Source organism: Streptomyces sp. NBC_01116 (assembly GCF_041435495.1).
GTDB lineage: Bacteria > Actinomycetota > Actinomycetes > Streptomycetales > Streptomycetaceae > Streptomyces.
The window spans coordinates 3,262,844-3,376,223 of the sequence record NZ_CP108644.1 but is presented as its reverse complement, the minus strand read 5'-3'; the positions used below and the strand labels follow the sequence as shown (position 1 = coordinate 3,376,223).

101 protein-coding genes, 2 pseudogenes, 1 CRISPR repeat array and 1 riboswitch (2 of these 105 cut by a window edge) are annotated in these 113,380 nt (G+C 71.8%); of the genes and pseudogenes, 52 read left to right on the top strand and 51 right to left on the bottom strand.

Annotated elements, in window-relative coordinates:
* Window positions 1–250, bottom strand: partial view of an SsgA family sporulation/cell division regulator gene (locus OG245_RS14660; protein ID WP_371623959.1) — the 5' portion only. It extends 206 nt beyond the left edge of the window; only the first 250 of its 456 coding nucleotides appear in the window; its start codon is at window positions 248–250; the stop codon falls past the left edge of the window.
* 524 nt (window positions 251–774) lie between these two features.
* Between OG245_RS14660 and OG245_RS14655 the strand changes: the two genes are divergently transcribed.
* The 6 genes from OG245_RS14655 (at window position 775) to hemC (ending at window position 5,956) form a co-directional block, all read left to right on the top strand.
* On the top strand, window positions 775–1,941 hold the full coding sequence (locus OG245_RS14655; RefSeq protein ID WP_371627889.1) for a serine hydrolase domain-containing protein: 1,167 nt from the start codon (window positions 775–777) through the stop codon (window positions 1,939–1,941).
* Complete coding sequence (locus tag OG245_RS14650) at window positions 1,938–2,741, top strand: SDR family NAD(P)-dependent oxidoreductase (RefSeq protein WP_371623958.1); 804 nt, start codon at window positions 1,938–1,940, stop codon at window positions 2,739–2,741. The genes OG245_RS14655 and OG245_RS14650 overlap by 4 nt, the downstream gene beginning before the upstream one ends.
* A gap of 112 nt (window positions 2,742–2,853) precedes the next feature.
* Window positions 2,854–3,321 (top strand): GNAT family N-acetyltransferase, encoded by a 468-nt coding sequence (locus OG245_RS14645; protein ID WP_371623957.1) that lies wholly within the window; start codon window positions 2,854–2,856, stop codon window positions 3,319–3,321.
* A gap of 345 nt (window positions 3,322–3,666) precedes the next feature.
* Window positions 3,667–4,437, top strand: a complete 771-nt coding sequence (locus OG245_RS14640; protein WP_371627888.1) for a hypothetical protein — start codon at window positions 3,667–3,669, stop codon at window positions 4,435–4,437.
* The gene (locus OG245_RS14635; protein WP_371623956.1) at window positions 4,430–5,005 is read left to right on the top strand and encodes an O-methyltransferase; all 576 of its coding nucleotides are present in this window, start codon (window positions 4,430–4,432) and stop codon (window positions 5,003–5,005) included. Before OG245_RS14640 ends, OG245_RS14635 begins: the two co-directional genes overlap by 8 nt.
* A gap of 18 nt (window positions 5,006–5,023) precedes the next feature.
* On the top strand, window positions 5,024–5,956 hold the full coding sequence (gene hemC, locus OG245_RS14630; protein WP_371623955.1) for a hydroxymethylbilane synthase: 933 nt from the start codon (window positions 5,024–5,026) through the stop codon (window positions 5,954–5,956).
* A 93-nt stretch (window positions 5,957–6,049) separates the two neighbouring features.
* On the opposite strand, the gene OG245_RS14625 is transcribed toward hemC, so the two are convergent.
* The gene (locus OG245_RS14625) at window positions 6,050–6,511 is read right to left on the bottom strand and encodes a GNAT family N-acetyltransferase (protein WP_371623954.1); all 462 of its coding nucleotides are present in this window, start codon (window positions 6,509–6,511) and stop codon (window positions 6,050–6,052) included.
* A gap of 126 nt (window positions 6,512–6,637) precedes the next feature.
* On the opposite strand from OG245_RS14625, the gene OG245_RS14620 reads away from it, so the two are divergent.
* A complete protein-coding gene (locus OG245_RS14620) occupies window positions 6,638–7,096 on the top strand; it encodes a pyridoxamine 5'-phosphate oxidase family protein (RefSeq protein WP_371623953.1) in 459 nt (152 codons plus the stop codon).
* Between the two features lie 106 nt (window positions 7,097–7,202).
* On the opposite strand, the gene OG245_RS14615 is transcribed toward OG245_RS14620, so the two are convergent.
* Window positions 7,203–7,670: a MarR family winged helix-turn-helix transcriptional regulator gene (locus OG245_RS14615; protein WP_371623952.1), complete on the bottom strand. Its 468-nt coding sequence runs from the start codon at window positions 7,668–7,670 to the stop codon at window positions 7,203–7,205.
* 102 nt (window positions 7,671–7,772) lie between these two features.
* Here OG245_RS14615 and OG245_RS14610 point away from each other — a divergent pair, with 102 nt between their 5' ends.
* From OG245_RS14610 to OG245_RS14600, 3 genes are all read left to right on the top strand, one after another.
* A complete protein-coding gene (locus tag OG245_RS14610; protein WP_371623951.1) occupies window positions 7,773–8,987 on the top strand; it encodes an amidohydrolase family protein in 1,215 nt (404 codons plus the stop codon).
* A 263-nt stretch (window positions 8,988–9,250) separates the two neighbouring features.
* Window positions 9,251–9,913: a DUF1345 domain-containing protein gene (locus tag OG245_RS14605; RefSeq protein ID WP_371623950.1), complete on the top strand. Its 663-nt coding sequence runs from the start codon at window positions 9,251–9,253 to the stop codon at window positions 9,911–9,913.
* Between the two features lie 158 nt (window positions 9,914–10,071).
* The gene (locus OG245_RS14600) at window positions 10,072–11,487 is read left to right on the top strand and encodes a DUF4157 domain-containing protein (RefSeq protein ID WP_371623949.1); all 1,416 of its coding nucleotides are present in this window, start codon (window positions 10,072–10,074) and stop codon (window positions 11,485–11,487) included.
* Window positions 11,488–11,640: 153 nt separating this feature from the next.
* Here OG245_RS14600 and OG245_RS14595 read toward each other — a convergent pair whose 3' ends face one another.
* Both OG245_RS14595 and OG245_RS14590 read right to left on the bottom strand, forming a co-directional pair.
* Complete coding sequence (locus OG245_RS14595) at window positions 11,641–11,991, bottom strand: hypothetical protein (RefSeq protein WP_365543294.1); 351 nt, start codon at window positions 11,989–11,991, stop codon at window positions 11,641–11,643.
* 481 nt (window positions 11,992–12,472) lie between these two features.
* A complete protein-coding gene (locus OG245_RS14590) occupies window positions 12,473–13,579 on the bottom strand; it encodes a hypothetical protein (RefSeq protein ID WP_371623948.1) in 1,107 nt (368 codons plus the stop codon).
* A gap of 393 nt (window positions 13,580–13,972) precedes the next feature.
* Here OG245_RS14590 and OG245_RS14585 point away from each other — a divergent pair, with 393 nt between their 5' ends.
* From OG245_RS14585 to OG245_RS14570, 4 genes are all read left to right on the top strand, one after another.
* On the top strand, window positions 13,973–14,737 hold the full coding sequence (locus OG245_RS14585) for a DUF5753 domain-containing protein (RefSeq protein ID WP_371627887.1): 765 nt from the start codon (window positions 13,973–13,975) through the stop codon (window positions 14,735–14,737).
* Window positions 14,734–14,943 carry a DUF397 domain-containing protein gene (locus OG245_RS14580; protein ID WP_371623947.1) on the top strand — a complete coding sequence of 70 codons (210 nt, stop codon included), beginning with the start codon at window positions 14,734–14,736 and terminating at the stop codon, window positions 14,941–14,943. The genes OG245_RS14585 and OG245_RS14580 overlap by 4 nt, the downstream gene beginning before the upstream one ends.
* Before the next feature lie 66 nt (window positions 14,944–15,009).
* On the top strand, window positions 15,010–15,891 hold the full coding sequence (locus tag OG245_RS14575) for an alpha/beta fold hydrolase (RefSeq protein WP_371623946.1): 882 nt from the start codon (window positions 15,010–15,012) through the stop codon (window positions 15,889–15,891).
* A gap of 436 nt (window positions 15,892–16,327) precedes the next feature.
* Window positions 16,328–17,869, top strand: coding sequence for an alanine/glycine:cation symporter family protein (locus OG245_RS14570; RefSeq protein ID WP_371623945.1), 1,542 nt, complete (start codon window positions 16,328–16,330; stop codon window positions 17,867–17,869).
* 57 nt (window positions 17,870–17,926) lie between these two features.
* On the opposite strand, the gene OG245_RS14565 is transcribed toward OG245_RS14570, so the two are convergent.
* From OG245_RS14565 to OG245_RS14555, 3 genes are all read right to left on the bottom strand, one after another.
* Complete coding sequence (locus OG245_RS14565) at window positions 17,927–18,778, bottom strand: EamA family transporter (RefSeq protein WP_371623944.1); 852 nt, start codon at window positions 18,776–18,778, stop codon at window positions 17,927–17,929.
* Window positions 18,775–19,296 carry a YbaK/EbsC family protein gene (locus OG245_RS14560; RefSeq protein ID WP_371623943.1) on the bottom strand — a complete coding sequence of 174 codons (522 nt, stop codon included), beginning with the start codon at window positions 19,294–19,296 and terminating at the stop codon, window positions 18,775–18,777. The genes OG245_RS14565 and OG245_RS14560 overlap by 4 nt, the downstream gene beginning before the upstream one ends.
* Window positions 19,297–19,363: 67 nt before the next feature.
* On the bottom strand, window positions 19,364–20,143 hold the full coding sequence (locus OG245_RS14555) for a helix-turn-helix transcriptional regulator (RefSeq protein WP_371623942.1): 780 nt from the start codon (window positions 20,141–20,143) through the stop codon (window positions 19,364–19,366).
* Window positions 20,144–20,194: 51 nt separating this feature from the next.
* Here OG245_RS14555 and OG245_RS14550 point away from each other — a divergent pair, with 51 nt between their 5' ends.
* A complete protein-coding gene (locus OG245_RS14550; RefSeq protein WP_371623941.1) occupies window positions 20,195–21,400 on the top strand; it encodes an MFS transporter in 1,206 nt (401 codons plus the stop codon).
* A 31-nt stretch (window positions 21,401–21,431) separates the two neighbouring features.
* Complete coding sequence (locus tag OG245_RS14545; RefSeq protein ID WP_371623940.1) at window positions 21,432–22,070, top strand: exonuclease domain-containing protein; 639 nt, start codon at window positions 21,432–21,434, stop codon at window positions 22,068–22,070.
* A gap of 34 nt (window positions 22,071–22,104) precedes the next feature.
* Here the strand turns inward: OG245_RS14545 and OG245_RS14540 are convergent, their stop codons facing one another.
* Both OG245_RS14540 and OG245_RS14535 read right to left on the bottom strand, forming a co-directional pair.
* Window positions 22,105–23,742 (bottom strand): penicillin-binding transpeptidase domain-containing protein, encoded by a 1,638-nt coding sequence (locus tag OG245_RS14540; RefSeq protein WP_371623939.1) that lies wholly within the window; start codon window positions 23,740–23,742, stop codon window positions 22,105–22,107.
* 166 nt (window positions 23,743–23,908) lie between these two features.
* Window positions 23,909–24,757, bottom strand: a complete 849-nt coding sequence (locus OG245_RS14535; protein ID WP_371623938.1) for a hypothetical protein — start codon at window positions 24,755–24,757, stop codon at window positions 23,909–23,911.
* 204 nt (window positions 24,758–24,961) lie between these two features.
* Between OG245_RS14535 and OG245_RS14530 the strand changes: the two genes are divergently transcribed.
* Window positions 24,962–25,501, top strand: a complete 540-nt coding sequence (locus tag OG245_RS14530) for a hypothetical protein (RefSeq protein WP_371623937.1) — start codon at window positions 24,962–24,964, stop codon at window positions 25,499–25,501.
* A gap of 169 nt (window positions 25,502–25,670) precedes the next feature.
* The gene (locus OG245_RS14525) at window positions 25,671–25,826 is read left to right on the top strand and encodes a hypothetical protein (RefSeq protein WP_003968543.1); all 156 of its coding nucleotides are present in this window, start codon (window positions 25,671–25,673) and stop codon (window positions 25,824–25,826) included.
* 264 nt (window positions 25,827–26,090) lie between these two features.
* On the opposite strand, the gene OG245_RS14520 is transcribed toward OG245_RS14525, so the two are convergent.
* Window positions 26,091–26,714, bottom strand: coding sequence for a hypothetical protein (locus OG245_RS14520; protein WP_371623936.1), 624 nt, complete (start codon window positions 26,712–26,714; stop codon window positions 26,091–26,093).
* A gap of 345 nt (window positions 26,715–27,059) precedes the next feature.
* A complete protein-coding gene (locus tag OG245_RS14515) occupies window positions 27,060–28,829 on the bottom strand; it encodes a dolichyl-phosphate-mannose--protein mannosyltransferase (RefSeq protein WP_371623935.1) in 1,770 nt (589 codons plus the stop codon).
* A 53-nt stretch (window positions 28,830–28,882) separates the two neighbouring features.
* Between OG245_RS14515 and rsmI the strand changes: the two genes are divergently transcribed.
* Complete coding sequence (gene rsmI / locus OG245_RS14510; protein ID WP_371623934.1) at window positions 28,883–29,791, top strand: 16S rRNA (cytidine(1402)-2'-O)-methyltransferase; 909 nt, start codon at window positions 28,883–28,885, stop codon at window positions 29,789–29,791.
* A 56-nt stretch (window positions 29,792–29,847) separates the two neighbouring features.
* Here the strand turns inward: rsmI and OG245_RS14505 are convergent, their stop codons facing one another.
* The 5 genes from OG245_RS14505 to OG245_RS14485 are packed head-to-tail and all read right to left on the bottom strand — an operon-like array spanning window position 29,848 to window position 33,877.
* Window positions 29,848–30,930 (bottom strand): serine hydrolase domain-containing protein, encoded by a 1,083-nt coding sequence (locus OG245_RS14505; RefSeq protein ID WP_371623933.1) that lies wholly within the window; start codon window positions 30,928–30,930, stop codon window positions 29,848–29,850.
* Window positions 30,927–31,856, bottom strand: coding sequence for a hypothetical protein (locus tag OG245_RS14500; RefSeq protein ID WP_371623932.1), 930 nt, complete (start codon window positions 31,854–31,856; stop codon window positions 30,927–30,929). Before OG245_RS14500 ends, OG245_RS14505 begins: the two co-directional genes overlap by 4 nt.
* Window positions 31,853–32,986 (bottom strand): hypothetical protein, encoded by a 1,134-nt coding sequence (locus OG245_RS14495; protein WP_371623931.1) that lies wholly within the window; start codon window positions 32,984–32,986, stop codon window positions 31,853–31,855. The genes OG245_RS14500 and OG245_RS14495 overlap by 4 nt, the downstream gene beginning before the upstream one ends.
* Complete coding sequence (locus OG245_RS14490) at window positions 32,983–33,690, bottom strand: hypothetical protein (protein ID WP_371623930.1); 708 nt, start codon at window positions 33,688–33,690, stop codon at window positions 32,983–32,985. The genes OG245_RS14495 and OG245_RS14490 overlap by 4 nt, the downstream gene beginning before the upstream one ends.
* Window positions 33,691–33,700: 10 nt before the next feature.
* Window positions 33,701–33,877: a hypothetical protein gene (locus OG245_RS14485; RefSeq protein WP_371623929.1), complete on the bottom strand. Its 177-nt coding sequence runs from the start codon at window positions 33,875–33,877 to the stop codon at window positions 33,701–33,703.
* 453 nt (window positions 33,878–34,330) lie between these two features.
* Between OG245_RS14485 and OG245_RS14480 the strand changes: the two genes are divergently transcribed.
* The 5 genes from OG245_RS14480 (at window position 34,331) to OG245_RS14460 (ending at window position 39,209) form a co-directional block, all read left to right on the top strand.
* Complete coding sequence (locus OG245_RS14480) at window positions 34,331–34,702, top strand: hypothetical protein (RefSeq protein ID WP_371623928.1); 372 nt, start codon at window positions 34,331–34,333, stop codon at window positions 34,700–34,702.
* A gap of 225 nt (window positions 34,703–34,927) precedes the next feature.
* The gene (locus OG245_RS14475; protein WP_371623927.1) at window positions 34,928–35,803 is read left to right on the top strand and encodes a TatD family hydrolase; all 876 of its coding nucleotides are present in this window, start codon (window positions 34,928–34,930) and stop codon (window positions 35,801–35,803) included.
* 134 nt (window positions 35,804–35,937) lie between these two features.
* Window positions 35,938–36,810 (top strand): 16S rRNA (adenine(1518)-N(6)/adenine(1519)-N(6))-dimethyltransferase RsmA, encoded by an 873-nt coding sequence (rsmA, locus tag OG245_RS14470; RefSeq protein WP_371623926.1) that lies wholly within the window; start codon window positions 35,938–35,940, stop codon window positions 36,808–36,810.
* Window positions 36,807–37,736, top strand: a complete 930-nt coding sequence (locus OG245_RS14465; RefSeq protein ID WP_371623925.1) for a 4-(cytidine 5'-diphospho)-2-C-methyl-D-erythritol kinase — start codon at window positions 36,807–36,809, stop codon at window positions 37,734–37,736. Before rsmA ends, OG245_RS14465 begins: the two co-directional genes overlap by 4 nt.
* Before the next feature lie 123 nt (window positions 37,737–37,859).
* A complete protein-coding gene (locus OG245_RS14460; protein ID WP_371623924.1) occupies window positions 37,860–39,209 on the top strand; it encodes an acyltransferase in 1,350 nt (449 codons plus the stop codon).
* Window positions 39,210–39,303: 94 nt separating this feature from the next.
* Here the strand turns inward: OG245_RS14460 and OG245_RS14455 are convergent, their stop codons facing one another.
* Window positions 39,304–40,032 (bottom strand): lipoprotein, encoded by a 729-nt coding sequence (locus OG245_RS14455; RefSeq protein ID WP_371623923.1) that lies wholly within the window; start codon window positions 40,030–40,032, stop codon window positions 39,304–39,306.
* Window positions 40,033–40,179: 147 nt separating this feature from the next.
* Here OG245_RS14455 and OG245_RS14450 point away from each other — a divergent pair, with 147 nt between their 5' ends.
* The 5 genes from OG245_RS14450 to OG245_RS14430 all read left to right on the top strand — a co-directional run bounded on the left by OG245_RS14450 (window position 40,180) and on the right by OG245_RS14430 (window position 48,946).
* Complete coding sequence (locus OG245_RS14450) at window positions 40,180–41,997, top strand: ABC-F family ATP-binding cassette domain-containing protein (RefSeq protein WP_371623922.1); 1,818 nt, start codon at window positions 40,180–40,182, stop codon at window positions 41,995–41,997.
* Between the two features lie 234 nt (window positions 41,998–42,231).
* Entirely contained in the window at window positions 42,232–43,839 is a 1,608-nt protein-coding gene (locus tag OG245_RS14445; protein ID WP_371623921.1) for a PQQ-binding-like beta-propeller repeat protein, read from the top strand.
* Window positions 43,840–44,075: 236 nt separating this feature from the next.
* Window positions 44,076–46,013 carry a PQQ-binding-like beta-propeller repeat protein gene (locus tag OG245_RS14440; RefSeq protein ID WP_371623920.1) on the top strand — a complete coding sequence of 646 codons (1,938 nt, stop codon included), beginning with the start codon at window positions 44,076–44,078 and terminating at the stop codon, window positions 46,011–46,013.
* Window positions 46,014–46,098: 85 nt separating this feature from the next.
* On the top strand, window positions 46,099–47,967 hold the full coding sequence (locus OG245_RS14435) for a PQQ-binding-like beta-propeller repeat protein (RefSeq protein WP_371623919.1): 1,869 nt from the start codon (window positions 46,099–46,101) through the stop codon (window positions 47,965–47,967).
* A 268-nt stretch (window positions 47,968–48,235) separates the two neighbouring features.
* Entirely contained in the window at window positions 48,236–48,946 is a 711-nt protein-coding gene (locus tag OG245_RS14430) for a response regulator transcription factor (protein ID WP_371623918.1), read from the top strand.
* A 42-nt stretch (window positions 48,947–48,988) separates the two neighbouring features.
* Here the strand turns inward: OG245_RS14430 and OG245_RS14425 are convergent, their stop codons facing one another.
* Window positions 48,989–49,309, bottom strand: coding sequence for a hypothetical protein (locus OG245_RS14425; protein ID WP_371623917.1), 321 nt, complete (start codon window positions 49,307–49,309; stop codon window positions 48,989–48,991).
* A gap of 15 nt (window positions 49,310–49,324) precedes the next feature.
* A complete protein-coding gene (locus tag OG245_RS14420) occupies window positions 49,325–50,995 on the bottom strand; it encodes a sodium:solute symporter family protein (RefSeq protein ID WP_371623916.1) in 1,671 nt (556 codons plus the stop codon).
* 245 nt (window positions 50,996–51,240) lie between these two features.
* Between OG245_RS14420 and galT the strand changes: the two genes are divergently transcribed.
* The 3 genes from galT to galK are packed head-to-tail and all read left to right on the top strand — an operon-like array spanning window position 51,241 to window position 54,478.
* Complete coding sequence (gene galT / locus OG245_RS14415) at window positions 51,241–52,284, top strand: galactose-1-phosphate uridylyltransferase (RefSeq protein ID WP_371623915.1); 1,044 nt, start codon at window positions 51,241–51,243, stop codon at window positions 52,282–52,284.
* Window positions 52,281–53,279 (top strand): UDP-glucose 4-epimerase GalE, encoded by a 999-nt coding sequence (gene galE / locus OG245_RS14410; protein WP_371623914.1) that lies wholly within the window; start codon window positions 52,281–52,283, stop codon window positions 53,277–53,279. The genes galT and galE overlap by 4 nt, the downstream gene beginning before the upstream one ends.
* Window positions 53,276–54,478, top strand: a complete 1,203-nt coding sequence (galK, locus tag OG245_RS14405) for a galactokinase (protein ID WP_371623913.1) — start codon at window positions 53,276–53,278, stop codon at window positions 54,476–54,478. The genes galE and galK overlap by 4 nt, the downstream gene beginning before the upstream one ends.
* Window positions 54,479–54,516: 38 nt before the next feature.
* Here galK and OG245_RS14400 read toward each other — a convergent pair whose 3' ends face one another.
* On the bottom strand, window positions 54,517–54,957 hold the full coding sequence (locus OG245_RS14400; protein WP_371623912.1) for a GNAT family N-acetyltransferase: 441 nt from the start codon (window positions 54,955–54,957) through the stop codon (window positions 54,517–54,519).
* A gap of 246 nt (window positions 54,958–55,203) precedes the next feature.
* On the opposite strand from OG245_RS14400, the gene OG245_RS14395 reads away from it, so the two are divergent.
* Entirely contained in the window at window positions 55,204–55,980 is a 777-nt protein-coding gene (locus tag OG245_RS14395) for a LuxR C-terminal-related transcriptional regulator (RefSeq protein WP_371623911.1), read from the top strand.
* Here the strand turns inward: OG245_RS14395 and OG245_RS14390 are convergent.
* A complete protein-coding gene (locus tag OG245_RS14390) occupies window positions 55,936–56,433 on the bottom strand; it encodes a MarR family winged helix-turn-helix transcriptional regulator (RefSeq protein ID WP_371623910.1) in 498 nt (165 codons plus the stop codon). The genes OG245_RS14395 and OG245_RS14390 overlap by 45 nt on opposite strands.
* An 89-nt stretch (window positions 56,434–56,522) precedes the next feature.
* Here OG245_RS14390 and OG245_RS14385 point away from each other — a divergent pair, with 89 nt between their 5' ends.
* A complete protein-coding gene (locus OG245_RS14385; RefSeq protein WP_371623909.1) occupies window positions 56,523–57,335 on the top strand; it encodes a trans-aconitate 2-methyltransferase in 813 nt (270 codons plus the stop codon).
* Window positions 57,332–57,709: a glyoxalase gene (locus OG245_RS14380; RefSeq protein ID WP_371623908.1), complete on the top strand. Its 378-nt coding sequence runs from the start codon at window positions 57,332–57,334 to the stop codon at window positions 57,707–57,709. The genes OG245_RS14385 and OG245_RS14380 overlap by 4 nt, the downstream gene beginning before the upstream one ends.
* A 10-nt stretch (window positions 57,710–57,719) precedes the next feature.
* Here the strand turns inward: OG245_RS14380 and OG245_RS14375 are convergent, their stop codons facing one another.
* From OG245_RS14375 to OG245_RS14365, 3 genes are all read right to left on the bottom strand, one after another.
* Window positions 57,720–58,325, bottom strand: a complete 606-nt coding sequence (locus OG245_RS14375) for a Uma2 family endonuclease (RefSeq protein ID WP_371627886.1) — start codon at window positions 58,323–58,325, stop codon at window positions 57,720–57,722.
* A 102-nt stretch (window positions 58,326–58,427) separates the two neighbouring features.
* On the bottom strand, window positions 58,428–59,114 hold the full coding sequence (locus tag OG245_RS14370; protein ID WP_097869750.1) for a TetR/AcrR family transcriptional regulator: 687 nt from the start codon (window positions 59,112–59,114) through the stop codon (window positions 58,428–58,430).
* Entirely contained in the window at window positions 59,111–60,097 is a 987-nt protein-coding gene (locus OG245_RS14365) for an acyl-CoA desaturase (protein ID WP_371623907.1), read from the bottom strand. Before OG245_RS14365 ends, OG245_RS14370 begins: the two co-directional genes overlap by 4 nt.
* A gap of 399 nt (window positions 60,098–60,496) precedes the next feature.
* Between OG245_RS14365 and ppc the strand changes: the two genes are divergently transcribed.
* Window positions 60,497–63,226, top strand: coding sequence for a phosphoenolpyruvate carboxylase (gene ppc, locus OG245_RS14360; protein WP_371623906.1), 2,730 nt, complete (start codon window positions 60,497–60,499; stop codon window positions 63,224–63,226).
* A 54-nt stretch (window positions 63,227–63,280) separates the two neighbouring features.
* On the opposite strand, the gene OG245_RS14355 is transcribed toward ppc, so the two are convergent.
* The 6 genes from OG245_RS14355 to OG245_RS14330 all read right to left on the bottom strand — a co-directional run bounded on the left by OG245_RS14355 (window position 63,281) and on the right by OG245_RS14330 (window position 68,972).
* The gene (locus OG245_RS14355; RefSeq protein WP_371623905.1) at window positions 63,281–63,751 is read right to left on the bottom strand and encodes a hypothetical protein; all 471 of its coding nucleotides are present in this window, start codon (window positions 63,749–63,751) and stop codon (window positions 63,281–63,283) included.
* 75 nt (window positions 63,752–63,826) lie between these two features.
* On the bottom strand, window positions 63,827–64,420 hold the full coding sequence (gene pth, locus OG245_RS14350) for an aminoacyl-tRNA hydrolase (RefSeq protein WP_371623904.1): 594 nt from the start codon (window positions 64,418–64,420) through the stop codon (window positions 63,827–63,829).
* Window positions 64,421–64,567: 147 nt separating this feature from the next.
* Window positions 64,568–65,155, bottom strand: coding sequence for a 50S ribosomal protein L25/general stress protein Ctc (locus OG245_RS14345; RefSeq protein ID WP_371623903.1), 588 nt, complete (start codon window positions 65,153–65,155; stop codon window positions 64,568–64,570).
* Window positions 65,156–65,362: 207 nt separating this feature from the next.
* Window positions 65,363–66,340 (bottom strand): ribose-phosphate diphosphokinase, encoded by a 978-nt coding sequence (locus OG245_RS14340; protein ID WP_015609053.1) that lies wholly within the window; start codon window positions 66,338–66,340, stop codon window positions 65,363–65,365.
* Window positions 66,341–66,459: 119 nt separating this feature from the next.
* Complete coding sequence (gene glmU / locus OG245_RS14335) at window positions 66,460–67,905, bottom strand: bifunctional UDP-N-acetylglucosamine diphosphorylase/glucosamine-1-phosphate N-acetyltransferase GlmU (RefSeq protein ID WP_371623902.1); 1,446 nt, start codon at window positions 67,903–67,905, stop codon at window positions 66,460–66,462.
* A 182-nt stretch (window positions 67,906–68,087) separates the two neighbouring features.
* Complete coding sequence (locus OG245_RS14330) at window positions 68,088–68,972, bottom strand: hypothetical protein (RefSeq protein ID WP_371623901.1); 885 nt, start codon at window positions 68,970–68,972, stop codon at window positions 68,088–68,090.
* Window positions 68,973–69,128: 156 nt separating this feature from the next.
* On the opposite strand from OG245_RS14330, the gene OG245_RS14325 reads away from it, so the two are divergent.
* Window positions 69,129–70,451, top strand: a complete 1,323-nt coding sequence (locus tag OG245_RS14325; RefSeq protein WP_371623900.1) for a sensor histidine kinase — start codon at window positions 69,129–69,131, stop codon at window positions 70,449–70,451.
* A gap of 357 nt (window positions 70,452–70,808) precedes the next feature.
* Here OG245_RS14325 and OG245_RS14320 read toward each other — a convergent pair whose 3' ends face one another.
* Window positions 70,809–71,306: an SUKH-3 domain-containing protein gene (locus tag OG245_RS14320; RefSeq protein ID WP_371623899.1), complete on the bottom strand. Its 498-nt coding sequence runs from the start codon at window positions 71,304–71,306 to the stop codon at window positions 70,809–70,811.
* 10 nt (window positions 71,307–71,316) lie between these two features.
* Window positions 71,317–71,841, bottom strand: a complete 525-nt coding sequence (locus OG245_RS14315) for a YwqJ-related putative deaminase (RefSeq protein ID WP_371623898.1) — start codon at window positions 71,839–71,841, stop codon at window positions 71,317–71,319.
* A 235-nt stretch (window positions 71,842–72,076) separates the two neighbouring features.
* Between OG245_RS14315 and OG245_RS14310 the strand changes: the two genes are divergently transcribed.
* From OG245_RS14310 to OG245_RS14295, 4 genes are all read left to right on the top strand, one after another.
* Window positions 72,077–73,054, top strand: a complete 978-nt coding sequence (locus OG245_RS14310) for an SMI1/KNR4 family protein (RefSeq protein ID WP_371623897.1) — start codon at window positions 72,077–72,079, stop codon at window positions 73,052–73,054.
* Window positions 73,051–75,633, top strand: a complete 2,583-nt coding sequence (locus OG245_RS14305) for an SUKH-4 family immunity protein (RefSeq protein WP_371623896.1) — start codon at window positions 73,051–73,053, stop codon at window positions 75,631–75,633. The genes OG245_RS14310 and OG245_RS14305 overlap by 4 nt, the downstream gene beginning before the upstream one ends.
* Window positions 75,634–75,880: 247 nt before the next feature.
* Window positions 75,881–76,771 carry a cellulose-binding protein gene (locus OG245_RS14300; protein ID WP_371623895.1) on the top strand — a complete coding sequence of 297 codons (891 nt, stop codon included), beginning with the start codon at window positions 75,881–75,883 and terminating at the stop codon, window positions 76,769–76,771.
* A 252-nt stretch (window positions 76,772–77,023) separates the two neighbouring features.
* The gene (locus OG245_RS14295; RefSeq protein ID WP_371623894.1) at window positions 77,024–78,175 is read left to right on the top strand and encodes a cytochrome P450; all 1,152 of its coding nucleotides are present in this window, start codon (window positions 77,024–77,026) and stop codon (window positions 78,173–78,175) included.
* Window positions 78,176–78,289: 114 nt separating this feature from the next.
* On the opposite strand, the gene OG245_RS14290 is transcribed toward OG245_RS14295, so the two are convergent.
* The 7 genes from OG245_RS14290 to OG245_RS14260 all read right to left on the bottom strand — a co-directional run bounded on the left by OG245_RS14290 (window position 78,290) and on the right by OG245_RS14260 (window position 84,715).
* A complete protein-coding gene (locus tag OG245_RS14290) occupies window positions 78,290–79,579 on the bottom strand; it encodes a cytochrome P450 (RefSeq protein ID WP_371623893.1) in 1,290 nt (429 codons plus the stop codon).
* The gene (locus tag OG245_RS14285; RefSeq protein ID WP_371623892.1) at window positions 79,576–80,190 is read right to left on the bottom strand and encodes an ATP/GTP-binding protein; all 615 of its coding nucleotides are present in this window, start codon (window positions 80,188–80,190) and stop codon (window positions 79,576–79,578) included. Before OG245_RS14285 ends, OG245_RS14290 begins: the two co-directional genes overlap by 4 nt.
* Window positions 80,171–80,527 carry a DUF742 domain-containing protein gene (locus OG245_RS14280; protein WP_003968604.1) on the bottom strand — a complete coding sequence of 119 codons (357 nt, stop codon included), beginning with the start codon at window positions 80,525–80,527 and terminating at the stop codon, window positions 80,171–80,173. The genes OG245_RS14285 and OG245_RS14280 overlap by 20 nt, the downstream gene beginning before the upstream one ends.
* Window positions 80,524–80,940 carry a roadblock/LC7 domain-containing protein gene (locus OG245_RS14275; protein WP_007447032.1) on the bottom strand — a complete coding sequence of 139 codons (417 nt, stop codon included), beginning with the start codon at window positions 80,938–80,940 and terminating at the stop codon, window positions 80,524–80,526. Before OG245_RS14275 ends, OG245_RS14280 begins: the two co-directional genes overlap by 4 nt.
* A gap of 114 nt (window positions 80,941–81,054) precedes the next feature.
* On the bottom strand, window positions 81,055–83,151 hold the full coding sequence (locus OG245_RS14270) for an ATP-binding protein (RefSeq protein WP_371623891.1): 2,097 nt from the start codon (window positions 83,149–83,151) through the stop codon (window positions 81,055–81,057).
* A gap of 567 nt (window positions 83,152–83,718) precedes the next feature.
* Complete coding sequence (locus tag OG245_RS14265) at window positions 83,719–83,838, bottom strand: DUF397 domain-containing protein (protein ID WP_371623890.1); 120 nt, start codon at window positions 83,836–83,838, stop codon at window positions 83,719–83,721.
* Entirely contained in the window at window positions 83,801–84,715 is a 915-nt protein-coding gene (locus OG245_RS14260) for a Scr1 family TA system antitoxin-like transcriptional regulator (RefSeq protein WP_371627885.1), read from the bottom strand. The genes OG245_RS14265 and OG245_RS14260 overlap by 38 nt, the downstream gene beginning before the upstream one ends.
* A gap of 167 nt (window positions 84,716–84,882) precedes the next feature.
* On the opposite strand from OG245_RS14260, the gene OG245_RS14255 reads away from it, so the two are divergent.
* Window positions 84,883–85,425, top strand: a complete 543-nt coding sequence (locus OG245_RS14255; protein WP_371623889.1) for an ATP-binding protein — start codon at window positions 84,883–84,885, stop codon at window positions 85,423–85,425.
* A gap of 9 nt (window positions 85,426–85,434) precedes the next feature.
* Here OG245_RS14255 and OG245_RS14250 read toward each other — a convergent pair whose 3' ends face one another.
* The 4 genes and pseudogenes from OG245_RS14250 to OG245_RS14235 form a co-directional block, all read right to left on the bottom strand.
* On the bottom strand, window positions 85,435–85,824 hold the full coding sequence (locus tag OG245_RS14250) for a VOC family protein (RefSeq protein ID WP_371623888.1): 390 nt from the start codon (window positions 85,822–85,824) through the stop codon (window positions 85,435–85,437).
* Window positions 85,821–86,123, bottom strand: a complete 303-nt coding sequence (locus tag OG245_RS14245; RefSeq protein ID WP_371623887.1) for an ArsR/SmtB family transcription factor — start codon at window positions 86,121–86,123, stop codon at window positions 85,821–85,823. The genes OG245_RS14250 and OG245_RS14245 overlap by 4 nt, the downstream gene beginning before the upstream one ends.
* Window positions 86,124–86,301: 178 nt before the next feature.
* A pseudogene (locus tag OG245_RS14240) lies at window positions 86,302–86,574 on the bottom strand (methyltransferase); the annotation flags it as partial.
* A 224-nt stretch (window positions 86,575–86,798) separates the two neighbouring features.
* Complete coding sequence (locus OG245_RS14235) at window positions 86,799–87,665, bottom strand: bifunctional 5,10-methylenetetrahydrofolate dehydrogenase/5,10-methenyltetrahydrofolate cyclohydrolase (RefSeq protein ID WP_371623886.1); 867 nt, start codon at window positions 87,663–87,665, stop codon at window positions 86,799–86,801.
* Window positions 87,666–87,687: 22 nt separating this feature from the next.
* A riboswitch (ZMP/ZTP riboswitch) is annotated at window positions 87,688–87,773 on the bottom strand.
* 328 nt (window positions 87,774–88,101) lie between these two features.
* On the opposite strand from OG245_RS14235, the pseudogene OG245_RS14230 reads away from it, so the two are divergent.
* A pseudogene (locus OG245_RS14230) lies at window positions 88,102–88,518 on the top strand (DUF6879 family protein); the annotation flags it as partial.
* Between the two features lie 25 nt (window positions 88,519–88,543).
* Window positions 88,544–89,395 carry a helix-turn-helix domain-containing protein gene (locus OG245_RS14225; RefSeq protein ID WP_371623885.1) on the top strand — a complete coding sequence of 284 codons (852 nt, stop codon included), beginning with the start codon at window positions 88,544–88,546 and terminating at the stop codon, window positions 89,393–89,395.
* Window positions 89,396–89,488: 93 nt separating this feature from the next.
* Window positions 89,489–93,417: direct repeats of the CRISPR family, unit length 25 nt; unit sequence CCACCCCCGCGTGCGCGGGGACCAC.
* 267 nt (window positions 93,418–93,684) lie between these two features.
* Here OG245_RS14225 and OG245_RS14220 read toward each other — a convergent pair.
* Together OG245_RS14220 and OG245_RS14215 are read right to left on the bottom strand one after the other, a co-directional pair.
* Window positions 93,685–94,776: a MarR family transcriptional regulator gene (locus tag OG245_RS14220; protein WP_371623884.1), complete on the bottom strand. Its 1,092-nt coding sequence runs from the start codon at window positions 94,774–94,776 to the stop codon at window positions 93,685–93,687.
* 506 nt (window positions 94,777–95,282) lie between these two features.
* Window positions 95,283–96,764, bottom strand: a complete 1,482-nt coding sequence (locus OG245_RS14215) for a VCBS repeat-containing protein (RefSeq protein ID WP_371623883.1) — start codon at window positions 96,762–96,764, stop codon at window positions 95,283–95,285.
* A 244-nt stretch (window positions 96,765–97,008) separates the two neighbouring features.
* On the opposite strand from OG245_RS14215, the gene OG245_RS14210 reads away from it, so the two are divergent.
* Window positions 97,009–97,329, top strand: a complete 321-nt coding sequence (locus tag OG245_RS14210) for a hypothetical protein (RefSeq protein WP_371623882.1) — start codon at window positions 97,009–97,011, stop codon at window positions 97,327–97,329.
* 20 nt (window positions 97,330–97,349) lie between these two features.
* On the opposite strand, the gene OG245_RS14205 is transcribed toward OG245_RS14210, so the two are convergent.
* Window positions 97,350–98,864, bottom strand: coding sequence for an MFS transporter (locus tag OG245_RS14205; protein WP_371627884.1), 1,515 nt, complete (start codon window positions 98,862–98,864; stop codon window positions 97,350–97,352).
* A gap of 699 nt (window positions 98,865–99,563) precedes the next feature.
* Here OG245_RS14205 and OG245_RS14200 point away from each other — a divergent pair.
* Both OG245_RS14200 and OG245_RS14195 read left to right on the top strand, forming a co-directional pair.
* Window positions 99,564–100,352 (top strand): ABC transporter ATP-binding protein, encoded by a 789-nt coding sequence (locus tag OG245_RS14200; protein WP_371623881.1) that lies wholly within the window; start codon window positions 99,564–99,566, stop codon window positions 100,350–100,352.
* Entirely contained in the window at window positions 100,349–102,934 is a 2,586-nt protein-coding gene (locus tag OG245_RS14195) for an ABC transporter permease (protein WP_371623880.1), read from the top strand. The genes OG245_RS14200 and OG245_RS14195 overlap by 4 nt, the downstream gene beginning before the upstream one ends.
* Before the next feature lie 199 nt (window positions 102,935–103,133).
* Here OG245_RS14195 and OG245_RS14190 read toward each other — a convergent pair whose 3' ends face one another.
* Window positions 103,134–103,721 (bottom strand): DNA-binding response regulator, encoded by a 588-nt coding sequence (locus OG245_RS14190; RefSeq protein ID WP_371623879.1) that lies wholly within the window; start codon window positions 103,719–103,721, stop codon window positions 103,134–103,136.
* Between the two features lie 607 nt (window positions 103,722–104,328).
* Between OG245_RS14190 and mfd the strand changes: the two genes are divergently transcribed.
* Window positions 104,329–107,862 (top strand): transcription-repair coupling factor, encoded by a 3,534-nt coding sequence (gene mfd, locus OG245_RS14185; RefSeq protein ID WP_371623878.1) that lies wholly within the window; start codon window positions 104,329–104,331, stop codon window positions 107,860–107,862.
* 97 nt (window positions 107,863–107,959) lie between these two features.
* Here mfd and OG245_RS14180 read toward each other — a convergent pair whose 3' ends face one another.
* Window positions 107,960–108,541, bottom strand: a complete 582-nt coding sequence (locus OG245_RS14180; protein WP_371623877.1) for a TetR/AcrR family transcriptional regulator — start codon at window positions 108,539–108,541, stop codon at window positions 107,960–107,962.
* 114 nt (window positions 108,542–108,655) lie between these two features.
* Between OG245_RS14180 and OG245_RS14175 the strand changes: the two genes are divergently transcribed.
* Complete coding sequence (locus tag OG245_RS14175; RefSeq protein ID WP_371623876.1) at window positions 108,656–109,540, top strand: hypothetical protein; 885 nt, start codon at window positions 108,656–108,658, stop codon at window positions 109,538–109,540.
* Between the two features lie 173 nt (window positions 109,541–109,713).
* Window positions 109,714–110,508: an HNH endonuclease family protein gene (locus tag OG245_RS14170; RefSeq protein WP_371623875.1), complete on the top strand. Its 795-nt coding sequence runs from the start codon at window positions 109,714–109,716 to the stop codon at window positions 110,506–110,508.
* Window positions 110,509–110,551: 43 nt separating this feature from the next.
* Here OG245_RS14170 and OG245_RS14165 read toward each other — a convergent pair whose 3' ends face one another.
* Entirely contained in the window at window positions 110,552–111,214 is a 663-nt protein-coding gene (locus OG245_RS14165) for a hypothetical protein (RefSeq protein ID WP_371623874.1), read from the bottom strand.
* Window positions 111,215–111,428: 214 nt separating this feature from the next.
* Between OG245_RS14165 and OG245_RS14160 the strand changes: the two genes are divergently transcribed.
* Window positions 111,429–112,175 carry an N-acetyltransferase gene (locus tag OG245_RS14160; RefSeq protein WP_371623873.1) on the top strand — a complete coding sequence of 249 codons (747 nt, stop codon included), beginning with the start codon at window positions 111,429–111,431 and terminating at the stop codon, window positions 112,173–112,175.
* 101 nt (window positions 112,176–112,276) lie between these two features.
* The gene (locus tag OG245_RS14155; protein ID WP_371623872.1) at window positions 112,277–112,852 is read left to right on the top strand and encodes a cysteine hydrolase family protein; all 576 of its coding nucleotides are present in this window, start codon (window positions 112,277–112,279) and stop codon (window positions 112,850–112,852) included.
* A gap of 32 nt (window positions 112,853–112,884) precedes the next feature.
* On the opposite strand, the gene OG245_RS14150 is transcribed toward OG245_RS14155, so the two are convergent.
* A protein-coding gene (locus OG245_RS14150; protein ID WP_371623871.1) for a hypothetical protein crosses the window boundary here: on the bottom strand, window positions 112,885–113,380 show its 3' portion. It continues 233 nt past the right edge of the window; the window shows 496 of its 729 coding nt (coding positions 234–729); its start codon lies beyond the right edge, outside the window; it ends in the stop codon at window positions 112,885–112,887.

The window sequence follows — 113,380 nt, the reverse complement described above, 5'->3', positions numbered from 1 at the left end:
AGTGCAGCTCCACGATCAGCTGCGTACGGCCGCACGGCCAGACGCGGACGTCGCCGCGCTCGATCGGGGTCCGCAGGCCGCGCTCCAGGAGGTCGCGGCCGAACGACCAGTCGGTGCCGTCGGGCAGCCCTATGTGGACGGCGCGACGCTCGTCGGCGGGGTCGTAGCGCAGGTCGACGGGGACCGGGCGGGTCAGGGGGCCATCGGTGATGAGCCGGGCGCGCGCATGTACTTCGATCACAGGGGACATGAGCCGGCTCCTCCTATGTGTATATCTCTGTCATCTAATGTCCCATATTTCATGGAAGCGGCACGGTGGGGCGATCCGCTTGCCGGGTTCCGCTCCTGCGCGCTCTGTTCGCAGAGGCGGGGGCCTTCCCTGCGCGTACCCGATGGTTTCGCCGGCGCACCTGTTCTCCGTGGCCGCCGACAGAATCGCCGTCGGCGCGGTGGCCGTCGGTCCTCGTGGCGCGTTGTGAGCCCTCCGTCCGCGAGGGCGTCGCGTTCCGTCGGCGTGAACAGGTCGTGACAGCCCGGTGGTCACGGCGACCCGCCCCCCGAACACCCCGCCGGGACGTGCACCATGGGGGGATGAGCGGGAGCGCGGGAGTGAGCACGACGGCGGGCGCGGAAGCGGAATCGGGACAGGAACCGGGGCGGGTACCGAGTCACGTACCGGGACCGGAATCGGGATCGGGCAGGGGAGCGGAACCGGGTGTCAGGCCCGAGCCGGGCACGGCGGCGGACGGTCCGGTGGCCGACGTCCCCGTCACCGTGGACGTACGGGGCACGGTGGCGCCCGGGTTCGAACCGGTCGCGGACGCGTTCGTCCGCAACTTCGAGCAGCGCGGGGAGCGCGGCGCGGCCGTCGCCGTCTACCGCCACGGGCGCAAGGTCGTCGACCTGTGGGCCGGTACGCGGGACGTCGACGGCACCGAGCCGTGGGCCGTCGACACCGTCCAGATCGTCCGCTCGGCGGGCAAGGGCATCGCCGCCGCCGTCCCCCTGCTGCTCCACCAGCGCGGGCAGGTCGACCTGGACGCCCCGGTCTCCACGTACTGGCCGGAGTTCAAGGCGAACGGCAAGGAACGCGTCCTCGTCCGCGACCTCCTCGCGCACCGGGCCGGGGTCCCCGCCCTGGACACCGCGCTCACCCCCGCCCAGGCCGCCGACGGGGTCTCCGGGCCCGCCGCCGTCGCCGCCCAGCGCCCGCAGTGGGCGCCCGGCGCCGACCACGGCTACCACGCCCAGACCTACAGCTGGCTGATCGGCGAACTGGTCCGCCGGGCCACCGGCCGCACCATCGGCCGCTGGATCGCCGAGGAGATCGCCCGCCCGCTCGGCCTCGACTTCTGGTTCGGGCTCCCGGCCGACGAGGCCCACCGCATCGGCCGCATCGGCCCGGTGGAGCCCCCGGCCGCCGCCGCGGCGTCGGGCGCCCTGCGCGTACGGGCCAAACGCTCCGTCGTCGAGGCCTACCGCGACCCGGACTCGCTCACCCGCAGGGCGTTCGGCGCGATCGACCCGTTCCCCGACGAGAACGACCCCGCCTACCGCGCGGCCGAACTCCCCGCGTCGGGCGGCATCGCGACCGCCCGGGGCCTGGCCCGGTGCTACGCCGCGATGATCGGCCCCGTCGACGGCCACCGCCGCCTGTTCGCCCCCGCGACGCTCACCCTGGCCCGCACCGAGGAGTCGGCGGGCCCGGACCGGGTCCTGGTCGTCAGCACCCGCTTCGGCCTGGGCTACATGCTGCACGGCCCGGCGGCGCCGCTGCTGGGCCCCGGCTCGTTCGGCCACCCGGGCCGGGGCGGCTCGCTCGGCTTCGCCGACCCCGAGTCCGGCATCGCGCTGGGCTACGTCACCAACGGCCTCCAGAAGGGAGTCACCGCCGACCCCCGTGCCCAAGCGCTGGTCAGGGCAGTACGGTCGGCGCTATGACACCAGCACCCGCGCAGATCCCGGCCCGGTTCGCCGGATACAGCGTCCTGATCACCGCCGCAGGTCAGGGCATCGGAGCGGCAACGGCCCGCCGCCTGGCGGCGGAAGGGGCCGCCGTCCTCGTCACCGACCTCGACGCTAAGCGCGCCGCCCACACGGCGGCGGCGATACGCGAGGCGGGCGGCACCGCCGAATCCCTCGTCTGCGACGTGGCCGACCGGGCGGCGGTCGAGGCGGCCGTGGCCCACGCGGTCGCCGCCTTCGGCCGGCTCGACGTCCTGGTCAACAACGCCTACGCGGCGGGCCTGGACACCCCGCTCTTCGAGGACGAGACGGACGAGGTCTGGGAACGCGACCTGGACATCACGCTCTCCGGCCCGTTCCGCTGCGCCCGCGCCGCGCTGCCGCACCTGGTCGCCTCGGGCCGGGGCGCGATCGTCACCATCGGCTCGGTCAACGGCGAACAGGACTTCGGCGGCCACGCGTACAGCGCCGCCAAGGCGGGCCTGACCAGCCTCACCCGTACGCTGGCGGGCCACGCCGGACCGCGCGGCGTACGCGTCAACCTGGTCGCCCCCGGCACGATCCGCACCGACGCCTGGGCGGGCCGCGACGCCGAACTGGACCGGGCGGCCGCCCTCTACCCGCTCGGACGCGTCGGCGCCCCCGAGGACATCGCGTCCGCCGTCGCCTTCCTCGCCTCCAGCGACGCGGCCTGGATCACCGGGACGACGCTGCGCGTGGACGGCGGGATCCTCGCGGTGAACACGGGCTTCCGGCAGGCGATGGCGCAGCAGTGAGGACCCGGCCCTGATGACGCGGCCCTGAGGACGCAGCCGTAAGCGAGGAGACCGTAAGGAGGAGGCCGTAAATCCGTGGTCGCGCACCGCCCGGGGGACCTACCCTGCGCGGATGATCGACCACGGACACACGGACAGGACCGGCCGCCCCGTCACCCTGCGCGAGGTGGACGCGGACAACTGGCGGGCGGTCGCCGACAGCGCGCCCCGCGACGACCAGCGCGACTGGGTCCCGGCCCTGGCCGCCCGTTACCTGGTGCTGAGCAGCCGCGAGGACACCTGGACCTCGCTGGCCGTCTGCGCGGGCGGCGAGGTGGCCGGCCACCTCATGTGGGCCCTCGACGAGGACGGTTCGCACTGGATCGGCGGCATGCTGATCGACGCCGCCCACCAGGGCACGGGCATCGGCCGCGCCGCCGTACGGACCCTGGCGTCCTGGCTCTCCGCCCGCGAGGACGGCACGGCGGTGCGCCTCTCCTACGCCCCGGATAACGAGGCGGCCGCGCACCTGTACGCCTCGATCGGCTTCCGCCCGACGGGGGTGGAGGAGGACGGGGAGGTGGTGGCGGAGTGGAGGTAGGGGCTGGGTGAGAGAGCGGGGAGGCTCCGGCTCCCGGCCCCGGGAGAGAGCGTTCGTGTGCTGCTCGCGCGCCCTGTACTGATTCCGCGCGCTCTGTTTTGCCGACATGGTGTCGGTATCTACTGAGTGCATGACCACACTCACCGAACGGCCGTTACCGGCCGTCGGCCCGGACGGCGTCAATCCCTCGCGTGCCCGGTCCGCCGTGCGCGCCCTCTACACCCGTCCCGCACTCACCGCCGGAGACCTGAGCGCCCCGCTCCTCGTGCTCCCTGACGGGCATCCAGGGACCGGAAGTCTCCCTGGGGCGGTGCAGCTTTCGGACGTACAGCGGACCCTGGCCCGCTGGAAAGGGCTCGGCATCGGGGGCGTCAAGGTATTCGCCCTTGGCCACGACCGCGACAACACCGGCTCAACAGCCGTTTCCTCAGGTCAGGCAACCTCATGGTTCAGGCGGTGTCGGCGATCAGGGAAGCCACACCGGACCTGGCCGTGACCACAGAAGTGTGCGGCTGTTCCTGGACCAGCAGTGGCGAGTGCGTGGTACGCACCTCCGCAGGACGCATCGACCTTGACGCGACTTATCAGCTGATGGGTGAGATGGCAGTCCAGCACGCCGAGTCCGGAGCCGATGTCGTATCGCCCACCGCGATGCTTGACGGCTCGGTACGCGCCGTCCGCGCTGCTTTGGACGACAGCGGGCTCCGCGACGTCGGTGTGAACCCCAACCTGGCGATCCACACGACGCTGTACGGGCCGTTCAAGGCATTGATGGCCACCGCCCCGGCCGTCGGCCACCGGCGTGGTCTACAACTCGAACAGGGCCGTGCCCAGCGCGACACCGTGGTCCAGGCTCGACGCTGGATCGCCGAGGGTGCGGATTCACTCACCCTCCAGCCGGTCATGACCGCAGTCGACGTCCTCGTAAGGCTCCGGGCCGATCAGGAGGCACCGCTCGTTGCGTACTCCACCTCCGGGGAGTGGCCCGCTCTGAGAGAGCTGGGCTCCGAGGGCATGACCGAGTACATCGCCATGCTTGGGCGCGCGGGCGCGGACCATGTGCTGACGTTCGCGGCCGAACAGGTGGCGGCACACCTGGAGCAGAACCGTGGATGACCGCCCGTACTTCCGCCCGGCAACCCTCGACGCCCTACTCGCCGACGCGGCCCGCCTCGGATTCGCCATGTCGTGCCAGGACCGGACCGGCTCTCTCCTCGCCACGCTCGCTGCGTCCAAGCCCGGTGGGCATATGGTCGAACTGGGCACGGGAGTCGGTGCCGGCGCGTCCTGGCTGCTTCATGGCATGCGTGCCGACGCCCACTTGACCAGCGTCGAGACGGATCTCGTGTGCCAGGCTGTCGCCGTCGACCACCTGGACCACGACACCCGCTTGTCCTTCGTGACGGCAGACGCCGAAGCCTGGCTCGGAAGCTACGCCGGGCCGCCTCTCGCCCTCGCCTACGTTGACTGCCGCCCCGGAAAGTTCCACCGCCTGGACGACCTCATCGAACTGCTGGAGCCTGGTGGCCTCTACGTCGTCGACGACCTGGTGCCACAGCCCACCTGGCCCAGCGGCCACCAGGCACGGGTCGACGACTTCCTCGCACACCTGCCCGAGAGGTCCAACCTGCTGGGAACTGCTGTGACATGGTCGTCCGGGCTACTCGTCGGAACCCGCATCTGACGGTCTATCGTGAGTGCCATGTCCGCCGATCTGATCCGCATCGTGTCCCGTGACTCGCCCATGGCTCTCGCCCAGGTGGAGCGTGTCCGCGTGGAGCTGGCTGCCCTCCACCCCGACACCCGTACGGAAGTCGTCCCGGTCAGGACGACAGGCGACAAGTGGATGGGCGACCTCAGCGAGGTCGAGGGCAAGGGCGCATTCACCAAGGAGGTGGACGCGGCCCTCCTCGCCGGGGAGGCCGACCTCGCGGTGCACTGCGTCAAGGACATCCCGGCGGACAGGCCTCTGCCCGCCGGGACGGTCTTCGCCGCCTTTCTCCGGCGCGACGACATCCGTGACGCGCTGATCCACCCCGGCGGCCTGCGCCTCGACGAGCTTCCGGCCGGGACGCGCATCGGGACGTCGTCCGTCCGCCGCTCCGCCCAGCTCGCCGCATCGCACCCGCACCTCCTCTGCGTACCGATGCGCGGCAACGCCAACCGGCGGCTGGAGAAGCTCGCCGCAGGCGAGGCCGATGCCCTGCTCCTCGCCGCTTCCGGGCTGGAACGCATCGGCCAGCGCGACGTGATCACCGAGATCCTGTCGCCCGAGGTGATGTGCCCGCCGATCGGTGCAGGGGTCCTCGCCCTGCAGTGCCGCGAGGGCGACACCGAGCTCATCGACGCCGTGAGCCTGCTCGGTGACCCGGCGGCCCACCGTGAGACGACCGCCGAGCGGATGTTCCTCCACGTGTTGCAGGGGCACTGCAACAGCCCCATCGCCGGGTTCGCCCGGGTGGAGCGGAACGGCGACCTGTCCCTCCGGGCCAAGGTCTTCACCCCTGACGGCAAGACCGTCCTCAACGCCCATGAATGGGCCGGAGCACTCGACCCGGCCACCCTGGGCACCTCCGTCGCGGTCAGCCTGCTGCGCCAGGGGGCGCGGGAGCTGATCGACGGCATCGCCCATTGACCGCCGCCGGGGTGCCCGGCGGCGCGGTCGCGAGTGTCGGCGCGGGCCCTCGCCGGGAGGCGGTGTCCCGTCGCTGTCCGGCACGGCGACCACCTACCGCTCGGCGCTCAGGACCATCAGCATCGTGGGGTCGGTCACGGGGGCGAATCCGACCTTGGCGTACAGCTCGTGGGCGTCGAGCGTGGCGAGGAGCGTCCGCTTGAGCTCGTACGGGGCGAGGTGGTCGCGCACGGCGGTCGCCAGTCGTACGCCGAGGCCCCGGCCGCGATGGGCCGGGGCCACGTAGACGTCGCAGAGCCAGGCGAAGGTCGCCCGGTCCGTGACGACCCGCGCGTAGGCGACCTGGGCCCCGTCGGGGCCGTAGACACCGAAGTTGAGGGACCCCCGCATGGACCGCTCGACGAGGTCACGGCTGCGGCCGAGCGCCCAGAAGGCGTCGGTGGAGAGCCAGTGGTGCACCAGGGCGATGTCGAGGCGTTCGGGATCGGTGTCGATCTCGTACCTGTCGGCGCCCTGGTTGCCGTTCCCGTCTTCGCCGTGCGTGGTGGACCTCATGGGCTGGGATCGTAGTCGCGGCCCTGTGAGGGTCCTGGCGCGGGTGCGGATAGGTCAGTTGTGAAAGTAGGCGTCGGCCTTGTCGAGCCATGAAATTGCTGGACACCCAGGGGCGTTGGTCACTTCATGACTCGACGACCAGCGCCTCGCTCACTGTCCGACGAAGCCCTCTCCAGCCTGCTTGGCCGGCAGCAGTTCGGCACGCTCGCCACCATGAAGCGCAGCGGCCACCCCCACCTGACAACCATGGTGTACAGCTGGGACCCCGAAGCCCGCATCGTGCGGTTCTCGACCACGGCCGGCCGGGTCAAAGTCCAGCACCTGCAACGCAATCCACGTGCGGCGCTGCATGTGCCGGGCGGCGACGTGTGGTCGTTCGCGGTCGCCGAAGGCGAGGCCGTGGTTTCTGAGAGCACGGCAGTTCCCGGGGACGCGGTCGGGCGGGAGCTGCTCAAGATGATCCCGGAGGCCGGGAGGCCCGACGACGAAGCTGCGTTCCTGGAGGAGCTGGTTGCCGAGCACCGGGTGGTCATCCGGCTGAAGGTGGACCGGCTCTACGGCACGGCGCTCACCATCGACGGTTAGGACATATCGGTTCCGTGCTGGTCACGGAGTCGGTGGGGTCGCCGTTGCCGCCGGGGGAGCGCGGCGACGTCGAGCGGATCGGCGCTGTTCACGGGGCGCTGCCCGGTCAGTCGCGGTTGGGGGTTCGCTTCCTCGACCAGGCGGTGGCGTCGACTCCGTATCGCGTCAGGAGCCGTGCGAACTGGGTCCGCTCCTCCGGTGACCAGGCGACAGCGATCTCCAGGAACGCTTCTCGCTGTTCGACGGCGAAGCGGTTGCGTTCGGCCTCGCCGTGCTCGGTGAGTTCGAGCACGGTTCGGCGCCCGTCGGACTGGGATGCCGCCCGCCGCAGCAGCCCGTCCGCTATGCAGGCGGCGACGGTCCGGCTGGCCACCGGCTGCGCGACGCCCATCTCTGCGGCAAGCCCGCCGACGGTCGTCTCGCCCGGCGCGTCGGCGATGACGTTGAGCACGAGGTTGCGGGAGAGGTCCTTGCCCGTTGCCGGTGCGCGTCGCCGCAGACGGGACAGCGCGGGGCCGATCTGATCCAGCGTCCGGTCGTCGGGGGGCTGCTCGGAGGAGGAGGTGCTGCTCATGTGCCGAGTCTAGGCCCGGCCGGCACATTTGCATACCATTCAATAAGTCCATAGCATCAGGTATGTAAATCTTGAACGAACCAGGAAAAGAGGCGGACCGCCATGGCGCTCACCGCGATCACCAACGCGCAGATCTTCGACGGGGAGAAGGCGGTCGGCGTGCGGACCGTGGTCATCGACGGCGGGAGGATCGCCCGCGTCGGTGGCGACGCTCCCGAGGGCAGCGAGATCGTCGACGGCAGCGGCGCCACACTGCTGCCGGGTCTCATCGACGCCCACGTCCACTCCGCCCCGGGCTCCCTGGCGCTCGCCCTGCGGTTCGGGGTGACGACCGAACTGGAGATGCAGGGGATGAACACCCGGGAGAACCGGGGGGCCATCACCGACGACGACACACAGGCTGACGTGCGCTCCTCCGGCTTCGCCATCACACCGCCCGGTGGTCACCCGAGCGAGCTGATGCCCGAAGGATTTCGGCCCAAGTGGGACCTTCCCCCGGTCATGCCCCTGATGCCGTTCTCCACCACACCCGAGGAGGCCGCCGCCTTCGTGCCGCAGCTTCTCGCCCGGGGGTCCGACTTCATCAAGTTCATGATCGACGACGGCAGCGTGGAGGGACACCCCGGGCTGCCCACGCTCGACCGGGCCACCGTGCACGCCGGTGTCGCCGAAGCCAAGAAGTACGGCGCCCTGACCGTGGCCCACGCGCTGACCGTGGAGGCCACCAGGACGGCCGCCGAAGCCGGCGTCGACGGCGTGACCCACGTGTTCATGGACCAGCCGCACACCGCCGAGATCATCAGCCTGATCAGGGACGCGGGCATGTTCGTCATCCCCTGCGTCACTCTCAACGCCTCGATGATGGGGATCACCGGCAGCGAACTCGCCGACGACCCCCGGGTCGCCGCACGCCTCGACGCCGACTGGGACCGGACCCTGCGCTCCAGCTATGGCCGCTACCCACAGGGCAGGCTCCACGACGTCTACGACACCGTGCGTGCACTGGACGCTGCCGGAGTCGACGTGCTCGCCGGCACCGACGTCTCCATGCCCGAGACGTTCTTCGGGGGCCTGGCGCACGGAGCGAGCCTGCACCACGAACTGCAGTACCTGGTGGCAGCCGGTCTCACACCCGCACGGGCCCTGCGCGCGGCCACGGCGACCACGGCCCGCCGCTTCCGCCTGAGCGACCGGGGCCGTATCGCCGAGGGCCTCCGCGCCGACCTCCTCCTGGTCGACGGCGACCCGACCAGCAACATCAGCGACACTCTCAACACCCGCGCCGTCTGGCGCCGCGGCACCCGAGCGGCGGCATGATCGCAGTCCCTTCCCTTAGAGGGGGCTCCCGAGGTCCGTTCCGTGCCGGCTCCCGAGCTGCTGGAACGGACCGCCGTGCGTCGCGCGGAGCCCGGACGCCAGGACCGATCCGTCATGAGCCGTCCTGCCGGCGGCCGTCCGTGCGCCGTTCGGGGGACGGAACGCACCACCTCCCGGACGCGGCCAGCGCTCACGGCCCCGGCGGGAGCCGGCTCGTCTAGCGTCGCCGCATCCGCACCGCGCATGCCCGGAGGAGCCCGTCCGTGAATTCCTGGCTGTCCGAACGACGCCGCTCCCTCGTGTGTCTCCTCATCGCGGTGGCCGCGGCACTGGTGCTGCCCCTCGACAGTGTCGTGCGGATCTCGGCCGCCGACGTCGGCGTACTGGTGCTCTTCGCCTACCTGGTCCCGTACCTGGCCATTACCTTGGCCGCCTTCCTGAGCGCCTCACCGGAGCGGATCCGTTCCTGGGCGGACCGCGAAGCCCGCGGCACGTTCCTCCAGCGGTACGTCCTGGGCACCGCGCCCGGACCGGGGGCGTCCATCCTCATCGCGGCGGCCGCGTTGGCCGTGGCCGTCGTGTGGCTGCCCGGCCACCTCAGCACCACCTTCGCCGAGGGGCCGCGCGCCCTCATGGCGCTGTCGCTGGTCGTCATCGCCTGGACCTGCGTCGTCGTGGCGTTCGCGGTCGCCTTCCAGGCCGACAATCTGGTGGAGGACGAAGAGGCGCTCGACTTCCCCGGAACGGGGACCGCGGCCTGGGCCGATTACGTCTACTTCGCGGTGGCGGTCATGACGACCTTCGGCACCACCGATGTCAACGTGACCTCCCGCGACATGCGGCGGACCATCTCGGCGAACGCGGTCATCGCCTTCGTCTTCAACACGGTCACCGTCGCCAGCCTGGTCTCGGCGCTCGGCGACTGAAGGCTGTGCCGCCGGGAACCGCGGGACAGCCCTGAGGCTTCCGGCACGGTCGCCGGCGGTCCCTTCGTGCGGTCAACTGTGCCCTTGAGGGCCTGGAACCGGAGCCGTGCCCCCACGTATGAAGGAAGGGCCATTCCCTCAGCCGCGAAGAGGTCTCCATGTACAGCCAGGACGGCGCCCGAGAGCCCGATGTCAAGAACAGCAAGGTTCCGGTGCAGACCGCCAAGCCCGTCGAGGCGGGTGGAGTACCGGTCAACGGCCCCTTCGCCCTCCAGAGCACGATCGGGAACGCGGCCGTCGTCCAACTGCTCCGAGCGTCCGGCCGCCTCCAGGACCAGGACCAGGACCGGCACCGGCACGGCGACGGCTGCGGCCACGAACAGGCCGAACAGGCCGGGCAGGCCCCCGTGCAGCGTTCGGCCGTCCATGGCGTGCTGCGCGGTGCGGGGCGGCCGTTGGACCGTGCCGTCCGCACCGACATGGAAGCCCGGCTCGGGGCCGACTTCTCCGACGTACGCATCCACAACGACGCCGCCGCCAAGGCCTCCGCCGCCGAGATCGGGGCCCGCGCCTACACCTCCGGCAGCCATGTCGTCATCGGCGACGGCGGCGCGGACAAGCACACCCTCGCCCACGAGCTCACCCACGTCATCCAGCAGCGCCAGGGACCCGTGGCCGGCACCGACAACGGGTCGGGGCTCAGCGTCTCCGACCCGTCCGACCGCTTCGAACGCGAAGCCGAGGCCAATGCCACCGCCGTGATGCGGGGACCGGCCGCGATCCAGCGCCTGGCGGAGGGCGCGGAGGGTACGGAGCGCGGTCCGGCCTCGGGTGCCCGCTCGGAACTGTCGAACCCGGCGGTGCAACGGGCCAAGAAGGCCAAGGGCGAGGCCGCGCAGCAGCCGGGGGCCTCCTTGCAGGGAGAGCACATCTTCAACGCGTTCCACGACGTGGCCGCCAGGGCGGCGACAAGCCTCAGGAGCAGGCTCGACGCCCGCCAGAACCTCCTCAGGCAGAGCGCGCCCGACATGTCCCGCGAGGACAGGGCCTCCGTGAGGGACTTCAAAGCACTGCACACGGCGGCGATGGCAGCTCTGAACGCGCTGGACGCGGCGGTGGGACCTGCGGCGACCGGCCGCGACAACAGGGACTTCCGCGCGGCCATGGTGGGCGCGACGAAGAGTTCTGACGGGGACCAGAACTCCATCGAATACGGGGCGTTCTCCCAGAGGATCGACCGCGCGATCCAGCGGTGCGGTTCCAGCCTGTGGGCGAACACGGATCCGCTGGGTGATTTCTCCCTCGGCATGATCACCGATCAGGTGGCACGACAGAACAAGCGCGGCGAGTTCAGCGAGCCCAGGGCGAGGCAGTTCGACGCCTGGTACACGCAGACGGCGACCGCCATGACCGATCTGTTCGCCGCGCTGGTGGCCGCGGGGGACGCGGTCCACGCCGTACTGCTGTACACGAACGCGGTGGTCGGGGTGAACTCGGCCGACGATCCGATCCCCGTCGACTACACCGCCTACGAAGAGGACGACAACGCCGGCGAGGGTCCGAGCGGCACCTGAACGGCGGGCGACCGGACCGGTAGCTCTCCCGTCGCGTCTCCGCTCCGGAACCGGCGGAAAGGGCTCATGCCTGAAAGGAAAGGGGGCGGGACCAGGTCGCCGCTCGATCGCCCGCTCGCGCTGGCCCTGTCCACAGGGCGCTACCGGAGCGGGTCAGGGCCAGACCGTGAGGTCGATCGTGATGAAGTCGCCGTCGTCGCGCTCCTGCGGCGCCTCACGGACCGTCACCAGTCCCACGTGGCCTCTGCTGAGCACGCAGATGCGTGTCCCCTTGGTCAGCTGGGGCCTCCTGATGATGCTCGTATAGCGCGTGTCCGACCTGCACTCCTCCAGTGAACCCGGCTGGTCGGCGTCGAGCCTCACCAGGTGCCCATTGGACCTGAAGTCGTTGGAGAAGGTGTAGATGAGGTCCCCTCGGGGCCCGTTCATCTCGTGGAGCCTGAGTGGGTCCTCCGAGAACAGGAAGTAGAAGTCCGTGGGCATCCTTATGTCGGACTTCGTCACGGGAGTGGGGGCTGCGGGAGGCGGTGGCGAGGTCGGCGGTGTGGAGGAAGCGGGAGCGGCCCCGGCCGTCGGGGTCACGGACACCGTGGGCTGAGAGGCAGGCGCCGAACCGCGAGCGGTCGGCGAGTTGAGGGTCGGCAGTCCGAAGACGGCGAGGAGGACTCCGGCGACGCCGGCCACCGCGGAAGCCACCGCGGCCCACTCGCCGAGCCGCCGGGCACGAGGCCTCCGGGGCGGCGTCGGAGAGGGCGGAACGTTCGGCGAGGACGGTGGCGGGGTTGGGGTGGGCGACCCTGCGCTACCGGGATCCGAATCGCTCATGGACGGCCTCCTTCACGGCGATGGATACGTAGATGTTCCCATCAACTAAGGCTGTCATGTGTGCTGTTGACCGTTCATGCTCGCGAGAAGCGTGATCCGTGAGCGAGTTCCGGGCGGACACCTTCGCGCCCGAAGGACGTAGGGACGGGCCCCTCGCCGCTCAGGGGCAGCCGCTGCTTCGGTGGCCCTGAGCGGCGGCCGTCGGCGCATGGCGGCCGGCTGCGAACACAGCCCTGTCATCACCTCGGGCAGCGTGCCGGATGTGCTCGGACCGGCAGTCGCGACAGTGGCCGGGGGTGGGGGAGCGGAAGGCGCGTTCGCAGGCGTCGCAGGTCTGGAAGGGCGTGACGGTGATGCGGGGGCGGGCGAGTGCGGCGAGGTCCCGGATGTCCGGAGGCGGTGGTGGGAGCAGCTCGGTGAGCCGGTACTTGAGGAGTTTGGCCGGGTGCTTGAGCGGGTGGGGCGGGTCGTCGGTGAGGGCGTGACGGATGGCGTCGGGGCGGGCCGCGCGTTCGAGCCAGGCCGCGACGCCGGGGACCAGTCGACGGACGTCGTCCTCGGAGAGCGTGAACTGGGGCGCGTGGCGGTGCAGGTCGCTGAGGAACGCGGTGGCCGCACGGTCGAGTTCCGGGGTGGGTTCGCTGGGGCGGGGGAGCGGGCGGGGCGGCGGCTTGGGTGCGGTCGGGGGCGGGACCAGCGGTACGAAGCGTGGGGGCGGGGGAGTGACGAACGGGGTCGGCTGCGGGGGTACGGGCGGGAGCGCGGACATGTCCGGCTCGGGCGGCGAGGCAGGTGCCGGTGCCGGAGCCGTAGTTAACGTGGGCAGCGCCTCGGTCCGTACCGGGAGCGAGGCCGGTACGGGGAGTTGTGGCGGGGCTGCCGGGCGGCGGGGGTGAAGCAGGGCGGTGGGTTGGTTGCAGAAGACCGTGCGGGTGATGACCCGGCCGTTGGGCAGTCGGTGCCGGAGGCGTTGCAGGTAGCCGAGGGTTTCCAGTTCGCGCAGGGCGGCGGCGATGCGTTTCTCGCCTTCCCGGCAGTGGGTGGCGAGCGCTTTGATGCTGACTTCGACGCCCTGGGGCAGTGACTGGATGCGTACGGCGATGCCGACGGCGGTGCAGCTGAGGTCGGGGTGCTGGGCTAGGTGGTTGCCGACGACGGTGAAGCGGTCGGTGTGGGGGATGACGATGTGGATCATGCCGGAGGTGGGCAGGGGGCCGGGAACCTCTGCCAGGGCGCGCTTGAGGGCAGTATTCTGCTGGGTATCCATCGGGAAGGGTCTACTTCCTTGGTGGTCAGGCCCTCGGTTGGGATTGCAGTCCCGGTCGGGGGCCGACGTATGTCCGGTGGGGTGTGTCGTTGCTGGCGTGAGCATATGCCGGACAACCGGCCCGAAAGCGAGCTGAGTTGGAAAACCTCACCCGTGTGGGTGACGAGCCCCTGGGGTGCGTCAGGTGGTCGCCGGGGGTGGGTCGGGTGGGGTTATTTCTTCTGGTTCTTTAGGTAGTTGACGTCGCGCTTCACCGGGGCGCGGTGACGAACGATCCGGTCGGGGGTCTTGCGGGACGCACCGGGTCGCGGCGGCGCACGACCCGGCGGGAGCCGTCACCGTACGAGGTCGATCTCCGCCCATACGGTCTTACGGGGAACGGGCCCGGGCGTGATGCCCCAGTGGTCGGCCAGCGCCTCCACGATGAGCAGGCCCCGCCCTGTCTCCGACATGGGGTACGGCGAGGACCTCGTCTACAAGGTCGAGGGCGGTCGGCGCATCCCCCGTCCTGAGTTCATGGACGCGGCGGACCTTGCGGTGGGCGCGGACGGAAAGCTCGCGGCGATGAAGTCCGATCTGGCGGAGGTGCGGTACCCGAGGAAGATCCGGGAGCTGGCGAAGCTGGAGGCCGCAGCGGTGGAGGTGCTTGCGTACGGCAACAGCAGCGTCCATGGGCTGTTGCAGACGACCGAGTATGCGCGAGCGTTGTTCTCGATGCGCCAACCTGCCTACCCGCAGGAGGAGATCGAACGTGGAGTTGTCGCGCGTATGGCTCGGCAGGCCATTTTCGAGCGGTCACCCGCCCCGACGCTCGGATTCGTCCTGGAAGAGGTGGTGCTCCGGCGTCCCCTCGGAGGCAAGATGGTGTTGCGTCGCCAACTCGAACACCTGCTGATCTTGAACGAGTTGCGTAATGCGACCGTGCAGGTGATGCCGATGGATCGGGAGGAGCACGCAGGAATCGATGGGGAGATCCAGGTGCTGAAGTTCAAGGACGGCACGGCGGTAGGGCGTTCCGAGGGGGCGTTCGGCGGTCGCCCGGTCTCGGATCCGAAGCAGGTCCGAATTCTTGATCTGCGGTGTGGAATGATCCGTGCCCAGGCTCTCACCCCTCCGGAGTCGACGGCCTTCATCGAGAAAGTGCTGGGAGAGACATGATGTGCAAGCCGTTCGCCGGGGAAGCGTCCGACCTGCGGTGGTTCAGGAGCAGTTACAGCGACAGCAGCAACGGCAGCGAGTGCGTCGAGGTAGCCACCGCCCCGGACGCCGTCCACGTGCGCGACTCCAAGGACCTCCAGGGCCCCCGTCTCGCCGTCGCCCCCGCCGCGTGGGCGGGCTTCGTCGCGTACGCCGCAGCGCACTGACCTCGCGGCCCGAGCGCGAGGTGCACGCTCTCCGGTATCGATAGCGGCCCCGACCAGGACGGCCTCATGACTTCTGTGTACCGGAGCGAGCAGGCGCGAGCCGAAGTGCGGCGCTGGTGCGTGAACCGGATCGATGGCTCGGGTCTGGCCCGTGCCCGCAGTGAGGTGGTGACCTCGGCGGGGGGCACCGGAGTCGTGACCGCAGGGCCGGAGCCGCGCGAAGGGGAGCCGAGTGTCGCCCTGCTGCCGGGGACGAACATGAACGCCGCTCTGTGCCTGCCGGTGGCGGAGGCGATCGCCCGGGAACGGCGGGTGGTCGTCCTGGACCTGCCCGGTCAGCCGGGGCTCAGCGCGGACGGGCGTCCTCGTGCCAAGCGCTCGTCCTGGTACGGGAAGTGGCTGACCGAGGCACTTGCGCGGGCCGCGCCCGGGCCGGTCGTCGTCGTGGGGCATTCCCTGGGCGGCGCGGTCGCCCTCGCCTGCGACGCCCCGCAGATCGTCGGCCGGGTGCTGCTCTCCAGCGCCGGCATAGTCCGGCTGAGGGTGCCCGCCCCTCTTCTGGCCGCCACGGTCCCCTGGCTCCTGCGGCCCACGGTCGCCCGTTCGGCTGCTTTGGTGCGTCACATGGCGGCTCCGGGGCAAGGGCGTGTGCCCGACGGCCTGGGGGAGTGGATGGACCTTGTCGGACGCTGCTGCCGTACCAGCCTCGCTCCGCCTCCCCTTCCGTCCGGCCTGCTCGAACTGCGGCGCTCCGTGCCCACGTTGGTCGTCGCTGGACGGTTCGACCCCTTTCTGCCGCCACGGGACCTGGGTCCGGCCGCCCGGCGTCGGCTCGGTGCGGAGTTCAGGGTGATCGAGGGGGCGGGGCATCTTCTGTTGGACGAGTCGCCGGAGGCGGTCCTCGCCGCGATCCGGGAGTGCTGCGCGGCCGTCGCGGCGGGTCGATGAGCCGCGCCGGTCTGTCTACGCGGCGACCGGCGGGGTAAGCGAGGTGGAACACTCCCTCCGACCGGAGGCGATACCCCCTCCGACCTGCCGATAGGTGTCCGATAAACGTAACTGCGGTTCCGTATAACGATGACGTCACCCGCCCGGTACGTTCGCACGCGCACTCCAGGGAAGTGACCTGCATCACTAAAGATCAGGCAAAGGGCATGGTGCAAATGCCCAACTTCATAGGCGGAAACCCCGCCGAAGCGCAGTGCCGGGACCGCCCCGGTGACAGGCCGGAGCGATCGTCGCCGTCGTCCACTCCATGGGACACGCCGAATCGCCGACCGGACAACGGCGTTCGCTCAACCCTCCAGATACGTCCCCCCATCGCACACCGAACGGCGAAGACACCCCACCTGTCCGCCGTTCCCGCGTCATCGAGGTAGCCAACGTGTCACTCGAATCCATAACCGAGAACGTCGACGAAGCCGTCAGCGGGTTCTTCGAACCGATAGCCGAATGGCTCGGCGAGATCGTCTTCTACGCCGTCCCCGTCGGCGGGACGGATCTCCCGCTCATCGTCGCCTGGCTGGTGGTGGCGGGCCTCGTCTTCACCGGCTGGTTCGGATTCGTCCAGGTGCGCAAGTTCCGCCTCGCCATCGATGTGGTGCGCGGCAAGTACGACGACAAGGACTCGGCGGGCGAGGTCAACCACTTCCAGGCGCTGACCGCCGCCGTCTCCGGCACGGTCGGCCTCGGCAACATCGCCGGTGTGGCCGTCGCCGTCTCCATCGGCGGTGCCGGTGCCACGTTCTGGATGATCCTCTGCGGTCTCCTCGGCATGGCCACCAAGTTCGTCGAGGTGACCCTCGGCGTGAAGTACCGCGAGGTCCACGCCGACGGCACGGTCTCCGGCGGACCGATGCACTACCTGCCCAAGGGGCTCGGCGAACGCTTCGGGAAGAACGGCAGGACCTTCGGCAAGGTCCTCGCCGTCCTCGCCTCGATCATGATCCTGTTCTTCGGGCTCTTCGGCGGAAACCTCTTCCAGGTCAACCAGTCCTACGCCCAGCTCGTCTCCGTCACCGGCGGCGAGGACGGGGCGATGGGCTCCTCCGCCGGGGCGCTCTTCTTCGGCGTCCTCGTCGCCGCCCTCGTCGGCATCGTGCTGCTCGGCGGCATCCGCTCCATCGCCTCGGTCACCAGCCGGCTCATCCCCGCGATGGCCGGGATCTACATCGCCGCCTGCCTCGTCGTCATCCTCGTCAACGTCACCGCCGTGCCCGCCGCGTTCGGCACGATCATCGAAGGCGCGTTCAACCCCGAGGGCGTCGCGGGCGGTGTGCTCGGCGCACTGATCATCGGCTTCCAGCGCGCCGCGTTCTCCAACGAGGCCGGCCTCGGCTCCGCGCCGATCGCCCACTCGGCGGTCAAGACCAGGCACCCCGCCAGCGAGGGCCTGGTCGCCCTGCTGGAGCCGTTCATCGACACGGTCGTCATCTGCACCATGACCGCGCTGACCATCGTCATCGCCAACCCGGCGAGCTGGGGCGAGGCGCGCGACGGTGAGTCGATCGGCGGCGTGACGATCACCTCGGACGCCTTCGAGACCGTGCTGCCCTGGTTCCCGTACGTCCTGACCGTCGCCGTGCTGCTCTTCGCGATTTCCACGGTGCTCACCTGGGGCTACTACGGACTCAAGGCCTGGACGTACCTCTTCGGCCGCAGCCGCACCAGCGAGACCGTCTTCAAGTCCCTCTACACCCTGCTCGCCGTCTCCGGGTCGCTGCTCACCCTCCAGACCCTCATCGACCTGGCCGACGCGGTGCTCTTCTCCCTGGCCGTCGTCAACATCATCGGCCTCTACCTCCTCGCGCCCGTCGTCAAGCGCGAGCTGAACACCTTCCTCGCATACGTCCGCACCCGGCAGGCCGGCGGAACGGACGGCGACGACGGGGACAAGGACGACGAGCCGTCCAAGGCGACCGTCTGAGCCCGACCACTTACGACCGATGCCCCTCGCCCCGACCGTCACGCGGGGCGGGGGGCCTCAACTCGTGTGCAGCATCAAGCCGATGCCCACCACCATCAGCCCCGCCGCCGCGATCCTCGGGGCCCCGAAGCGCTCCTTGAAGAACAGCGTGCCGATCGCCGCGCCCACGATGATCGACGACTCGCGCAGCGCCGCGATCGGGGCGAGCGGGGCCCTCGTCTGGGCCCAGAGGACCAGCCCGTACGCGATCACCGACAGGGCCGCGCCGAGCAGGCCCCGTACGGCGAACGGCTTGAGCTGAGCGACCAGTTCGCTACGGCGGCGGTAGTACGCGTACGCCGGGATCGCCAGGCCCTCCAGGATCATCAGCCAGGCGATGTAGCCCAGCGGGGTGTCCGAGGCGCGTACGCCGACGCCGTCGACCGTGGTGTACCCGGCGATCGCCAGGCCCGTGCCGAGGGCCGCCACGATCGCCGGCCAGTGCGGGCGCTTGCCGGAGCCCCGGATGCCCCACAGCGCCAGCCCGACCAGCCCGGCCGAGGCCACCGCGACGCCCGCCGTGGCCCAGGCGTCCGGGCGCTCGCCGACGAACACCGCCGCCAGGACCGTCACCACCAGCGGGGCCGTCCCCCGGGCGATCGGGTACATCTGCCCGAAGTCGCCGAGCGTGAACGAGCGCATCAGCAGCAGCATGTACAGCACGTGCAGGGCGGCCGACACCACCAGGTACGGCCAGGCCTCCGCCGCCGGGAACGGGACCAAGAGGGCCATCGCCGCGCCGATCAGCAGGCCGCCGCCGGAGATCAGCGTGAACGAGATCAGCTGGTCCTTGATCGCGTGGGCGATGGCGTTCCAGCTGGCGTGCGTGACGGCGGCTATGAGGACCGCGAGGGCGACCAGCGGGGTCACTTGGCGGGCTCGCGCACATCCGCGACCGTCGCGCCCGCGTGGGCGATCAGCGTTTTCGGGTCCAGCGGGAACACCGTGTGCGGGGTGCCCGCCGCCGCCCACACCACCGCGTGGTCCAGGAGGCGCCGGTCGGCCAGGACGCGGGTCCTGGTGGCGTGGCCGAAGGGCGGTACGCCGCCGATCGCGTAGCCCGTGGTCTCCCGGACCAGATCCGCGTCCGCCCGCTTGACCTTCTGCGCGCCCAGCTCACGCCGTACCAGCTCGACGTCCACCCGCGAGGACCCGTCCATGAGGACCAGCACCGGCACGCCGTCCGCCGTGAAGACCAGCGACTTGACGATCTCGCTCAGCGAGCAGCCGATCGCCGCCGCGGCCTCCGCCGCCGTACGGGTCGCGTCGGGGAAGCGGCGCACCTCGACCTGGAGGCCCAGCTCGGCCAGCGCCTCGGCGAACCGGGGGTGGGCGGGCGGGACGGGGGCGGCGGCGGGCATCGTTTCGGAGGGTTCGGGAGTGCTCATGGCAGCACGCTAGCGGTCGGTGCAGTATGCATGCGAGGGGGTTCCGGGTGGTGGGCGCGAGGCGGCCTCACTCTGTCCGGTGGGAGCCCGGGGTGTGGCCGAACGTGCGGCGGAACACCTCGATGAAGGCGCTGGTGGACGACCAGCCGCACTGATGCGCCACCGCGGTGACCGGCGTCCGACCGGTCAGGAGGATCAGGGCGTGGTGGAGACGGAGCTGGGTGCGCCACTGCGGGAAGGTCATGCCGAGGTCGCCGCGGAACAGCCGGGACAGGGTCCGGTCGCTCGCCCCGACCCGGCGGCCGAGTTCGGCGAGCGTACGGCTGTCGCCCGGGTCGGCCCGGAGGATGTCGCACAGGGCGCGCAGCAGGGGGTCGGAGGGCGTGGGCAGGTGCAGCGGCTGCTGGGCGGATGCCCGGAGCTGGTCGAGGAGCACGGCGCGCAGGCGGGCCCGCTCGGGGCGGTCGTCGTCGCCCTCGTCGCGGGTGTAGGCGATGAGCAGCTCGCGCAGCAGGGAGCTGACGGCCAGCACGGTCGGCGAGTCGAGGCCGAGCGGGTTCTCGGTGACGGGGAGGCCCACCAGGTGCAGATCGAGTTCGCCGTAGGCCCGGTGTGCGTGGACGACGCCCGCGGGGACCCAGATCGCGCGGTTGGCCGGGGCGACCCAGGACCCCGCACCGGTCGAGACGGTCAGCACGCCGCGGCCCGCGTAGACGATCTGGTGGTCGTCGTGCCGGTGGGCGTCGATCGAGCCGCCGGGCGCCAGCCGCCGGGTGCGGGTCGGCGCCACCGGATCGTGCCGGACGGCGGCCTGCGGCACGGAAGCCTGGCGGATGTTCGTCATCATGTGGCAGTTTATCGAAAGCGCGACAGCGGCCCCGGGCCGGAGCATGGCGGGATGCGAAGGAACACGCCGATCGTCCTGCTGTCCGCGGGTCATGCCTGCGTCGACATCTACCAGGGCTCCGTCGCGGCCCTGGTGCCGTTCTTCATCGCCGAGCGCTCCTACTCCCTCGCGGTCGCCTCGGGCATCGTGCTGGCCGCATCGCTGCTGTCCTCCGTGGCGCAGCCGCTGTTCGGCGTGCTCACCGACCGCTGGGCGATGCCGTGGCTTCTGCCGGTCAGCACGCTGCTCGGCGGTCTCGGCATCGCGCTGAGCGGCCTCAGCGGCTCCTACCCGCTCACCCTGGTGTTCGTCGCGCTGTCGGGGATCGGGGTGGCCGCCTACCACCCCGAATCCGCCCGCGTCGCCCGGATCGCCGCGCGGGGCAGTCACCGGGCGATGGGCTGGTTCTCCACGGGCGGCACGGTCGGCTTCGCGCTCGCCCCGCTGATGGTCGCCGCCGTGATGAGCGCCGGAGGGCTGCGCTGGACGCCGCTGCTCGTGCTGCCGGCCCTCGTCGGCGCCGCGCTGTGCCTGCCGGTCGTGCGCGTCCTCCAGCAGCGGCAGGCCGCCGGGTCCCGTACTCCGTCGCCGCCGGCCGGGAGCGACGACGTCGCCTCCTTCGTGCGGCTGTCCCTGGCCGTGGTCTTCCGGTCGATCGCCTTCATCGGCCTGAGCACCTTCATCGCGCTGTACGTCCGCCAGCGCCTGGGCGGCGGCATCGCCGTGGGGACCGCGGCCCTGTTCGTGCTCTACCTCGGCAGCACGGTCGGCGCGGTGCTCGGCGGGTCCCTGGCCGCCCGGTGGGACCGGGTGGCGGTCGCGCGCTGGTCGTACCTGGTCACGGCCGCGGCCGTCGCGGGTGTGGTGGGGGTGCCCGGCCCGGCCGTCTTCGTGTTCCTGGCGCTGGCCTCGGCCGGTCTGTACGTACCGTTCTCGCTCCAGGTGACGCTCGGCCAGGACTACCTGCCCTCCCGGGTCGGCACCGCCGGCGGGATCACGCTCGGTCTGACCGTCAGCATCGGCGGCCTGGCCAGTCCCGCCATCGGCGCGCTCGCCGACGCCACGTCCTTGCGGACCGCCCTGGCGCCTCTCGTGGCGATGCCGCTGCTGAGCTGGCTGCTCTTCCGCACCCTGCCCGAACCGGGGGTGCCGGGGGCCGCGTCGTCCGGGGCCGCCGCCGTCGCGCGCTCCGGGAGCGGGGCGCCGAAACCCGGATGACCCGGGGCGGGGGTGCTCCTACGCTCGCCCCATGGGCATCGGGGCGCAGGGCGAACAGGGCGAGCGCGGTGAGCAGGACGGGCGGAGGCGGCACACCGACCACCTGCTGAACGTGGTCGACGTCGAAGCCACCTGCTGGGACGGGCAGCCGCCGCCCGGCCAGGTCAGCGAGATCATCGAGATCGGTCTCACCGTCGTCGACCTGGGCGCGGGCCGACGGCTCGCCAAGCACCGGCTGCTGGTCCGGCCCGCACGCTCGGAGGTCAGCCCGTTCTGCACGGAGCTGACCGGGCTGACGCAGGCGGAGGTGGACAGCGGTCTGCCCTTCGCCGAGGCGTGCCGGGTGCTGGCGGCCGAGCACCGTACGGGGTCTCTGCCGTGGGCGAGCTGGGGCGACTACGACCGCGACCAGTTCACGCGCCAGTGCCGGGCGACGGGTGCGGAGTACCCCTTCGGGCAGCGGCACACGAATGCCAAGGTCGCCTTCACCGCTTCGTACGGGCTGCGCCGCCGCCCCGGCATGGCCCAGGCCCTGGAGGCGGCCGGCCTCCCGATGGAGGGCCGTCACCACCGGGGCGACGACGACGCGTGGAACATCGCCGCCCTGGTGCTGGAGCTGGCGGGGCGGGGCGACTGGGCTGCGGGTCGGGGCCCCGCGAGCCCGAACTGATCCGAACGGAAGACCCTAGCACTCCGGTCCGGGCTCAGCCGCCCGCCTTCAGCACCTCCGCGACGACCGGGCCCGCCGCGTCGCCGCCGTGGCCGCCGGTCTGGACGACCGCCGCGGCCGCGAGGTCGTCGCTGAAGCCCGTGAACCAGCTGTTGGAGGTCGCCTGCCCGTCGACCTCCGCCGAACCGGTCTTGGCGCCCTTGTCCCCGCCGACCGAGGCCATCGCCTTCGCGCCGGTGCCCCAGGCGGCCGTGGCCCGCATCATCGTCGTGAGCTGCTGGGTGACGGACGGCGACAGCGAGCGCGAGGCCGTCGCCAATTGCCGGTTGTCCAGGGACTGCGGGACGATCACCGGCTGACGGAACGTGCCGGTGCGGGCGGTGGCGGTGATGGAGGCCATGTTGAGGGCGTTCATCTGGACCGTGCCCTGGCCGATGTACTGGGCCGCGGCCTCACCCTGCACTTCCTCCGGAACGCTGCCGTCGGTCGTGACGACACCGGACTTCCAGTCCAGACCGATCCCGAAGACCTCCCGCGCCTCCTTGGCGAGCGCCGCGTCGTCGTCGACGTCGTCGATCAGCTTGACGAAGGCGGTGTTGCACGACCGGGCGAAGCTCTGCGTGAACGTCGAGCCGTCCGGCAGCGAGAAGTGCTTCAGGTTGTGGATCGTGCGCGTGTAGTACCTGGCCTCCTTGGGGCACTCCGCCGCCCCGTTCGCCGTGACCACGCCCTTCTCCAGCAGCATCGCCGCCGTCATGATCTTCAGCGTGGAGCCGGGCGCCTGCTTTCCCTGCAACGCCGCGTTGAACCCGGTCGCCGGGTTGTTGGCCACCGCGCGGATCGCCCCGGTGGACGGCTTGACCGCGACCACGGAGGACTCCGCGTACCGCTTCACCGCCCGCTCCGCCGCCGCCTGCGCGCCCGCGTCGATCGTCGTCTGCACCCTGCCCGGCTTGCCCTTGGCCAGGGTCAGCAGGTTGACGTCCGGCTGGGTCTCGTCGGCGGGCTCGATCCACGTCTCGATGCCGGGCGAACCACCCGCGCTCTCCCCGTACTTCTCGCGCAGCGTGTCCAGGATCGGCCCGAGCGAGGGGTACTTCTCCTTGGTCAGTACCGTCCCGTTGCGGTCGACGGCCTCGATCGTCGGCGTCGAGGACTCGCCCGTCCTCAGCGTCGCGCCCTCCGTCAACTGCGGGTGCACGACCGTCGGGGCCCAGTCGACCAGGGCCTTGCCCGTCGTCAGGCCGCGCACCACGGTCAACTCCGAGGCGTACGCCAGGGGCTTGGACTTCCCGTCGTAGGAGACGGTGGCCTCGACCGTGTAGGGCACCTTCGTGCCGACGGCCGGGCCCGGGGTGATCTTCACCTTGCCGATGCGGGCGTCCTCGCCGTACGCGGCGAGCACCGGTGCCGATCCCGACTCGTTGTTGGTGAGGAGGGACGCGGCGGCCGCGTCCCCCGCCGCCCACGCGTCGAGGAAGCCCTTCGACGTCTCGGCGATCTCCTCCGCGCTCGGCGGCCCCGTCTTCACCTTCGACGACTCGGACGCGCTCCGCGTACCGCGGTCCCCGCCGCCCGTGTCCCCGAGCATGCCGTACGCCCCGTAGCCGATACCTCCGGCCACCAGGACGAACGCTCCGCCGATGACGGCGACCTTCGCTCCACTGCGCATCTCGCAGTCCCCCTCCCCAGGAGAGCCCCCAGAACGCGTTCAAGGGGCAACCGTGAGGAACCCTAAAGGCTTGTGGCGGCCGGTGAGGACGTTGTTACCGGACCGGAATGCTGAGCCGGAAAGCGCTCTCTGCCGAGGTCCCGCTGACCGCCCTGCCGGCCCCGCCCTACTGCGCCCAGTCGAAGGCGTCCGACTCCAGGTCGATCTGCGCGTTGCCGCCGCCGAGGTTGAACCCGCCGACGCCGTCCTCCAGTTCGAAGACGTACGGGGTCAGCCCCTCGGGCATCCCCTGGCAGGGCATGATCGTTCCGCCCAGGTGAGAGGTCCCGTCGATGGACGACCAGAACTCCTGGAGCCGCTCGTCGTCCTCGGAGGACCAGGCGGCCACATAGCCGCCCGCGCCGTCCTCCGCCGGGGCGATGCCGGTGTTGGGGTCGCCGACGCGCTCGCCGAGCCAGACGGTGGTCTCGGGGGCGCTGTCGTCCCAGGCGTTCTGGCCGCGGCTGTAGTGGTCACCGAGACCGGCCGGGCGGATGTCGGCCGGAGGATCGATACGGGGCGCGGCGAACTCCTCGGCGGTGAGCCACAGGAGCGCGTGCGCGCCGCCGATGAGGTCTTCCAGGTCCCGCTGCTGGGGATGGCGTGCCGCGGCCGTCGCGGCCACCGCGGCGAGGAACGGGTCCGCGGCCTGCTCGGCGGTGGGCGCGGTGCCCTCCAGCAGCTCGGCGACGCCGTCGATGGCGGCGGCGACGTGGTCGTCGGCTTGGAAGAGGGAGAGGGCCACCAGGTGCTCGCCCTTGCGCCGGTAGTCCTCCGGCAGTTCGAGCGTGATGATGTGAATCATCGGCAGTCCGGTGACGGGGCTCCGGGGCCACGCGGCCGTTCCGATGCCGGGCGCACGACCGCCGCACCACCCGGCGACGCGGGCATCGGGCAGATCGGTCTCGATGGTCTTGCCGGGAAGGAGCGTCAGCTCGTCCGCGGATTCCCCGAACCCCAGTTCGTACGCCTTCACCGTGTGCCTTCCGTTCGATTGCGACGGCGCTCAAGCTACGCGAGGGCACTGACACCCCGGCCGTGGTTGCCGACGACGGGCAGCCGGGGCCGGTCCGTCAGTGCCGACATCGCTCCCTGAAATCACTCCGGGCACCCGCCTAACCTTCTCGGACACGAGGAAGCGAAACGTCAGCTCGGCGCCGACAGGCAAGGAGCAGGGCGGGTGCAGGACAGCACAGGAGCGGGCAAGGGGGGGCGCGGTCAGGTGGACGGCGAAGCGAACGGGGGCGCGTCCGGAGTGCGCGTCCCGGCGACAGCGGGTGCGGCCGGCGGGAGCGGGCTGGGGCCCCGCGCGTCCATGCTGATGTCGTTGGCTCTCGGCCTCCTGCTGGGGGCGCTGTCAGCGCTGGTGATGTGGCCGGCGGCACAACATCTGCGCTCCCTCCAGGGCGGCGAGCGGGCCCGGGCGACCTTGCACACCGGCGGCGCGTGCATGGCGGGCCAGTGCGAGGTGAGGTTCGAGGCCGGCGGGCGGACCGTGGTGGCGGACCTCCCGGTGGGCAGCGGAGGTGGCAGGCAGTCCGCCGGCGCCGCCGTGACGGTCCGGTACCGGGCGGACGATCCGCGGGTGGTCGCCCGCGAGGACGACCTCGGGGGTGGCGGTGCGGCCCTGCTGGCGTGGATCTCCGGTGGGACGGCCGCGCTCTTCCTGGCGGTTTCGGGGGCGGCCGCGGTCTTCCTGGCGCGACAGCGGCGATCGTGACGACGATGATGTGTAAGCGATGTGTGAATGCCGAATTGCCGGGCACCAGGACCTTTGCAACGAGGTCCTGGCGACATTCGGAGCCGGGCGACGCCGGTGAGATGCACTGAGGCCGTTGTGAAGTGCAGGCGTAAACGCGTCTGAACAGACTTGACGATGGGAAACGAAAATGATCGTCCTTGGACTTATTCTGCTGATCATTGGCCTGCTTGTCGGTATGGGGCTGCTGACCACCATCGGCGGCATCCTCATACTCGTGGGTGCCATCCTGTGGATCCTGGGTGCCACCGGCCGCGCGGTGGGCGGGCGAAAGCACTTCTTCTAACCCCTGGGTACAGAAGAGAGCGGACCATCCGGGTTCAGGAGAGAACCGGGAATTCTGTCGACCGGGCAGGATCCTGTGAAACGCGGGCGGGCCGCGACGACTTGTCGTCGCGGCCCGCCCGCGTTTCACCTTCTCGCGCCGTTCGCACCGCGGTGCCCAGCTGAGCACGGGGGCAGTCTCCGGTCGGCGTCGACGAGGGGTGCACTGCTGACGTGCACTGCTGACGTGCACTACTGATGTGCACTGGTCGAGTGCAGACGCACGTCAGCCGTCGAACCAGACGACCAGGCGGACTCCCTCGTCGCCGTGCAGATGTGCCAACGTGCGCATGACCGACCAGACGGCGCCCCATTCGCTGTCGGGCACGACGTCCTTCCGCCGCAGGCGGCCGACGCGGAAAAGTCTGTCGCCGTCCGGCCACTCGGTGTTCTCGGGGTAGACGCTGCCTGCGGAGTAGAGCTGCCGGGCATCGGTGAGGCCGGAGAGTTCGGCAAAGCGGGTGAGTCCGGAGTTCCGCCCGTGCATCTTCCAGCTGCCGTCCGAGCTCCGGCGGAACTCGTGAAGACAGCCGTCGACCTCGTTCGAGACTTCGTCCCCATCGGCGGCTGCCAGCTCCGCCCAGGAGATCCAGGACTCGCCGTGCAGCTCGTCACTCCAGGTCTCGAAGTCGGCGAGGACTCCTCTCGACACGTCATGAGGGAGGCCCCGGTGATCGGCGAGTGCGCGGAACGAGGTGGTGTCGCGGACACCGAACAGGGAGCCGAAGGCTACGTAGTCGCGCCCGTTGTAGAGGTGCGAGAGGTCGATGGCCTGGAACCACTCGCGATCGTCCTCGTCCAGCCATCGATCCCACCGGCACTCGATGAAGCCGTGAATGTCTGTCCCCATGCCCGGCATTGTTGTCCGCCGGCATACGGGGGGGCGAGTCCTTTTCGCTCTCCGCCCATCGGGCGCGCAGCCACCTCCGGCAACGATTTCCCCGGGTCCGGCCCGAGAGCGCCCATCAGCGGAGAACCACGGATCAGGCATACCGGGGGGAGCTCGCCGCAAGGCCGGCACCTATCCGCAGGAGTCGCAGACCCTTGTCACCGGAAGCTCAACGAAGCAGCTGGTGCACACAGGAGTTGGCGTTTCGCTCGGCTTCGTCGACGCACGGCGCTGGACGACCAACAGCCACCACCAACGACCAGGGCGGGCCCGACACCATCAGGTGTCGGGCCCGCCGTTTCCCGGCTACACCCACGTGTCCAGCCACATCCGGTCCCGCCACAGGTCCTCCGGGATCGACGTCCCCGTGTGCAGCGGCCAGAAGTAGATGAAGTTCCAGACGATCAGGAGCACCAGCACGCCCACCGCGATCGCCCCCAGCGTGCGGCGGCGTTCGCCCGTGGGGTCCTGGGCGGTGAGGCCCAGTTCGGCACGGGAGCCCGTGCCCGCCGCCGGGCCCGCGATCGCGCCCAGCAGCATCGTCACGGCCAGACACAGGAACGGGACGAACACCACCGCGTAGAAGAGGAAGATCGTCCGCTCCTGGTAGAAGAACCAGGGCAGCCAGCCCGCCACCACACCGCAGGCGATCGCGCCCGCCCGCCAGTCGCGGCGGAAGAACCAGCGCCAGAGCACGTACGCCAGGGCGAAGCAGGCCAGCCACCACAGCAGCGGGGTGCCGATGGCGAGGACCTCGCTGGCGCACTTGCCGGTCGCCGATTCCTTGCAGCCCGCCTCCTCCTCGTAGTAGTACGACACGGGCCGGCCCAGCACGAGCCAGCTCCACGGGTTGGACTCGTAGGTGTGGCCCGAGGTCAGGCCCACGTGGAAGTCGTACACCTGGTTCTCGTAGTGCCACAGGCTCCGCAGCCAGTCCGGGAACAGCCAGCTCCAGGAGGAGTCCTTGCCCTCGGTGGCCGCCCAGTTCCGGTAGTAGCCCTTGTCCGTGACGATCCAGCCGGTCCACGACACGACGTACGTGACGATCGCGACCGGCACCGTGGAGAAGAACGCGGGGACCAGGTCGCGCCGCAGCACCGCCCGGTACGGGTGCACCGCACCCGCCGTACGCCGCGCGCCGACATCCCACAGGACCGTCATCAGGCCGAACGCGGCCAGGACGTAGAGGCCGTTCCACTTCGTGGCGAAGGCCAGGCCCAGCATCACGCCCGCCGCCAGCCGCCACGGCCGCCACCCCAGGCGCAGGGTCTCCGCGATCCGGGCGTCCGGGCGCAGCACCCCCTCCTCGTCCACCGGCAGCGCGTCGGCGAGCCGGCGGCGGGCATGGTCGCGGTCGGCCACCAGGCAGCCGAACGCGGCCAGCACGAAGAACATGACGATCAGGTCGAGCAGCGCGGTCCGGCTCATCACGAAGTGCAGCCCGTCCACCGCGAGCAGCAGCCCCGCCAGACAGCCCAGGAACGTGGAGCGGAACAGCCGCCGGCCGATCCGGCAGAGGACGAGGACGGAGATCGTGCCGAGCACCGCCACCATGAAGCGCCAGCCGAACGGCGTGAAGCCGAACAGCTGCTCGCCGAACCCGATGATCCACTTGCCGACCGGCGGATGCACCACATAGCCCGGGTCGGTCGGGATCGGGACGGAGGAGGGGTCCTTCAGGATCAGCTTGTCGACGTCCTTGGGCCAGGAACCCTCGTACCCCTGGTTGACCAGCGCCCACGCGTCCTTCGCGTAGTACGTCTCGTCGAATATCACCGCGTGCGGCTGGTCCAGCTTCCAGAAGCGCAGCAGCCCGGCGACCAGCGTCACGAGCAGCGGGCCGCCCCAGCCGGACCACCGCACCAGCCGGTCGGCCACGTGCGGCGGGATCGCGAGCACCGACCACACCTGCCGTCCGGGCCGGGTGTACGGCGGGTCCAGCCGGTCGCGGAGAGAGGTCTCCGGGCGGGGAACATGGCCGAAGCGGCGCAGCCGCCGTTGCCAGGAGGTCGGCTGCTCGCCGAGCGGCTCCCCGGCGTCTTGGCCCCGCTGGGTCTCGGGTGCGGTACTCGTCACGGCGCCATCGTAGGGAACGCATCTGTGCGAAGGGCGCTGCCCGTGCTGCGAGGATGGCGGATGTGACTGGAACGACTGGAACGCTCGTGCTCGCAGGGACCCCCATCGGTGACGTGTCGGACGCCCCGCCACGCCTCGCCGCCGAACTGGAGCGGGCCGACGTCGTCGCCGCCGAGGACACCCGGCGGCTGCGCCGGCTCACCCAGGCGCTCGGCATCCACACCTCGGGGCGTGTCGTCTCCTACTTCGAGGGGAACGAGTCCGCCCGTACGCCGGAACTCGTCGAAGCCCTGACCGGCGGCGCGCGTGTCCTGCTCGTCACGGACGCGGGCATGCCGTCCGTCTCCGACCCCGGCTACCGGCTCGTCGCCGCCGCCGTGGAGAAGGACATCCGCGTCACCGCCGTCCCGGGACCCAGCGCCGTGCTCACCGCGCTCGCGCTCTCCGGCCTCCCCGTGGACCGCTTCTGCTTCGAGGGGTTCCTGCCCCGCAAGGCCGGTGAACGGCTCTCCAAGCTCCGCGAGAACGCCGACGAGCGCCGCACGATGGTCTACTTCGAGGCCCCGCACCGGCTCGACGACACCCTCGCCGCGATGGCGGAGGTCTTCGGCGCCGAGCGCCGCGCCGCCGTGTGCCGGGAGCTGACCAAGACGTACGAGGAGGTCAAGCGCGGTCCGCTCGGCGAGCTGGCCGTGTGGGCCGCCGACGGCGTACGCGGGGAGATCACCGTCGTCGTGGAGGGCGCCACCGACTCCGGCGACGAGGGTCTGGACGCCGACGAACTGGTGCGGCGCGTGCGCGTGCGCGAGGAGGCGGGGGAGCGGCGCAAGGAGGCGATCGCCGCCGTCGCCGCCGCCGCCGGACTGCCCAAGCGGGACGTCTTCGACGCGGTGGTCGCCGCCAAGAACGCGGAGAAGGGCGAAGGGAAGGGCGCTGAGAAGGGCGCCCCGCCCAAGCCGTAGCGCCCCGCCGAAGCCGTAGCGCCTACGGCGTCTCCGTGTCTACGGCGTCCCCGTGTCTACGGAGTCTCCGTCAGCAGGCCGTACGCCGTCGCGACGAACGTGTCCGCCCGGTGCACCCGCCGCGTCGCCGTCGCCGCCACCACGAGACCCGTCTCCGGGCGGAACCCCAGGAACGCCTGCTGCCCCAGGGTCGCGCCCGCGTGGAAGAGGACCGGGCCGTACGGGGACGGGTGGTGGAACCACGTGAGCGTGTGGGTGTGCGCGTGCCGCAGGCCCCGGCGCAGCAGGGGGCGGGACACCTCGGCGAGCGCGGCGTCCAGCGTCGGGTCCCGGAGGTCGGGCCCGCCCGGACGGGCCGCCACGTGCGCCCGCACATGCGCCTCCAGGAACGTCAGCAGGTCCAGCGGGGTCGCCCGGACCGCGCCCGCCGCCGTGAAGCCCCCGGTGTCCAGCGCGGGCACCGGCGTCCCGTCCCGGCGGTGGCCCACCGCCTCCGTGCCCTCCGGCCCCGGGCGCACCCGGGTCGCCGCCAGGCCCAGCGGGGCCAGCACCTGCTGGTGCAGCAGCACCTCCCACGGCGTGCCGGTGGCCGCCGCCAGGGTGTGGCCGAGGACCGAGACGGCGAAGTTCGAGTAGTGCCAGCGGGTACCGGGCCGGTGGCGCGGGCGGGCCCGCAGGAAGGCCCGGACCACCCGGTCGGCCGGATAGCCGCCGTACGGGTCGGTGGACCAGCGGGGCACCGCCTGCGGGTAGAAGTCGGCGGGCAGGCCCGGCAGCCCCGAGGTGTGGGTGAGCAGATGGCGCAGGGTGATCCGGCGCACCGCCGGGTGCACCGGGAAGCCCGGGGCCAGCAGGTCCGCCGCCCGGTCCGCGTACCGCACCCGGCCCTGCGCCACCAGCCGGGCCAGCAGCAGCCCCGCGTACGGCTTCGACGCCGAGCCCAGCTCGTACACCAGCCGCTCCCGGCCCGCCGGGCCCGGTTCCGCACCGCCCCCGGTGTGGACGGTGCGTAGCCCGTTCCGGCTGACCGCGAGCACCAGGTCCGGGGCGTCGACCGCGCGGGCCGCCTCGGCGAGGAGGCGCGTGTCGGCCGGGGAACCGGGGGTGTCGTCCACGCGGACCGCGGTCGTGTCGGTCATGCCGGGGCCGGGGCGGCGCTGAGGTCGGACAGGGCGCGGGACAGCGCGAGCGCCGAGGCGAACGCGGCGACCAGCGTCGGGTGGTAGACGAGGTCGAACACCGACTCCTCGTCGCCCTCCGGCATCCCGCCGACCACCGGCATCGCCCCGTCCGGCTGCTGGGCCTGCGCGAACCCCTGCCAGGCCGCCGGGTCCAGCGTCGGTTCGGGGAGACACGCGTCGACGACCAGCAGCTCGCCCAGCAGGTCCCAGCGCTTCAGGTCCAGCCAGTCGTCCAGCCAGACCGGCAGCCACAGCGCCAGGTACTCCGCGACGTCGGCGGGCAGTCCGGCCGGCTTCTCGCCCCAGTCGGTGAGGTGGAACACCGTGTGCGTGATGTCGTAGCCGATATGGCCCTCGACCGTCCACGGCTCCGGCCGCCGCGCCAGCCAGGTGTGCGCCAGCGCCGCGGTCTCCGGAACGCTCGGCTCCACCCCGAAGCGCCGCTCGATCGCGCTCAGGCCGAGCCGCCGCACCGGCAGCACCTCCAGCGCCGCCCAGCTGGCCAGCCGGTGGTTGAGCCGGATCGCGGACTCCAGGTCCGGCTGCCGGTAGCCCAGCTCCCGGAACGGCACGTAGACCTCCAGCGGCACCGGCGAGAGCGGCTCGCGCCGCTGGCCCTCCAGCAGCCGTGTCCCGGAGCCCAGCAGTTCGTGCCAGGCGTGGTCCAGGAGCTTGTGGGCCAGGGACGACTGCTGCGAGCCGGCCACGCCCTCGCGGAAGATGACCTTGCCGATCAGGGCCAGTTCGCCCAGCGGCTTGAAGCGGTCCAGCATCCCCGCCTCCGGAGACGGGTCGGCCTCCAGCCGGAACCCCTCCCGGTGTTCGTACAGCCAGCCCAGGGCCTTCGCCCCGACGTCGTGGATCTGCTGGATGCCGCTGCTCATGCGGTCCGCCTTTCCCGGCCGGGCACGGACCCGTCCGTCTGCCCCGGCGACCGCAGCGACCTCAGGGACAGGGCCGCTGCGAAGGCCGTGACGAGCGTGGAGTGGTAGCAGTCGATGAAGGGGTACGGGTCCGGCGACGCCGTGTCCCGCACCGGTGGGCCGGTCGCCGTGTCCCGCACCGGTGGGCCGGTCTCCGGGACGCAGCCGCTCCCGTGCTGTACGTCGGCGAGCACCGGCCACACCGCGTCCAGCAGCGGCTCCGGCGCCGGGCCCGGCAGCGACGCCGCCACCGCCAGCAGTTCGCCCGTCAGGTCCCACTGGCCGCTCTCCAGGCAGCCGTCGGCCCACGCGGGCAGCCAGGTCCGCAGATAGCCGTCGATCCTCGCCGGGACCCGGTCGGGCATCCGGCCCCAGTCCGTGAGGTGGAAGACGGTGTGGGTCAGCGCGTAGCCGGAGGGGCCCTCGAACATCCACGGCTCCGACAGGCCGCCCAGCCAGGTCCGGGACAGCACCGCGCCCGCGTCGGTGTGGGGCACCACGCCGACCCGCCGCTCGGAGTTGACCAGGCCCAGCTGCCGGTTGGCGTGCTGCTCGGTGTGGGCCCAGGCGCGGGTCGCGGTGAGCGGGCGGGCCAGCGCCTCGAAGCCCTCGTGGCGCAGCCCGTACCCGGCGAAGGCGGCGTAGATCTCGTACGGGTACGCGGCGAACGGCTCGGCGCGCAGCAGCTCCAGGAGCAGCTCGCCGTCCGCCACCTGCTCCCAGGCGTACGCGACGAGCTCCCCGGCCAGCTCGTGTTCCGGGGTGCCGGGGGCGGTGGTGCGGCGGATCGTGGAGCCGAGCTGGGCCAGTTCGCCCAGGGGCTTCAGCGTCGCGTTGACCTGGGTGTGGGGTTCCAGGACGTCGTCGGGGAGCGCGAAGCGCGCCCGGTGCGCGTCGGTCCAGGCGAGGGCTCCGCGCAGGACGCCGGGGAGGACCGCGAGGGCGGCGCCGGGGACTGCGTGCTCGCCGGGGACCCCGGCCCCGGCCCCGGCCCCGGGACCGGGACCGGGACCCGGACCCGGACCCGGGCGTCCGCGGGGGCCGTCGGCCGGGCGGTCCTGGGAGGCGCCCTCGGTCGCGGTCGTCGTCACCGTGCCCTCGCCTCGGCCATCAGCCGGGCGGCCCGCACATGGAGGGTGACCCGGGGATCGTGGCCGCCCGACAGCTCGACGAAGTCCAGGCCGCGCTCCAGGCCCAGCGTCGCCGGTTCGCCGCCGATCGCCGCGAGCCAGCGGCCCGCGCCCGCCGCCTGGAGCCAGTCGCGCCGCCGCACCGCGCGGACGAAGCCGCGCGACAGGTCGACGGCCCGGTTCGCCGCGGCCCGTTGCACGGCCGAGGGCGCGGCCGGGACGGCCAGCGGTGCGAGCACCGAGAGCTGATGGGTGAACGCCTGCCAGGGGGCCTCCTCCAGCCAGGCGGCGTCGGGCTCCGCGTACGCCGCGGGAGCGGCCGCTCCCGGTGCGGGCGGTGCCATCCGCTGGAGCGTGGAGATCATGTGCCAGTGGCTCCAGGCCGTCGCGGCCGGAGCGTCGGGCTTGGGCGGGAACTCCCGTACCGCCCGGTCGAGCACGGCGACGTCACCCGGATGCGGATGACGTCCGTACAGAACACTGGGCAGCAGCAGGTCGGCCCCGATGACCCGTGCCGCCGCGATTCCGGTCCGATTCTCCTCGTCGATTCCCGCCGCGCCGCACACCGTGGCGAGGTGGTCCCCGCTCCGCAGAGCGAGGACCACCTCTGTTGCCAGGTCATGCACGGCGCCCGCCAGGGGCGACGACGCATGTGTCTGGTCCATGTGCCGGCGACTAGCCCTTCTTCGGGCGCGGGGTCGGGGGCGAGAGCAGCAGCGCGCCGCCGCCCGCGAGGAGCGCGAGATAGGCGCATTCACGGGAGTCGCGGTACAGGCCTTCGACCTCGCCCGGGTTGAGAGCGGCTTCGAGGTCGAGCTCGACGTCGGTGGCAGTGGTGTCCGTGGTGAACATGGGTTGTGCCCCGTCCTGTGGGAAATGGGGTGGACGTAATGAGTGAAAAGGAGGAATCGGGACGCCGCAAATCGGCGCGCGACACCCGGGTAAATCGCGATTTCAATTGAATGGTGAATTCATGGAGTGCGGGCGGGGAAAAGCCCGGGAATTCAAGGGAAAGAGGCGGGCGTCCAGGGGTGGTGCGCGGGCGCGTTCATGGTGGGCGCACGGCGCGCTCGGGGGCGCTCGGGGTTCCGGTGGTCACGCATCGCGCCCGCTTGGTCCAGTCCGGTGCCATGCGTCGGCAAAGGGCTGCAAAAGGAGGCCAAGAACGCACCAACATTGGCTCTGAGCTGGTGCGTCCGTACGGGTGCAGGTGTCCACTGGAGGGGAGACGGGCCACCTGCTCGAAAACCCTCGGGCGGGCCGCCCGCCCCCGGAGCGCGTGACCCGCGGCCAAGAGGAGCAGGCATGAGCGAGATCGCAGCCACCACTGTCCATGAGGCGTATGCCTTCGCCTGCATGAAGTGCGGGTACGGCTGGGAGCAGTCCTACGAGATAGAGCACCACGTCGACGTCCACGGCCATGCCTTCGTCGTCTACACGGCGGACGGCGAGCGCGTGCCGTCCCCGCTCTCCACGCCGACCTGCGCCAACTGCGGCGGACACGTGGTGCGCATCATGCGGGCGGGGCGGGTCGCCGGCGTCCAGCAGCTGCTGCGGAAGCAGCAGGCGCCGCGCGCCGCGGAGGCCGCCGCGAAGGACCGGGCGGTGTCGACCGCCGCCGCCCCGGCCCGGCACTGGCGGCTGTCCGACCTGCTCCACCCCTTCCACCGCAGGTGACACGCACCGGCCACCACAGGTGAGACGGACCGGCCACCGCGGGTGACACGGACCGGCCACCGCGGGTGACACGGACCGACCACCGCGGGTGACCTCGACCAACCACTGCGGGTGACGTGATCCTTCCGGCGCGGGTGGGGTGGGCCTTCCGTCGCGGATGACGTGCCCGGGTGGCTTCCGCAGCCGACGATCGTACGAGGGTGGGGCCCTCGTACGATCGTCGGCATGAGCCGTACCGAAGCCCCGCCGCTGCCCGAGCCCCTGCGGGTTCCGGTCGCCGACTCCCACACCCATCTGGACATGCAGGACTCCACCGTCGAGGAGGCCCTCGCCCGGGCCGCCGCGGTGAACGTGACAGCCGTCGTCCAGGTCGGCTGCGATGTGGCCGGCTCCCGCTGGGCCGCCGACACCGCGGCCGCCCACCCCGCCGTCCACGCCTCGGTCGCCCTGCACCCCAACGAGGCCCCGCGCATCGTCCACGGGTACGCCGAGGGCACCGCCGGCACCGCGCGGCAGGGGTCGCGGGAGCCCGGCGGCAGGGCGGCGCTGGACGAGGCGCTCGCGGAGATCGACGCGCTGGCCGCCCTCGACCACGTGCGCGGGGTCGGCGAGACGGGCCTGGACTTCTTCCGCACCGGACCCGAGGGCGTCGCCGCCCAGGAGGAGTCCTTCCGGGCCCACATCGAGATCGCCAAGCGGCACGGCAAGGCCCTGGTCATCCATGACCGCGACGCGCACGAGGACGTCCTGCGGGTCCTGGCCGACGCGGGCGCGCCCGAGCGGACCGTGTTCCACTGCTACTCCGGCGACGCCGACATGGCCCGGACCTGCGCGCGGGCCGGGTACTTCATGTCCTTCGCGGGCAACGTGACCTTCAAGAACGCCCAGCCGCTGCGGGACGCCCTGGCCGTCGCCCCGACCGAGCTGGTCCTGGTCGAGACGGACGCGCCGTTCCTCACCCCCGCCCCGTACCGCGGCCGGCCCAACGCGCCGTACCTCATTCCGGTCACGCTCCGTGCCATGGCCGAGGTGAAGGGCCTGGACGAGGACGTGCTGGCCGCCGCGGTCTACGACAACACCGCGCGCGCGTTCGACTTCTGACCGCCGGGCGGGCCCCGCTTCCGACCTCGGGCGTTCCCCCTCCCGGCCGCCGGGAGGTCCCCCTCCCGGCCGCCCGGCGGGCCCCCGCGGGCACGCCGGGCGGCCCGGTCGCACCGCGGCCGTAGGCTTACCGGGTGAGCAGCACAGAGCCCGACGCCCTCCTGGGCCCCGCAGACATCCGCGATCTGGCCGCGAAGCTGGGCGTACGCCCCACCAAGCAGCGCGGTCAGAACTTCGTCATCGACGCCAACACCGTCCGCCGCATCGTGCGCACGGCCGAGGTCCGCCCGGACGACACCGTCGTCGAGGTCGGCCCCGGGCTCGGCTCGCTGACCCTGGCGCTGCTGGAGGCGGCGGACCGCGTCGTCGCCGTCGAGATCGACGACGTGCTCGCCGCCGCGCTGCCCGCCACGGTCCACGCCCGGATGCCGGAGCGCGCCGACCGCTTCGCCCTGGTCCACTCCGACGCGATGCTGGTCACCGAGCTGCCGGGCCCGGCCCCCACCGCGCTCGTGGCGAACCTCCCGTACAACGTCGCCGTGCCCGTCCTGCTGACCATGCTGGAGCGCTTCCCCAGCATCGAGCGGACCCTCGTCATGGTCCAGGCCGAGGTCGCCGACCGGCTGGCCGCCCGCCCCGGCAACAAGGTCTACGGCGTGCCGTCGGTGAAGGCCAACTGGTACGCGGACGTCAAGCGCGCCGGGTCCATCGGCCGCACCGTCTTCTGGCCCGCCCCGAACGTCGACTCCGGACTCGTCTCCCTGGTCCGGCGCACCGAGCCCATCGCCACCACCGCGAGCCGCGCCGAGGTCTTCGCCGTCGTGGACGCCGCCTTCGCCCAGCGCCGCAAGACCCTGCGCGCCGCGCTCTCCGGCTGGGCCGGCTCCGCGCCCGCCGCCGAGGCCGCGCTCGTCGCCGCCGGGATCTCGCCGCAGGCGCGCGGCGAGGCGCTGACGGTGGAGGAGTTCGCGGCGATCGCGGAGAACAAGCCGGAGGCGGCCGCATGAGCCGCGCGCGAACCGGAGGAGCCCCCGTGAGCAAGGCCGTCACCGTCCGCGTCCCCGCCAAGGTCAACGTGCGGCTCGCCGTGGGCGCCGCCCGCCCCGACGGCTTCCACGACCTGGCCAACGTCTTCCTCGCCGTCGGCCTGTACGACGAGGTCACCGCGGTCCCCGCCGACGAGCTGCGCATCACCTGCTCGGGCCCGGACGCCGCCCAGGTCCCGCTGGACACCACCAACCTCGCCGCCCGCGCCGCCCTCGCGCTCGCCGAGCGGTACGGCGTCGAGCCCGCCGTCCACCTGCACATCGCCAAGGACATCCCGGTCGCGGGCGGCATGGCGGGCGGCAGCGCCGACGGGGCCGCGGCCCTCGTCGCCTGCGACGCCCTGTGGGGCACCGGCGCGAGCCGCGACGAGCTGCTGGCCATCTGCGCGGAGCTGGGCAGCGACGTCCCGTTCAGCCTGGTCGGCGGAGCCGCGCTCGGCACCGGACGCGGCGAGAAGCTGGCCCCGATCGAGGTCGGCGGGACCTTCCACTGGGTCTTCGCGGTGGCGGACGGCGGCCTCTCCACGCCCGCCGTGTACGGCGAGTTCGACCGGCTCACGGCCGACACCGAGGTCCCGGAACCGACCGCGTCCCCCGCTCTCCTCGCCGCCCTGCGCTCCGGCGACTCCGGCGCACTCGCGAAGGCCCTGGGCAACGACCTCCAGCCCGCCGCGCTCTCCCTGCGCCCCTCCCTCGCCGACACCCTGGCCGCGGGCACGGCGGCGGGGGCCCTGGCCGCCCTGGTCTCCGGGTCCGGGCCGACGACGGCGTTCCTGGTGGAGGACGAGTCGGCGGCCCGCAAGGTGGCCGACGCGCTGACGGCCTCCGGAACGTGCCGCGAGGCGCGCACGGCGGTGTCGCCCGCACCGGGCGCGAAGGCGATCTGACCGCACGGCCCCCGGGCTCCGCGCACTCGACGTCTCCGCGCACTCGACGTCTCCGCGTACTCATCCCGGATCTGAGTACGGTCGCGCTGCCGCGCCCCGCCCGGTTCGCGCGACGTTGAGTCCATGGGATCAAGTGTTCGTGAACTGGCCGGGGCGACGCCCGCCATCCGGGACCGCTACGTCGACCTCCTGCGGGTCGCCTCCCTCGGCGCGGTCGTGCTCGGCCACTGGCTGATGGCCGCCGTCACCCCGGACGGGGTGGGCAACCTGCTCGCCGTCGTCCCGGAACTCCAGCCGCTGACCTGGCTGCTCCAGGTCATGCCGGTGTTCTTCTTCGTCGGCGGCTTCTCCCACGCGCTCTCCTACCGCTCGCTCCTCCGCAAGCGCCCCGAGGGGGCCGAGGACTCCGTCTACTCCGCCTTCCTGCGCGCCCGGCTCCAGCGGCTGCTGCGCCCGACCATGGTCTTCGTCCTGGTGTGGGGTGCGGCGGCGCTGCTGGTCCAGCTCCTCGGCGGGGGCGGCGGACTGACCGGCGTCACCCTGCGCATGGTGACCCAGCCGCTCTGGTTCATCGGGATCTACCTGGCGATGGTCGCGTTCACCCCGCCGCTGCTGAGGCTGCACGAGCGGTACGGCTGGGGAGCCTTCGCCGGACTGGCCGGGGCGGCGCTCGCGGTGGACGTGCTGCGCTTCGCGGCCGGAGTCCCGTACGTCGAGTTCCTCAACTTCGCGTTCGTCTGGCTGGCCGTCCACCAGCTCGGCTTCCTGCGCGCCGACGGCCGCATCCGCCGCCCCGCGCTCCTCGCCGGAGCGGGCCTGGTCACCGCGGGCGCGCTGGTGGCGTTCGGCCCCTACCCGCTGTCCATGGTCGGGATGCCCGGCGAGAAGGTCAGCAACATGGCCCCGCCCACCCTCGCCCTGCTCTGCCACGGCCTCTGGCTCGTCGGCGCGGTCGAACTCCTCCGCGCCCCGGCGGCCCGTCTGCTGGAGCGGCCCCGCGTCTGGCGCGCGGTGGTGGCGGCCAACGGGGTGGCGATGACCGCGTTCCTCTGGCACCTCACGGCGATGTTCGGGGTGTACGGGGCGCTGCTCGCCCTCGACGCCGAGCTGCCCGAGCCGGCGTCGGCCGCCTGGTGGGCCCAGGTCCCGCTGCGGCTCGCCCTCGCGGCGGCCCTCACCGCCGGGCTCGTAGCCGCCTTCCGCGCCTTCGAACGCCCGGCCTCCACGGCCCCGGGAAGCCCGGGAGCCGCGGGAGCGGGCCCCCTCACCGCCCTGGGCGCGACGCTCTGCCTGCTGGGGGTGCTGGGCCTGTCCATGGTCGGCTTCGGCGGCCTGCTGGACGGCCGCACGGCCCTGCTGATCGCGGTCCCGGTCAGCGCGCCCGCCGCCGTCGCGATGACGCTGGCCGGCTGGCTGCTGGTGGAGCGGGCGGGGCGGGGGACCGGCGTGCGGGCCGGACTCCAGCGGCCGTAGGGGTACCGGCGGGCGGCGACGCGGACCTCGTCGTCGACCACTTCGTGGATGGGCCCGCCCCTGCGCCGCCGCCCCCCGGCTCCTCGTCGGGCGGTCAGCCGAGCTTCAGCGTCTTCTTCGCCAGCTCGAACGCCGGAAGCATCGCCGTGTGCTCCTCGGTGTCCATCCCGCCCAGGTGCACCACGACCGGACCGTCGGGCGTCGCGACGGCGAAGGCGCGCTCCTTCTTCGGCTCGTCCAGCAGTTCGCTGTGGGTGGTGTATCCGACCTCGGTGGCCGCGAGCGCACCGGCCGTCACCTGTGTGTAGGCGGCGGCCTCGGCCCCGTTCGGGGAGTCCGCCAGGAAGGCCTTCAGAACCGCGCGCGGGTCGTCCTCGGACGCCTTGCCCTGCCACACCCGGAGGAAGCCGATGCTGCCGGCCGGCTTGGCGTCGATCTCGCAGACCACCTTCACCGTGCCCTGCTCGGAGAGCTCGGCCAGCACCTCGGCCAGCTCGGGGTCCGGATTCATCGGGACCCCCCGCGGCTTCCAGTCCGCGGCGGTGTCGAAGGTCACCGGCAGATCGCACGCCGAACCCGCGCCTCCGATCTGCCCGCCCTTCTCCGCCACCTCCGTGGCGCCGGTCCCGGTCTTCTCCGCCCCGGCCCCGGCCGCCCCGGTCTTCTCCGCCCCGGCCCCGGCCGCCTTCGCGGGTGCGCTGCTCGTCGCCGGTCCGCCCGGTCTCCCGTCGTCCGCCCCGGTCGACGACGAACAGCCGGCCAGCGTCACCGCAGCCAGGACCGCAGGTATCAGTCCCCGTACCGTTCCACGCGCCATCGTCATGAAATCCCCACCCCGAATGTCTTCCGCACCGCTCCGACCCGGGGCTGCTCCCCATGATCGATCGCAGCACGTTATCGCGCTCCGCGCGGCGACTACTCTGGTACGTCGAGCGGTCCTCGCCGCAGGGACCCCCGGGACAGGAGTGAAATGGCCGTCAATCTGGTCAATGTCGAGCAGGTCAGCAAGGTGTACGGCACCCGTGCCCTGCTCGACGGCGTATCCCTCGGGGTGTCCGAGGGCGACCGGATCGGTGTCGTGGGTCGCAACGGCGACGGCAAGACCACCCTCATCCGGATGCTCGCCAAGCTGGAGGACGCGGACACCGGCCGCGTCACCCACAACGGCGGGCTGCGCCTCGGCGTCCTCACCCAGCACGACTCCCTCGACCCGAAGAAGACCATCCGCCAGGAGGTCATCGGCGATCTCGCCGACCACGAGTGGGCGGGCAGCGCCAAGATCCGCGACGTGCTCACCGGCCTCTTCGGCGGTCTGGCCCTCCCCGGCTTCGAGCACGGACTCGACACCGTCATCGCCCCGCTCTCCGGCGGTGAGCGCCGGCGGATCGCGCTGGCCAAGCTCCTCATCGACGAGCAGGACCTGATCGTCCTCGACGAGCCCACCAACCACCTCGACGTCGAGGGCATCTCCTGGCTGGCCGGCCACCTGCGGACCCGGCGCTCCGCCCTCGTCTGCGTCACCCACGACCGGTGGTTCCTCGACCAGGTCTGCACCCGCATGTGGGACGTCCAGCGCGGCACCGTCCACGAGTACGAGGGCGGCTACAGCGACTACGTGTTCGCCCGCGCCGAGCGGGAGCGCATCGCCGCCACCGAGGAGTCCAAGCGGCAGAACCTCATGCGCAAGGAGCTGGCCTGGCTGCGTCGCGGCGCCCCCGCCCGCACCTCCAAGCCGCGCTACCGCATCGAGGCCGCCAACGAACTCATCGCCGACGTGCCGCCGCCGCGCGACACCAGCGAGCTGATGAAGTTCGCCAACGCCCGCCTCGGCAAGACCGTCTTCGACCTGGAGGACGTGACCGTCCAGGCCGGGCCCAAGACCCTCCTCACCCACCTCACCTGGCAGCTCGGCCCCGGCGACCGCATCGGCCTGGTCGGCGTCAACGGCGCGGGCAAGACCTCGCTGCTGCGCGCGCTCGCCGAGGCCGCCCGCACCCAGGGAGACGAGCAGCCCGCCGCCGGGAAGGTCGTCGTCGGCAAGACCGTCAAGCTCGCCTACCTCTCCCAGGAGGTCACCGAGCTGAACCCGAACCTCCGGGTCCTGGAGGCCGTCCAGCAGGTGCGCGACCGGGTCGACCTCGGCAAGGGCCGCGAGATGACCGCCGGTCAGCTCTGCGAGCAGTTCGGCTTCACCAAGGAGAAGCAGTGGACGCCCGTCGGCGACCTCTCCGGCGGTGAGCGCCGCAGGCTCCAGATCCTGCGGCTGCTGATGGACGAGCCCAACGTCCTCTTCCTCGACGAGCCCACCAACGACCTCGACATCGAGACCCTGACCCAGCTGGAGGACCTCCTCGACAGCTGGCCCGGGTCGATGATCGTGATCTCCCACGACCGGTTCTTCATCGAGCGGACCACCGACCGGGTCATGGCGCTCCTCGGCGACCGCGCCCTGCGGATGCTGCCGCGCGGGATCGACGAGTACCTGGAGCGCCGACAGCGTATGGAGGAGGAGTCCACCCCCTCCGCCGCCGCGCCCCGTACGTCCACGGCGCCCGCCGCGGCCCCGGCCGTCTCGGCGCAGGAGGCCCGCGCCGCGAAGAAGGAGCTCCAGAAGGTCGAGCGGCAGCTCGACAAGCTCTCCACCCGCGAGACAGCGCTGCACAAGCAGATCGCGGACAACGCCACCGACTTCGAGAAGGTCGCGGGGCTCGACGCCGAGCTGCGCGAACTCGTCACCGAGCGGGACGAGTTGGAGATGCGCTGGCTGGAGCTGGCCGAGGACGCCTGACGGAGGCCGGCGCGGCAGGTGGTAGAACGGGACGGCAGGCGCCGTACGTTCGGAGGGGGATCCACACCGATGCCGCAGTCGCAGCCACCGCAGCCACCGCAGCCACCGCAGCCGCCGCAGCCACCGCAGCCACCGCAGCCGCCGCAGCCACCGCAGCCACCGCAGGGCGGGACGGGGGAGCGGGGGAGCTTCGGCGCTCCGTACGAACCGCGGCCCGGCGCGTACGGAGCCCCCGTGCCGCCGCAGCCCCAGCAGCCCGGCCCGTACGGTCAGCCGCCCACCGCGCCGTACGGCCACCCGGGGCCCCCGCCTCCGCCCCCGCTCTCGCCCCCGCCCCCGCCCCCGCCCTCCGGCGGGCGCTCGCGGGGCCGGGTCGCGGGGCTCGTCGCCGCCGTGCTCGCCGGGGTCCTCGTCATCGGGACGGGCGTCTGGTTCGCGGTGGGCGGCGACGACGACGGCGCGGACGCCGAGAAGCCCGTCGCGCGGGAGAGCGCCTCCCCGAAGCGGCCCGGTGCCGGGCCGGGCCCGAAGGCGACGCCGGCCCCGGGGGCCGCGGAGATCAACAAGGGCCGCAAGGACGGCGAGGCGAAGGCCCGCTGGGTCCAGCGGAACGGCGTGGACCTGCCGGGGGGCGGCGCCTCCGCGCTCGGCCCCTGGACCGTCGGCGATGTCGTGGCCAAGGCCATGTACCGCACGGCGTCCGGCTATTCCCTGGCGGACGGATCGCGGAAGTGGAGCGTGCGCCTGCCCTCCGACGTCTGCGCGGCACCCACCCTGCCGACCGCGGACGGGAAGATCGTCATCGGCCTCAAGACCGACACCTCCACGGAGAATTCGGTCTGCGACAGGCTCCAGATGATCGACCTGGCCACCGGTGAGGCGGGCTGGTCCGCGACCTTCGCACACGCGCCGACGCAGGACGGGCTCGCGAACATCGTGATGGCGATCAGCGGCGACGTCCTGACGATCGGGCGCGTCGGCCGCACCGACGCCTACCGGATCAGCGACGGCAAGCACCTGTGGGACGAACTGCCCGGCCCCTGCCCGTCGCACGGTCTCGCCGGCGGACCCGTGCTGCTCGCCGCTTTCAATTGCCGCGATCAGGCGGCCGGCGAGTCCGAGGCCGAGGCCGACGACGCCGTCGGGGAAGTGCGGCGCATCGACCCGGTCACCGGCCGGACCCTGTGGACGTACAGGCCCGGGAAGGGCTGGGCGGTCGACCAAGTCCACTCCGTCGACCCGCCGGTGATCTCGCTCCGCAAGGGCGGGGCGGTGGAGGGCGAGTGGGCGATCACGGTCCTGAACACCGACGGAACCCTCCGCTCCCGGCCCGCCGCCGGCACGGACGTCCCCGAGGCCCGGTGCACCGGCATGCGGCGGAACGTGGGCGCGAACCTCGACACCTGCGTCGGCGTGGCCGCCGACGCCGACACGCTCTACACCGCCACGAAGCACCGGTTCGTGGACGGCGTGCTGACCAACGACGTCCTCGCCTTCGACATGAGCACCGGCAAGAAGAAGTGGAAGGTCCCCGCACCCGCCGGCCGGACCCTGATGCCGCTGCGCGTCGAGGACGGCAAGGCGCTGATCTACCTCAGCCCGCCCGGCCCGAAGAGCGGGACCGAGGACGTCGGCGGCGGCATCGTGGCGCTCGGTCCGGACGGCGGCGCACCGCGGCAGGTCCTGCGCCACCCGGCGTCGGCCGCGGCGACCGAGCGCACCTTCACCGACCCGCTCGTCCGCTACACCGGCGGCCGGTCGCTGCTCATGCTCCCGTATGTCTCCGGGGCCACCGACGAGGAGGAGACGGAGCTGGTGGCGATGATGGCCTTCGGTGACTGACCATCACCTTCGCCGGGGCGTAACGGAGGCATCACAAGGCGGTTCTCCCTTGGGAACAGGGGTTGGCCCGAACCGGTGCCCGGTGGCGGGCGGGTGGTACAAAGAAGCCCCGCCCGACTGTCGTAACACCGCGGAAGCCATGCCCGATTCGCTCCTTTCCGAGGGGAATTGATCCTCTTGGGAATGCGGGGGAGACCGATTCGGGCACCGGGCCGCACGAAGGGGGACGTGCTGATATGAGCCAGCCGCCCAGCCAGCAACCGCCGCAGGGAGGCTTCGGGGCTCCGCAGGAGCCGCCGACCGGAGCTCCTCAGCAGCCCGAGGACCGGCCCGACCTGGCGAAGCCGCCGCAGACGCCGCCCGGTCAGCCGCCCCAGGGGCCGCCCCCCGCACAGCCGCCGGCGCCCCCGGCAGGCCCGCCGCAGACGCCCCCGCCGGGCACCCCGGCGTACGGCTATCCGCAGCAGCAGCCCCCGGCCGGGCCCGGCTACGGCTATCCGCAGCAGTCCGGCCAGGCCCCCGGCCCGTACGGTCAGCAGGCCCCCGGCCCGTACGGCCAGCAGCCCGGTCCCTACGGTCAGCAGGGACCGGGCCCGTACGGCCAGCAGGCTCCCGGTCCGTACGGCCAGCAGCTCCAGCCCGGCTACGGCTACCCGACGCAGCAGTACCCCGGCGTCCCCGCCCCCGGCGTCCCCGCCCCCGGCGGACCGGGCTCCGGCGGCGGGTTCCTCAAGAACAAGACCGGCATCGTGGTCGCGGCGGCGCTCGCCGTGGTCCTGGTCGCCGGGGCGGGCACCTGGTTCCTCGTGAACGACGGCGGGGACGACCCCAAGAAGCCCGTCGCCGGCACGAGCAACGACCCCAAGCCCCCCGGCGAGTCGCCGACGGTCGACGAGGGCGACGGCAGCGGCGACGGCCGCGAGGGCAACGACGACCTGAACGCCGGGCGCAAGCCGGGCGAGGCCAAGGTCGCCTGGCTCCAGAAGAACGACGTCGACCTGCCGCGCAACGGCGCGTCCGTCGAAGGCCCCTGGTTCACCGGCGACGTGGTCGCCAAGGCCATGTACCGCGGCGTCTCCGGCTACTCCGTCGCCGACGGCAAGCAGAAGTGGACCCTGGCGCTCCCCGCCGACGTGTGCGCCGCGCCCAACACCGCGACCCCCGACGGCAAGCTCGTCATCGGCGTCAAGGACGGCACCACCGACCGGGCCAAGTGCTCCGTCCTCCAGATGATCGACCTCAACACCGGCAAGGCCGGCTGGAAGAAGACGATCAAGAAGAACGGCACCTGGGACTTCCTGTCGGACATCGGTCTGGCCATCAGCGGAGACACCGTCACCGTGGGGCGCACCGGCAACTCCAACGCCTACCGCGTCAGCGACGGCAAGGAGCTGTTCGGCAACCCCGAGGGCAACTGCAAGCCCTTCGCCTTCGCCGGCGGCCCGAAGCTGATCGCCGCGGCCGGCTGCCGCACCGACGACGCCAAGAACCCGCAGCACCAGGTCCAGGAGCTGGACCCGGTCACCGGCAAGGCCAAGTGGACGTACCAGCCCGCGCGCGGCTGGGAGGTCACCAAGGTCTACTCGGTCAGCCCGCTCGTCGTCAGGTTCGACAACCAGGAGAAGAAGCAGTACGGCATCGCCGCGCTCACCGAGAGCGGCAAGCTCCGTTCGCAGCTCGCCCCCACGCAGGGCGACAAGCTCACCGTCGACTGCGGGGGCAGCTTCGCGATCTTCGGCGAGAAGCTCGAAGGGTGCAGCGGCGTCGCCGCCGACGCGAACACCTTCTACATCGCGACCGAGGACGACAGCAGCGGTACCTCGCGGACGAACAAGGTCATCGCGTTCAACCTGAACACCGGGAAGCCCAAGTGGGAGGCGCCCGCACCGGCCGAGCGCGTTCTGAAGCCGCTGGGCATGGAGGGCGGCGACGTGCTGCTCTACATGCGGCCGACGTACGACACCGCCGGCGCACTCGTGACGCTCCCGCCGACCGGCGGCACTCCCAAGACGCTGCTCCAGCACCCGGCGTCGGCCGGCCGGATCGAGAACGGCTTCTTCTCGTCCAAGGTCCTCTACCAGGACGGCCGCTCCTACATCTTCAGCAAGCGTGTGAGCGCGAGCAACGACGAGGAAGAGCTGGAGCAGTCGACGATGCTGGTGTTCACCAAGTGACCGCCCGCCACGGCATCCGACCGCGGCCGGCCCCTCCCGGCCCCACGCGCCCCCACACCCACTCGTCTCCCGAGGTACGCACGCCATGACCCAGCCGCCCCAGCCGCCGCAGCAGCCGCCCAACGAGCCGCCGAACACACCCCCGGTCCCGCCCGCCGGCCCGCCCTCCGGTGGCTTCGGCGCGCCGCAGGACCCGCCGCCGGGAGGGTTCGGACTGCCGACCCCGCCGCCCGCGGACCCCTTCGGCAAGCAGCCGCCGCAGCAGCCCGCCGCCCCGCAGGACGCGCCCGCCGGAGGCTACGGCGCCCCGCCCCCCGCGGCCGGCGGCTACCCCACCCCGCCCGCGCCGCAGCCCAACGGCTACGGCTACCCCCAGGCCCCGCAGCAGGGTTACGGCTACCCGCAGGGGCCCGCCGGACAGCCCGGGACGCACCAGCAGGGCTACGGCTACCCGACCCAGCCGATGCAGCCGCAGTACGGGGCCCCGCAGCCGGCCGGCGGCGGCAAGAAGTTCTCCACCCAGATGCAGATCATCGTCGCCGCGGCCGTCGCCGTGGTGCTGATCATCGGCGGCGGGATCATCTACGCCTCCACCGGCGACGAGGGCGGCACGAACGACGCCTCCTCGTCCGGCTCCACCGGCGGCGAGGCCAAGGGCGGCGAGGGCGGCCTCGCCGGTGGCAAGGAGAAGGCGCCCGCCAACACCAAGTCCAAGGTCGCCTTCCAGTTCCCCGAGCCGGTGGTCACCGACATCACCACCGTCGCGGGCTCCTGGGTCACCGACAAGGCGTACGTCAAGTCCGGCATCGCCGAGGTCACCGGCTACGACCGGGACAAGGGCACCAAGCTCTGGTCCTTCCCGCTGGCCGGCGACATCTGCTCCGTGTCCCGGCACATGAGCAAGGACTACAAGGCGGCCATCGTCTTCCAGGAGACGAAGGCGACCAAGGAGAACAAGTACCCGTCGTGCAACCAGGTCGGCGCGATCGACCTCAGCGCCGGCAAGCTCCTGTGGAGCAAGAGCGTCACCTCCGCCACCGGTGGTGACCGTCCGATCCGCTTCGACGAGGTCACGCTCAGCGGGACCACCGTCGCCGCGGGCGGAACCTCCGGCGGCGCGGCCTTCAACCTGGCCGACGGCGCCTCGCTCTGGAAGCCGAAGGTCGGCGCGGACGGCTGCTACGACCGCGGCTACGCGGGAGGCGAGGCCCTCGCCGTGGTCCGCAGGTGCGGTACGTCCGACAGCCCGCAGCTCACCGTGCAGGCGCTGAACCCGACGACCGGCGCGCCGCTGTCCTCGTTCCAGATGCCCGAGGGCGTCGACTACGCGAGCATCGTCTCCACCAAGCCGCTGGTGGTCGCGGCCGACGTCGGCGACACCGCCGGGGACGGCAGCAGCATCTCCGACTTCTTCTCGATCGACGCGGCGACCGGCAAGCTGATCGTCCGCATCCCCGCCGACGCCGACAAGTACGCGGCGGAATGCGGCTCCACCGACGTGGAGCAGTGCTCGAACATGGCCGTCGGCAACAACCGGCTCTACCTGCCCACCGAGCGGCACGACGGAACCAGCGAGTACGGCGACACGAACGAGATCGTCGCCTTCGACCTGGCCACCGGGAAGCTCCTCGGCGGCCGGGCGGACGCGGGCGACCGCCACACCCTGACCCCGCTCCGGATGGACGGCACCAGCGTCATCGCCTACAAGGAGGGCCCGTACGACAAGGGCGGCCAGGTCGTCTCCATCGACGGCGAGACGCTCAAGCAGACCCTGCTGATGGAGAACCCGAGCGAGGAGACCGTCCGGGAGGCGGAGAAGCGGTTCAACGTGGGCTCGGCCGAACTCCTCTACAGCGAGGGCCGGTTCTACATGGCGAGCAGGGCCGTCCACAAGCCCAGCACCGTCAACCCCGACGAGAAGCGCTACCTCGTCGTGGCCTACCGCACCGACTGATCACCGCGCTCCCCGGGAGCGTCCCGCAGTGCCAGGCCCCGCCGGTCGATCACCTCACCGGCGGGGCCGATCGTTTTCCGCCCGTGAAGTGATCGGGACATGCCGGTCAACGGGTCATGAACACAGGTCAACAAGGTCCGAATGGCACAGAATTCGGCACTCCGGGGGGCTTCTCCCACGTAAGGGCCGCGCGGTGTCGAACAAGCGTGTAGCTTGCCGGGGCAGGAGTCCGGGGGCCGGGCGTACGGGGGGCATGGGGGTGAGGACCGTGGGCGTGCGGCTCATGGTGGTCGACGATCACCGGCTGCTCGCCGAGGCACTCGCCTCGGCGCTGAAACTGCGCGGGCACCGGGTGCTCGCCGCGGCGGCGCCGACGTCCGGGGCGGCGGAACTGGTGGTCGGCAGGGCCCCGGAGGTCTGCCTGTTCGGTACGGCATCGCCCGCCGCACCCGGCGTCTTCGACCCGATCACGCGCATCGGCCAGGAGCGCCCGCAGGTGGCGGTGGTGGTCCTCGGGCCGGTGCCCAGTCCGCGCGGGATCGCCGCGGCGTTCGCCGCCGGGGCCGCGGGGTACGTCCGGCACGACGAGCGCATCGAGGGCGTCGAGCGGGCCATGCTCAAGGCGCGGGCGGGGGAGAGCGCCATCGCCCCGCAGCTGCTGCGGGGGGCCTTCGCCGAACTGCTCAACCCGACGGCCCAGCCCGACGACGAGGGGCGGCGGCTGCTGCGGATGCTCACCCCGCGCGAGGCGGAGGTGCTGGTGCGGGTCGCCGAGGGCGAGGGCACCCGGCTGATCGCGGCGGGCATGGACATCGCCCCGAGCACCGCCCGCACCCACGTCCAGCGGGTCCTGATGAAGCTCGGGGTCGGCTCCCGCCTGGAGGCGGCGGCCCTCGCCGCCCGTACGGGACTGCTGGAGAGGGCCGCGGACCACTGCGGTACGCCGCGGGGGCCGTACGTCCCCGGGCAGCGCGGGTGACGTAGGGCCCCGCGGGCCTGGCGGACGGGCGGGCGGGGCGGGTCAGCCCGCGTCGGACCCCGGCTCCGTGCCCGGGACCGGGGCCGGCTCCGCTTCCGGGGCCGCCGGGGCCTCGGCCGGGCGCAGCTTCATCCAGACGAGGAAGAAGAGGCCGAGCGCCAGCATGGCGAGGCCCGTCCACAGGTTGATGTGGACGCCCTCGGCCTTCTTCAGGTCGGCGTCGGACGGGCTGATGCCGGCGATGGTGACGATCACTCCGTAGACCACGAACAGGCCGCCGATGATCCGCCGGATGTCGAAGAGACGGGCGGCGGTGGCGGACTTGCGCTCCAGCTCGGAGACTTCCTTGTGCAGGTCGGACATGGTGAGTTCCTCCGATCAGAACGAGTAGGGGAGGTAGCAGGCGGCGGCGAGCACGACCGCGCCCCAGCCGAGCAGCGCGGGCTTGCGGTACCAGGCGCTGTCGGCCTCGTCGAGTGCCTCGTCGGGGTCCGGCGACTCGGTCCCGTACACCAGGCCGGCCAGCTCCGCTTCGGGCTTGGGAGCGGTGAAGAGGGTGACGGCGACCATGACGACGGCTCCGGCGACGAAGCCGACGATCGCGGAGACGAAGTTGGCGCCCTGGTCGGACGGGATGTCGATGATCCCGCCCTTGTAGATCCAGAAGTAGTTGACCATCGCGGCCCCGGTGCCCGCGACCAGGCCCCAGACGCCGGACTTCATCGAGGCCCGCTTCCAGAACATGCCGATGATGAAGACGACGAACATCGGGACGTTGAAGAACGAGAACAGCGTCTGGAGGTAGCTCATGATGTTCGAGAAGCCGGCGGCGATGAACGCCGTGCCGATCGAGGCCAGCACACCGATCGCCGTGATCAGCCGCCCGAAGCGCAGGTAGTAGGCGTCGGGCTTGTCCTTCACCACGTACCGCTGCCAGATGTCGGTGGTGAACACCGTGTTGAACGAGGACACGTTGGCCGCCATGCCCGCCATGAACGCGGCGAGCAGACCGGTCACCGCGATGCCGAGCACACCGTTGGGCAGCAGCTCCTGCATGAGCAGGGGTATCGCGTCGTTGTAGGTGAGGTCGGAGTCCGGGGTGCCGATCTTGGGCACGATGACCGCGGCGACCAGGCCCGGGATCATCACGGCGAAGACGATGAAGATCTTCGGGAACGCGGCGATCAGCGGGGTGCGCTTGGCGGCGGAGAGGTTCTTCGCGGACAGGGCGCGCTGCACCTCGGCGAAGTTCGTCGTCCAGTAGCCGAAGGACAGCACGAAGCCGAGACCGAGGATGATCGTCAGCCAGTTGGCGCCCAGCGGGTTGGCGTCACCGATGCCGGTGCCGCCCCAGGCGGTCATGAAGTCCCCGCCGTGCTGCTTCGTCAGCGAGTCGCTCATGGCGTCCCAGCCGCCGACCCGCTTCAGGCCGAGGACGGTGAGGGGGATCAGCGCGGCGAGGATGACGAAGAACTGGAGCACCTCGTTGTAGATCGCCGAGGAGAGCCCGCCGATCGTGATGTAGACCAGGACGAACAGCCCCGCGACGACGATCGCGACCCACTGCGGCCAGCCGAGGAGCGCCTCCACGACGATCGACAGGGCGTAGAGGTTGACGCCCGCGATGAGGATCGCCGCGAACGCGAAGAGCACGGAGCTGAGCAGGTGCGCGGACTTGTCGAACCGCTGGAGCAGGAACTCCGGCACGGAGCGCACCTTGGAGCGGTAGTAGAACGGCATCATCACCAGGCCGAGGAAGACCATGGCGGGGATGGCGCCGATCCAGTACCAGTGCACCACCGCGACGCCGTACTGCGCGCCGGTGGCCGCCATGCCGAGGATCTCGGTGGCGCCCAGGTTCGCCGCGACGAAGGCGAGCCCGGTGACCCAGGCGGGCAGTGACCGTCCGGAGAGGAAGAAGTCGAGGCTCGTTCTCACACTGGCGCGGGCCGCGAAGCCGATGCCGAGTACGACGACGAAGTAGATCGCCAGGATGGCGTAGTCGAGCCCGTTCGTGGGGAGCCGGAGCCCTTCGGCAAGTGTGTGCATGGGGGTACTCGCTTCGTTGCGCGAACTGAACCCGACGGAACTTACGCCTCTGTGTTCGAGAAATGAACACTCTCGTTGGGGTTCTTTGTTCGATCGTGATCGAGTGCGGGTGAATGTCCAGGTATGTGGCCCCATGCGTCCGGCGATCCCGCCTGATCCGGTCGGTCCCGCAGGCATTGACCTGAGCTGTTCGCTTGTGATTTGTTATGTGCGATTATGTTGGGAGGATCGGGTGGAGGACACTGGTGAAGAAGACGGTTACGACCCTGGCCGACGGCCGTGAGCTGATCTACTACGACTCCGCCGACGACACCGTCCGCGACGCCGTCGACCACCGCCCGCTGGATCCCGTCTCGACCTCGTCCGAGATCCGCCGCGACCCGCTGCTCGGCGACGCGGTCGCCATCGCCTCGCACCGCCAGACGCGCACCTACCACCCGCCCGCCGACGCCTGCCCGCTCTGCCCCACGCGGGAGGGGCGGCAGAGCGAGATCCCCGACGACCACTACGACGTCGCCGTCTTCGAGAACCGCTTCCCCTCCCTCGCCGGCGACTCGGGCCGCTGCGAGGTCGTCTGCTTCACCTCCGACCACGACGCGTCCTTCGCCGACCTCACCGAGGAACAGGCCGCCCTCGTCCTCGCCGCCTGGACCGACCGCACCACCGGCCTCGCCGCACTCGACCAGGTCACCCAGGTCTTCTGCTTCGAGAACCGCGGCGCCGAGATCGGCGTCACCCTCGGCCACCCGCACGGCCAGATCTACGGCTACCCCTTCGTCACCCCGCGCACCGAGCTGATGCTCCGCTCCGCCGCCCGCCACCGCGAGGAGACCGGCCGCAACCTCTTCGACGACGTGGTCGCCCGCGAGGAGAAGGACGGCTCGCGCGTCGTCCTCGCCACCGACCACTGGACCGCCTTCGTCCCGTACGCGGCGCACTGGCCCTACGAGGTCCACCTGTACCCCCGCCGCCGCGTCCCCGACCTGCGGGAGCTGGACGAGCGGGCGCGCACGGAGTTCCCACAGGTCTATCTGGAACTCTTGAGGCGCTTCGACCGGATCTTCGGACCCGGCGAGCCGCCGACCCCGTACATCTCCGCCTGGCACCAGGCGCCGTTCAGGGTCCCCGGACGGGAGGACTTCGCCCTGCACCTGGAGCTTTTCACCATCCGCCGGACCTCCGGCAAGCTGAAGTTCCTCGCGGGATCCGAGTCCGGCATGAGCGTGTTCATCAACGACGTGCCGCCGGAGGCCGCGGCCGAGCGACTGCGAGAGGTAGCGAGCAAGTGAGCGATTCCCCGAACGTCGGCGAGCTCCCGAAGAAGTACCTGGTCACCGGCGGCGCCGGCTACGTCGGCAGCGTCGTCGCCCAGCACCTGCTGGAGGCCGGGCACACGGTGACCGTCCTGGACGACCTCTCCACCGGCTTCCGCGCGGGCGTCCCGGCCGGCGCGGCGTTCGTCGAGGGCCGCATCCAGGACGCGGCCCGCCACCTGGACCCCTCCTACGACGGTGTCCTGCACTTCGCCGCCTTCTCCCAGGTCGGCGAGTCCGTCGTCGACCCGGAGAAGTACTGGGTCAACAACGTCGGCGGCACCACCGCCCTGCTCGCCGCGATGCGCGAGCACGGCGTGCGCACCCTCGTCTTCTCCTCCACCGCCGCCACCTACGGCGAACCGGTCTCCAGCCCCATCACCGAGACCGACCCCACCGCCCCCACCAGCCCCTACGGCGCCTCCAAACTCGCCGTCGACCACATGATCAGCGGCGAGGCCACCGCCCACGGCCTGGCCGCCGTCTCGCTGCGCTACTTCAACGTGGCCGGGGCCTACGGCCGTTGCGGCGAACGCCACACGCCCGAGTCCCACCTCATCCCGCTGGTCCTCCAAGTGGCCCTGGGGCAGCGCGAGTCGATCTCCGTGTACGGCGACGACTACCCCACCCCCGACGGCACCTGCGTCCGCGACTACATCCACGTCGCCGACCTCGCCGACGCCCACCTGCTGGCCCTTCGGGCCGCCGCCCCCGGCGAGCACCTGATCTGCAACCTCGGCAACGGCAACGGCTTCTCGGTCCGCGAGGTCATCGAGACCGTCCGTAAGGTCACCGGCCACCCCGTCCCCGAGACCGCCGCCCCCCGCCGCGGCGGCGACCCGGCCGTCCTCGTCGCCTCCGCCGCCACCGCCGTCGAACGCCTCGGCTGGCAGCCCTCCCGCGCCGACCTGGCCGGAATCATCGCCGACGCCTGGCAGTTCGCCCGCCGAGAGGACACGACCACCCCATGACCGGGACCACCGAGCCGTCCACGACCGCCGCGGACCCGTCCGGGACCGACCCCGCCGCCACCTTCGCCGAGCTGTACGGGGGCGAGCCCGACGGCATCTGGGCGGCACCCGGACGGGTGAACCTGATCGGCGAGTACACCGACTTCAACGACGGCTTCGTCATGCCGCTCGCCCTCCCGCACACCGCCGTCGCGGCCGTCTCCCGCCGCGACGACGGCGTCCTGCGCCTCTACTCCTCCGACGTCCCCGGCGGCGTCGTGTCCCTGCGCGTCGACGAACTCGCCCCGCACTCCGGCCACGGCTGGGCCGCCTACCTCGCCGGGGTGGTCTGGGCGCTGCGCGAGGCCGGGCACCCGGTCACCGGCGCGGACATCGCGCTGAGCTCCACGGTGCCCACGGGCGCCGGACTCTCCTCGTCCGCCGCCCTGGAGGTCGTCACCGCGCTGGCCCTGAACGACCTCTTCCACCTCGGCCTCACCGGACCCGGACTCGCCGTCGTCGGCCGCCGCGCCGAGAACGACTTCGTCGGCGTGCCCTGCGGGATCATGGACCAGATGGCCTCGGCCTGCTGCGCCGAGGGCCACGCCCTCCACCTGGACACCCGCGACCTCTCCCTGCGCCAGGTCCCCTTCGACCTGGCCGCCCAGGGCCTGACACTGCTGGTCGTCGACACCCGGGTCAAGCACGCGCTCGGCGACGGGGCGTACGCGGAGCGCCGGGCGGGCTGCGAGGAGGGCGCCCGGCTGCTCGGCATACCGATGCTGCGCGACCTGCGGTACGAGGACCTCGCCGCGGCCCTCACCACGCTCGCCGACGCCGGGGCGGACGAGTCCGTCGTCCGCTACGTGCGCCATGTCGTCGGCGACAACCGCCGGGTCGAGCAGGTCATCGCCCTGCTCGACGCGGGCGACGTCCGCGCGGCGGGCCCCGTCCTCAACGAGGGCCACCGCTCGCTCCGCGACGATCTGCGGGTCTCCTGCCCCGAACTGGACCTGGCCGTCGAGGCGGCGAACGGGGCCGGGGCGCTCGGTGCGCGGATGACCGGCGGGGGTTTCGGCGGCTCGGCGGTCGTCCTGGTGGAGCAGGAGTCGGCCGGCACGGTGGCCAAGGCCGTCAGCGAGGCGTTCGCGGCGGCCGGACACACGGCCCCGGGGATCTTCGACGCCATCCCGTCGGCCGGGGCGCGCCGACTGCGCTGAGCCGGCGCGGAGCCCCGCGTTCACCGCCCCTCGACCGTTCACAGCTCCTTGACCAGGATGAACTCGGTGACGCCCGGCGGGTAGTCCGCGACCCGGCCGATCTCCTCGTACCCCTGCCTGCGGTAGAAGCCGGGAGCCTGGAAGTCCCAGGTCTCCAGCCGCGACCGGGTGCAGGCGCGCTCGGTGCGGGCGGTCCGTTCGGCCTCGGCGAGCAGACGCGCGCCGAGGCCGGAGCCCCGGTGCGGCGCGTCGACCCAGAGCAGATCGACGTGCAGCCAGTACGCCCAGGTCCGCCCGGTCAGCCCGCCCACCAGCTCGCCCTGCTCATCCAAGGCCCAGACCTCCAGCGGCACTTCGTGCTCGGCTGGGGTGGAGAGCAGCGCACGCAGGCCGGCCGCGGCCGCGATGTTGTCCTCGTGCAGACGCACGCTTAGCAGAGTACGACGTTCTTTGTCCACTTCTGTCTCAAGACGGAACATGAAGCACACCCTAAACACCTTGGGCAACCAGTTCGGCGAATCGCCTTCCCCCCGTGGCCCCCGCCCGTACGCTGATGTTCAGCACCGGTGGGGGCCGGTGCCGATTCAGGGGAGCGAGAGAGCCGGGTACGGCGCCCGGGGGCGGCGTGGCAGGCGGTGCGAAGGCGGCGGCCGGAGCACAGCGGGCCGCACCGAGCCCTCCGGGCGCCGTACCCGCAGCTGTCCGTCCCCACCGATGGGGGTTCTGTGGCGCGTATCCGGGTTCTGGTGGTCGACGACCACCGCATCTTCGCCGAGTCGCTCGCGGCGGCCCTCGCGGCCGAGCCGGACGTGGACGTGTCCGCGGCGGGCAGCGGGCCGGCCGCGCTGCGGGCCCTGGAGCGCGCGGCCGCCGAGGGGCGCGATTACGACGTCCTGCTGGTGGACGCCGAGTTGGGCGCCCTGGTGACCGGCGGCGCGCACGCGGCCCCCGTGCCCCGGCAGGAGGAGGCGGGCGTCGTCGACGGCATCTCCCTGGTCGCCGGCGTCAGTTCGGGCCGGCCCGCCGTACGGTCGGTGGTGCTCGCCGAGAAGGACGACCCGCGAGCCGCCGCACGGGCGCTCCAGGCGGGGGCCTCGGGCTGGGTGGCCAAGGACTGCTCGCTGCAACGGCTGCTGGCGGTGATCCGGGGCGTGCTGCGCGACGAGACGCATCTGCCGCCCGCGCTGCTCACCGGCGTACTGCGGGAGCTGACCGCCGCCCGCAAGCACCGCACCGAGAGCGAGCGGCTGGTGGATTCGCTGACGCCCCGGGAGCGCGAGGTGCTGCGCTGCATGGTGGCGGGTCTCGGCCGCAAGGCGGTCGCCGAGCGGCTGTTCCTGTCCCCGCACACGGTGCGCACCCATATGCAGAACGTGCTGGGCAAGCTCGGGGTCCACTCGACGCTGGCGGCGGTGGCGCTGGCCCGCCGGGCGGGGGTCGGCCCGGCCGAGCCGCCGCTACGTGGGGATGTTGTCGAACGGGGCGGTCAACTGGCGCAGTAGCCCGGCCAGTTCCCCGCGCTGCTGGCGGGAGAGCTCGCCGAGGATGGCGCGCTCCTGGTCGAGCAGCCCGGCCAGCGACTGGTCGGCCTTGTCGCGTCCCTCGGTCGTGAGCCGGACGAGGACGCCGCGCCGGTCGCTCGGGTCGGGCAGCCGCTCGACGAGGTTCTTCTTGGTCAGGCGGTCGATGCGGTTGGTCATGGTGCCCGAGGTGACCAGGGTCTGGGTGAGCAGCTGCCCGGGGGAGAGCTGGTACGGGGCGCCGGCCCGGCGCAGCGACGTCAGCACGTCGAACTCCCACGGCTCCAGGTTGTGCTCGGAGAAGGCTATGCGGCGGGCCCGGTCGAGGTGGCGGGCCAGGCGGGAGACGCGGCTGAGCACCTCGAGTGGTTCCACGTCGAGGTCGGGGCGCTCTCGGCGCCATGCAGCGACCAGTCGGTCGACCTCGTCCTCCATGTCGATCAGTGTAGAGGGTCCCTCGATGTGAAGTCTCTTGAATTCAAGTGTCTTGACATCAAGAGATTATCGGCGTGATCCTGTTCCCCATGACCGCACCCGACCAGCCCTCCTGGGACCCGCAGCAGTACCTGCGCCACGCGGACCACCGCACCCGCCCCTTCCACGACCTCCTGGCCCGCGTCGGCGACCTCCCCGGCCACCCCGCACCCCGCATCGCCGACCTCGGCTGCGGCGCGGGCAACGTCACCGCCCTCCTCGCGGACCGCTGGCCGACCGCCCGGATCACCGGCTACGACACCTCGCGCGAGATGCTCGCCGAAGCCGCCGCCCACGCCCGCCCGCCCCTGCTCGACTTCGCCGAGGCCGACGCCGCGACCTGGGCGCCCACCGAGACGTACGGCCTGATCGTCTCCACCTCCGCACTCCAGTGGATCCCCGGCCACGCCGAACACTTCCCCCGCTGGCTCGACGCCCTCGCCCCCGGCGGCACCCTCGCCTTCCAGGTCCCCGGCAACTTCACCGCCCCCAGCCACACCCTCCTGGCCGCCCTCCGTGAATCCGACCGCTGGCGCCCCCTGCTCCACGGCGTCGGCGACCGCACCGCCTCGGTCCTGGACCCCGCCGACTACCTCACCCGCCTCCGCGACCTGGGCTGCACGGCGGACGTCTGGGAGACCACCTACCTCCAGACCCTCCACGGCGACGACGCGGTCCTCGACTGGGTCAAGGGCACCGCACTGCGCCCCGTCCTCACCGCCCTGGCCGACGACCCGGCGGCCCGCGACGCCTTCCTCACCGAATACCGCGACCTGCTCCGCGAGGCCTACCCGCCCGGCCCGTACGGCACGGTCTTCCCGTTCCGCCGCATCTTCGCGATCGCCCGCAAGGAGAAGCCATGACCGCACCGGTGGGCCTGGCCGCCGTCGACCACGTACAGCTCGCCGCCCCGCCCGGCTCGGAGGACGTCCTGCGCGCCTTCTACACCGGCGCCCTGGGCATGACCGAGATCCCGAAGCCCCCGGTGCTCGCCGCCCGGGGCGGCTGCTGGTTCGCCTCCGGCCCGGTCCAGCTCCACCTGGGCGTCGAGGAGGACTTCCACCCGGCGAAGAAGGCCCACCCGGGCCTGCGCGTGACGGGGATCGTGGCGTACGCGGCGCGCCTGGAGACTCATGGCGTCGCCGTCGAGTGGGACGGGGCTCTTCCCGGCCACCGCCGCTTCTACGCCCACGACCCGGTCGGCAACCGACTGGAGTTCCTGGAGCCGGACGCGTAACCCGAGCCCTCTACAGCGCTGCGAGCGCCTCCGCCGAGACGTCGATGTCCACCGGGAACGGCACACCCGTCTTCAGCCGGTCGTGATGGATCCCGGTCAGCGCGTACGCCTTCGTCACCGGGTCCAGCTCGTAGACCCGGACGACGGGGTGCTGGTCGGTCCCGGTCATCTCGACCAGCCAGAAGTGCGGGATGCCGGCCGTCGCGTACTTGTGCGGCTTGGCCTCACGGTCGCGGGCCTCGGAGTCGGGGGAGACGACCTCCACGGCGAGGAGCACGTCGGCAGCGGCGTACGACGTCTGCTCCATCCCCTTTTTGTCAGCCTCGCTGCGAACGACGGAGACGTCCGGCTCCGGCCCGTTGCGCCGGTCCAGCACCACGGTCATCTCGCGGCGGACCTTCACCTCCGGCGGTGCCGTACTGCGCAGTCCCGTCACCAGCAGATCGATCACCATGCTGTGAAACTTGCGCTGCGGACTCACGAAAACCAGGCTCCCGTCGATCAGCTCGGTGTGCGGCGGGAGATCGGGCAGCGTGAACAGATCGTCCACGGTGTATCCGTCCTGCGGGGGCACCGGCCAGCGGGAGCTGTGCGCGGTGGTCGGCTCGGCGGTCATGGTTCCTCCCATGGACGAATCCTCTGCCCTCCCGACCACCCTACGGCGGGAAATCCGCATACGTCATCACAACGGGTGACGACCTGCGGAAGGGTCACGCGGTCAGTTCTTCCGGTGCCCTATCAGCCGGGGCTTCGCCTCCAGGTTCTCCAGCCCGTGCCAGCAGAGATTCACCAGATGGGCGGCGACCTCGGCCTTCTTCGGCTTGCGCACGTCCAGCCACCACTGGCCCGTCAGCGCCACCATCCCCACCAGCGCCTGCGCGTACAGCGGGGCCAGCTTCGGATCGAAGCCCCGGGCCTTGAACTCCAGGCCCAGGATGTCCTCCACCTGTGTGGCGATGTCACTGATCAGCGACGCGAACGTGCCCGTCGACTGCGCCACCGGCGAATCCCGCACCAGGATCCGGAAACCGTCCGTGTACGACTCGATGTAGTCCAGCAGCGCGAACGCCGCCTGCTCCAGCAGCTCGCGCGGATGGCCCGCCGTGAGCGCCCCCGTCACCATGTCCAGCAACTGGCGCATCTCGCGGTCGACCACCACCGCGTACAGGCCCTCCTTGCCGCCGAAGTGCTCGTAGACCACCGGCTTGGACACCCCGGCGCGCGCCGCGATCTCCTCCACCGACGTGCCCTCGAAGCCCTTGTCGGCGAACAGGGCGCGCCCGATGTCCAGCAGCTGCTCGCGGCGCTCCTTGCCCGTCATCCGGACCCGCCGGGCCCGGCGGGAGGGGGAGGTCCTGCTCTTCTCGCTGCTCGTGCTGCCGTCGGTCGCCACGTCGTCAATCATGCCGCGTCGGCCGGAACGGACGTGCGCCGGGAGTCGATACGCGCACCATCCGGCCACCGCACATCCGTGGCCCAGCCCGCCAGCTCGAACCAGCGGATCAGCCGGGCGCTGGAGTCGATCTGCCCCTTCATCACCCCGTGGCGGGCGCTCGTCGGATCCGCGTGGTGCAGGTTGTGCCACGACTCGCCGCACGACAGCACCGCCAGCCACCACACGTTCCCCGACCGGTCACGGGACTTGAAGGGCCGCTTGCCCACCGCGTGACAGATCGAGTTGATCGACCAGGTCACATGGTGCAGCAGGGCCACCCGCACCAGCGACCCCCAGAAGAACGCCGTCGCCGCACCCCACCACGACATCGTCACCAGGCCGCCGACCAGCGGCGGAATCGCCAGCGAGACGATCGTGAAGGAGAGGAAGTGGCGCGAGATGCCCCGGATCGCCGGATCCTTGATCAGATCGGGGGCGTACTTCTGCTGCGGCGTCTGCTCCTCGTCGAACATCCACGCGATGTGCGCCCACCACAGCCCCTTCATCAGGGCCGGCAGGCTCTCCCCGAACCGCCACGGCGAATGCGGATCGCCCTCCGCGTCCGAGAACCGGTGATGCTTGCGGTGATCGGCCACCCACCGCACCAGAGGCCCCTCCACCGCCAGCGAGCCCATCACGGCCAGCGCGATCCGCAGCGGACGCTTCGCCTTGAACGAACCGTGGGTGAAATACCGGTGGAAACCGATCGTGATCCCGTGACAGCCGATGAAGTACATCGCCACCAGCAGACCGATGTCGAGCCAGCTCACCCCCCGGCCCCACGCCAGCGGCACCGCCGCCACCAGGGCCGCGAACGGCACCACGATGAACGCCAGCAGCGCGAACTGCTCGATCGACCGCTTCTTGTCACCGCCCAGCGTGCCCGGGGGCAGTGCCGCCCCGGCCGCTCCGGGAGGCTCGGTCTCGTCGATCACAGGAGGAGTGCTCGGCATGGGGGGATTACCTCTGAGGGTGAGGGAGAAGGCACGGACGGCCGTGGCTACGGTTCCGTAACCTACGGCTTGGTAAGTATGGCAGTGACGGGCCCCACAACACGAGAGGCCGCTCCAGCCCGTCCCACGCGGTAACCCGCCCGCCCATGGGGTAAGGGGATAGGGGCCCGGGTGCCCCGGGCGACGACCGCGACCCCCGCCGGGGCAGCGGACACGCCGCCTGCGACGACACCTATCCTGAGAGGGTCGGACAGCGCGGTCCGCACCCGCTCGTCGGGGCGTGGCGACAGCACCGCTGCCAGCCGCAGGTCCCCGGAATCCGCCACCCGTCCCACCACCACCCACGTGGGAACGGCGAAGCGAACGCACCTCCTCATTCACTGCAAGGAGCCGCACACTGTGAGCAGTGCCGACCAGACCTCTGCCGCCAGCCCCGCGCTGCGCGCCGACATCCGCCGCCTCGGCGACCTCCTCGGCGAGACCCTCGTACGCCAGGAGGGACAGGAGCTCCTCGACCTCGTCGAGCGGGTCCGCGCCCTGACCCGCACCGACGGCGAAGCCGCCGCCGAACTCCTCGGCGACACGGACCTGGAGACGGCGGCACAGCTCGTGCGCGCCTTCTCCACCTACTTCCACCTCGCCAACGTCACCGAGCAGGTCCACCGCGCCCACGAGATGCGCGACCGCCGCGCGGCCGAGGGCGGCCTGCTGGCCCGCACCGCCGACCGGCTCAAGGACGCCGACCCCGAGCACCTCCGCGAGACGGTCAGGAACCTCAACGTCCGCCCCGTCTTCACCGCACACCCCACCGAGGCCGCCCGCCGCTCGGTCCTCAACAAGCTCCGCCGCATCGGGGCCCTCCTGGAGACCCCGGCCATCGAGGCCGACCGCCGCCGCCTGGACCTCCGGCTCGCCGAGAACATCGACCTCATCTGGCAGACCGACGAACTCCGCGTCGTCCGCCCGGAGCCCGCCGACGAGGCCCGCAACGCCATCTACTACCTCGACGAACTCCACGCGGGCGCCGTCGGCGACGTCCTGGAGGACCTCGCCGCCGAGCTGGACCGCGTCGGCGTCGAACTGCCCGCCGGCACCCGCCCCCTCACCTTCGGCACCTGGATCGGCGGCGACCGCGACGGCAACCCCAACGTGACGCCGTCCGTCACCTGGGACGTCCTGATCCTCCAGCACGAGCACGGCATCACCGACGCCCTGGAGATGATCGACCACCTCCGCGGCCTCCTCTCCAACTCCATCCGCTACGCCGGAGCCACCGAGGAACTGCTCACCTCCCTCCAGGCCGACCTGGAACGCCTCCCCGGCATCAGCCCCCGCTACAAGCGGCTGAACGCCGAGGAGCCCTACCGCCTCAAGGCCACCTGCATCCGGCAGAAGCTCGTCAACACCCGCGAGCGCCTCGCCGAAGGCACCCCCCACCGCCCCGGCTGCGACTACCTCGGCACCGCCGAGCTCCTCGCCGACCTGGAGCTCATCCAGACCTCCCTGCGCGCGCACAAGGGCGGCCTCTTCGCCGACGGCCGGATGGACCGCACCATCCGCACCCTCGGCGCGTTCGGCCTCCAGCTCGCCACCATGGACGTACGCGAACACGCCGACGCCCACCACCACGCCCTCGGCCAGCTCTTCGACCGGCTCGGCGAGGAGTCCTGGCGCTACGCCGACATGCCCCGCGACTACCGGCAGAAGCTCCTCGCCAAGGAACTGCGCTCCCGCCGGCCGCTGGCCCCCACCCCGGCCCCGCTCGACGCGGCCGGCGAGAAGACCCTCGGCGTCTTCCACACCATCAAGCAGGCCTTCGAACGCTTCGGCCCCGAGGTCATCGAGTCCTACATCATCTCGATGTGCCAGGGCGCCGACGACGTCTTCGCCGCCGCCGTCCTCGCCCGCGAGGCCGGACTCCTCGACCTCCACGCCGGCTGGGCCAAGATCGGTATCGTCCCGCTCCTGGAGACCACCGACGAGCTCAAGGCCGCCGACGTCATCCTCGACGAGATGCTCGCCGACCCCTCCTACCGACGCCTCGTCTCCCTGCGCGGCGACGTCCAGGAGGTCATGCTCGGCTACAGCGACTCCTCCAAGTTCGGCGGCATCACCACCTCCCAGTGGGAGATCCACCGCGCCCAGCGACGCCTCCGCGACGTCGCCCACCGCTACGGCGTACGCCTGCGCCTCTTCCACGGCCGCGGCGGCACCGTCGGCCGGGGCGGCGGCCCCTCCCACGACGCCATCCTCGCCCAGCCCTGGGGCACCCTGGAGGGCGAGATCAAGGTGACCGAGCAGGGCGAGGTCATCTCCGACAAGTACCTCATCCCCGCCCTCGCCCGCGAGAACCTGGAACTGACCGTCGCGGCCACCCTCCAGGCCTCCGCCCTGCACACCGCGCCCCGCCAGTCCGACGAGGCCCTCGCCCGCTGGGACGCGGCCATGGACACCGTCTCCGACGCGGCCCACAACGCCTACCGCAAGCTGGTCGAGGACCCGGACCTCCCCGCGTACTTCCTCGCCTCCACCCCGGTGGACCAGCTCGCCGACCTGCACCTGGGCTCACGGCCCTCCCGTCGCCCCGGCTCCGGCGTCTCGCTCGACGGCCTCCGGGCCATCCCGTGGGTCTTCGGCTGGACCCAGTCCCGCCAGATCGTCCCCGGCTGGTTCGGCGTCGGCTCCGGCCTCAAGGCCCTGCGCGAAGCCGGACTCGACACCGTCCTCGACGAGATGCACGAGCACTGGCACTTCTTCCGCAACTTCCTCTCCAACGTGGAGATGACGCTCGCCAAGACCGACCTGCGCATCGCCCGGCACTACGTCGACACACTCGTCCCCGACGAGCTGAAGCACGTCTTCGACGCCATCGAGGCCGAGCACGCGCTGACCGTACGGGAAGTCCTCAAGGTCACCGGCTCCACCGAACTGCTCGGCACCAGCCCGGTGCTCCAGCAGACCTTCGCCATCCGCGACGCCTACCTGGACCCGATCTCCTACCTCCAGGTCTCCCTGCTCGCCCGCCAGCGCCAGGCGGCGGAGCGCGGCGAGGAAGCCGACCCGCTGCTCGCCCGCGCCCTGCTGCTCACCGTCAACGGCGTAGCGGCAGGACTCCGCAACACCGGCTGACCGTACGGACGGCACACCGGCCGGCCACACGCACGCCGGAAAGGGGCGGTCCTGCTACAGCGCGACGAACGTCGCCACCAGCAGGGCCGCCCCCGCCGTACCGACACCCCACGCCGTCCGCGACATCCGCAGCCCGCCGCCGATCACGAACGCGGCCAGCACCATCGCCCCGCCCAGCGGCACCCACGCGTGCAGCAGGCCCGGCAACCCCGTGCGGACCACCGCATCGGTGCCGGGCTTCACCACGACAGGGAAACGATCCCCCTCCCGCGCCGCGACGGACCGGTCCACGCTCACCCGCGGGCGCTCCCGCGACACCGCGTCCGGCTCGTACGCACCGGTGCACGTCTTCTCGCCGCACCCCGTCACCGTCACGGTGCCGTGATCACGGCCCTTGGCCAGAACGATGTGGTGCGCGGTGTTCCACGACGACCACGCACCCGCGACCAGCAGCACCAGGACGACCAGTCCCATGGCCGCCCTACGGCCCGCGAGCGCCGCACGGTGGGAAGAGCTCCGTTTCATGGGGGCCGATCCTTGGCCAGACCCGCACCCCTGGTCAACCTGTGGCCGAAAAACATCCCACCAGGGAAGGGAATGTCAGGAGTTGTACGCGCTCTGCGCCCGCTCCAGCCCCTCCGCCAGCAGACACTCCACCGCGTCCGCCGACCGGTCCACCAGGAACTCCAGCTCCTTGCGCTCGGTCGACGAGAAGTCCTTCAGCACGAAATCGGCGACCTGCATCCGCCCCGGCGGCCGCCCGATCCCGAACCGCACCCGGTGGTAGTCCGGACCCATCGCCTTCGTCATCGACTTCAGCCCGTTGTGCCCGTTGTCGCCGCCGCCCAGCTTCAGCCGCAGCATGCCGTAGTCCACGTCCAGCTCGTCATGGACCGCCACGACCTGATCCGTCGGCACCTTGTAGAAGTCCCGCAGCGCCGTCACCGGCCCGCCCGACAGATTCATGTACGACATCGGCTTCACCAGGATCACCCGACGGCTCGCCGGACCCGGCGGGCCCATCCGACCCTCCACGACCTGCGCCTGCGCCTTCTGCGCCCGCTTGAACTTCCCGCCGATCCGCGTCGCCAGCAGATCAGCGACCATGAACCCGACGTTGTGCCGGTTCGCCGCGTAGTCGGGACCCGGATTGCCCAGGCCCACGATGAGCCAGGGTTCGGTGGAGTCGGACATCGGCGCTCGGTCTCCTCGCACGCAGGGGGATGGCAGGGCCAGCAGGGGTGGCACGCAGGGCAGGGGTGGCAGGCGAACGGGGCGGCGGCTCCCGGAAGGGAACCACCACCCCGTCAGTCAAGCAGGTGGAGCGGTGAGCGGTACGGCTCAGGCCTCGGAGGCGGTCTCGCCGGCCTCGTCCGCGGACGGCTCCTCGGCCTGCGCGGCGACGACCTGGATCACGATGGCGTCCTCGTCACCGGCGAGCACGGAGCCCTTCGGCAGCTTGATGTCCTTGGCCTGGATCGAGTCACCGGCGTCCAGACCCGCGACGGAGACCGTCACGGACTCGGGGATGTGGGTGGCCTCGGCCTCGACGAGGAGCGTGTTCAGCACGAACTCGAGCAGGTTGGCGCCCGGCGCCAGGTCGCCCTCGGCGTGCACCGCGATCTCGACCTCGACCTTCTCGCCGCGCTTCACGGTCAGCAGGTCGACGTGCTCGATGGTGCTGCGGAGGGGGTGACGCTGCACGGCCTTGGGGATGACCAGCGCGTCCTTGCCGTCGATCTCCAGACCGATCAGGACGTTGGCCGTACGCAGCGCCAGCTGAAGCGCGTGGCCCGGCAGCGTGACGTGGACCGGCTCGGCGCCGTGGCCGTAGACGACCGCGGGAACACGGTTGGCGCGACGCACGCGGCGGGCGGCGCCCTTGCCGAACTCGGTACGGACCTCGGTGGCGAGCTTGATCTCAGCCATGGTTGCACTCCTCGTCAGGTGGGTGAGCCGTCGGGAGACGGAACACGAACGGTCACCCGGCCCACGACAGGCCTGCTACGAAGAGCGCGTCGATAACGGACCGCCGTACACACAGGTACGGCCTCCCTCGCCGAGCAACTCGCTGAGTCTACCCGGCGGGGAGGCCGCACCCCAAAGTGGATCACCCGAGGATGATCGTCACTGCTGTCAGCCCTGCTCCTCGAAGAGGCTCGTCACCGAACCGTCCTCGAACACCTCACGCACCGCACGCGCGATCGTCGGCGCGATCGAGAGGACCGTGATCTTGTCCAGCTCCAGCTCACCCGGGGTCGGCAGCGTGTCCGTGAACACGAACTCGCTCACCTTCGAGTTCTTCAGACGGTCCGCAGCCGGACCCGACAGCACCCCGTGCGTCGCCGTCACGATGACGTCCTCCGCACCGTGCGCGAACAGCGCGTCCGCGGCGGCGCAGATCGTGCCACCGGTGTCGATCATGTCGTCGACCAGCACACAGACCCGGCCCTCGACGTTGCCCACGACCTCGTGGACCGAGACCTGGTTCGGCACGTCCTTGTCGCGACGCTTGTGCACGATCGCCAGCGGCGCGTCCAGCCGGTCGCACCAGCGGTCGGCGACCCGTACCCGGCCCGCGTCCGGCGACACGATCGTCAGCTTGGAACGGTCGACCTTCGCGCCCACGTAGTCCGCCAGGATCGGCAGCGCGAACAGGTGGTCCACCGGGCCGTCGAAGAAGCCCTGGATCTGGTCCGTGTGCAGATCGACGGTGAGGATGCGGTCCGCACCCGCCGTCGCCATCAGATCCGCCACCATGCGCGCCGAGATCGGCTCGCGGCCGCGGTGCTTCTTGTCCTGGCGGGCATAGCCGTAGAACGGCACGATCACCGTGATGGAGCGGGCGGAAGCGCGCTTCAGCGCGTCCAGCATGATCAACTGCTCCATGATCCACTTGTTGATCGGAGCCGTGTGGCTCTGGATCAGGAAGCAGTCCGCGCCACGTGCCGACTCCTGGAAGCGCACATAGATCTCACCGTTGGCGAAATCGAAGGCCTTCGTCGGCACGAGACCGACTCCCAGCTGATGGGCGACCTCCTCGGCAAGCTCGGGGTGGGCGCGGCCGGAGAAGAGCATCAGTTTCTTCTCGCCGGTCGTCTTGATCCCGGTCACAGCACAGTCTCCTCAGACGTGTATCTGGCGCTGCACGCATAGGTCCCGATGTGCAACGAGCCAGCCGAAATGGGTGAGCATCTATCACGGTACGCCGTCACCGGCGCACCTGTTTCCGGTCAGCTTTGCCCGTCGGTCTCCTGCGACGACGCCTGAGCGGCCTGCGCGGCGGCGCTGCCCGGCCGCTTCCGGGCGACCCAACCCTCGATATTCCGCTGCTGGCCCCGCGCCACGGCCAGCGAACCGGCGGGCACGTCCTTGGTGATGACCGACCCGGCGGCGGTGTAGACCCCGTCCCCGACCGTGACGGGCGCCACAAACATATTGTCCGAACCGGTACGGCAGTGGGAGCCGATCGTCGTGTGGTGCTTGGCGACGCCGTCGTAGTTCACGAAGACGCTCGCCGCACCGATGTTGGTGTGGTCGCCGATCGTCGCGTCACCGACGTAGCTCAGATGCGGGACCTTGGTCCCTTCCCCGATCGTCGCGTTCTTCATCTCCACGTACGTACCGGCCTTGGCCTTCGTCCCCAGCCGCGTGCCCGGCCGCAGATAGGCGTACGGGCCGACCAGCGCACCCGCCCCGATCTCCGCCGAGAGCGTCACGGAGTTGTCCACCCGGGCCCCGGCCCCGACGACGGTGCTCTCGATCCGCGAGTTCGGCCCCACCTCGCTGTCCTCCGCGAGGTGCGTGGTCCCCAGCAGCTGGGTCCCCGGGTGCACGACCGCGTCCCGCTCGTACGTCACCGTCGCGTCGATCAGCGTGGACGACGGGTCCACCACGGTCACGCCCGCGAGCATCGCCCGCTCCAGCAGCCGCTCGTTCAGCAGCCGGCGCGCCTCGGCCAGCTGGAGCCGGTTGTTGATGCCGAGGATCTCGCGGTGGTCGCCCGCCACGGACGCCCCGACCCGGTGCCCGGCCTCACGCAGGATGGACAGCACGTCGGTGAGGTACTCCTCGCCCTGGCTGTTGTCGGTGCGCACCTTGCCCAGCGCGTCGCCCAACAGCCGCCCGTCGAACGCGAACACCCCGGAGTTGATCTCCCGGATCGCCCGCTGCTCGTCGGTGGCGTCCTTGTGCTCGACGATCTCGGTGACCGCACCGGTGGCGGGGTCGCGCACGATGCGCCCGTAACCGGTGGAGTCGGGGACCTCGGCGCTCAGGACGGTGACCGCGTTGGCGTCGGCGGCGTGGGTGGCGGCGAGCGCGCCGAGCGTCTCGCCGGACAGCAGGGGGGTGTCGCCGCAGACGACGATCACGGTGCCCTCGACGCTCCCGCCCAGCTCCTCGAGGCCCATGCGGACGGCGTGCCCGGTCCCGTTCTGCTCGGCCTGGAAGGCGGTGCGCACGGGGGTGCCGGCGTTCAGGTGCGCGGTGACCTGCTCGCCGGCATGGCCGACGACCACGACGAGGTGCTGGGGGGCGAGCTCACGGGCGGCGGCGACGACATGTCCGACGAGCGAGCGCCCGGAGATCTCGTGCAGGACCTTGGGTGTCTTCGACTTCATGCGGGTGCCCTCACCCGCTGCGAGGACGACGACGGCTGCCGGGCTGGTTGCGCTCACGGATGTGCCCTTCGGCTTCGGGTGGTGGTCATCCGCAGGATACCGGGGGTGTTTCCGGTGGAAACGGGGGCGGGCCCCGACCGGTGTGGTCGGGGCCCGCGCGTCGAAGCTCCCCCACCAGGATTTGAACCTGGACATACGAGACCAAAACTCGCAGTGCTGCCTGATTACACCATGGGGGATCAATTCCGACTAAACCGGACATCGTGTCGGTTCGCCGGATCGGCACCCAACACTATGCCGTACCAAGCACCTTCTACGCGACGATAGAGCTCGGCACTCTTGGTCACGTAGATGACGAGGCAGCCGCGGTAGGCCTCGCCGGTGTTCTTGCGGTTGGTCTTCGGGGTGTGCTTCTTGAGTGTTGCCTTCATGAACTCGCTGTGAGGTACCCCTGTGAGCTCCGACCAGAAGCTCTCTGCCTCCGCCACATCTGCGGTCTCGTGAATGCTGACGCGAACGTGCAGGCGTTCGCGTGCGACGCCGAGCAGGTCGAGCCAGCGCAGGTAGAGCTTGATCACGTTTGGGTCGCTGTTGATGAAGAGCAGGCTCTCCCGGCGGCTGTACGGCTTGTCCTTCATGCCCTCGGCCCAGTAGAGAGTGACTCCGGCGATAAACAGTTCCCGGTCGGAGAGGTCGCCCACCGACTCGCGCGCGACGCGCTTCGTTTCCTGTCGCTCCTGGTCCTGGCTTGTGCGCAGAGCAGTCAGGCCGGCCTGCATGCGGGCAAGACGTTCCTCTTCCGTGAAGCGTGGTTTCGGCTTCGGCAGGTCCCGCACCCACAGCGAGATCGAACTCTTCGAGCACCCCAGCTCGACCTGGATCTGGTCGTAGGTCAGACCTTGGAGCCGTAGCTCCCGGGCCCTCTCTCGGACGTCGTCCTTGGCGTTCGGGCGCTTCGTCCACTCGGGGGCGGGTTCGCCCTGGAGGAGGCGGTGGAGCATGTCGTTGTTGAAGACCTTCAGCCGGTCCCTGATCTGGCGCACGCTGAGCCCCTCCCGGCGCAGCGCCACCGCCTGCTCGCGCAGGCCCTCGAAGTCTGCGCACGTGCCTGTGGTCTCCGTCATACGGTGATCGTCATCCGGAATGCGTACGTCCGGGTCGAAAGTGCGGTCGATTCGCCATTTCAGGCGATCGGCGTGTGTTTCGTGCTTGTTCGAAGGCGGAACGTGCTGTTGCCGGTCACCCGAAAAGGAGATGCGTCCGCCCGTAGGCTGGATGCCATGACCGCAACGGGGGCAGACCGGGAAGCGGCGGGATCGACCACCCGCGGCTACTGGTGGTGGGAGCGGCGACGCAGTGTCGCCCTGGACGTGGGACTGGCGCTGGTATCGGCGCTGGAGTGTGGCCTGGAGGGGGTGGAGTTCGCCCGGAACACCGGGATGCCGGTGCCGGTGGGTGTGGTGTTCGGGCTGCTGGCGGGTTCGGTGCTGCTGGTGCGTCGGCGGTGGCCGATCGTCGTGGTGCTCGTGACGATCGCGATGACGCCCGCCGAGATGGGCTTCCTGATGGCCCTCGTGGGCCTCTACACCCTGGCCGCGTCCGAGGTGCCGCGCCGGATCACCGTCGTGCTGGCGGGGATGGCGCTGGTGGGGACGTTCATCGTCACCTGGGTGCGGCTGCGGCAGAGCGTGGCGGAGCAGGCCGACTTCGGGCCGGGGGACTGGTACGTCCCGCTGATGTCCGTCTTCATGGCGGTGGGGCTCACGGCCCCGTCCGTGCTGCTCGGCCTCTACATAGGGGCCAGGCGCCGTCTGATGGAGAGCCTGCGGGAGCGGGCCGATTCGCTGGAGCGGGAGCTGTCGCTGCTCGCGGACCGGGCCGAGGAGCGGGCCGAGTGGGCGCGTACGGAGGAGCGGACCCGGATCGCCCGGGAGATGCACGACGTGGTCGCCCACCGGGTGAGCCTGATGGTGGTCCACGCCGCCGCCCTCCAGGCCGTCGCGCCGAAGGATCCGGCGAAGGCCGTGCGCAACGCGGCGCTGGTCGGGGACATGGGCCGGCAGGCGCTGACGGAGCTGCGCGAGATGCTCGGGGTGCTGCGCACCGGGGACGCGTTGACCGCGCCCGCGGCCGCGGGCGGGGTTCCGCTGGCGTCGGTGAGGCAGGCGGCCGTCGCGGCCGCCGCCGTCGCGTCCGAGGACGGGCCCCGGCTGCATGAGCTGGAGGCGTTGGTGGCGCAGTCGCGGCAGGCGGGGATGGTCGTGGAGCTGTCGGTGGACGGTGAGCTGCGGCCCTATCCGCCGGAGGTCGAGCAGACGGCGTACCGGGTGGTGCAGGAGGCGCTGACGAACGTGCACAAGCATGCTGCGGGCGCGAAGACGTGGGTGCGGCTCGCGCATCGGGAGGCCGAGGTCGCGATGCAGGTGGAGAACGGTCCTTCGGACGCGGCGGCGGCGGACGCGGGGCTGCCGAGCGGGGGGAACGGGCTGGTGGGGATGCGGGAGCGGGTGCTGGGGCTGGGGGGCGTGTTCGTGTCCGGTCCGACGGACGCGGGGGGCTTCCGGGTTTCGGCGGTGCTTCCGGATGGCTCGCGCGGCGCCTGAAACGGATGATTTCGGGCGGCACCTTCAGTCGGTCCGGGCCGCCCCTTTCAACCGGCCCGACGTGGGCCGCCCACTCCAGCCCGTCCGGCGTGGGCCGCTCACTCCAGCCCGTCCGGCGTTTGAGGACGGAACCCTGGCGGTGGGGAGCGGCGACCCCTCCGGGGCCGGTAAGCAAGGGTGCCCGTTCGTCCCGAGCGACGGTTCCGTCCTCAAACGCCGGACGGGCTGGAAAATGGCCGGCGTCGTCCTCGCGCGCCGGGCGGGCCGGAAATGGCCGGGGTCGTCCCCGCGCGCCGGACGGACTGGGTGTGGCCCGGGCCGTCCCCGCACGCCGGGCGGGCCGGGGAACGGCCCGGGTCAGGCTGAGGTCAGGCGGGCCGGTTGGGCGCCGGTGACCAGGGTGGCCAGGGCCTCGTCGATGTCCTGGCCCAGGAACCAGTCACCCGTGTGGTCGATGCTGTACACCCGGCCCTCCGCGTCGATCGCCAGGACCGCCTGCTCCTCGCCCTCCGCCCCGAGCGGGCTGACCTCCGTCTCCAGGGCGCGGCCGAGGTCCCCGAGCGTCCGCGCCAGGTGGAGGCCGCTCAGCGGGTCGATGCGCACGGCGGCGGGCGCGATCTGCCGGCCGGGCGCGGACGCGGTGATGTGGAGGCCGCCGAACTCCGCCCAGGCCTCGACCGCGGCCGGGAAGACCGCGTGCTGGTGGCCGGCCGGGGACGCGTGGGAGCGCAGTGCGTCGGCCCATTCCTCGGCCTGGCGGATGTCCCAGCGCCCGGGCTGCCAGCCCGCTTCGCGCAGGGCGGCGTCGACGGCGACGGGGAAGCGGGTGGAGGAGTGCTGCTGGCGGTCGTGCATCGCTGGGCGGTCAGCCCTTCTCGGCGGTGGTCGCGGCGCCGGTGGAGGTCAGGTCGACGGGGCGTACGCCGAAGTGGGACAGGAGTGCGGAACAGGACCGGCAGGGCGGTGCGTAGCTGCCGTGGAGGGGGTCGCCGTCCTCGCGGATGCGGCGGGCGGTGAGCCGGGAGTGCTTGAGCGCGCGGCGCGCCTCCCCGTTGGTCAGGGGTTTCCGCTGGGCGCGTTTGGAGCGCCCGCTCTCGGCGGCGGTGAGCTGGCGGGAGAGCAGTATGGCTTCGGGGCAGCGGCCGGTGAAGCGTTCCCGCTGGCCGCTGGTGAGGGTGTCGAGGAAGTCCTGGACGAGCGGGTGCAGCACCGGTGGATGGTCCCCCTTGCCCGCGGTGCAGGTCAGTGTCTCGCCGCGTACGGACAGCGCGGCGGCCACGGCGGGGAGAATCCCGTCGCGGCGGTGGATCAGTCGGGGTGTACGGCTGGTGTCGGTGCTGCTCCAGCTGAGGCGCGGATCGCCTGATGTGACGGTTTGTGTGGAATGCATCGTGTTGACGTCCCTCCCTGCAATCCCCCGAGTTGCGGGGACAGCCTGCCAAATGTGCCGGGTGGTGGGGAAGCTGGGGCGGTGAAACGGGTCTGCGTGTCGCCCGAAGGTGCGGGACTGCCGCCTTACCGTCACGCGAATGTGACCGTTCGTGATGGATCCGGCGGGACGGGTTCCCCTGTTGCCCCACCGCTTAGGCTGTGCGGAACACCGGACGCAGCAGGGGGCAACAGCCATGACGACAGGTCGGCTCGGGCAGCAAGCCGCGCCACCGAACGCCGCCTACGCCGGGCAGGTCGTGAACTTCCCGGACCCGGTCCGGGCGTCCCGCCACCCCAGAGGGGTGCGGATGGACGGGAGCGGCCACCCGGTTCTTTCGCCGTACGCGCGTGCCGCCGCCGAGATCGCCGATCCGCCCCCGGGCTTCGGCATCGACGAGCTGCGCCTCACCGACTACGTGTCGGCGAACGCGGCGTTGGCGGCGAGCGGTCACGACCTGTGGGACACGATTCCCGCGGTGGCGACCCCGCACGGCTGGACCTGGCATCACGTGCCGGGCGGTCGGCGGATGGAGCTGGTGCCGGTCGAGGTGAAGGCGCTGCTGCGTCATCACGGCGGCCTGGCGGGCACGGACGTGGATCAGAACCGTCGTGGCACCCGCCCGTTGCAGGAGACCCGCCCGGCGCACTTCCGGCTGCCCAAGGGCGCGGCCGCGGTGAGCGAGCAGCAGGTCCAGGGCGTCGAGGAGGACCTCGGCTACCGGCTGCCGGGTGCGTACCGCTCGTTCCTGAAGGCGGCGGGCGGATCGGCCCCGGTGGGCGCGGCGTTGGACGCGGAGCTGGGGCTGCTGGTGGACCAGCCGTTCTTCACGGTGCGTGACGAGGCCGCGATGAACGATCTGGTGTACGTGAACAAGTGCCTGCGGGACCACTTCACCAAGGACTTCCTGGGCGTCGCGTTCGTCCAGGGCGGGATTCTCGCCGTGAAGGTGCGCGGTCAGGACCCTGGTTCGGTGTGGTTCTGCCCGTACGACGATGCCCGGGACCAGGACGGTTGGAGTGTCCAGGAGCGTGTGGAGCGGCTGTTGCTGCCCTGCGGTGCGGACTTCGACGCCTTCCTCCAGCGGTTGGCGGGCAATCCGCCGGAGCTGGAGACCGTGGCGAACCTGATGGTGGACGGCGGCTTCGCGCGCGCCGTCCCGGTGGAGGGGTGAGCGCGGTGGTGACTTTCGCGCAGGCGCAGGAGCGGGCGGACGAGTGGGTCAACGGTGACGTGCCCGCGTACCAGCACCGTGAGGTGCGGGTCCGTGAGTTCGAACTGGGTTTCGTGGTGTGGGCCGAGGACCGGGCGGAGGGCCCCGTGTCGGACGGGGGCCGTCAGCGGCTGGTGATCGCGCGCGACAGCGGTGAGGCGACGTTGTGGCCGGGACTGCCGGTGGGTGAGGTGATCCGGCGGTACGAGGAGGAGTACGGGACTCCGGCCGGTGCGCCGGTCGCGGCTCCGGAGCCGCCGCAGCGGGTGGACCTGAACCAGACGTCGTTCCTGTTGACGCCGCCGGAGTGGCTCCAGGAGGCGGCGGACAAGCTGGGGATTCCGGATCATCGGGCTGAACGGCGGGAGTCGCAGGAGGCGGCCGCGGCCGCGTCCGGTGCGCCCGCTGACCCAGCCCCAGCCCCAGCCCCAGCCCCAACCCCTGCCGTTTCCGTTTCCGGGTCCGCTCCTGGTTCCGATGTTTCCGAGCGCGGCCCCGTGCCCTCCGCTGTCGCGGATACGCCGCCGTCGCCGCGCTCTCCCGCTTCCGCCGGGGGGTCCGCCGCGTCGTGGCCCGCCGCCGGCGGCGACGCCCACGAGCCCACGGCCTCCGACGGGGTGCCGGCCGGGTCGACTCCCTGGGCGGGTACGGACACCAACTCGGACTCCGACGACGGAGCCGTTCCGCTTCCCGCGACGGTGTTCGCGCCGCCGCTGTCGGGCACGGACGACGAGGAGGCCCCGCCGCCGGTCGTCCCGGCGGAGGCGCCCACGGCCCTGATGTCCGGGGGCAGTCAGCTGCCGCGTACGCAGGTGGCGCAGGCGCTCCGGCCGGACCAGGGCCCCCCGGGCGGGGCCGGTGACATCGCGGACGCGGCCACCAGCAAGGCGGTCGTGCCGCCGCGCGGGGCTCGCGGGGGCGGTTCGTCGACCCCGCCGCCGCCCGGCGCCCCGGGGGTTCCCGGGATGCCGCCCGGTGCGACGCCGCCGCCCTCGGGTCCGGGTGCGCCCGGTGCTCCGGCGGGCGGGTACGTCCCGACGCAGCTCGTGTCCCAGCTCGGCCCGCCCGGCGCCACCCCGCCGCCGGGTCCGCCGCCGGGTTCCACCCCGCCTCCCGGTCCTCCCGCGCCTCCCGGTCCGCCGCCCGGTGCCACGCCGCCTCCGGGCGGGGGGATGCACCATGCCGCGACGATGTTCGCCGATGGGAGCAGCCTCGGTGCGGGTGTCGCCGGCGCGCCCAGGCCGCCGGGTCCGCCCGGTGCCCCGGGAGCTCCGCTGCCTCCCGGCCCGCCCGCTGTTCCGGGTGCGCCGCAGCCTCCCGGCCCGCCCGGTCCGCCGCCCGGTGCCACGCCGCCCCCCGGTGGCGGGGTGCACCACGCGGAGACGATGTTCGCGGGTCCGGGACAGGTGGGCCCTCCTGGTCCTCCCGGCCCGCCCGGGGCCCCGGGCGCCTCGCTCGGCGGAGCCCCCGGACCCGTACCGCAGCCGCCGGGTCCGCCCGGTCCGCCGCCCGGTGCGCACACCCCGCCGCCGGCGGCGTACGGCTATCCGCAGCAGCCCCCCGGCCGGCCGACCGTGGGCCCCGGCTACCAGGCCGTGCTGCGGTTCCGGGCTCCGGACGGCAGCGAGCAGCAGCTGATCCGGCGTTCGGCGCCGGGCACCCCGCACCCCGAGTGGCAGATGCTGCACGAGCTGCGGGCGATGAACGTGCCGCCGCAGCAGGTCATCGAGCTGCACACCGAGCTGGAGTCCTGTGAGCTGCCGGGCGGGTACTGCGCCCGGATGATCCGGGAGACCTGGCCGCAGGTGCGGATCACCAGCGTCGCCCCGTACGGCACGGATCACGCCAGCCGGCAGCAGGGCATGCAGCATCTGCTGACGCACCAGGGCGAGCTGCACCAGGTCGCGGACGGCCCGGCGCGGCCCGCGCCGGTACGGGCTCCGCTGCCGCAGATGCCGCCCGCGCCCGCGCTGCCGCCGGAGGCGGTGGCCGAGGAGCTGGCGCAGGCGTTCGGTCCGCAGGGCATCCTCCGGTTCGACCAGCGGGCGGTGTCCCGTCAGGGGGTGCCGGAGATCGTCGCGCGCACGCTGGTGTGGGCGGGGCTGCCCGCCGATTTCGGGCCGTTCTTCTGGGCGCAGCCGGGGCAGCCGGTGGTGCCGACGCTGGGCGAGCTGGCGGCGCAGCGTCAGGTGCAGGCCGCGCCGGACGCGGGGTCGTATCTGGTGATGGGCACGGACTTCGGCCGGGCGATCTGTGTTCAGTACGGGACGGCGAACATCGTGGCCGTGCCGGTGGAGGCGGGGCCCGGCGGACAGTCGGTGCCGCCGCAGTTCGTGAACACCGGGCTGCCGGAGTTCGTGCGGTCGATGGCGTTGCTGGGCAGGATGTGGCGGCTGCGGTTCGGGTTGAACCCGGAGCAGGCGGGGCGCTGGACCGTCGATTTCCAGGCACAGCTGGTGGCCCTGGACCCGGCGGCGCTGGCGTCGCCGGAGAGCTGGTGGTCGGTGCTGCTGGAGCAGATGTGGGACGGCCTGATCTGAGCCCTACGCAGGGCTGAGCGGCGAGCGTCCACGAGGCGCCCGGACCCGGACGGGCCCGGGCGCCTCGTCGTGTTCCGGGGCCCCGGGCCGATGATCACCGGTTCGCCCGGATCTGTGATGCCGGTCGCTTCCGGCCTGAATGCGGCTGATCGATTCCGACTTCCGGCACCAATTGCCGCATCCTTGACGTATTACGGGTGTCGGAGCGTGGCAGGGCGTGTCGGCGGGTCGGAGAGAGGTTTCAGGGATGAGTGCTGGACCGGGGTCCGCGTACGACGTCGTCGGGGTGCGGGGGCGTGGTTACCGTCCGGAGCAGGTGGACCGGGCGACGGCTGCCCTGACCGCCGAGCGGGATGCGGCGCTCGACGAGCTCGCCCGGCTGGCGGGCCGGGTGGAGGAGCTGATCGCCGAGTCCGCCCGGCTGGCGGAGACCGTGGCGACGCTGCCCGTGCAGGACTACGCCGAGCTGGGGGAGCGGGCGCAGCGGATCCTGGCGCTGGCCGAGAGCGAGGCGGAGGCGCTGGACGCCGGGGCCCTCGCGGCGGGCCAGGCGTTGCGGGACGCGGCGGAGGCGGCGGGCCGGGCGGCCGGGGACGCGGCGCGCGAGGCGGCCGGCGAGGTGCGTGCGGCGGCGGACGGGGCGGCCGAGGAGCGGGTGGACGGGGCGGTCCGGGAGGCGGAGGGCCTGCTCGCCGCGGCCCGGCAGGACGCCGAGGAGGTACGGGCGGCGGCCGCTTCCGCGATGGCGGCGACCCGGGACCGTACGGCGAGCGTGCTGGCCCACCAGGAGCAGGAGCACGCGGAGCGCCTCAAGGCGGCCGAGGCCGAACTGGCCGACCGGGACGCGGCGTCGGAGGTCCGGTTCGCGGGGCTGACCGAGCGGGCCGAGGCGCTGCTCGCGGAGGCGGGCCGGCACCTCGCCGCCACGCAGGAGGCGGCCCGGCACGGCCAGGAGGACGCGGAGGCGCGGGCGGCGGAGCTGCTGGCGGAGGCCCGGGTCCGTGAGGAGCGGGTGGTGCGGGAGACGGAGCGGATCCTGCGGGAGCACGAGGAGGGCCGCGAGGAGGTCCAGGCGCACATGGCGCACGTGCGCAGCTCGCTGGCGGCGCTGACGGGGCGGGTGGCGTCGGGGGACTGAGCGGGTGCCCTGCCGGTCCCCGCGATGCCCAGGTTCGCCACGGTCGCCGCGGTCGGCGTCGGACGGCTGAGCGGTTTCCGGCAGGTCGCAACGGGTGGCAACTCTTGACGAACGCGTGTTCTCGGGAGGTGATGGAAGCGTTCAGTTCACACGTTTCCGTTCCCCGTTCAGCAGGGAGTGTTCATGTCGGTCCCAGCGCCGGACATTTTGTCACCGGAGTTCGAGAAAGATCCGTATCGGGCGTATCGCCTGATGCGTCAGGACACGCCTCTGATGTGGCACGAGGCCACCGGAAGTTACATCGTCTCGCGTTACGAGGACGTCGAGCGCGTCTTCAAGGACAAAGAAGGCGAATTCACCACGGAGAACTACGACTGGCAGATCGAGCCCGTGCACGGGCGGACGATACTCCAGCTCAGCGGGCGTGAGCACGCCGTACGTCGGGCCCTGGTCGCACCGGCCTTCCGGGGCAGCGATCTGCGGGACAAGTTCTTGCCGGTCATCGAGCGCAATTCGCGCGAATTGATCGACGGGTTCCGTCATTCAGGGTCCGTCGATCTGGTCGCCGACTACGCCACCCGATTTCCCGTCAACGTCATTGCCGACATGCTCGGACTGGACAAGTCCGACTATGAGCGATTTCACGGCTGGTACACGGCCGTCATCGCGTTTCTCGGCAATCTCTCCGGTGATCCGGAGGTGGCGCGGGCCGGTGAGCGTACGCGCGTCGAGTTCGCCGAGTACATGCTGCCGATCATCCGGAAGCGGCGGGAGGCGCCGGGCGACGACCTGCTGTCGACCCTGTGCACCGCGGAGGTCGACGGTGTCCGGATGGGCGACGAGGACATCAAGGCGTTCTGCAGTCTGCTGCTGGCCGCCGGGGGCGAGACCACCGACAAGGCCATCGCCGGGATCTTCACCAACCTGCTCAACCACCCGGAGCAGCTGGAGGCGGTCCGCGCCGATCGCACCCTGATACCCCGCGCCTTCGCCGAGACGCTGCGCTACACACCGCCGGTGCACATGATCATGCGCAAGTCGGCGACGGAGGTGGCACTCGGCGGCGGCACCGTACCGGCGGGCTCCACCGTCACCTGCCTGATAGGCGCCGCCAACCGTGACGAGGACCGCTACCGCGACCCCGATGTCTTCGACATCTTCCGCGAGGACCTGACCGCGACGAACGCCTTCTCGGCGGCCGCCGACCACCTGGCCTTCGCGCTCGGCCGGCACTTCTGCGTCGGTGCCCTGCTGGCCAAGGCCGAAGTGGAGATCGGGGTGGGCCAGTTGCTGGACGCGATGCCGGACCTGCGGCTGGCCGACGGCTTCGACCCGGTCGAGCGCGGCGTCTTCACCCGAGGACCGCAGAGCCTGCCGGTCCGCTTCACGCCGGTGTCCGCCTGAGGAACCGGATCGTCGGCGTCGACCCGACCCCGGGCGGCCGGATCCACCACGGACTCCGGCCGCTCGTACCGCTGGTACCACTCGTACCGCTCGTGCCGCTCGGCGGCGGGGCCGCTACTGCGCCATCGGGCTGAACTGGACCGGCAGCGTCGACAGCCCGCGCATCCAGATCGAAGGACGCCAGGAGAGCTCCGCCGGGTCGACCGCCAGCATCAGGTCCGGCAGCTGTTCCAGCAGCGTCTCCACCGCCGTACGGGCCATCACGTCGGCCAGTAGCGGTGCGGGGTAGGGGCAGCGGTGTTCGCCGCCGCTGAACGAGAGGTGCGCGGAGTTCTCGGCGCCGACGTAGCTCTCCGGCCAGATCTCCGGGTCGGTGTTGGCCGCGGCGAGCCCGAGGACCAGGCAGTCGCCCGCCCGGATGTGCCGGCCGCCGAGCTGGGTGTCCCGTACGGCCCAGCGGCCGATGAAGTTCTGCGTCGGGGTGTCGAGCCACAGCACCTCGTTGAGCGCCTCGCCGACGCTGAGCCGCCCGCCGGAGACGTTCAGCGCGAAGCGTTCGTCGGTCAGGAGCAGCCGCAGCGTGTTGCAGATCCAGTTCGCGGTGGGCTGCTGGGCGGCGGCGATCACCGAGATCAGGTCCTGGACGATCTCCTCGTCCGTGAGGCCCGCCCCGTGCGTCACCATGCGGGAGGTGACGTCGGTGCCGGGCGCCGCCCGTTTGTCCTTGACCAGTTGGCGCAGCCGGTCGCCGACGCGTCCGTACGCCGCCACCGGGTCGTCGCCCTCGCCGGCGTCGAGCGAGATGCGCAGGTCGTCCACCAACTGCTGGGTGTCGGAGCCCGACACCGGCATGCCGCACATCTGGACCACGGCCCGCATCGGCAGGGCGTGGACGTAACTGCTCATCAGCTCCGTCCGGCCGCTTCCGGCGAAGTCCGCGATGAGCCGGTCGGCGATGCGGCGGCAGTCGCGCGCCAACTCGAACTGGTCGATGCCTTCGAGCGCTTCGGTGATGACGCCGGCCCTGCGCCGGTGCTCGTCGCCCTCGGTGAAGAGCACCGACGGCTGGTAGCCGACGAACGGCATCAGCGGCCAGTCCGGGGGGATGGAATCCCACTGGTTCCAGCGGCGCGAGTCCCTCGCGAACAGCTCGTCGTGCGTGGTGACGTAGGACAGTTCGGCGTAGCCGAGGACCAGCCAGGCCGGAACGTCACCGTCCAGCAGCACCGGCGCCACCGCCCCGTGATCCCGCCGCAGCGAACGGTAGAGCTCCGTGGGCGTCTGCTGGTAGGAGGCTCCGGAAAGGCGCACCGGGCCGGCACCGGCACCGGCACCGGCGCCCACCGGGCAGCCGGAGGGGGCCTGGGGGTTGAAGGAGGGGCTGGAGGGGCTGGAGGTGCTCATGGTGTCGTCTCCCGGGCGATGGCCATCGTGCGCAGATGGTCGACGAGCGTGATCAGGACGTTCTTGCTGGACCGCCGGACCCGGGCGTCGCAGTCGATCATCGGGATGTGCTCGGGCAGTGCCAGGGCCTGACGGATCTCGTCGAGGGAGTGGGCGAGGTCGTCGTCGAAGCGGTTGACCGCCACCACGAACGGTGTGCCGTGGTGCTCCAGCCGGTCGATCGCGTACCACGAGTCGTCCATCCGGCGGGTGTCCACGAGGACCACGGCGCCGAGCGTGCCGGAGAACAGCCGGTCCCACAGGAACCAGAAGCGTTCCTGGCCCGGTGCGCCGAACAGGTAGAGCACGATGCGCTCGTTGAGGCTGATGCGTCCGAAGTCGAAGGCGACCGTGGTGGTCGTCTTGGCGTCGACGCCGTCCGTCTCGTCGACCCCGACGCCCGCCTGCGTCATCACCTCTTCGGTGTTCAGCGGCCGGATCTCGCTCACCGAGTGGACGAGGGTGGTCTTCCCGACGCCGAATCCTCCGACGACGACTATCTTCAGGCCGGTTTCCGCGGCGTCGGCCAGCGGTGTGCGCTGTGCCGGCAGCTCATAGCTTGCGGAGCCCATGCAGCACCTCCTTCAGCAGGTCGGAGTCGGGGAGCGCGCTGGGTGAGGCGGCGGTGCGGGGGTGGCGGGCGGTGATACGGCCCATGTCGTGGAGGTCGTCGAGCAGGATGCGCACCACGGTGACGGGAAGCGAGAGTTCGGCGGCGATCTCGACGACGGCGGTCGGGTGGCGGCACAGGTCGAGGATCCGCGCGTGCTCCGACTGCATTCCGGCGGTGGGCCGGCACTCGCTGACCACGAGGGTCACCAGATCGAAGGAGTCCGCGGAGCGGCTGCGTCCGCCGGTGACCGTGTAGAGCCGGTCGGGGGCTCCCGTGTCGACGGGGCGAAGGGTCATGACGCGCTCCTCGGCACCTCGCCGCGTGGTGCGGCGCGCAGGTGCTCGCCGATCTGCTCGACCATCTCCGTCATCTGGTGGCCCACCACGCTGGGGTCGGCCTCCTCCGTGGCGACGACGGCCAGATGCGCGCCCTCACCGGCTTCGACGATGAAGAGCAGACCGCCGTGGAACTCGGTCATCGAGTGCCGGACGCCTCCGGTGCTGTCGCCGAACTCGATGGAGGCGCCCTGCGCGAGCGCCTGCATGCCCGAGCAGATGGCCGCCAGTTGATCGGCCTGGTCGAGGGTGAGGTGCTCGGTCCAGCAGAGCTTGAGCCCGTCACGTGACAGGGCCAGGGCGTGCCGGGTGCCGGGGGTCTGCTCGAGGAGCCTCTGCAGGAGCCAGGTGAGGCTGTTGTCTGTGGTCTGCATGATGAGTGACGGGACCGCGGCGCCGGGGGAGCGGCGAGGGCCCGTACCTCCAATCTCGGGTGTTCGAGCGAGCGCGTCCGGTGGACCGGACACCGAACGGATGGGGGTTCCGGGTTACGGAGCGGTGGTCGGCGGTACGGTCCCGCCGTCGGGTCCTGCGGCTCGGCCGTCGAGGTCTCCGGCCCTGCCTTCGGGATTGCCGGGAGTGCTGCCGGGGTTGCCACCGGCCTTCGTACCGCGCCCGAAGGCGCCGAACTGCTGTCCCGCGCTGCGGGGCGGTGAGGTTCGCGGCGCGGTGCCGCGCGGGTCTCCCGGAGCCGCGGGCGCGGGCGAGCCGCGATGGCGTCCGCGCTCCCGGTCCGCCTCCGCCATGGTCCGGCCGGGCGTGCGTACGGGCAGGCCGCCCGGGGTGGAGCTCACCGCCGGGCCGCCGGCACCCCGTCCGGGCTGGCGCGGACGGACCACGAGGTGGTTCTCCGCCGCAGCGGGCGCCGGCGGAGCGAACGGGTCCCGCGGAGCGAACGGGTCCCGCGGAGCGAACGGGTCCCGCGGAGCGAACGGGTCCCGCGGAGTTACGGGGGCGGGCGCGACCGCTTCCGGCACGGAGGGCGTCAGGGGCGCGGGGGCGGCGGGCGGCTGCGTGTAGCCCGGTGACGGCGGCTGTACAGGGGTGGGCTCGGGTGCGGGCAGCGGCGCCGGGAAGGCGGAGGCGGCCGGTGCGAGGGGTGCGGGCGGTGCGGGCGGTGCCGGGGAGGCGGGCGCGGGCGGCGTCGCTGCGGGTGCTGCGGGCGCTGCGACCGCCCGCTGCATCGGGGCCGGGTGGTTCTCGCGGGGCTCCTGCGCGATCAGATGGCGGGGGAGCAGGACGACCACGCCGGTGCCGCCGCGCGAGGACGGGCGGTAGTTGACGCTGATCCGGTGCTTGAGCGCGAGCCGTCCCACGACGGCGAGGCCGAGCCGGGTGCCCTGGAGGGTCGCGAGGTCGGTCGTCCGGCCGGCGACGGAGTCGGCCGCCCGTCGCATCGCCGCGTCGGCCATCTTCAGACCGCTGTCCTCGATGGTGACGACGATGCCGGTGCCGCGTTCCTCGACGTAGACGTGCACCTCGTCGATGGGCGGCGAGAAGTTGGCGGCGTTGTCCATCAGTTCGGCGAGCAGGTGCATGACGCCTTCGGCGGCGAAGCCGGAGATGGAGACGTTGGAGGAGCAGTGCAGGCGTACGCGCTGGTAGGCGGCGATGCGGCCGACCGCGCCGCGCAGGATGCTCTCCATGACGATGGGCCTGTTCCAGGCGCGGCTCGGCCGGCCGCCCATCAGCAGCGCCAGCCGGTCGGTCATCAGGCCGAGCTGCGAGGTGCTGTGGTCCAGCTTCAGCAGATCCCCGAACACCTCTTCGCCGTGACGTTCCTGCATGGTGCGCAGATCGGCGAGCATGCTGACGGATTTCGCCTGGACCCGGCTGAGCGCCTTGGCGGACGCGGTCGTCGCCGCGAGAGCACGGCGCTCGCTGAGCGAGAGCTCCCGGAGGACCGCCTCGACCGACGCGCGCAGCAGCGGCTGTTCCGGCAGGTACACCTCGGACAGCACCGTGGCGCCGGACTCGCCGTCACGGAGCCTGGCGACCACGCCCGGCAGCGTCTCGCGGGTGAACCGGTCGACCTCGGAGGTCAGCGCACGCAGCTCCTCACGGAGCCGGGCGTTCTCCGCCCCCAGCTCGTCGTGGACCCGGGTGCTCTCCGTCCGCAGCGAGGCGGTCTGCTGCGTCTGCCCTTCGACCGTGGTCGCGAGGACGTGGAGCAGCTTGCGCTGACGCGGGCTGCGCGGCAACGGGACCCGGCCGAGGGCGTCGGCGGCCGTCACCCCACCGCGTACCAGCTGGATCAACGCGGGCAGCGCCACGTCGGCGGTGTGCGCCGTGTCCGTTTCGAGAGCGGCCAGGGCGGCCTTGAGCCGTTCGGCCTCCGCGCCCTCGGCCGAGGCCGAGCGCCGGGCCCGCCGGGTGACGCCGTGAGCGGTGGCGAGCGTGACGGCCAGAGCCACCCAGGCGGTGAGAACCACCGCCACAACCCAGCCGCGCGCTTCCGAGGGCGCCAGAGTCGCTGCCACGGCTCCGGCGACGGCACTCGCCGACAACACGGCCACAAGCGGGGCTATCGCGGCCCTGGGCGTCTTCCTCGGCCGGTGCTGGCTGGCTGGTGCGGGTTTCGGCATGAATGCGGTCCCTCAGATCTACCGGGCAGAAGGTATGCGGCCGCTCCGAGAAGGTGCAGATCACCTTGGTGCATCGGAGCAAACCGGAAGCGGTCTTTCCTGTCAGGGGTTGACCACATCGTAGACATGCTTGTGCGGTGGATGATCCGGACTGCGGCATAGTCCGTGGGCAGAGTGATTTTGTCGAGAAGTGGCCAGCGGCCTGTGACCGTTGTGGTAGTCGCGAGGCGGCGCGCTGGCGACGGCGGGCGCTCGGACGGACATCGGCCACTGGCGGGCGGTCCAGGTATGTGCGGTACACCCGCCGCTGGGCCTCGGATGAAGCCTTGGACGAAGCCGCGGATCACGCCGCGGATCAAGCCGCATATCAAGCCACGAAGCGGAGATGACCACTGCGGAGGAGTTCTTTTCGGTCAATCTCGAAAACCTCGCTGTGCCGTTCGATCGGCACAGCGAGGTTGCGGCGGTGCCGGTAGATCCGGGATGACACCAGTAAGTGCTCAATGACACCAGTAAACGGGGCGGTACGGGCCCTCGCCCCGAGAGGCCGTTCGGCCGGAACGCGCGTCAGCGGGCGACGACTCCGGCGATGAACGCCGCCCAGGCGGCATCGGCCGGCACCAGGGCGGGGCCGTGGGGGTTCTTGCTGTCACGGACGGGGACGACGCCGGGGAATCCGTCCGCCACCTGTACGCAGTTGCCGCCCTCCTGGTTGCTGTAGCTGCTGCTGCGCCAGGCGGCGGCGGTCAGATCGGGACGGGACACTCGCTGCACGGTTATCGGCCTCCAACACGGATCGGATCATGGCGAGTGACATCAGCGGCGGCAGTGCCATCGCCCTGAGCTGATCGTAAGTGAGAACGAACCGTTCGACATCGTCCGGTTCCTCGGTCAACTGGCCGTGGTGCGCGCCCTCCGTGTAGGCGACCTCGGTGCCGTCCGGCATCACCAGCACAGTGAGGGAACCGCCCAGCGAGCCGTGCGCGCCCTGGTCGAACGGCAGCACCTGGATCGTGATGTTGGGCTCCTCGGCCATCCTGAGCAGCTTCTCCAACTGGCCGCGCATCACGGCGGATCCGCCGATCGGCCGGCGCAGCACGGCCTCGTCGAGGATGATCCACAGCTCCGGCCGGTCCGGGCCGGTCAGCCGAACCTGTCGGTCGAGCCGGGCCGCGAGACGTTCCTCCAGGTGCTCGGAGTCCCGCAGCGTGTGTCCCACGCTCAGCAACGCCCGCGCGTACTCCGGTGTTTGCAGCAGGCCGGGCACGGCATGCGAGGCGTACTCGCGAACCACCGCCGCACGGGCCGAGTATGCGATGAACGCCCGCGACCAGTCAGGGAACGCCTCCCGGTACACGTACGGCCAGAGGTCGATCAGCAGGTCGTCCGCGACCAGCTCCCTGTCCAGGGCCCGGGTCAGCTCCAGCGTCGGCTTCGCCCCGGTCGCGCGCTCGATCTGGGCGATGCGGCTGCCGACCACATGCGTGAGTGCGCCCACGTCGGTCTGGGTGAGCCCGGCCGCCGTACGTAACTTGCGTACGCGCGATCCGAAGAGCGCGGCCATGGAGGACTGCGGGTCAATGGGTTTGGTCACGGCGCTGCTTCCGTTCCTTACGGCCTGCGAGGTAAGGCGCTGTCACCTTCCGACGCTAGGCCGCGCTGCCGACTCTTGAGTACGGAACGTCACGGAACTCGCACGTGTGGGTGACGTGAGGAGAGTCGAGCGAACGGATGGTCGGCATGACCGGCAAGAAGACGCCCGCGGCGGCGGAGACCGCCCGACGGGAAGAGGCCCCGCCCCTCCCGCACCGCTTCGGGCTGACTGCCAACGGCTACGGGAGCCTGTCGCGGCAGTTCCCCTCGACACCCCGGGGAGCACAGCTCGTCCGTCGCACGGTGGTGCGGCAGCTGGGGTACTGGGGGTTCGGGCCGATGACGGACGCGACGTGCGCGGTGGCCCTGGTGCTGGGGGAGCTGGCAGCCAACGCGGTGTGCCACGGGCGGCTCCGGGGGCGGAACTTCCATGTGCGGGTGGAGTACGAGGGTTCCGCGAGCCGTTTCCGTATCGAGGTCTCGGACGCCGTCCTCGGCCGGACGCCCGAGGACCCGAAGCTGCCGCCGGACGATCAGGAGTCGGGGCGCGGCCTGTTCCTGGTGGAGTGCCTGGCGTCGCGCTGGGGGTGGGAGCCCCGGAATCCGATCGGGAAGACGGTGTGGGCGGAGGTGGCGGCGGCGAGGCCTCCGGGTGGTCCGGGGTCTCCGGGCGAGGACTGAGGACGCTCCCTATGCGCTGTGCATGATCTGGATCAGGTTGCCGACGGTGTCGTCCAGGACCGCTGTGGTGACGGCGCCCATCTCCGCCGGCTCCTGGGTGAACCGCACGCCGAGCTTGCTCAGTCGCTCGAACTCGGCCTGTACGTCGTCCACGGCGAAGGCGGTGGCGGGGATGCCGTCCTCGACCAGGGCCGTCGTGTACGGCCTCACGGCGGGGTGCTTGTTCGGCTCCAGGAGGAGTTCGGTGCCTTCGGGGTCCTCCGGCGAGACCAGGGTCAGCCAGCGGTCCTCGCCGCCGAGCGGGACGTCGTGCTTCTTCCGGAAGCCCAGGACGTCCGTGTAGAAGCGCAGGGCCTTCTCCTGGTCTTCGACGAAGACGCTGGTCAGGTTGATCCTCATGGGGTGCTCTCCGGTGTCTGTGGTGGCTTCGGCCCGAGCCATCGGCCGGCGATGTGCTCAAGGGGTTCGGTGTCGAGGTCGTGGAACTTGTAGCGGCCCTCGCGGCGCGAGACGACCAGGCCCGCCGCCTCCAGGACGGCCAGGTGCTGGCTGACCGCCTGGCGGGACAGGCCCAGACCGTGCCTGGTCGCGAGCCGCGCACATATCTCGAACAGGGTCTGACTGTTCCGTTCCGTCAGCTCGTCGAGGATGCGCCGCCGGGTGGGGTCGGCCAGGGCCTTGAAGACATCGTCCGCCATGACCCCACGATAGGCAAGTAGCGACTTGCCTATCAAGGCGGGTCCCGGGTCCTCCCAGGCGAGGCGGTGGGTCCGGTTGCCGGGATCCGCCGACGACTCGCGGAGCAGAGGAGCGCCCGGCAGGAGACGTGGGCATCCCGCCGGGCGCTCGCTTGAGGAACGGGCTCTACCCGTGCCTCGCGTAGACCTGCTCCTCGCCGAGGCGCTCGCAGAGCAGCGCGGCAATGTGCCCGGTCCCGGTGCCGATCTCCAACACACGGTGCCCGTCCTCGACGCCGAGGAGCCCGAGCATCCGGGCCGCCATCGACGGCATGGAGTTCGACGACGTCGCGATGCCGGGCCCACCCCCGATCCCGTCGTCGAGCTCCGGGACGACCGGCTCGTCCGAGTGGACCAGCGTCGCCCGGTCGTCCGTCCCGAAGACTGGTTCACACCGGTCCTGTAGCTGCCGCTCAAGATGCTGCCCCGCCTCGCGGAACTGGAAGCCGACCTGCTCGACCGCCGGGCCCGCGCGGAAGCCGAAGGCTGGATCGGTGAGATCGAAGGCATCGACCTCACCCTCACCTTCCTCCGCAGCAGGAGGGACGAGACCCAGCGCCGCGCGCAACGCCCGCCCGTCGACCTCGGCATCCCCGCGCGCCGCCGTCCGAAAGAGTCCGAATGACCTTCCCCAGGTCAGTGGTGCTGGATTCCGAGCTGGCTTGCGGCGGCGTCCACGGTCTGTGCGAGCAGAACGGCGATGGTCATAGGCCCGACGCCGCCAGGCACCGGGGTGATCAGACGGGCGCGGGTGAAGGCGGTGTCGAAGTCCACGTCGCCGACGTTGCCCGGGTTGTATCCGGCATCGATCACGATCGCGCCGGGCTTGATGTCCTCACCCCGGATCAGCCGGGGGCGTCCCACGGCCGCTACCACGACGTCCGCTTCCCGGATGACCGCCGACAGGTCGGCCGTGCGGGAGTGGCAGTAGGTCACCGTTGCGTCCTTGGCGAGCAGGAGCATGCCCACCGGCTTGCCGAGGATTGCGCTGCGGCCCACGACGACGGCGCGCTTGCCGGCGAGGTCGACGTCGTATGCCTCCAGTAGTCGCATGATGCCGCCCGGCGTGCAGGACACGAAGCCCGGCAGGCCAAAGCTCATCGCGGCGAAGGAGTGCATCGTGACCCCGTCGACATCCTTCTCCGGGGCGATCGCCTCGAACGCCGCGCGCTCGTCGATGTGCGGGCCGCAAGGATGCTGGAGCAGGATGCCGTGCACCTCCGGATCGGCGGACAGGCCGGCGAGGGTGTCGATCAGCTCAGCGGTCGTGGTCGTGGCAGGCAGACTGATGTGCCGGGACTGGATACCTGCCTTTGCGCACCTCGCCCGCTTCATGCGGACGTACGTGACCGACGCGGGGTCCTCTCCTACCAATACGGTCGCCAGACACGGGGCAGTGCCCGTGCCTTGTGAAATCTCCGCCGCCTTGGCAGCAGCCTCTTCGACGATGCGCTTGGCAAGGCTGGTGCCGTCCATGAGCTGGGCCGTCTGAGTCGCGGACACGATTGTCCTCCAGGCGTTGCTGACTACTCGCCCAGGCGCACGGCAACGACGTCTCGTCAGACCGCTCCCCGGTGGTGCTCCACCTCAGCGCCAGTCACGGCCCGCACCGCACTGTAGTCGACCAACTGCTCGCACAGCGCAGCACCCTCATCCCTGACGCGCCCACGACCTGCTGGGCGGTCGCCGACCATCCCGGCCCCATCCCCATCCAACTCGGAGGCCCTTTGACGAGTCACATTCCCCTCTTCACTGGTGAGAGTGAAGTGCAGAGAAGCACACAACTGCACACCCCTCAGCCGGAGGTGCCCCATGTCGCTACAGTTCATCGGAATCGACCCGCAGACCGGCGACGACGAGAGTTCAACCGTGTGGGTCGACCGGGGGAAGGGCGAGCTCGTCTTTCAGGGGTGGAAGCCGAGCCCCGAACTCGAAGCCCGCCGAATGGCGGGACGGCTTCCGCCACGACCCTGCGGACCGTGCGTCCTGGTGGCGGCCCTGGCTCGACCTGGTCGCCGAGACCGTAGGCCGCGGCGTCGTCATCCGCCGGGCCCGCATCGTGTCCGAGCCCGCCAGCGAGTACATCCGCTACGAGCACTCAGGCACCTTCACGAACATCGCGGCCGGCGAACAGGTGCGGTGGCTGCCCCGCCGCCACGCCTCCGACATCGCCCTGCCCGGCAATGACTTCTGGCTGTTCGACGACCGCCTCGTCCGGTGGAACCACTTCGCAGGCGACGGCTCGTCGCAGGGCCCGGAGCACACCACCGACCCGTCAGCGGTGAAGTTGTGCGGCGAGATGTTCGAAGCCGTGTGGGGCCGAGGCGTAGCGCACGATCAGTACGAGATCCGCTGACGACCGCACCCGGACAGGCCGGCACATGACCCCCTCCCCCTCCTCCTCGGCCCAGGCCGCGCGCGAAGTCGTCGCAAAGCGATTGCGCGACCTCCGCAAGGGAGCCGGGCTCACGGTCACCGAGCTCGCCGCCGGGTGCGGCTGGCACCACGCCAAGACGTCCCGCATCGAGAACGCCCGCACCGCCCCTTCTACAAGCGACATCCGCCGCTGGTGTCGTGCCGCCGATGCGGAGGCACTGGCCGAAGACCTCATCGCCCAGTCGCTCCACGCCGAGTCGATGTACACCGAGTGGCGCCACCAGATCCGCCACGGACTCAAGCAGTTGCAGAACAGCTCAACCGCGTTCTTCCGGCGGACCGAGCTCTTCCGCGTCTACTCCTCCTCGCTCGTGCCAGGGTTCCTTCAGACCGAGGGGTACGCGGCTGCCATCCTCGGAATGAGCGCCCGCTTCCGCGAGCTGCCGGTCGACGACAGCGCCGAAGCTGCCCGCGCCCGGGTCGACCGCTCGCGCATCATCCACGAGCGGGGCCGCCGCTTCGTTCTCCTCATCGAGCAGGCCGTACTCCACTACCGGATCGGCGACGCCGACGCGGTGGCCGCCCAGCTCGGCCACCTCCTCACCGCCGGCGCCCTTCCGGCTGTGTCGCTCGGCATCATCCCGACCACGGCGCACCGCCAGCAGTGGCCGCGCGAGACGTTCCACGTCTACGACGACTCCCTCGTCTCGGTCGAGCTGGTCTCGGCCCGGGTCCGGATCACCCAGCCCAGCGAGATCGCCTTGTACGCGAGCGCATTCGAGGAGCTGCGGCAGACCGCGGTGTACGGCGCGCAGGCGCGGGCCCTGATCGTGAAGGCCATCGACTCCCTCGGCTGACCCAGGGCATGACCGACACAGACGAACTGTCCTTCCAGCGGTCGCCGTAACACCCCAGCTCAGGGGATGCAGTGGGGGTGCGACTAGCCGGGACCGCCCCCGCGTGCGCGGGGACCACTTTCCCCACAAGGGACGTAGTAGGTCTGACGAGGGACCACCCCCGCAGGCGCGGGGACCACCAGGCCGAGGCCGACGAACGCCTCGCTCAGTGGGGACCAGCCCCGCACACGCGGGGACCAGCCCCGCACACGCGGGGACCAGCCCCGCACACGCGGGGACCAGCCCCGCACACGCGGGGACCAGCGCGCGTCGCCGGTGAGCAGGTTGTTGGTGCCGGGGCCACCCCCGCGTGCGCGGGGAAGAACCAGGAAGGCCCAGGGCGTGCGGCGTCCGCTGAGGTCCACCCCTGCACGCGCAGGGACCACGTCACGGCATCGTGCCACCCGTAGTAGCTCCCGGGACCAACCCCGCGTGCGCGGGGACCACGCACGCTCTGCGCGCACGGCTCCCCGGTGGTGGGGGTCATCTCCGCGTGCGCGGGGACCACGCCTATGGATTCTGCCGGGCGCACGCGGTGGCGGGACCACCCCCGCACGCGCGGGGACCGTACGTACCCCTCCGCGAACAGAGCGGTGTAGTCGGGGCCACCCCCGCTGCGCGGGGACCACGCCAGACCGGGCATCCACACGGGCCCGATGACGGGACCACCCCCGCGTGGGCGGGGACCACCGGTCCGGCAAGACCATCGCGTCGCTGCTGGCGGGACCACCCCCGCGTGCGCGGGGACCACCGGAGCGCGTAGCTGGTGGCCTCGCTCCCGGAGGGGCCATCCCCGCGTGCGCGGGGACCAGGCGACGGGCTACGCGTCCGTGTTCACGCTCTGGGGACCACCCCCGCGTGCGCGGGGACCACATCAAGTTGCTGGTCCGGAGGTCCAGCACGCCGGGACCATCCCCGCGTACGCGGGGACCACGGGAAGGGGTCATCGAGCCCCAACCCTAGTGCGGGACCACCCGCGTGCGCGGGGACCACAAGATCCAGCCGGAACGGATCACCCCGCAGGCGGGACCACCCCCGCGTGCGCGAGGACCACGTGCGGGACCTTGAGGTACCGGCCGAGGTCTCGGGACCACCCCCGCGTGCGCGGGGACCACGACATCCGGGGCCTGGCCGACTGGCCGGAGACGGGACCACCCCCGCGTGCGCGGGGACCACCTCCGAGCGTCTGACCGCTTCCTCGGAGCGCCGGGACCACCCCCGCGTGCGCGGGGACCACACCGGCGGCGGGCCGATGAGGAGGATGGCCTCGGGACCACCCCCGCGTGCGCGGGGACCACCAGCGTTACGCGCACATGATCAAGGGGAAGCCGGGACCACCCCCGCGTGCGCGGGGACCACACACCGACGTCCGGCATGTCCGGCAGCACCACGGGACCACCCCCACGTGCGCGGGGACCACCGCACTCGCCGCACATAATGCCCGCTGGCATTGGGACCACCCCCGCGTGCGCGGGGACCACCCGGCCCGCGCGCCGGAACTCCCGCTCTACATGGGATCACCCCCGCGTGCGCGGGGACCACCCGGGCCTGTCCCGCCCGGCCCAGCTCAAGGCGGGACCACCCCCGCGTGCGCGGGGACCACAGCGTCAAAGAAGTTGGTAACCACCCCGGCGGGGGACCACCCCCGCGTGCGCGGGGACCACCGGAGACCTGCTCCCACCCGGCGGGGTTGACCGGGACCACCCCCACGTGCGCGGGGACCACGTCCCGGCTCGCGCGGGTACTCCCACCCGTTCGGGACCACCCCCGCGTGCGCGGGGACCACAGTCCCACCGCCACGGTTGGTCAGCAGCAGCCGGGACCACCCCCGCGTGCGCGGGGACCACCCGCCGACGCCGAGAAGCGTGCCGCCGCCGGGGGGACCACCCCCGCGTGCGCGGGGACCACCCCTGACACTGACACCCCTTCTCAGCGTCCCAGGGACCACCCCCGCGTGCGCGGGGACCACAAGAACGGGACCGCGAAGTACAGGATCCCGGTGGGACCACCCCCGCGTGCGCGGGGACCACTGGTGATAGCCGGGGCCAGAGGTTCACGCAGAGGGACCACCCCCGCGTGCGCGGGGACCACATCATGTGGCCGCTGCTCGGCACGGTCGTGCCGGGACCACCCCCGCGTGCGCGGGGACCACCGCAGCGACTTTGCCGCGCCGATTCACGACCAGGGACCACCCCCGCGTGCGCGGGGACCACACCTCGGCCCTCGTGTTGCACCCGTCGGTGGAGGGACCACCCCCGCGTGCGCGGGGACCACCGGTACGCCTCTTCGAGAGGGGCGGCGACCGCGGGACCACCCCCGCGTGCGCGGGGACCACTTCCGCATCGAGCGCGACGGCGACCTGGTCGAGGGACCACCCCCGCGTGCGCGGGGACCACGGCGTAGGTCGTGTTCTCGGGCGGGTCTAGGTAGGACCACCCCCGCGTGCGCGGGGACCACACTCAGTCGACGCGGTACGAACTCACCGGCACGGGACCACCCCCGCGTGCGCGGGGACCACCCCTACCCCGGCACCAAAGTGCGCATCGAGAAAGGGACCACCCCCGCGTGCGCGGGGACCACCCGAGCCCTGCGCGAAATGTTCGTCGCGGGCGGGGACCACCCCCGCGTGCGCGGGGACCACCGGGAGTGGGCCGGGGCCGAGCTGGTCGGGCTGGGACCACCCCCGCGTGCGCGGGGACCACACCACGGCGACGCCCTTGGAGTACAAGAGGTTGGGACCACCCCCGCGTGCGCGGGGACCACCAGGTCGACACCACCAAGAACCTCAAGGCCGTGGGACCACCCCCGCGTGCGCGGGGACCACACACGTGCCACGGCCGGTCATGATCCGGTAGCGGGACCACCCCCGCGTGCGCGGGGACCACACCGTGATGGCGCTGATCCCCCAGCAGTCCGTGGGACCACCCCCGCGTGCGCGGGGACCACGAGCACCCGCGAGCGGGGGGCAGGGTCATCAGGGGGCCACCCCCGCGTGCGCGGGGACCACAGCTCCCGGGCGAACGACATGCCCAGATCGAGGGGGCCACCCCCGCGTGCGCGGGGACCACAGCTCCCGGGCGAACGACATGCCCAGATCGAGGGGGCCACCCCCGCGTGCGCGGGGACCACACCCTCACAACTGGCTGAGGGTGCTCGAAGTCGGGGCCACCCCCGCGTGCGCGGGGACCACCTCCTCCAGGCCGCCCAGAACGACGTCGGCCAGGGGCCACCCCCGCGTGCGCGGGGACCACGACGCCCACGCGAGGTTGGCGGGGGTCCCCGAGGGGCCACCCCCGCGTGCGCGGGGACCACTGATCGCCTCTCGCAGCGCGACGTCCGCACGCGGGGCCACCCCCGCGTGCGCGGGGACCACACGGCCCAGGGGCAGGCGCAGGCCGCCGCCGCGGGGCCACCCCCGCGTGCGCGGGGACCACGAACCAGCGGGGCGGGACTTTCTGTCGCCCACGGGGCCACCCCCGCGTGCGCGGGGACCACCCGGCCACCACGGCGGCGATGTCGCGGACTCGGGGGCCACCCCCGCGTGCGCGGGGACCACGAGTCGAGGCACTGCCCGGCGGTCAGGCGGGCGGGGCCACCCCCGCGTGCGCGGGGACCACGCCGACCCGAGCGCCGACCTGGTCACCGCACCGGGGCCACCCCCGCGTGCGCGGGGACCACCTGAACAGACCCATGAGGTTCTCCTTGTGGTAGGGGCCACCCCCGCGTGCGCGGGGACCACAAAGGCATCGCGAGCCTCGTCGAGATCGAGGAGGGGCCACCCCCGCGTGCGCGGGGACCACTTCGGGTTGCCCGGGGTCAGCCACCCGTCCTGGGGGCCACCCCCGCGTGCGCGGGGACCACCGTCGGTCCACTCGTTCCGCGTCTTGTCGAACGGGGCCACCCCCGCGTGCGCGGGGACCACGATCTCCAGAAGGTCGCCGCGCTCCAGCGGCGGGGGCCACCCCCGCGTGCGCGGGGACCACAGTTCGTGACCTGCGGGTTTATGTGGCGGCGGGGCGGAAGTTACCCACTTCTTGAGAAACGGACATATTGCCCTCCGTGGTGCGAACGGCTTTGCTCGAAGCTCTACAGGCTTGGGGGTGATTCTGCCCTTTCCGGGGCCTTGAGGGGTGGTGTGTTGAGGGGATGGGTGGCCATCGTCCCGTCGCAAGCGGGCTTTGGTGTCGCTGAGTGCTGCTTGCTGGTGGCTTCGGTATGCCAGGGCCGTGGGACCGGCCGGACTGTGGGGGTCAGACGGGTTTGAGCAGGTCGCGGAGGTTGTTCATGTGTGCTTTGACGTGGGCGATGTGGGCGGGGTGGGTCGTGTGCTCCTTGTTTCGGGTGTGGGTTGTGCGGCAGGGGCGGCAGAGGCCGTCGGGGAGGGCTTCTGGCTGGCCGGGGCGTCCGCAGTCGGTGCATTCCATGAGGAGGCGGCGGGTTGGGGCGGGGGTGGCGGGTTGGGAGTTCTCCGTGGCCAGTTGGGGTGGGATCTTGTCGGTGAGGCGGCGGCGGATGAAGCCGAGGGGGCTGTCGACCTGGGCGGGGAGTCCTGCGGTGAGGGCGTGGGTCAGGTAGTCGATGCTCACGCCCCGGGCGAGCCATTGCGCCGCTTGCGGTTCGAGGGCGGTGCAGTCGTCGGCGGAGAGGGCCAGGCGGTGGTCGTCGCGGCCGAGGCGGGCCAGGGCGAGGTAGGCGGGAGACCGGCCGGCTTCGGAGGGGTGGGGCTTCACGGGAGCGGCGTCCGCAGCGTCCGGTGCGGATTCGGCGCCCGGTGCGGGGGACGGGGTGCGCTGCTGCGGTACGGCGGTGGGTTCGGGGGCCCGGTCCGTGTCGAGGCTCTCCGGGGCGGGCGGCAGTGGTTCCTCGGCCGGGCCCCAAGATGGCGGCGGTGTCATATCGGGGGCGGACATCGCCGGTGCGGGCGCTGCCGCCAGCGCGGCCTTCTCGGTGGCGAGGTAGGTGTTCCACCACTCGTTGTCGCGTGCCGTGCGCGACCAGAACGTGCGGAAGACCCAGCGGGTCTCGTCGCCCGCACCGCCCGCGCACCGTACGCGCCGCAGGTGCCCGGCGACGGACAAGGCGGTGAGAGCCGTCGAGATGGCCTGCTGGCCGTAGAGCGGGAGTTGCTTCGCGAGGGTCTTCACGCTCATCGCCGCACCCTCGGGGAGGTGGTCGACGAACCCGGCGACGTACCGCTCACGGGTCGGCAGGAGAGCGAAGTCGTGCCGCGTACGGGCCTGTTGGTCCGGTGCGGAACGTTTGCCGTAGCCGGGCTTGGCCATCGGGTACGCGGCTGAGGCTGCTGGGGCACGCAGGGCAGGGCTAAGGTGCTGGGTAGCCATGGGATCGGCTTTCTGGGTTATCGATCTTGTGGTGAGACCCCGGCCTGGTGCTCTAACACCGTGTCGGGGTCGTTTGGTTCTCGCACCGTAAGCAGTCGTGACGCTGTGCCGCAAGCCGTCACGATTAGTCATACTTCCTGGCCGTGACGGGGCAGGGAGGTAGGGGAGGTTTTCCCCAAACCCCCTTTTCTGCCTACCGGTTAAAGAAGACGCTCGAACCCCGGGTCCCGCATCCCGACGCCCGAGTCCCGGCACCCGAGCTTCGGGCCGGGACCCGCTCACGTATCCCCCGGAAGAGTGACCCGACCGTCCCGAAGCCCGACGCCCGACGCCCGAAGCCCGGAACCCGAGCTTCGGGGAGTTCGCCCAGGAAGGCAGGCCCGTAGGAGCAGGCCCGCCCGTAGGAGAAGGCCTGCCCGTAGGAGCGGAACGACAGCCGCTGGTCTGGCCGGAACACACGCACTCGTGCTCGCCGTCGCAGGAGGCCAGGGGCGGTGGCGCGCGACTCAGCGGCTGAAGGACGACCCCAGGGTCGCCTTGACCGCCACCGTCCCCAGCGTGCCGTGGCCGAACGTGAAGGAGCCCGTTCCGGTCTTCATCGACGGAACGACCCAGAGGGAACCCTCACCGGCGTTCTCGCCGGGTGCGCCCACCGCCAGTTCGGCGCGGCCGTTCTTGTCGCCGTCCACGAACGCGGCCGCACCGCCGAAGAGGTCGCCCGTTTCCGCCGTCCCCGTGATGCCTTCGGTGGTCTGGTTGAAGCCCGTCGAACCCGTGCCCGTCGGGCCGGCCGCCGTGCCCAGCAGGATCACTATCCCGCCCGCCCGTGCGACCGTGCCGAGCGCCTCGCCCGGCACCCCGACGGCGACCTCCCCGTAGCCGTCCCCGTTGGTGTCGGCGATGGCGAGGGACTGGCCGAACAGGTCGCCGCGCTCGGCGGCACCGAGCACGCCCGGGGAGTCCTGGTTGAAGACCTTCGCCTTGGCGCCCTGGGCGCCCGCGGCGCTGCCCGGCACATAGGTGATCAGGCCGCCGAGCGAGAGGGGGTGGTCGACGTCGCTGTCGTAGCCTTCGAGGCGGCCCACGACGATGTCGGCGTACGCGTCGCCGTTCACGTTGCCGACGGCGAGCTTCTCCCCGGCCTCCAGCCGGTGCCCGTCGGCTCCGGTCGCCACGCTGAAGCGACCTGGACCGGTGGGGCTGCCCGCGGCGACGGACAGCATCCGCAGGTCGTCCTCGCTGTCGTGGTGGGAGACACCCACGACATCGTCTCGCCCGTCGCCGTTGACATCGCCCGCCCTGAGCTCGAACCACCGGTGCGTGGCATACGGCGTCAGGGTGGCGGAGGCCGCGGCTCCGGCGCGGGTGAACGGCCCCGTCAGGACCTGGAGGTCGTCGTGCACGAACGTGGCGAGGTCCTTGGACCCGTCCCCGTCGAAGTCGCCCGCGGTCAGTTCGCTGCCGACCTCGCCGTACGGGGTGCCCGCCAGGAGTGTGGCGCCACCCGACAGCCCGGCCGCACCACCCCATACGACGGTCAGCGTCCCGGCGTCCACGCCGGCGCCGTCCTCACCCGCCGAGCCGACCACCAGGTCGGTGTATCCGTCCTTGTCGAGGTCGGCGGAGACGAGCGTGCTGCTGAACCTGTCCCCGGTCTCCGCGACATCGGGGATGCCGGCCGAGTCCTGGGTGAGGACCTGCTTGGTGGCGGTCTTCAGGCCGCTGCTCGACCCGTAGACCACTCCGGCGAATCCGGCACCGGCGAGACCGTTGACCGTCGCCCCGGGCGCCGAGAACGCCAGATCGCCGTACCCGTCACCGTTGAAATCGTCCTGCGGCACGGCGGGGGCGGTCTTCGCCTGTACGGGGCCGGACGGCACGGTCGCATGGGCGACGTGCGGCAGGCCGACGACGGCGGATGCCACGGTGGCGGCGGATGCCACGGTGACGGCGAGGACCAGGCGTGTACCGAGGGTGCGGGCTGCCACGCGGGACTCCTGAGGGAGAGGGCGCGGGAACGTCCCGGGCGTGTTCACCCGATGGTCACTGCGCGTCGAATGCAGTTGATCTGCACTCGTACAGACAGCCGGATCCGGCCACAGGTTGTACCCACCGGACACCCGTGATCAAGAGACCGGGGCCGCATGCGCACGGTGCCTACTCTTTCCCCATGGGGAACAGGGAGTTGAGAGCGTCGATAGGCGTGGTGGGGCCGGAGGGCTGTTCTGGGGTGTGGCGGGTACGGTCCATCTGGGGTTCGTTCAGACGAACGGAGGACGGCGCAGCGGGTGGAGTCTCCCGGACGGAGGCGGCTGGTATGAGTTCGCCTTTGTCGTCGGAGCCCTCCTGACGCTGTACTCCGTCCCCGGCCTGCTGCGCCGCAGCGAGTGGTGGCCGGCCCTGAGCCTGAGTGCCGGAGCCGTCGTGGGCGTGGTGTCGGTGCTGGCGCTGGGGCAGGGGCCGAGGTACTGGGTCGCCGCCTCGGCCATGGCGCTCGTAGGAGCCGCGGCACCCCTGGCGAACCGGCTCTGGGGCCGCCACCACCCGATCTGACGGCACGTGGCGGAACCGGGTCAGGAAGAGGTGTCCTGCCGGTCGGCCGCCCCGCTGTTCCTCGGGGCCTCGGTGGTCTCGGTGATGACCGGGAAGCGGCGCGGGGCCAGGGTGATCAGGGCGAGCAGGGCCAGGGCCGCGGCTCCGGCGGCCCCGATGTAGACGTGGTCCACCGCGGCGTCGACCGCCCGGCGCAGGTAGTCCGTCGCCGCCGGGGAGAGGGTGCCCGGGTCCTCCAGGGCGCGGGCGACCGCGTCCAGGTCGTCGGGGAGGCCGGTCACCGGGGCGTCGAGGAGGCGGGCGGCCAGGACGCCGTTGGCGACGGCCCCGAAGACCGCCGCGCCGATGCTCTGGCCGAGCTGGCGGCAGAAGAGGACGGACGCCGTCGTCGTACCGCGCTCCGCCCAGCCGACCGTCGACTGGACGCCCACGATCAGCGGGAGCTGGAACAGGCCGAGGGCCGCGCCGAGCAGGAGCATGAGCAGGGCCGGGTGCCAGGGTTCGCCGGGGTAGGGGAGCAGGGGGAAGGCCAGCAGGATGAGCAGGGCGGTCCCGATGCCGATGATCGCGGTGAGCCGGAAGCCGATGCGGTTGTAGACCCGGTCGGACAGGGCCGCCGTGACCGGCCAGCTCAGCGTCATCACGGAGAGCACGAATCCGGCCGCTATCGGCCCGAGGCCCAGCACCGACTGGGCGTACGTGGGGAGGAAGACGGTCGGCGCGACCATCAGCAGGCCCAACGCGCCGAGCGCCAGGTTGACCGAGGCGATGGTGCGGCGACGCCACACCCAGCCCGGGATGATCGGCTCCGCCGCCCGCCGTTCGATCACGACGGTGAGCGCGGCCAGCACCGCGCTCACCCCGAACAGGCCGAGCGAGGGCGCCGAGAGCCAGGGCCAGGCCACACCGCCCTGCACGAGCGCGGTGAGCAGCAGGGCGCCGGTCGCGAAGACGGCGAGCGCGCCCGCCCAGTCGACGCGGGGCCGGGCGGCGGGGCGGGGGCGCGCGGGTTCGTGGAGGTGGCGGACGATCAGCCAGAGGGCGACCGCCCCGACCGGGAGGTTGATCAGGAAGATCCACCGCCAGTCGGCGTACCCGGCGAGCAGCCCGCCGACCACCGGCCCGGCGACCGCGGAAGTGGCCCACACCGTCGACAGCTTCGCCTGGATGCGCGGCCGTTCCTTGAGCGGGTAGAGGTCGGCCGCGATGGTCTGGACCGTGCCCTGGAGCGCGCCGCCGCCCAGGCCCTGGACGATGCGGAACGCGATGAGCGCGCCCATGTTCCAGGCCGCCGCGCAGAGGATCGAGCCGATCAGGAAGAGGATGATCCCGGCTATCAGGACCGGCTTGCGTCCGAAGGTGTCGGAGAGCTTCCCGTACAGCGGGAGCGTGACCGTGACCGCCAGCAGATAGCCGGAGAAGAGCCAGGAGAAGACGGCGAGCCCGCCCAGGTCGCCGACGATCTGGGGGACGGCGGTGGACACGATGGTGCCGTCGATGGCCGCCAGCGCCATGCCGAGCATGAGGGCCGCCACGACGGGGCGGCGGCCCCGGGGGGTGGTGAGGGCGGGCGACACGTTCGCGCCGTCCCCCTCCCCGTCCCCGCCGGAGCCCGCACCCGTACCCGTATCCGTAGTCGCGCCCGCGCCTGAGTCCGTATTCGTACCCGTGCCCGCGCGGGGCTCGGCTGTGCCGTCCGCGCCCACGTCCCTCTTGTCGTCCGAGCCGCTCACCGGGTTTCCTTCCCTATGCACGTATCTCCCGGGGCACTGTCTCATTCGGGAGCGCCGTACGGGGCGGGACGAGGAGAACGATCGGGGATCGCGCGAGGAGAACGACCGAAGGACCGGCGGGGGCGGGCCGACGAGGGGAAGAGGCAGGGCGGCTGAGGGGGCGCCGGCGGACCCCTCCGCTCCGGTTGGGCGGTCGCGCCGCCCGTGGTCCCCGCCGGGCCGAAAGGTGCCCCTGACCTCGCCTCCCCCTGAGGGACGAGTCCCCTAGGGGGCACCCCCTCATAGTGGCCAGGGCCCGTTCCTCCCGGCGGAGGACGTGGCGTCAGGGGGCATTTCCTTAACCTGTTCTTACGTCGCCGCTACGGCCCGCCGCAGGGGGGCAGGTAGGGAAAACCCCACCTGAAGACTGCGCTGGGCACCATCGCGCCGGGCACCGTCCAGAAACCAGAATCGGACCGTACCCAATGACGTCCAGTCATCGACCGACATAGGAGAAATACCGTGACAACGGCTGTGACCATTCCCAGGCACGGGGGCACTGGAGGGCGTACGGCCGTCGCGGCGCGAGCGCGGCAGGTCGTGAAGGCGTACGGCACCGGGGAGACCCGGGTCGTCGCGCTCGACCATGTCGATGTGGACATCGCCCGCGGGCAGTTCACGGCGATCATGGGCCCGTCCGGCTCCGGCAAGTCGACCCTGATGCACTGCCTGGCCGGGCTCGACACGGTGACGTCGGGCGAGATCTATCTCGACGAGACCGAGATCACCAAGCTCAAGGACAAGAAGCTCACCCAGCTCCGGCGCGACCGGATCGGGTTCATCTTCCAGGCGTTCAACCTGCTCCCGACGCTCAACGCGCTGGAGAACATCACGCTGCCGATGGACATCGCGGGCCGCAAGCCCGACGCCGCCTGGCTCCAGCAGGTCGTGGAGACCGTCGGGCTCGCCGAGCGCCTCAAGCACCGCCCCACCGAGCTCTCGGGTGGTCAGCAGCAGCGTGTCGCCGTCGCCAGGGCGCTCGCCGCCCGGCCGGAGATCATCTTCGGTGACGAACCCACCGGGAACCTGGACTCCCGCGCCGGGGCCGAAGTCCTGTCCTTCCTGCGCAAGTCGGTCGACGAGCTGGGCCAGACCATCGTCATGGTCACCCACGACCCCGTCGCCGCCTCCTACGCGGACCGGGTGCTGTATCTCGCCGACGGTTCCATCGTCGACGAGATGTACGACCCGACCGCGGACCAGGTCCTCGACCGCATGAAGCACTTCGACGCACGTGGGCGGACGTCATGACTGTCTGGAAGACCTCGGTGCGCAACTTCCTCGCGCACAAGGGCCGGATGGCCCTCTCCGCCGTGGCGGTGCTGCTGTCCGTGGCGTTCGTCTGCGGCACGCTCGTCTTCACCGACACGATGAACACCACCTTCGACAAGCTCTTCGCGGTGACCTCGCCCGACGTCACCGTCAGCCCGAAGGCGGCCGGCGAGAACGACGAGCAGCCCGACAACGGCAAGCCCGCCTCGCTGCCCGCCTCCGCCGTCCAGGAGGTCACGAAGGCCGACGGGGTGAAGAAGGCGGAGGGCTCCGTCTTCTCCATGGCGGTCACCGTCGTCAACAGCGAGAACAAGAACCTGGGCTCCGAGACGGGAGCCCCGACCATCGCGAGCAACTGGACCGGCAACGACCTGCGTTCGATGGAGATCACCTCCGGACACGCACCCCGCGGCCCCACCGAGGCGATGGTCGACGCCGACACCGCGGACAAGCACCAGCTGAAGATCGGTGACGAGCTGCGCGTCATCGCCGCCACCGGCGACTTCACGACGCGGATCAGCGGCATCGCGTCCTTCACCGTCACCAACCCGGGCGCGGCCGTCGTCTACCTCGAAACCGCCACCGCCCAGAAGCAGTTGCTCGGCGCCCCCGACGTCTTCTCCCAGATCCTGGTGAGCGCGGAGAGCGGCGTCAGCGACACCCAGCTGAAGAAGAACGTCGCCACCGTCCTCGACGGCTCGGCCGCGTACAAGCTCCAGACCCAGCAGGAGGCCACGGACGCCAACAAGGACTCCATGGGGTCCTTCCTGGACGTCATGAAGTACGCGATGCTCGGCTTCGCCGGGATCGCCTTCCTCGTCGGCATCTTCCTCATCGTCAACACCTTCTCGATGCTGGTCGCCCAGCGGACCCGCGAGATCGGTCTGATGCGGGCCATCGGCTCCAGCCGCAAGCAGGTCAACCGTTCCGTGCTGGTGGAGGCGGTCCTCCTCGGCATCGTCGGCTCCCTGCTCGGCGTCGCGGCCGGCGTCGGCCTCGCCGTCGGCCTGATGAAGGCGATGGGCGCGGTGGGCATGGAGCTGTCCACCGGCGACCTCACCGTCGCCTGGACGACCCCGGCGATCGGCCTCGTGCTCGGCATCGTCGTCACCGTCCTCGCCGCGTACATCCCGGCCCGCCGGGCCGGCAAGGTCTCGCCGATGGCCGCGCTGCGCGACGCCGGGACCCCCGCGGACGGCAAGTCCGGCTGGATCAGGGCCGGTATCGGCCTGGTCCTGACGGCGGCCGGTGGTGCGTCCCTGTGGGCGACGACCCAGACGGACAAGGCCACCGAAGGCTCGATGTTCCTCGCCCTCGGCGTGCTGCTGACCCTGATCGGCTTCATCGTGATCGGCCCGCTCCTGGCCGGTGTGGTGGTGCGGGCCCTGAGCGTCGTCGTCCTGCGGCTCTTCGGCCCGGTCGGCCGGCTGGCCGAGCGCAACGCCCTGCGCAACCCCCGGCGTACGGGAGCGACCGGAGCGGCCCTGATGATCGGGCTCGCCCTGGTGGCCTGCCTGTCCGTCGTCGGGTCCTCCATGGTGGCCTCGGCCACCGAGGAGCTCGACAAGTCGGTCGGCGCGGACTTCATCGTCCAGGACAGCAGCACCGGCCGCCCGATCGTGCCCCAGGCCGCCGACGCCGTGCGCGCCGTCCCCGGCCTGGAGCACATGACGGACTACACCTTCCTCAAGGCGAAGATCACCGCCCCGAACGGAAAGACCGAGGACGAGGGGATCACCGCCGCCGACCCGACGTACCAGCAGGACGTCCGGCGCACCGCGCTCTCCGGCGACCTCGCGAAGGCGTACGGCGAGAACGCCATGTCCGTCGGCGAGGACTACGCCGAGAAGCACGGGGTCAAGGTCGGCGACACCCTCACCGTCGCCTTCAAGGCGGGTCATACGGCGAAGCTGAAGGTCGCCGCCATCACCTCCGACGACACCAACATCGACCGCGGCGCGATGTACACCAACCTCACGACGGCGACGTCCTACGTCCCGGCCGACCGGATGCCGCAGAACGTGGCCATGTTCGGCAAGGCGGAGGAGGGCAAGGAGAAGGAGGCGTACGCGGCCCTGAAGAGCGCGATGGCCGAGTACCCGGTCTACAAGGTGCAGAACCAGGCCGACTTCAAGGAAGACCTGAAGGACCAGATCGGCCAGTTGCTCAACATCGTGTACGGCCTGCTCGCCCTGGCGATCATCGTCGCGGTGCTCGGTGTGGTGAACACCCTCGCCCTCTCCGTGGTCGAACGGACCCGCGAGATCGGTCTGATGCGTGCCATCGGGCTCTCCCGCCGCCAGCTGCGCCGCATGATCCGGCTGGAGTCCGTGGTCATCGCCCTCTTCGGGGCGCTGCTCGGACTCGGACTCGGGATGGGCTGGGGCACCGCGGCCCAGAAGCTGCTGGCGCTGGAGGGCCTTGAGGTCCTGGAGATCCCGTGGCCGACGATCCTCACGGTCTTCGCCTGCTCCGCCCTCGTCGGACTGTTCGCCGCTCTCGTCCCGGCCTTCCGGGCGGGCCGGATGAACGTCCTGAACGCCATCGCGTCGGACGGGTGACCCGGCGCCCTCCCGACTACGGTGACGCTCCGGGCGTCACCGTAGGATGACCGGCAGGCCCCGGGACGTTCCTCCAAACGTCCCGGGGCCGACCGCGTTCCCCGCACCGTGTTCCCCCTCATCGTGCTTCCCCGCACCGCGTTCCCCGTTTCCCTCTCGCCGAGGCCGCCGGGCCGCCCGGCCCTCGGGCCCTCGGGCCTCAGATCCAACCGCGCTCCCGGGCCAGCAGCGCGGCCTGCGCCCGGCTGGCCGCGCCGAGCGTCTGCATCAGATCGGCGACGTGCCGCCGATAGGTCCGCACCGACACCCCCAGCTCCCGTGCGCCCGCCTCGTCCTTGCCCACCGTGCACATCGACACCAGCACCCGCCGCTCGATGCCGGAAGGGCGAGGGGCGGCGGCGCCCTCGCCGCCGCGGTGGGCCGGGCGTGCGCCCCGCGAGGTGTCGGCGGAGGGTGTACGGGCCCTGTGCTCCGCGCGTAGACCGTCAATGACGTGCCGCGACCGGGTGACGCGCTGCAACTCCTGATGGAGCGTGTGCAGCCGGACGTCCACCAACCGGGTGAGAGCCACCTCGGGATCCGCCGGGAAGATCCGCCGCTCGGCGTCCTCGGCGCGCAGCAGCCCCCGCTCCTGGAGGCGGGCGATCAGGGCGCGCGCCTCCTGGGGGCGGGAGTGCGGCAGGAGGCGGAGGTCGTCGGCGCGGGTGCCGGGGTGGCGCAGGAAGTGCCGGTAGATCTCTTCCTCGGCCTCCGGCACCCCGAAGACAGACATCTCGTTCTCGCCCACGTACGCCCCCGATGCCTGGTGCCGTGGAGGCGTACGCCGAGGGGATCACCCCGCGCCGCCCGTCCCGGCCGCTGCCCGCTCCGCCCGTGCCCCGCGCCCGTGCCCCGTACTCCGTGCCGTCGACCGTGCCCCATACCGCATGGGTGGCGGGCCGGCCGAAGAACCCGTCCGCGTGTTCGTGCAATGGTCGGGCAAAAGACTAGACGCTGGGAACACTCCTGTGAGGGCCCCCGGCGGAACTGTGCGCGGGGCGGAGACGAACGGTGCGGGACCGTCGACGAGCGGCGGTGACGGCGCGACGGGCGGCCGGGCCGGGGTATGGGCCGGGCCGGGGGTGCGGGCGGCCGGGCTCCGGATATGGACGGCGGGCCCGGGGTGCGGGCTGCCGGGCCCGGGATGCGCGCGGCAGGGCGGCACGGACCGCACACTCACCGGTTGCGGACGCGGCTGTCGCCCCCGGGTCGTACCCTGGAAGCCATCCCGGCCCCCGGGGGTGCCCGGCGGATCAGGCACCCCTGACGTGTCGGGCCCTTCGCGTTGCCCCGGTAGCAGCCGGCTGCCGGTGAACCCTGAGCTGCACCTGATCTGAACCCCGGACGGAAACTTCATGAGCCTGCACGGTCTGCTGGATGTCGTCGTTACGGACCCGGCGCTCGCCGAGGCGGTGAAGGCCGCCGGGGACGGGCACCGGTCACACGTCGACCTGGTGGGCCCGCCCGGCGCGCGGCCGTTCGCCGTGGCCGCGCTGGCCCGGCAGACCGGCCGGACCGTGCTGGCCGTCACCGCGACGGGCCGGGAGGCGGAGGACCTGGCCGCCGCCCTGCGCACCCTGCTGCCGCCGGACACCATCGCCGAGTACCCGTCCTGGGAGACGCTGCCGCACGAGCGGCTCTCGCCCCGCTCGGACACCGTGGGCCGGCGCCTCGCCGTGCTGCGGCGCCTGGCGCATCCCCGCGAGGACGACCCGGAGACGGGCCCGGTCTCCGTCGTGGTCGCGCCGGTCCGCTCCGTGCTCCAGCCGCAGGTCAAGGGGCTCGGCGAGCTGGAGCCCGTGGCGCTGACCGGCGGGCAGAGCGCGGATCTGGGGGAGGTCGTGGACGCGCTGGCGGCCGCCGCCTACTCCCGGGTCGAACTGGTCGAGAAGCGCGGCGAATTCGCCGTACGCGGCGGGATCCTGGACGTCTTCCCGCCGACCGAGGAGCACCCCCTCCGGGTGGAGTTCTGGGGTGACGAGGTCGAGGAGATCCGCTACTTCAAGATCGCCGACCAGCGGTCCCTGGAGGTCGCGGCGCACGGGCTGTGGGCCCCGCCCTGCCGCGAGCTGCTGCTGACCGACGAGGTGCGGGAGCGGGCGGCGGCACTCGCCGAGGCCCACCCGGAGCTGGGCGAGCTGCTCGGCAAGATCGCGGAGGGCATCGCGGTCGAGGGCATGGAGTCCCTGGCCCCGGTCCTGGTCGACGACATGGAGCTGCTGCTCGACGTCCTCCCGGAGGACGCGATGGCGATCGTCTGCGACCCGGAGCGCGTCCGCACCCGGGCGGCCGACCTGGTCGCCACCAGCCAGGAGTTCCTCCAGGCGTCGTGGGCGGCGAGCGCGGGCGGCGGCGAGGCCCCCATCGACGTGGGCGCGGCCTCGCTCTGGGGCATCGCGGACGTCCGGGACCGGGCCCGTGAGCTGGGAATGATGTGGTGGTCGATCTCGCCGTTCGCGGCCGACGCCGCCGACCACGACGACGACACCCTCCAGCTCTCCATGCACGCCCCCGAGGCGTACCGGGGCGACACCGCCCGCGCGCTCGCGGACACCAAGGGCTGGCTGGCCGACGGCTGGCGCACGGTGTACGTGACGGAGGGCCAGGGCCTCGCCTCCCGTACGGTCGAGGTGCTGAGCGGCGAGGGCATCGCGGCCCGCCTCGACGCGGATCTGACCGGGATCACCCCGTCCCTGGTGCACGTCTCCTGCGGGGCCATCGAGCAGGGGTTCGTCGACCCGGCGCTGAAGCTCGCCGTGCTCACCGAGACGGACCTCACCGGCCAGCGCACCGCCACCAAGGACCTGGGCCGGATGCCGGCCCGCCGCCGCAAGACGATCGACCCGCTGACGCTGGAGGTCGGCGACTACATCGTCCACGAGCAGCACGGTGTGGGCCGGTACGTGGAGATGGTGCAGCGCACGGTCCAGGGCGCTACCCGCGAGTATCTCCTCGTCGAGTACGCCCCCGCCAAGCGCGGCCAGCCGGGCGACCGCCTCTACATCCCGACCGACCAGCTGGAGCAGGTGACCAAGTACGTCGGCGGCGAGGCCCCGACGCTGCACCGGCTCGGCGGCGCGGACTGGACGAAGACGAAGCAGCGGGCGAAGAAGGCGGTCAAGGAGATCGCCGCCGACCTGATCAAGCTCTACTCCGCCCGGATGGCCGCACCCGGCCATGCCTTCGGCGCGGACACCCCCTGGCAGCGCGAGCTGGAGGACGCCTTCCCGTACGCGGAGACGCCCGACCAGCTGTCCACGATCGCCGAGGTCAAGGAGGACATGGAGAAGACGGTCCCGATGGACCGGCTGATCTGCGGCGACGTCGGCTACGGCAAGACCGAGATCGCGGTCCGGGCCGCGTTCAAGGCGGTCCAGGACGGCAAGCAGGTGGCGGTGCTGGTCCCCACGACCCTCCTGGTCCAGCAGCACTACGGCACGTTCACCGAGCGCTACTCCCAATTCCCGGTCAACGTCAGGGCGCTGAGCCGCTTCCAGTCGGAGACGGAGTCCAAGGCCACCCTCGAAGGCCTGAAGGACGGGGCCGTCGACCTGGTCATCGGTACCCACCGCCTCTTCTCCTCCGAGACGAGGTTCAAGGACCTCGGCCTGGTCATCGTGGACGAGGAGCAGCGGTTCGGCGTCGAGCACAAGGAACAGCTGAAGAAGCTCCGCGCCAACGTCGACGTGCTCACGATGTCCGCGACGCCCATCCCCCGTACGCTCGAAATGGCGGTCACCGGCATCCGCGAGATGTCCACGATCACCACCCCGCCGGAGGAGCGCCACCCGGTCCTCACCTTCGTCGGCCCGTACGAGGAGAAGCAGATCGGCGCGGCCGTACGGCGTGAACTGCTGCGCGAGGGCCAGGTCTTCTACATCCACAACCGGGTCGAGTCCATCGACCGGGCCGCCGCCCGCCTCCGCGAGATCATCCCGGAGGCCAGGATCGCCACGGCCCACGGCCAGATGTCGGAAACGGCCCTGGAACAGGTGGTGGTGGACTTCTGGGAGAAGAAGTTCGACGTCCTGGTCTCCACGACGATCGTCGAGTCCGGCATCGACATCTCCAACGCCAACACCCTGATCGTGGAGCGCGGCGACAACTTCGGCCTCTCCCAACTGCACCAGCTGCGCGGCCGGGTGGGCCGGGGCCGCGACCGCGGCTACGCCTACTTCCTGTACCCCCCCGAGAAGCCCCTCACCGAGACCGCCCACGAGCGGCTGGCCACGATCGCCCAGCACACCGAGATGGGCGCGGGCATGTACGTGGCGATGAAGGACCTGGAGATCCGCGGCGCGGGCAACCTCCTGGGCGGCGAGCAGTCCGGTCACATCGCGGGCGTCGGCTTCGACCTGTACGTCCGCATGGTCGGCGAGGCGGTCGCCGACTACCGGGCCCAGATGGAGGGCGGCGAGCAGGAGGAGCCCCCGCTGGAGGTCAAGATCGAGCTCCCGGTCGACGCGCACGTCCCGCACGACTACGCCCCCGGTGAGCGGCTCCGCCTCCAGGCGTACCGCGCGATCGCCTCGGCCTCCTCGGAGGACGACATCCGCGCGGTCCGCGAGGAGCTGACCGACCGCTACGGCCCGCTGCCCGAACCGGTCGAGAACCTCCTCCTGGTCGCCGGCCTGCGCATGCTGGCCCGCGCCTGCGGCGTCGGCGAGATCGTCCTCCAGGGCTCCAACATCCGCTTCGCGCCGGTGGAGCTGCGCGAGTCCCAGGAACTGCGGCTGAAGCGCCTGCACCCCAAGACGGTCATCAAGCCGGCCGCCCACCAGATCCTGGTCCCGCGCCCGACGACCGGAAAGATCGGCGGCAAGCCGGTCATCGGCCGCGAACTGCTGGCGTGGACGGGGGAGTTCCTGACGACGATCCTGGGGTCGTAGGTCCGGGGACCGCTGCGCGTCGGCCCCGCCGGGCCTCCGGCGGGCCGACGCGCAGCGGTCCTCCCCGCTGTCGGCCTGTCCGCCGTCCTTCCGCCCGTCATTCGTCCTCCCTGCCGTCCGACGTGAAGATCAGGCCGGTGAGGGACCGGAAGACGGCCTCCGGGGCCCGGCCCTCCACCGCGTCGGCCAGGTTGCCGCTGAGCAGCAGGGTCGCGAAGCCGTGGGCCAGTGACCACGCGGCCAGGCCCGCGAGGCGGTCGTCCTCGCCCCGGCCGGCCGGCGGGAGGTCCGCGACGCCCGCGCGCACGGCCTCGGTCGCCCGGGCGCGGGCGGCAAGGAGGTCCGGGTCGTCGGTGCGGTGCAGGTCCGGCTGGAACATCACCTGGAAGTGCGCGGGGTGCGTCGCCGCGAACCGTACGTACGCGACGCCCCGCTCCCGGAGGTCCGGCGCCCCGGTCAGCGCGTCGGCGAACAGTGCGTACCCCTCGGCGGCCACGGCGGTCAGCAGGCCGGTGCGGTCCTTGAAGTGGTGCGCCGGCGCGGCGTGCGAGACGCCGGCCCGCCGGGCCAGGTCGCGCAGGCTCAGGGACCCGGGGCCGTTCGTCGCGATGACGTCGAGGGCGGCGTCCAGGATCACGCGCCGCAGGTCGCCGTGGTGGTAGGTGCGCTCGCTGCTCATGGCAGCACCCTATCCGGCATCTAGTCATTGACAAGTTCTGATGGGGCGCGCATGCTGGAGATCTGATCTAGTCACTGGCAAGATTCACGACTCCCGTCCGGGAAGGTGGAGACCATGACCGGAGAACCGACCCGCGTGCGGCAGATGTGGCACCTCCTGGAGCCCCTGCACGCCGTTCTGTACTACGCCCCCGAAGCCTTCGAGGAGGCCGCCGCGCTCGGGTACGACACCGAGGGGCGCTGGTCGAGCTACTTCGCCTGGCGGGCGGCCCCGCTGGGACCGGTGGGTGCCGATGAGGTGGTGCGGACGTTTCACAGCTACGCGCCGGAGATGGTGGGGCGCCATGTTCCCGCCGTCTGGGCGACCGCCGCCCCCGAGGACGTTCTCGCGGTCCGGCTGCGGGCGGTCGACCGGTCCTACCGGGCCCTGTTCGGGGACCGCGTGGAGGGCCCGGAGTTCACGGAGGCCGCCGCACTGGCCCGCCGCGCGGCGGAGGCCGCCCGCACCTCTCGGGCGGTGCAGCCGGTCCCGGACGGCCTCGGGCCCGCCAACTCCGGCCTGCCCTGGCCGGACGCCCCGCACCTGGTGCTCTGGCAGGCGGCGACCGTTCTGCGTGAACACCGGGGCGACGGGCACATCGCCGCACTGACGGGGGCAGGCCTCGACCCGGTCGAGTCGCTGGTCTCCTTCGCGGCGGTCGGGGCGGCGTCCACCGAGGTGTTCGCGAGCCGGGGATGGGGCGCGGAGGTGTGGGGCGCGGCCCTGCGGCGGCTCCAGGAGCGCGGGTTGACCGCGGCGGACGGCACGGCCACGGGCGCCGGGCGCGAGCTGCGCGCGAAGGTGGAGCTGCGCACCGACGAGGAGGCCGCCGTGCCGTGGCGGGCGCTGGGGGAGCCGGGGCGCGAGCGGCTGGTGGAGCTGCTGGAGGGGCCCTGGCTGGAGGTCATCGGCTCGGGGATGCTGCCTGCCGAGAACACCCTCGGCATCGGGAAGGTGTGACCCGGGGGACGGGAACCGGAGGTCCGGGCCGGAGGTCGGGAACCGGAGACCTGGGCCGGTTCGGGCCTCGACAGGCGGGTGAGTGCGGGAGCGCGCTCATGGAAGCGCCCCGGCGGGGAAGACGCCCATAGGATTCTCGGCGTTCGGCTTTCTCCCCGTCAGGACGGCTTCACGTGATAGCTCCCCGTACGTACCGCGCGGCCCTGCCCGCCATCGGCGCTCTCGTCGCGATCGCCCTGGCGGGCGGCTGCGGCCCCGACGACCTCGCGGCCGACGGCGGCGGCGGAGCCGGCGCGAGCGGCGGGACCAACGGCGGCGCGCGGTCCGCCGAGGGCTTCGGCGCCAGCCCGCTGGACAACCCCGACGGTACGAAGCCGGGCCTGGCCCCCCTCACCACCGACGCGGACCGGGCCGCCGCCCGGCAGATCATCGAGAAGGTGGCCACCAAGGGGCGCGGCCCGAAGACCGGCTACGAGCGGAAGAGGTTCGGCTACGCGTGGAAGGACGGGATCGACGGCATCCCGCTCGCCCGCAACGGCTGCGACACCCGCAACGACCTGCTCGCCCGGGACGGCAAGGACATCGAGCACAAGGCCGGATCCGACTGCGTGGTCATGTCGATGACCCTCCAGGACCCCTACACCGGCGAGCGCATCGACTGGCGCAAGCAGCAGGCGACCAAGGTGCAGATCGACCATGTGATGCCGCTGTCCTACGACTGGCAGATGGGCGCCGCCCGCTGGAACGAGGCGAAGCGCGAGCGGATCGCCAACGACCCGCTCAACCTCATCCCGGTGGACGGCCCGGCCAACAACGCCAAGCGGGACTCCGGCCCCGCCTCCTGGCTGCCCCCGTACAAGCCGGTCCGCTGCTCCTACGCGGTGCGGTTCGCCCAGGTCTCGCTGAAGTACGGACTCCCGGTCACGGCCGCCGACAAGCGGGCCATGCTCACCCAGTGCGGCGGCTGAGCGGCTGCTGACCGGCCGCCGCCGCGCCGGGAGCGGGCGGGTCTCAGACCTTGCCGCCGCAGATGACGTCGTACGGGCGGCCCATCGCCATCATCAGCTGCATCGGCTCCGTGGTCGCCGCCGGGCACTCGGTCTTCTCCTTGACGAGGCCCAGGACCTTGAAGTCGGCCGCCCCGGCCGAGGTGCAGGCGATCTCCTTGGCCGTCGCGGAGATGCAGTCGCCCTCGACCAACTGGCCGCCGCCGGCGCCCGCGTCGCCGGGGTGGTCGCCCGCCAGGTTGCGGCCGCAGACCGTGTTGGTCGGAATGCCGCCGCTCTTCTTGTCGTCGCCGGAGCCGAAGACCCGCGAGACCTGGATGATCAGGTCCGTACCGGCCGGGCACTGGATCGCGTTCGGCAGGAAGCTCGCGTCCTCGATCTTCAGGGCCTCGAAGGTCGCGCCCGACTCGTCGCAGTCGAAGGCGCGGTAGCCGTCCGGCTTGTTCTCCGGGTCCGGGCCTCCGCAGTCACCGACCTCCCACGAGCCGCCCTTGCCGTCCGAAGCGGACGAGGACGAGGAGGAGTTCGAGGACGACTTCGCGGAGTCGTCGCCGAAGATCTTGGACGCCCCGTAGCCCAGACCGAGGATCACCGCGAGCACGACGATGCTCTGGAGGCACCCGGCGGCTCTCCGGGGGCGGGGCGGTGCGGTGCCGGGCTGGGTCATGGGTCTGCTCCTCGACGAGTGGCGCACAGGGTGCGAAGTCACGGGTGGGGACGCGACATGGACACCTCATGGTTCCGGCCGGTTACAGCCCGTTCCGGCAGCCGGTTCCGGCCGGATCGCGCCGGTGCGCGCGGTGGCCCGCGCCGGTGTGTGCGGTGGCCCCCACGCCGATATTCGCTGGTGGGAGCGGCGGAGGCTGTTTAGGGTCGCGCGCATGGAGCTGAACATCACCACCCTCGCCGAACGCCCCGAGCTGGCCGGCGCCCTGGACCGCATGCCGGACACCTGGCCGGACTTCATCCTGGAGGACCTCGTCGGCTGGGCGAACTTCCCGCGGATCGCCGTCGAGTTCCCCCAGTACGTGCTGGTCGCCACCGATCCCGAGGGCGCCGTGGTCGCGCGCGCGTTCAGCGTGCCCTTCCTGCTGGACGCCCCCGGACGCGGCGAACTGCCCGTCGGCGGCTGGGACCAGGTGCTGCTGTGGGCGTTCTCGGACCTGCGGCGCGGGAACACGCCCGACACGGTCAGCGCGATCGACATCACGGTGGCCACCGGCCATCTGGGCAAGGGCATATCGGGCCGGATGCTCGCCGCGATGCGCGACAACGCGCGACGGCTCGGCTTCGGGCAGGTCGTCGCCCCGGTGCGGCCGAACGGCAAGCACCTGCGGTCCGGTCTGCCGATGGAGGAGTACGCCCGGCTCACCCGGGCCGAGGACGGGCTGCCCGAGGACGCCTGGCTCCGGGTGCACGCCCGGGCGGGCGGGAAGGTGGACTCGGTCGCCACCGTGTCGATGACCGTGCGCGGGTCGCTCGCCCAGTGGCGGGAGTGGACCGGGCTGCCGTTCGACACGGACGGTCCGGTGGAGGTGCCGGGGGCGCTCGTGCCGGTGCACTGCGCGCTCGCGCACGGTTACGCGGTCTACGTCGAGCCCAACGTCTGGGTACGGCACCGACTGTGACGCCCAGGACCGAAGCGCCGGGGCGGGGCCCGGCGCCCAGCGCGATCTCCGCCCGTCCGGGCGCAGCGCCCACCGTGACGCCCGGGCCTGCCCGGACGCCCGTGCAGGCCTCGACGCCCGCGCACGCCCCGGCTCTCCTCGTCATCGACATGCAGAACGCCCTGGTGGCGATGGCGTACCGGGCTTCCGGCACCGTCGCGGCCATCGCCGGTCTCCAGCGGCGGGCCAGGGCGGCCGGTGCGCCCGTGGTGCTGGTGCAGCAGCGGGACGAGGAGCTGGAGCCCGGGACCGAGGGCTGGCGGATCGTGCCCGAACTGGCCCCCGCCCCGGGTGAGACGGTCGTGCCCAAGGCCGCCCCGGACAGCTTCCTGGACACGGACCTGGACGCGGTCCTGCGGGCCAGGGGGGTCACCGAGGTCGTCGTCACCGGTTTCGCCACCGAGATCTGCGTCGAGTCCACGGCCCGGCAGGCGCTGAGCCGCGGGTACGACGTGGTCCTCGTCGCGGACGGGCACACCACGTCCGTCCGGCCCGGCCCGGGCCCGTACGCCGCGCCGGAGGCGTCCGTCGCGCACCACAACGAGATCTACCGCAACCTCCGCTTCCCGGGCCGCCGGATACGCGTACTGCCGGCGGCCGAGGTGGACTTCACGGGCGGAGCCCCGGCGGCCGGGTGACCGAGGGCGGCGGGCCCGCGAGAGGCTGATGCCTACGGCTCCAGGTCGACGATGTCCTTCGCGGCGGGCTTCTCCGCCACGACGGGCACGTCGAACTCGGACAGGTTCATCGTCATCGGCTCCTCGCCGCCCCGGGACGCGACGCGCAGGATGTACGGGGCGCCCTCGGCGGAGACGTCGATGGTGAACGTCTCCGCGCCCTCCTTCTCCGTGAGGCGCAGGGCGGGCTTGCCGGCGACCTTCGTGGGGCCCTTCTTGCGGGCGGCGTTGTCGCCCGCCTCGAACTCCTTCAGCAGGCCCTTCAGGTCGCAGAACTCGATGGAGTCCTCGGTGTCCGGGTCGGACGCCTTCGACTCCATCCAGCGGCCCGCGATCAACTCGACCGCCGCGTCCACGTCCGCCTTCGGCTCACCCTTCGACTGCTCGCGCAGCAAGGCCTCGTCGAGCTTCGTGTAGACCGTGTCGCCGGTCTTGCGGACCTCCATCGTGCCCGTGCCGCCCATGGTCATCGTCCCGGTGCAGTCACCT

Excerpts from the sequence above, each read along its gene's own strand:
- OG245_RS14650 (WP_371623958.1), top strand. The coding sequence starts at position 1,938 with ATGACACCAGCACCCGCGCAGATCCCGGCCCGGTTCGCCGGATACAGC.
- OG245_RS14645 (WP_371623957.1), top strand. The coding sequence starts at position 2,854 with ATGATCGACCACGGACACACGGACAGGACCGGCCGCCCCGTCACCCTG.
- hemC (WP_371623955.1), top strand. The coding sequence starts at position 5,024 with ATGTCCGCCGATCTGATCCGCATCGTGTCCCGTGACTCGCCCATGGCT.
- OG245_RS14625 (WP_371623954.1), bottom strand. The coding sequence starts at position 6,511 with ATGAGGTCCACCACGCACGGCGAAGACGGGAACGGCAACCAGGGCGCC.
- OG245_RS14620 (WP_371623953.1), top strand. The coding sequence starts at position 6,638 with ATGACTCGACGACCAGCGCCTCGCTCACTGTCCGACGAAGCCCTCTCC.
- OG245_RS14615 (WP_371623952.1), bottom strand. The coding sequence starts at position 7,670 with ATGAGCAGCACCTCCTCCTCCGAGCAGCCCCCCGACGACCGGACGCTG.
- OG245_RS14610 (WP_371623951.1), top strand. The coding sequence starts at position 7,773 with ATGGCGCTCACCGCGATCACCAACGCGCAGATCTTCGACGGGGAGAAG.
- OG245_RS14600 (WP_371623949.1), top strand. The coding sequence starts at position 10,072 with ATGTACAGCCAGGACGGCGCCCGAGAGCCCGATGTCAAGAACAGCAAG.
- OG245_RS14590 (WP_371623948.1), bottom strand. The coding sequence starts at position 13,579 with ATGGATACCCAGCAGAATACTGCCCTCAAGCGCGCCCTGGCAGAGGTT.
- OG245_RS14585 (WP_371627887.1), top strand. The coding sequence starts at position 13,973 with ATGCCCCAGTGGTCGGCCAGCGCCTCCACGATGAGCAGGCCCCGCCCT.
- OG245_RS14580 (WP_371623947.1), top strand. The coding sequence starts at position 14,734 with ATGATGTGCAAGCCGTTCGCCGGGGAAGCGTCCGACCTGCGGTGGTTC.
- OG245_RS14575 (WP_371623946.1), top strand. The coding sequence starts at position 15,010 with ATGACTTCTGTGTACCGGAGCGAGCAGGCGCGAGCCGAAGTGCGGCGC.
- OG245_RS14560 (WP_371623943.1), bottom strand. The coding sequence starts at position 19,296 with ATGAGCACTCCCGAACCCTCCGAAACGATGCCCGCCGCCGCCCCCGTC.
- OG245_RS14555 (WP_371623942.1), bottom strand. The coding sequence starts at position 20,143 with ATGATGACGAACATCCGCCAGGCTTCCGTGCCGCAGGCCGCCGTCCGG.
- OG245_RS14550 (WP_371623941.1), top strand. The coding sequence starts at position 20,195 with ATGCGAAGGAACACGCCGATCGTCCTGCTGTCCGCGGGTCATGCCTGC.
- OG245_RS14545 (WP_371623940.1), top strand. The coding sequence starts at position 21,432 with ATGGGCATCGGGGCGCAGGGCGAACAGGGCGAGCGCGGTGAGCAGGAC.
- OG245_RS14540 (WP_371623939.1), bottom strand. The coding sequence starts at position 23,742 with ATGCGCAGTGGAGCGAAGGTCGCCGTCATCGGCGGAGCGTTCGTCCTG.
- OG245_RS14525 (WP_003968543.1), top strand. The coding sequence starts at position 25,671 with ATGATCGTCCTTGGACTTATTCTGCTGATCATTGGCCTGCTTGTCGGT.
- OG245_RS14520 (WP_371623936.1), bottom strand. The coding sequence starts at position 26,714 with ATGGGGACAGACATTCACGGCTTCATCGAGTGCCGGTGGGATCGATGG.
- rsmI (WP_371623934.1), top strand. The coding sequence starts at position 28,883 with ATGGCGGATGTGACTGGAACGACTGGAACGCTCGTGCTCGCAGGGACC.
- OG245_RS14505 (WP_371623933.1), bottom strand. The coding sequence starts at position 30,930 with ATGACCGACACGACCGCGGTCCGCGTGGACGACACCCCCGGTTCCCCG.
- OG245_RS14500 (WP_371623932.1), bottom strand. The coding sequence starts at position 31,856 with ATGAGCAGCGGCATCCAGCAGATCCACGACGTCGGGGCGAAGGCCCTG.
- OG245_RS14490 (WP_371623930.1), bottom strand. The coding sequence starts at position 33,690 with ATGGACCAGACACATGCGTCGTCGCCCCTGGCGGGCGCCGTGCATGAC.
- OG245_RS14485 (WP_371623929.1), bottom strand. The coding sequence starts at position 33,877 with ATGTTCACCACGGACACCACTGCCACCGACGTCGAGCTCGACCTCGAA.
- OG245_RS14480 (WP_371623928.1), top strand. The coding sequence starts at position 34,331 with ATGAGCGAGATCGCAGCCACCACTGTCCATGAGGCGTATGCCTTCGCC.
- OG245_RS14475 (WP_371623927.1), top strand. The coding sequence starts at position 34,928 with ATGAGCCGTACCGAAGCCCCGCCGCTGCCCGAGCCCCTGCGGGTTCCG.
- OG245_RS14465 (WP_371623925.1), top strand. The coding sequence starts at position 36,807 with ATGAGCCGCGCGCGAACCGGAGGAGCCCCCGTGAGCAAGGCCGTCACC.
- OG245_RS14460 (WP_371623924.1), top strand. The coding sequence starts at position 37,860 with ATGGGATCAAGTGTTCGTGAACTGGCCGGGGCGACGCCCGCCATCCGG.
- OG245_RS14455 (WP_371623923.1), bottom strand. The coding sequence starts at position 40,032 with ATGACGATGGCGCGTGGAACGGTACGGGGACTGATACCTGCGGTCCTG.
- OG245_RS14450 (WP_371623922.1), top strand. The coding sequence starts at position 40,180 with ATGGCCGTCAATCTGGTCAATGTCGAGCAGGTCAGCAAGGTGTACGGC.
- OG245_RS14440 (WP_371623920.1), top strand. The coding sequence starts at position 44,076 with ATGAGCCAGCCGCCCAGCCAGCAACCGCCGCAGGGAGGCTTCGGGGCT.
- OG245_RS14435 (WP_371623919.1), top strand. The coding sequence starts at position 46,099 with ATGACCCAGCCGCCCCAGCCGCCGCAGCAGCCGCCCAACGAGCCGCCG.
- OG245_RS14425 (WP_371623917.1), bottom strand. The coding sequence starts at position 49,309 with ATGTCCGACCTGCACAAGGAAGTCTCCGAGCTGGAGCGCAAGTCCGCC.
- OG245_RS14420 (WP_371623916.1), bottom strand. The coding sequence starts at position 50,995 with ATGCACACACTTGCCGAAGGGCTCCGGCTCCCCACGAACGGGCTCGAC.
- galK (WP_371623913.1), top strand. The coding sequence starts at position 53,276 with ATGACCGGGACCACCGAGCCGTCCACGACCGCCGCGGACCCGTCCGGG.
- OG245_RS14400 (WP_371623912.1), bottom strand. The coding sequence starts at position 54,957 with ATGTTCCGTCTTGAGACAGAAGTGGACAAAGAACGTCGTACTCTGCTA.
- OG245_RS14390 (WP_371623910.1), bottom strand. The coding sequence starts at position 56,433 with ATGGAGGACGAGGTCGACCGACTGGTCGCTGCATGGCGCCGAGAGCGC.
- OG245_RS14385 (WP_371623909.1), top strand. The coding sequence starts at position 56,523 with ATGACCGCACCCGACCAGCCCTCCTGGGACCCGCAGCAGTACCTGCGC.
- OG245_RS14380 (WP_371623908.1), top strand. The coding sequence starts at position 57,332 with ATGACCGCACCGGTGGGCCTGGCCGCCGTCGACCACGTACAGCTCGCC.
- OG245_RS14375 (WP_371627886.1), bottom strand. The coding sequence starts at position 58,325 with ATGACCGCCGAGCCGACCACCGCGCACAGCTCCCGCTGGCCGGTGCCC.
- OG245_RS14370 (WP_097869750.1), bottom strand. The coding sequence starts at position 59,114 with ATGATTGACGACGTGGCGACCGACGGCAGCACGAGCAGCGAGAAGAGC.
- OG245_RS14365 (WP_371623907.1), bottom strand. The coding sequence starts at position 60,097 with ATGCCGAGCACTCCTCCTGTGATCGACGAGACCGAGCCTCCCGGAGCG.
- OG245_RS14355 (WP_371623905.1), bottom strand. The coding sequence starts at position 63,751 with ATGAAACGGAGCTCTTCCCACCGTGCGGCGCTCGCGGGCCGTAGGGCG.
- pth (WP_371623904.1), bottom strand. The coding sequence starts at position 64,420 with ATGTCCGACTCCACCGAACCCTGGCTCATCGTGGGCCTGGGCAATCCG.
- OG245_RS14345 (WP_371623903.1), bottom strand. The coding sequence starts at position 65,155 with ATGGCTGAGATCAAGCTCGCCACCGAGGTCCGTACCGAGTTCGGCAAG.
- OG245_RS14330 (WP_371623901.1), bottom strand. The coding sequence starts at position 68,972 with ATGACGGAGACCACAGGCACGTGCGCAGACTTCGAGGGCCTGCGCGAG.
- OG245_RS14325 (WP_371623900.1), top strand. The coding sequence starts at position 69,129 with ATGACCGCAACGGGGGCAGACCGGGAAGCGGCGGGATCGACCACCCGC.
- OG245_RS14320 (WP_371623899.1), bottom strand. The coding sequence starts at position 71,306 with ATGCACGACCGCCAGCAGCACTCCTCCACCCGCTTCCCCGTCGCCGTC.
- OG245_RS14315 (WP_371623898.1), bottom strand. The coding sequence starts at position 71,841 with ATGCATTCCACACAAACCGTCACATCAGGCGATCCGCGCCTCAGCTGG.
- OG245_RS14310 (WP_371623897.1), top strand. The coding sequence starts at position 72,077 with ATGACGACAGGTCGGCTCGGGCAGCAAGCCGCGCCACCGAACGCCGCC.
- OG245_RS14300 (WP_371623895.1), top strand. The coding sequence starts at position 75,881 with ATGAGTGCTGGACCGGGGTCCGCGTACGACGTCGTCGGGGTGCGGGGG.
- OG245_RS14295 (WP_371623894.1), top strand. The coding sequence starts at position 77,024 with ATGCGTCAGGACACGCCTCTGATGTGGCACGAGGCCACCGGAAGTTAC.
- OG245_RS14290 (WP_371623893.1), bottom strand. The coding sequence starts at position 79,579 with ATGAGCACCTCCAGCCCCTCCAGCCCCTCCTTCAACCCCCAGGCCCCC.
- OG245_RS14285 (WP_371623892.1), bottom strand. The coding sequence starts at position 80,190 with ATGGGCTCCGCAAGCTATGAGCTGCCGGCACAGCGCACACCGCTGGCC.
- OG245_RS14280 (WP_003968604.1), bottom strand. The coding sequence starts at position 80,527 with ATGACCCTTCGCCCCGTCGACACGGGAGCCCCCGACCGGCTCTACACG.
- OG245_RS14275 (WP_007447032.1), bottom strand. The coding sequence starts at position 80,940 with ATGCAGACCACAGACAACAGCCTCACCTGGCTCCTGCAGAGGCTCCTC.
- OG245_RS14270 (WP_371623891.1), bottom strand. The coding sequence starts at position 83,151 with ATGCCGAAACCCGCACCAGCCAGCCAGCACCGGCCGAGGAAGACGCCC.
- OG245_RS14260 (WP_371627885.1), bottom strand. The coding sequence starts at position 84,715 with ATGGCCGCGCTCTTCGGATCGCGCGTACGCAAGTTACGTACGGCGGCC.
- OG245_RS14255 (WP_371623889.1), top strand. The coding sequence starts at position 84,883 with ATGGTCGGCATGACCGGCAAGAAGACGCCCGCGGCGGCGGAGACCGCC.
- OG245_RS14250 (WP_371623888.1), bottom strand. The coding sequence starts at position 85,824 with ATGAGGATCAACCTGACCAGCGTCTTCGTCGAAGACCAGGAGAAGGCC.
- OG245_RS14245 (WP_371623887.1), bottom strand. The coding sequence starts at position 86,123 with ATGGCGGACGATGTCTTCAAGGCCCTGGCCGACCCCACCCGGCGGCGC.
- OG245_RS14225 (WP_371623885.1), top strand. The coding sequence starts at position 88,544 with ATGACCCCCTCCCCCTCCTCCTCGGCCCAGGCCGCGCGCGAAGTCGTC.
- OG245_RS14220 (WP_371623884.1), bottom strand. The coding sequence starts at position 94,776 with ATGGCTACCCAGCACCTTAGCCCTGCCCTGCGTGCCCCAGCAGCCTCA.
- OG245_RS14195 (WP_371623880.1), top strand. The coding sequence starts at position 100,349 with ATGACTGTCTGGAAGACCTCGGTGCGCAACTTCCTCGCGCACAAGGGC.
- mfd (WP_371623878.1), top strand. The coding sequence starts at position 104,329 with ATGAGCCTGCACGGTCTGCTGGATGTCGTCGTTACGGACCCGGCGCTC.
- OG245_RS14180 (WP_371623877.1), bottom strand. The coding sequence starts at position 108,541 with ATGAGCAGCGAGCGCACCTACCACCACGGCGACCTGCGGCGCGTGATC.
- OG245_RS14175 (WP_371623876.1), top strand. The coding sequence starts at position 108,656 with ATGACCGGAGAACCGACCCGCGTGCGGCAGATGTGGCACCTCCTGGAG.
- OG245_RS14165 (WP_371623874.1), bottom strand. The coding sequence starts at position 111,214 with ATGACCCAGCCCGGCACCGCACCGCCCCGCCCCCGGAGAGCCGCCGGG.
- OG245_RS14160 (WP_371623873.1), top strand. The coding sequence starts at position 111,429 with ATGGAGCTGAACATCACCACCCTCGCCGAACGCCCCGAGCTGGCCGGC.